Origin of the sequence: Micromonospora sp. DT233 (genome assembly GCF_049841815.1) — a bacterium.
In the GTDB taxonomy this organism is placed as follows: domain Bacteria; phylum Actinomycetota; class Actinomycetes; order Mycobacteriales; family Micromonosporaceae; genus Micromonospora.
The window spans coordinates 1-91,454 of record NZ_JBNCLB010000019.1; the positions used below are offsets into that span (position 1 = coordinate 1).

The window sequence follows — 91,454 nt, forward strand, 5'->3', positions numbered from 1 at the left end:
CTGACCCACCACACCACCGCACCACACGAAGGGCCGGCCCCCACCCGGGGACCGGCCCTTCACCACACCCACACCCACCCGAAGAGTCAGCCGCCCGAGTCGGCCAGCTCCGCGCCCTCCGGGACGGTGTCGTCGTCGCGGCTGGCCAGCCAGCCCTCGGGGAGGAAGACCTTGCCCGGGGAGTTCGTCCGGCCGCGCGGCTGACCCAGGGTCGCCACCGGGAACGGCTCGGCCGGGTCGAGCTTGCCGAGCAGGTCGTCGAGCTGGGCCAGGCTCTCGATCATGGCGAGGGAGCGGCGCAGCTCGCCGCCGACGGGGAAGCCCTTGAGGTACCAGGCGACGTGCTTGCGGAAGTCGGTGCAGCCGTCGCGCTCGCCCCGGGCCGGGTTGCGGGCCCCCGCCACGAACTGGTCGACCAGCAGCTCAGCGTGGCGGCGCATGGTCGCCGCGACCTCGCCGAGGGCGGGCAGCCGCCGCTGCGGCCGGCCGTCGAACGCGGCCTCCAGGTCGGCGAAGAGCCACGGCCGGCCCAGGCAGCCGCGCCCGACGACCACCCCGTCGACGCCGGTGTGCGCGACCATCCGCAGCGCGTCGTCGGCCTCCCAGATGTCGCCGTTGCCGAGCACCGGCACGTCGAGGGCCTGCTTGAGGGTGGCGATGGCGTCCCAGTCGGCGGTGCCCGAGTAGCGCTGCGCGGCCGTACGCCCGTGCAGGGCCACCGCCGCGACGCCGGCGTCCTGCGCGGCGAGCCCCGCCTCGACGTACGTCAGGTGGTCGTCGTCGATGCCCTTGCGCATCTTGACGGTGACCGGCACCCCGGCGGGCGACGCGGCGTCCACGGCGGCCCGCACCAGCCGGGCGAAGAGCCGCCGCCGCCACGGCAGGGCCGAGCCGCCGCCCTTGCGGGTGACCTTCGGGACCGGGCAGCCGAAGTTGAGGTCGATGTGGTCGGCGAGGCCCTGCTCCACGACGATCCGCACGGCGGCGGCGGTGACGTCGGGATCGGTGCCGTAGAGCTGGAGGCTGCGCGGCTGCTCGTCGTCGCCGAAGGCGATCATGCGCAGGGTCTTCGGGTTCCGCTCGACCAGCGCGACCGTGGTGATCATTTCGCAGACGTAGATGCCGCCGCCCTGCTCCCGGCAGAGCCGGCGGAACCCGACGTTGGTGATGCCGGCCATCGGCGCGAGCACCACCGGCGGCCACACCTGGTGCGGCCCGATGGTCAGCGGGCGCGGCGCGGGCGCGGGCGAGGCGGTCATCCGACCAGTGTAAGGAGCGCCGTCGGGTGCCGACGGCTCAGGCCGGGACCCGCGGGGAGGGGGCCGGCTCCGTCGGCGTCGGTTCCCGCGCCGGCATGACCAACAGCAGGGCGAGCACGCCCGCACCGGCCAGGACGGCGCCGACGAACTGCACGACGCCGTAGCCGACCCCGACGCCGAGGAGGGTGAAGTAGCCGGCCACGGAGATCGCCCCGCTGACGTGGGTGGTCGACTCGAACAGCGCCGAGGCCATCCCCCGGTCGGCGGGGGCCGCGTCGCCCACGCAGACCCGGGTGAGCCCCACGTAGATCGGGCCGGCGCTGAGCCCCCAGGCGACCAGGAGGGCCACCACGAGCCCCAACGGGCCCCCCGAGGCGAACGCCACCAGGGCTAGCGTGACCGCGCAGAGGGTCATCGCCACGGCGACCACCGACCGCGCCCCGAACCTGCGGATCAGCGCGCCGGCCGGCACCGCGCTGACCAGCGCGCCGAGCAGCACCGGGGCCAGCGCCAGCCCGGCGCCCGCCGGGGAGAGGCCGTGGGCGTGCTGGAGGTAGAGGCTGCCCACCACCACGACCACGGCGTACGCGGCCGAGTGCGCGGCGAACGCCAGGCAGCTGGCGATCAGCCGGGGCGAGCGGATCACGGCCGGCTTGATCAGCGGGCTGGCCACCCGCCGCTCGACGCGTACCAGCAGGGCCAGCAGCAGCACCGAGGCGGCGACCGCGCCGAGCCCGAACGGTTCCGGCCCGGCCTCGGCGATCCGGTTCGCGCCGAAGATCAGCGCCAGCAACGCGCCGGTGGCCAGGACCGCGCCGGTGAGGTCCAGCCGTTCCCGGCCGGCCGGGTCGGGCCGGTCGGCGGGGAGCAGCAGCCGGGCCGCGACCAGCGCCACCACGCCCATCGGCACGGTGGCCAGGAAGATCCAGCGCCAGCCGAAGTGCGACGTGATCAGCCCGCCGACGACCGCCCCGGCCAGGCCGGCCGTGTTCGCGGCGGCGGCGACCACCGCGAAGACCCGGCTGCGCCACGGCTCGTCGGGGAAGAACGTGGCCGCCGACGCCAGCGTGGCCGGGATGGCGAGGGCCGCGCCCACGCCCTGCAACACCCGGCCCATCAGCAGCGGCGGCAGCGTCGTCGCCACGCCGGCCAGGACCGAGCCGACGGTGGCCAGGGCGAGGCTGGCGACGATGAGCCGGCGGCGACCCCACAGGTCGCAGAGCCGGCCGCCGAGCAGCAGCAGGCCGCCGATGCTCAGGGAGTACAGCGTCACGACCCACTGCAGGCGGGCGGCGCCGAGGCCGAACTCCGCGTCGATCCGCGGCAGCGCGGTCGCCACCGCCAGGCTGTCGAAGAGCACCAGGAACATGGCGCTGGCCAGCACCAGGGCCGTGGGCCAGCGGCGGGTCACCGCCAGGGGCACCGGGGTACGGGCCGGCGCGGTCGTCCCCTGCCGCATGTCGCCTCCTTCGCCGCCGTCGACCGGTGCCCGAGGGCGGCGACCGGCCGACGTCCGAGGAGGAACTGCTACCCCGCGTCGCGCCCGACTAACGAGCGCCACATTTCATGATCTGAATGCGTACGGGCCCCCTCGGGCGACGAGGGGGCCCGCCCGCGCGCCGTCAGCAGCCGGGGAGGCGCTCGATCAGGTAGCGCTCCACCTGATCCAGGGAGATCCGCTCCTGGGCCATGGTGTCGCGGTTGCGCACCGTGACCGCGTTGTCGTCGAGGGTGTCGAAGTCCACCGTCACGCAGAACGGGGTGCCGATCTCGTCCTGGCGGCGGTACCGGCGGCCGATGGCCTGCGAGTCGTCGAACTCCACCACCCAGCGCTTGCGCAGGTCGGCGGCGAGGCCCTTGGCCTTCGGGGAGAGCGCCTCGTTGCGCGACAGCGGCAGCACGGCCACCTTCACCGGGGCCAGCCGCGGGTCGAAGCGCATGACCGTGCGGGTGTCCACGCCACCCTTGGTGTTCGGGGCCTGGTCCTCGTCGTACGCCTCGAGCATGAACGCCAGCACCGCGCGGGTGAGGCCGGCGGCCGGCTCGATGACGTACGGCATCCAGCGTTCCTTCTTCGCCGGGTCGAAGTACGACAGGTCGACGCCGGAGTGCTTGCTGTGGGTGGAGAGGTCGAAGTCGGTGCGGTTGGCGATGCCCTCCAGCTCGGCGAACTCGCTGCCGCCGAAGCGGAACCGGTACTCGATGTCGACGGTGCGCTTGGAGTAGTGGGAGAGCTTCTCCTTGGGGTGCTCGAAGAAGCGCAGGTTCTCCTCCGCCAGGCCGAGGTCGCGGTACCAGTTCCAGCGCTCGGAGAGCCAGTATTCGTGCCACTGCTCGTCCGAGCCCGGCTCGACGAAGAACTCCATCTCCATCTGCTCGAACTCGCGGGTGCGGAAGATGAAGTTGCCCGGGGTGATCTCGTTGCGGAACGACTTGCCGGTCTGCGCGATGCCGAACGGCGGCTTCTTGCGGGCGGCGGTCGCCACGTTGTTGTAGTTCACGAAGATGCCCTGGGCGGTCTCCGGCCGCAGGTAGTGCATGCCCTCGTCGCTCTCCACCGGGCCGAGGTAGGTCTTCATCAGGCCGTTGAACATCTTCGGCTCGGTGAAGGTGCCCTTGTTGCCGCAGTTGGGGCAGTTCAGCTCCGACAGCGAGGTCAGCGGCTTGCCGTGCTTCTCGGCGTACGCCTCCTCGAGGTGGTCGGCGCGGAACCGCTTGTGGCAGGACTGGCACTCGGTCAGCGGGTCGACGAACTCGGCGATGTGGCCGCTGGCCTCCCAGACCTTGCGGGCCAGGACGACCGCGGAGTCCAGGCCCACGACGTCGTCGCGCTGCTGGACCATGGTCTTCCACCACTGCCGGCGGACGTTCTCCTTCAACTCCACGCCGAGCGGGCCGTAGTCCCACGCCGACCGGGTACCGCCGTAGATCTCGCTGGAGGGGAAGACGAAGCCTCGGCGCTTGGCGAGGCTGACGACGGCGTCGATACGGTCGGCTGGCATGTTTCCTCCTACGCCGGCTGGCGGTCGGCGGGGGCGCGAAGTGGATGGAACGGGCGTTCGGGACAACGGTACGACCGTAGGGGCCCCGAGCCCAGCAGAATACCGGGCACGGGGCCGACGACCCCGGCCCGCCTCCACCAAGGGGCGCGTGCCGGGCGTCAGCTCACCCCGCAGACCTCCATGGCCCCGGTCGCCTCGTCGGCGCCGAGGGTGACCTCCTGGTCGGCGCGGTTGCCGCCGGCGAAGGTGACGGCGACCGGCACGGTGAGGGTGGTGAGGTTCACGTCACCCACCCGGTACGCGTCGATCTTCGGCTCGGCGGCGACCCGGCGCTCGAACTCCGCCCGCGACTCGCGGCGCTGCGCGTCGTCGCAGAGCGCGTCGTACGCCTTCGCGTACTTCCGCTCGGCCAGGCCCTGGTAGTAGTCCTCGGTCACCGCGCGGCCCTGTTCCTGCACGGCCTCGACGTTGCTGACCGCCAGGCCGACCATGGCCGCCCCGCCCCCGCCGCAGCAGAGGAGCACGGCCAACGCGCCGACGCCGAGGCCGAGCCAGAGCCGGACGCTGCGCCCCTCGGTGGGTGGCGCGGCGAACGGCGGCGCGACCCCGGGGCCCGCCGGGGGCGGCGCGATCCCCGGCTCCGGGTGCGTCGGCGGCGGGCCGTCCGACCCGGGCGCCACGGGGTACGGGGGTGGACCGGCCGGTCCGGGTGCGGTCATAGGTGCAGGGTAGTGCCCAACGTCTCAGCGGTACGGGGCAGCGGCCCGATCGCTGGGGTTCACCTCGACCGCGCCGCCCGGCGCGGCGGTGGCCAGCGCCTCGTACGCGGAGGGCTCGTCGACCGACTCGGCCAGCAGCGGGGTGGCGTGCACCTTGACGTCGAAGCCGCCCAGCGCCCGCCGGTAGGCGCCGACGGACTCCCACTCGGTGACCAGGCACCAGTGGCGGGGGTCGTCCAGCGCCCGGAGCAGTTCCCCGCGCAGGTAGCCGGGGCGGGCGGCGAGCGCGGCGAGGGCGCCGTGCGCGCGTTCGGTGAAGGTGGTTGCGACGTCCTCGTCGACCACGAACCGGTTGGTGACCAGCACCGGGTCCTCCTCGTAGAGTCTGTGGGATGCAGCGTACGCAGCACCCCCTGCTGGGCCGGTTGGCCCGGGCGAACCCGACGACGGTCTTCCTCGCCACCCTGGTCCTGGTGCTGGTGGGGCTCTTCGCGCCGGGCGTGGTCGGCGCGGCGCTGCTGTTGGCGCTCGCCGCCGCCGGGGTCGCGCTGCTGTTGACCACGTGGCCGGTGCAGGCCCCCGCCGGCCGGGCGATCCGGCTGGTGATGCTCACCCTGCTGCTCACGGCGGCGCTGGCGAAGCTGCTCTGACCGCCCGCAGCGGGCCGGCGGTTCGCGCCGGAACGGGGTGCCGCGTACCTCACCTGCACCCATGCGGTTTTGGCAATCAATTTCGTTATCACGGAGAGTGGGGGCATGACGTTCCGTCGCCCCGCTCGTGCCCTGGCCGCCGCGACCGCCCTGGTCGCCCTCGGCGCCCTCGCCGGCTGCGCCGAGGACGGCACCGGCGTCGATCCGCAGCGGGTCGACGTGGCCGCCGCCTTCTACCCGCTGCAGTTCGTCACCGAGCGGGTCGGCGGCGACGCGGTCCGGGTGACCAACCTGACCAAGCCGGGCGCGGAGCCGCACGACCTGGAGCTCACCCCCCGTCAGGTCGGCGAGGTGAGCCAGGCCGAGCTGGTCGTCTACCTGAAGGGCTTCCAGCCTGCCGTGGACGAGGCGATCGACCAGAACGGCGGCGACCGGGCCCTCGACGTGGCCCAGGTGCGACCGCTGCTGGCCGCGAACGCGGGCGGGCACGACCACGCCGACGACGGGGCCGGCCACGCCGACGAGGAGGGCGGCCGGGACCCGCACCTCTGGCTCGACCCGACCCGGCTGGCCGAGGTCGGCGACCGGCTGGCCCAGCGGCTCGGCGCGGTCGACCCGGACCGGGCCGCCGACTACACCGCCCGCGCGGGGGCGCTGCGCGGCGAACTGGAGCGGCTGGACGCCGAGTTCGCCGCCGGGCTGCGGACCTGCCAGCGCCGGGAGATCGTGGTGAGCCACACCGCGTTCGGCTACCTGACCGAGCGTTACCGGCTCGACCAGATCGGCATCAGCGGGCTGGCCCCGGAGAGCGAGCCCTCCCCCCGGCGGCTGGCCGAGGCCGCCCGCGAGGCCCGCGAGCACGGCGCCACCACGATCTTCTTCGAGACCCTGGTCAGCCCGAAGGTCGCCGAGACCATCGCCCGCGAGGCGGGGGCGCGGACCGCGGTGCTCGACCCGCTGGAAGGGCTCGCCGCCGACGCCACCGGCGCCGACTACCTTTCGGTGATGCGGACCAACCTGGCGACCCTGCGCACGGCATTGGGCTGCTCGTGAGCGCCCCCGTCGTCACCGTCACGCACGGGGCCGTCGGTTACGACGGCCGCCGGGTGCTGCGCGACGTCTCGCTGCGCGTCGACGCGGGCGAGGTGATCGCCGTCCTCGGCGCCAACGGCTCCGGCAAGTCCACCCTGATCCGCGCGGTGCTCGGGCTGGTGCCCCTGCTGGGCGGGTCGATCGCGCTCTTCGACACCCCGCTGCGGCGGTTCCGCCAGTGGCACCGGATCGGGTACGTGCCGCAGCGCCTCGGCGCCGGCGGCGGCGTGCCCGCCACGGTCGGTGAGGTGGTGGCCTCGGGCCGGCTGGCCCGGCGCGGGCTGCTGCGCCCGGCGGGCCGCGCCGACCGGGCCGCCGTCGACGCCGCACTGGCCGCCGTCGGCCTGGCCGACCGGGCCGGCGACCCGGTGGCCACCCTCTCCGGCGGGCAGCAGCAACGCACCCTGATCGCCCGCGCCCTGGCCGGCGAGCCGGAGCTGCTCGTCCTCGACGAGCCCACCGCCGGGGTGGACGCCGCCAGCCAGGAGGCGTTCGCCGGGGCGCTGCGCGGCTTCGTCGCCGGCGGCGGGACGGTGCTGCTGGTGGCCCACGAACTGGGGCCGCTGCGCCCGCTGATCAGCCGGGCCGTGGTGGTGCACCACGGCGGGATCGCCCACGACGGCGCGGTCCCCGAGCCGGCCGGTCACCACGCCGAGCCCGACCACGACCACGTGCACCCGCACGGACCCGACGAGCCCGCAGGGCTGTGGAGCAGTTGAGCATGGAGCTTTTCCAGTACCCGTACATGCAGCGGGCCCTGATCGGCGCGCTGGTCATCGGCCTGGCCGCCCCGGCGCTCGGCATCTACCTGGTGCAGCGCAAGCTGGCGCTGATCGGCGACGGGGTCGGGCACGTGGCGCTGACCGGCGTCGGGGCCGGGCTGCTGCTCAACCGCTCCCCGGTGCTGGTGGCCGTGGTGGTGGCGACGCTCGGCGCGATCGCCATCGAGCTGGTCCGGGCCCGGGGCCGCACCTCGGGCGATCTGGCGTTGGCGCTGCTGTTCTACGGCGGGATCGCCGGCGGCGTGACCCTGGTCGGGCTCTCCGACGCCACCAGCGCCAAGCTCACCGCCTACCTGTTCGGGTCGTTGGTCACGATCTCGCCCGGGGACCTGGCCACCATCGTCGTGCTCGGCGTGGTGCTGCTGGTGACCATGCTGGCGCTGCGGCCGGCGCTCTTCGCGGTCTGCCACGACGAGGAGTACGCCCGGGTCGCCGGCCTGCCGGTGCAGGCGCTGAACATGCTCCTCGCGGTAGCCACCGCGGTCACCGTGACGATCGCCATGCAGGCCGTCGGGGTGCTGCTGATCAGCGCGCTGATGGTGGTCCCGGTGGCCACCGCCCAGCAGGTCACGCGGGGCTTCCGCAGCACGATGGCGGCGGCGATGGCGCTCGGGCTCTTCGCCGCCGGCTCGGGGGTCTGGGTGGCCGCCAACGCCGACACCGCCCCCGGCGCGTCGGTGGTGCTGCTGGCGATCGCCTCGTTCCTCGTCGTCGCGGTCGCCGGCGCCGGCTGGCGGGCGCTGCGCCGACATCGCGCGCACACCGATCACCCGGCCGCCGAACCGCACGAGGTGGTGCTGCGGTGATCCTGCGCCGGGGGCGGCCGGGCGGGTTGGTTACGGTGACCAGATGACCGCCGGATCCGGATACGAGGCGTACGAGGGCGCCGGTGAGCTGCTGCGCGCCCTCGCGGCCCCGATCCGGCTGGCGATCGTGACCGAGCTGGCGCAGGGTGAGCGGTGCGTGCACGAGCTGGTGGAGACGCTCGGGGCGACGCAGCCGCTGGTCTCCCAGCACCTGCGGGTGCTGCGGGGCGCCGGCGTGGTCCGGGGCTCGCGGCGGGGGCGTGAGATCGCGTACGCGCTGGTCGACGAGCACGTCGCGCACATCGTGGCCGACGCGGTCGACCACGCCGGGGAGGCACCATGACCGAGGGCGCCACCCTGCGCAACACCCGGCAGCGTTCGGCGGTGAGCGCCCTGCTGGCCGAGGTGGAGGGCTTCCACAGCGCGCAGGACCTGCACGCCATGCTCCGCCAGCGGGGCGAGCGGGTCGGGCTGACCACCGTCTACCGCACCCTGCAGGGCCTCGCCGACGCGGGCGAGATCGACGTGATGCGTCCGCCCGGCGGCGAGCACCTCTACCGGCGGTGCAGCGAGGGCCACCACCACCACCTGGTCTGCCGGGTCTGCGGGAGCACGGTGGAGGTGGCCGGGCCGACCGTGGAGGTCTGGGCGGAGCGGGTGGCCGCGCAGCACGGGTACGTCGAGGTCAGCCACACCCTGGAGATCTTCGGCACCTGCCCGGCCTGCGCGACCTGACCCCGCCCCGCCCCGGGGCTCCCCGCCCCGCGCCCGTCCGACGATTGCGACCCGTGCCCGGCGGGCCGGGCCGTGGCACGCTGTCCGGCGTGAAGATCTACGCAGATCGCTTCCCCGCCGCCGTCCGTCAGCTCCTCACCGACCTACTCGTCGCCGTCTGGGTGTACGCCGCAGTCCGCTTCGCGCTCTGGGTGCACGACCTGGTGCAGAAGCTCGCCGTACCCGGGCAGAAGCTGGAGGGGGCCGGCGGTGGCCTCGCCGACAACCTGGCCGAGGCCGGCAGCAAGGTGGGCCGGGTGCCGCTGGTCGGCGACGAGCTGACCGCCCCCTTCCGCCGGGCCTCCGACGCCGCTCGGGCGCTGGCCGACGCGGGCCGCGACCAGCAGGAACTGGTCGACCAGCTTGCCCTGGCGCTCGGCGTGGCGGTGCTGATCTTCCCGCTGGGCCTGGTGCTCTTCGGCTGGCTGCCGCTGCGGCTGCGCTGGATGCGCCGGGCCGCGTCGGCGAAGGCGCTCGCCGCCGTGCCGGCGGGCCGGGACCTGCTGGCCCTGCGGGCGCTGGCCGGTCAGCCGCTGGGGAAGCTGACCCGCATCGCCCCGGACGTGGCCGAGGCGTGGCGGCGCGGCGACGACGCCACCGTCGACGCGCTCGCCGCCCTGGAGCTGCGCGGACTCGGGCTGCGGGGCGGCCGCTAGGGTGGTTCGTTGCTCTACTTCCTGATCGTCGTCGCCGTGCTGCTGCTGGCCTACGCCGCCGTGCTGGTCAACTTCGTCCGCCGGGGCCGCAAGGTCCCTCCGGTGGCGTACCTGGTGCTCGCGGCGCTCAACGGGCTGATCCTGGCCGGCGTGCTGGCCTGGGCAGTCGCCCGCTGACCGCCGGGTCGCCCGGTCGGCCCGGGTGATCGCCCCGCCGACTCCCACGACGCACGAAGCCACCCCCGGGTCGGTGCCCGGGGGTGGCTTCAGGTGCGGTGCGCGTGTCGTCCGGCGGCACGGACGCCGGACAGCCGAATCGTCAGTCGCCGATGGTGCCCCGCGGGTCGTCGTCGTCGTCCTCGATGTCCGGGTCGCCCCAGCTGCGCCGGGCGAACGGCAGGAACACCCAGAAGGTGAGGAACCACAGCGCCGTGACGACGGTCAGCACGATGGCGAGCCCCCGGTCCAGCACGAAGTCGGTGATCAGCAGCACCGCGCTGACCATCGAGATCAGCATGAACGCCAACCCGCCGCTGGCCATCCGGTGCGCGAACCTGACCAGCTCCGGCTTGCGGCCCTGCCGGAACAGCGCCCGGTGGAAGGCGACCGGCGAGATGATCATCGCGGTGGCGGCGGCGGCCGACAGCAGCGCGACGATGTAGATGTCCTTCTGGAAGTCGCTGGTCTGGGTGAAGCCGTTGCTGAACGGCAGGGTCAGCAGGAAAGCGAAGAGGATCTGCACGCCCGTCTGGGCGACCCGCAACTCCTGGAGCAGATCGGCGAAGTTGCGTTGCAAGCGCTGCTTCTCGGTTTCCTTCGACACGCGTAACCTCCGGGGGAAATGGCACTGCCGGCGGGTCAGCCCGCCGGCAGCTTCGCCATTGCCCGATCGGTCGACTGGCGAAACCGACTCGCGTTCCCCACTGAGGGCGGTCGCGTCGCCGATCGCGGCGGTCGAGGTCAGGACCCGCGCCGGATCCGCCCCGCGTACCGGGCCTCCAGGGCGTCGTTGTGCTCGTCACCGCCGGCGATGTTGGCCGACAGGTAGACCGGGGGCCGCTCCCCCGCCGCCAGCAGCCGGGACACCACCTCCACGGTGATCTGCTGCGCGAGCAGCGCGGCGGTGATGGAGGAGACCGCGCCGACCGCGCCGCCGCCGGGCAGGGGCAGGGTCGCGTCACCGTACGGGGCGCCGTTGTCCAGCACCACGTCGGCGAAGTCGGCCAGCTTGCGCCCCGACGGGTGGCGGGAGGTCATCCGCGCCGAGTGCTCCGCCGAGGTGATCGCCACCAGGCCGTGACCGCGCTCGGTGACCAGCGCTGCGAACTCCACGATGGCCCCGTTGACCCCGGAGTTGGAGGCGACCACGAAGACGTCCGACGGGTGGACCGGGGCCAGCTCGTAGAGGCGGTGGGCCACTGACGGGTCCCGTTCCAGCAGCGGGCCCAGCACGTCCGCCGGGGCGTCGCCGCGCAGCACCAGGTCGCGCAGGGCGATCCGGTTGGTCGGCACCAGGCCACCGGCCCGTCCGGCGATCTCCATGGCGAGGGCCTCGGAGTGGCCGGTGCCGAAGGCGTGGATCACCCCGTCGGCCCGCAGCGCGTCGGCGATCAGGTCGGCCGCCCGGCCCACCGCCTCCCGCTGGCTGGCCGACACCCGGCCGATCGTCTCCGTCACCACCGCGAGGTAGTCCTCGGCGCTCACCGTCATGTGTCCTCCGTCCGTCGCGCCCAGCGGGCGTCACGATCGTAGAGCCGGCCCACCGCTGCCGCCCGGGGGCGAAAACCGCTGGACCCGCGGCGGGCGGGCCCGGTCACCGCGCGCCGCCCGTGCGGGCCAGGATCGCCTCGGCCAGCGGGCCGGGGGCCGCGTCGGGGATCCAGTGCGACACCCCGGCGAGGGTGACGAAGCGGTACTCCCCGGTGACGTGGTCGCCGCACGCCTGCGCGGCGGTCCGGCCGATGGCCACGTCCTTGTCGCTCCAGACGAAGGTGGTCGGCACCGACACCGGCCCCACCGCCGCCAGGTCGGCCCGCGACATCGCCCGGTACCAATTCAGGGCGGCGGTCAGCGCGCCGGGCTCGCGCATCGGCTCGGCGTACCGGGCGACCCGGTCGGCGTCGCCGACCCCGCCGAGCAGCCGGCGCAGGGCGGCGGAGCGCAGCGCCAGCAGCACCCGCTCGGCCGTGCCCGGCCTGCGGAACAACCCGATGTACGCCGAGCGGGCCTTCTGCTCGCGGTCGGTGGCCAGCGCGTGCGCCATCGCGGCGGGGTGCGGGACCGAGACGGCGGTGAGGGTGCGCACCCGGTCGGGGTGGGCGGCGGCCAGCCCCCAGGCCACGATCGCGCCCCAGTCGTGCCCGACCAGGTGCGCCGCGCCGACGCCCAGCGCGTCGAGCAGGGCCGCCGCGTCGGCGACCAGCTCCGGAATCCGGTACGCCTCGACGGCGCCGGGCCGGGCCAGCGGCGAGTACCCGCGCTGGTCCGGCGCGTACGTGCGCAGCCCGGCGGCGTGCAGCGCGGGCGTCACCTCGTCCCACTCGCCCGCGTGCTGCGGGAAACCGTGCAGCAGCAGCACCGGCACGCCGTCGGCCGGCCCGCCGCTGCGCACCTCGAACGTCAGCCCTCGCGCCTGCACCTGCATGGTCGGCAGCCTACCCACGGCGGTCGGCGCGCACCCGTGCCGATTTCCCCGGCGCACCGTCTCTGCCGGGTGTCTTCGGCGGCCCGGGCGGTGGGGGCGCGAAGGATCACTTTGCCGGGTGATCTGCCGGGTGTTAGCGTCGGCGAGACAACTTCATATCCGACAGGGGAGCGCACAGCGCTGAGAGTGCGGGCACCGCCCGCAGACCCTCGAACCTGATCTGGGTAATGCCAGCGCAGGGAGTTCGGTCGACCTCCAGCCGCGCCGCCGTCCGGTCCCACCTGGGCACCGGGGGCGGCGTGCGTCTTCTCCTGGTTCACTCACGAACTGGGAGCAATCATGAACAACACCGACAATCGGTGGCGCACCATCGACATCGTGGTCGCCTCGGTGATCGCCGTCGCCTTCGGCGTCGTCTTCTGGGCCTGGGGCCTGGTCTGGAGCGCCACCGAGGGGGCGTTCGCCTTCTTCCCACCCGCGCAGACCCTGCTCTACGGGGTCTGGCTGATGCCGGCCGTGGTCGGCGGCCTGGTCATCCGCAAGCCGGGGGCCGCCCTGTACTGCGAGACCGTCGCCGCCGTCCTCTCCGCCCTGCTGGGCAGCCAGTGGGCCGGCACGGTGATCCCGCAGGGCCTGGTCCAGGGCCTCGGGGCCGAGCTGGCCTTCGCCGCGTTCCGCTACCGCTCGTTCCGGCTGCCCAGCGCGCTGCTGGCCGGGGCGCTCACCGGCCTCGGCGCCGCCCTGTTCGACTTCTTCGTCTGGAACGTCGAGACCGCCCTGACCAGCTACCGCATCCCGTACGCCCTGCTCACCATCGTCAGCGCAACGGCCATCGCCGGCGCCGGCGGCTGGGCCCTGACCCGAGCCCTGGCGCGCACCGGCGTCCTGGACCGCTTCCCCGCCGCCCAAGAACGCACCCTCATCTGACCCCGATCGAATCCTGTTGATCAAGAGGTTTGCGTCAGCCGGACGGGTTCAGCTGACGCAAACCTCTTGATCACCGAGGCTGGTCTTGGGAGGGGGCGGCGTGGGGGCGGTGGTTCTACGCGACTTCGGGTGGCGGCATGCCGGGCGGCGGGGGTGGGCCGTGCGGGGGGTGCAGCTGCGGGTCGAGCGGGGGGAGCGGGTGTTGTTGCTGGGGGCTTCCGGGGCCGGCAAGAGCACCTTGTTGGCGGCGCTGGCCGGGTTGCTGCCCGAGGATTCCGGCGAGCAGGAGGGGACCGTCGAGGTCGACGGGGTGGACCCCCGCAAGGACCGGGAGCGGGTCGGCATCGTCTTCCAGGACCCGCAGACCCAGCTCGTGATGGCCCGCAGCGGCGACGACGTGGCGTTCGGGCTGGAGAACCGGGGCGTGCCCGCCGAGCAGATCTGGCCCCGGGTGGACGAGGCGCTGCGCCGGGTCGGCTTCCCGTACCGGCGGGACCGGCCGACCGCCGCCCTCTCCGGCGGGGAGCAGCAGCGCCTCGCCCTGGCCGGGGCGCTCGCCCTGCGGCCGGGGCTGCTGCTGCTCGACGAGCCGACCGCCAACCTCGACCCGGCCGGCGCGGCGTTGATCCGCCGCGCGGTCGCCGACTCCCTCGACGACGACACCACGCTGATCCTGGTGGAGCACCGGATCGCCGAGGCGCTGCCGCTGGTCGACCGGGTGGTGGTCCTCGAACCGGGCGGCGGGGTCCGCGCCGACGGGCCGCCGGAGGCGGTCTTCGCCGCGCACGGCGACGCCCTCGCCGCCGACGGGGTCTGGGTGCCCGGCCGGACCGTGCCGCCCCGGCACGCCACCGCGGCCCCCGGCGAGCTGCTGCTCACCGCCGACCGGCTCGCCCTGCCGCCCCGCCTCGCCCCCACCGACCTGGCGGTACGCGCCGGCGAGGCGCTCGCCGTGCTCGGCCCCAACGGGGCCGGCAAGTCCACCCTGGCCCTGCTGCTCGGCGGCCTGCTCCGCCCCGGGGCCGGCCGGGTGGCGGCGAGCGCCGAGCTGGCCGGCCGGGACGCCCGCACTCCCCCGCACCGCTGGCGGGCCCCCGCCCTGGCCCGCCGGATCGGGTCGGTCTTCCAGAACCCGGAGCACCAGTTCGTCACCGACACGGTCTACGACGAGCTGGCCCTCGGGCCACGCCGCACCGGCCAGCCGGAGGCGGCGGTGACGTCCACGGTGGACGCCCTGCTGGAGCGGCTGCACCTGACGGCGCTGGCCCGCGCCAACCCGTACACCCTCTCGGGTGGACAGGCGCGGCGGTTGAGCGTGGCGACCGCCCTGGCCACCGCGCCCCGCCTGCTGGTCTGCGACGAACCGACCTTCGGCCAGGACCGCCGGACCTGGCTGGAGCTGGTCGACCTCTTCGCCGAGCTGCGCGACGCCGGGCACGGCGTCGTCACCGTCACCCACGACCCGGACTTCGTCGCCGCCCTGGCCGACCGGACCGTAACCGTGACCCGCGAACCGGCGGGGGCGTCGTGACCGGTTGCCGCGTCGTCACCGGCCGCAGCGCCCTGACCGGCGGACGGGCGGGGGCGTCGTGATCAGCATCGAGCCGGTGGCCGCGCCCGACGCGCCGCTGGCCCGGCGCAACCCGGTGGCGAAGGTGGCGGCGGCGCTGGTCTTCTCCTTCACGCTGCTCGCCACGCTGGACCCGGTGGCCCCGGCGATCGCCCTCGGCGTCGAGCTGGCCGTGCTGCCGCTGTTCGGCATCCGGTACCGGGTGCTCGCCCGCCGGGCCTTGCCCCTGCTGTTCAGCGCGGTCGGCATCGTGGTGACCCTGGTCCTCTTCGCCGCCGACCGCTCCGGCCGGGTGCTGCTGGAGGCGGGGCCGGTGCTGGTCACCAGCGGGGTGCTGCTGACCGCGCTCGGGCTGGCGCTGCGGGTGCTGGCGGTGGCCCTGCCCGGGATCATCGTCTTCGCCACCACCGACCCGACCGACCTGGCCGACGCGCTGATCCAGAACGCGCGGGCGCCGGCCCGGTTCGCGATCGGCGCGCTGGCGGCGTTCCGGCTGGTGCCGCTGCTGGGCCAGGAGTGGCAGATGATCAGCATGGCCCGGCGGGCGCGCGGGGTCGACGCCGGGCGCAACCCGGTGGCAAGGCTGCGGCTCTTCGTCTCGACCGCGTTCGCGCTGCTGGTGGGGGCGATCCGCCGGGGCACCCGGTTGGCCGTGGCGATGGACGCCCGCGGCTTCGACTCGGGCACCCCCCGCACCGTCGCGCGGCGGCAGCACTTCCGGGTCGCCGACGGGGTGCTCGTCGCCGGGGCGGCGGCGCTGGCCGGGGTGGCGCTGACGGTCAGCGTCGTGCTCGGCACGTTCCGCCCCCTGATCGGCTGACCGACCGCGCCGCCCCCGCCGCTGCGCGAGGCGTGGTCAGCCGGCCGGAAGGAACCCCTCCGCGCCGAGCCACGCCTCGCACGCCGCCGCCCAGCGGGCCGTGTGCGGAATGTGGACGTCACCGTGCCCGCCGTAGGCGACCCCGTTGGCCAGCCCGAGCCCGTGCCGACCCCGGGGATAGATGTGCAGCTCCACCGGGATGCCGGCCGCGAAGAGCGCGGTCGCGTACGCGAGAGCGTTCGGGAACCCCGGCGGGTCCTCGGCGGTGGCCCAGAGGAACGTCGCGCAGGTGTCGGCGTCGATGTTGCGCGCCGGCGACAGCTCCTCGCGCAGCTCCATCCGCCCGTCGAGGATCCACTGCACCGGCGGGTCCGGCAGCAAGTGCAGGTCCGCCGGCGAGTAGGCGAGGATCGCGAAGTCCGGTCGCGGTGGCGGCGCGGCGAGCCGTTCGGCGGAGAGCACCCTCCCGGTCGCCAGCAGGCCGGCGAGGTGCCCGCCCGCGCTGGACCCGATGACGCCGACGCGCCGGTGGTCCACGTCCAGGGCAAGCGCAGCGCACCCAGGGTGACGCGACACGTGAGCCGCCGTGGGTGGAGGCGAAAGGAAATCCCGGAAGGGCCCGACTGTTGAGCGGCGCGCAGGGCGCGTCCTGACTCAGCGGCGGCTGAAGTCGCTGCCTCCATCGTGTCGGCCCATCCGGGGCACGCCAAAACCCTATCGGGGTTCATCGCCGGACGCTACGGCCGGCCGAGCCTCGACCGGGCCACGCCGACCGCACCGCGGCCGGCACCGACGGAGAGTCGTGGTTGATCGACTTCGTGTGCGGCACATTGGGGTTTCCGAATCGAAAGAAACCGCGATGTGCCGCACACGAAGTCGGTCTTGGTGGATCAGCTGCGGCGGAAGGCGTACCGACGGCCCTGGCCGGCGGCCTGGCTGCGGGCGCCACCGGCGAACCGGGCACCGCCGGCCGGCGGGCCGTTCTTCGGCGCGGGCGGGGGCGGTGCCGCCACCGGCCCGACCGGCTCGACGGCAACCCCGTCGAGGTCGGGCACCGCACCGTCGAGGTCGGGCGGTGTCACCGCCGGCAGGACCGGGACGACCGGCGCGACGGCGTCGGCGTCGAGGCTCGGCGGGGTGACCTTCGCCGGGGCCGGGGATCGGCGCGTGGACGACGGGCGGGGTTTGCGGGAACTGCGCTTGGCGGGCATACGTGGCCTCCTGGTCAGTGGGCGTCGGCGCGGCGACCGCAACGGGTTCGGCGACGACGCGGCGAGCGGGAAACGGGGTGCCCCGGCGGGCCCGACCACGAGGGAAGCCGCGCGGAAACGACGACGGCTACGACGGAATGCGGACGCCCGGAGCTGCGGACCCGCGGCGACAGCGGCGGGTCGGCTCTGCCGAATGAGGGGCGTCAGTTGCGCATGGACCCGACAGTAGTCCCGCCACCCGACCGACGCACCCGAATTACCGACACCGCCGAATCGCGAAGCCACCACGGGCAAGGCCACCATGTGACATCCGTCCAGGCCCGCCCCGGGCCGCCGGGCGGGCGCGATACGGTCGCAGCACGGACGACGCGACGGATGGTGGTACGAATGACGCAGCAGGCGACGGCGCAGATCGGCGTGACCGGGTTGGCGGTGATGGGCCGGAACCTGGCCCGGAACCTGGCCCGCAACGGGTTCACGGTGGCGCTGCACAACCGGTCGCCGGAGCGGACCCGCAGCCTGGTCGCCGAGCACGGTGACGAGGGGACGTTCGTGCCGTCCGAGTCCCTGGCGGACTTCGTGGCGTCGCTGGAGCGTCCCCGCGCGGTGATCGTGATGGTGAAGGCGGGCGCCCCGACCGACGCGGTGATCGACGAGCTGATCCCGCTGCTGGCGGAGGGGGACATCGTCGTCGACTGCGGCAACGCGCACTTCGCCGACACCCGCCGCCGGGAGGAGGCGCTGCGCGGGCACGGGCTGCACTTCTCCGGCACCGGGGTCTCCGGCGGCGAGGAGGGGGCGCTGCTCGGGCCGAGCATCATGCCGGGCGGCTCCGCCGAGTCGTACGCGAAGCTCGGGCCGATCTTCGAGAAGATCGCCGCGCAGGTGGAGGGCACCCCGTGCTGCCGGCACGTCGGCCCGGACGGCGCCGGTCACTTCGTCAAGATGGTGCACAACGGCATCGAGTACGCCGACATGCAGCTCATCGCCGAGGCGTACGACCTGTTGCGGGCCGGGTTGTCGGCGAGCCCGGCGGAGATCGCGGAGATCTTCCGCGAGTGGAACACCGGGGAGCTGGAGTCGTTCCTCATCGAGATCACCGCCGACGTGTTGGCGCACACCGACGCGGCGACCGGCCGCCCGTTCGTCGACGTGGTGCTCGACCAGGCCGAGCAGAAGGGCACCGGCCGCTGGACGGTGCAGAGCGCCCTGGACCTCGGCATCCCGATCACCGGCATCGCCGAGGCCACCTTCGCCCGCTCGCTGTCGGGCCACGCCGACCAGCGCGAGGCCGCCCGCCGGGCGTTCGGCGACGCCGGGGAGAAGTGGCAGGTCGAGGACCGGGAGAGCTTCGTCGAGGACGTCCGCCGCGCGCTGCTGGCCAGCAAGATCATCGCGTACGCGCAGGGCTTCGACCAGATCCGCGCCGGCAGCCGGGAGTACGACTGGAACATCGACCTGGGCGGCACCGCCACGATCTGGCGGGGTGGCTGCATCATCCGGGCCCGCTTCCTGGACCGGATCCGTCAGGCGTACGACGCCGAGCCGGAGCTGGCGACGCTGCTGGTGGCCCCGTGGTTCGCCGAGAAGGTCGGCGAGGGGGTGCCGGGCTGGCGGCGGGTGGTGGCCGACGCGGCGCGGGCCGGGGTGCCGACGCCGGCGTTCTCGTCGTCGCTGGCGTACTTCGACGCGCTGCGCGCGTCTCGGCTGCCCGCCGCGCTGATCCAGGGGCTGCGGGACAACTTCGGCGCGCACACCTATCACCGGGTGGACCGGGAGGGCACCTTCCACACGCTCTGGGCCGGCGGCCGCGCCGAGGTCGAAGCCTGAGGTGCATCCACGCGGGTCGTTCGGCGCGAAGCATGGGTCGTGACGGGACGTCACGGATCTGTTCGCTTCGACGGTTCGACGAAAGGCCCGCTGATGAGGATCGCACGACTCGCCCGCCGGGTAGCGGTGGGCGTCATGGCCACCGCGCTGGCCAGCACCGCCGTTGCCGTGCCGGCGGCCCAGGCCAGCACCAAGGCCAAGCCGCTCGGCACGACCTCGCTCGCCCAGGTGCTCACGAAGGACCGGGGCGGCTTCGACCGCAACGGGCGTGACTTCGACGTGCTCACCGCCGCGGTGCTGGCGGTGCTGGAGGCCAAGCCGAACTCACCGGTCAAGGTGCTCACCGACGGCACCGTCGCGCTGACCGCGTTCATCCCCAACGACGCCGCCTTCCAGCAGCTCGTCAAGGAGATCACGAAGGCCCGCAAGCTCCCCGGCGAGAGCGCCGCCTTCACGGCCGTCGCCGGGCTGGGGATCGACACGGTGGAGACGGTGCTGCTCTACCACGTGGTGCCGGGGGCCACCATCGACCGTCGCACGGCGGTCAGGGCCGACGGCACGAAGCTGACCACCGCGCTCGGCTCCACGGTCGAGGTGGACGTGCGCACCTACTGGTTCGTCTTCCGGCAGGTGCGGCTGATCGACGCCGACACCGACGACCGCAACCCCAGCGTCGTGGCGTTCGACGTCAACAAGGGCAACCGGCAGATCGCGCACGCCGTGGACCGGGTGTTGCGCCCGATCGACCTGCCCTGACCGCGTGGCGGGTGGCGTCCGGCGTCCGCGTCGGGCGCCACCCGCGTCGCACGACTCCCCCCGACCGGCACCCGCCCAAGGCCGGGCCGGCCGGGTGGGGTGGGGTCAGAAGAAGCGGCGGCGCTTGGCGTGCTGCGGGCGGATCAGGTCGGCACCCTGGGCGAGCAGGCGGCTCACCCCGGTCGGGCCGCGGCGGGCCTCCAGCTTGTGGCTGAGCCGGCGCGCGCCGGCCGCCGCCAACGGCACGGCGACGGCCATCACCGCCCACTGGGCAATACGCTTCTGGATCATGTGGGTTCACCTCCGTCGGTGGCTGCTGACCCGGGTGATACCCGCGACGAGGGCACGGCAAGCCTCGGCGGACGGGGCGGCGACCGGGGCCTCCCGTGGGCCGCTGCCGTCCTCAGGCCGGCGGCGGGGCGACCGGGTTGGGCAGCGCGCCGCCGAAGCGGCGGTCCCGCTGGGCGTAGAGCTCGCAGGCGTACCAGAGGTGGCGGCGGTCGAAGTCCGGCCAGAGGGTGTCCAGGAAGACCAGCTCCGCGTACGCGGCCTGCCAGAGCAGGAAGTTGGAGATCCGCTCCTCGCCGGAGGGCCGCAGGAAGAGGTCCACCTCCGGGACCTCCGGGTGGTAGAGGTACTTCGCCACCGTCTTCTCGGTGACCTTCTCCGGGTCGAGCCGGCCGGCCGCCGCGTCGCGGGCGATGGCGGCGGCCGCGTCGGCGATCTCGGCCTGCCCGCCGTAGTTGACGCAGAACTGCAGGGTCAGCGTCGAGTTGCCCCGGGACATCTCCTCGGCGGTCTGCAGCTCGGAGATGACGCTCTTCCACAGCCGCCCGGCCCGGCCGGACCAGACCACCCGCACCCCCAGGTCGACGAGCTGGTCACGGCGGCGGCGGATGACGTCCCGGTTGAAGCCCATCAGGAACCGGACCTCGTCGGGCGAGCGCCGCCAGTTCTCGGTCGAGAACGCGTACGCCGAGAGGTAGGGAATGCCCAGCTCGATGGCGCCCTCGATGGTGTCGAAGAGGCTGAACTCCCCCGCCTCGTGGCCCTTGGTGCGGGGCAGCCCGCGCTCCTTGGCCCAGCGGCCGTTGCCGTCCATCACCACGGCTACGTGCCGGGGCACCGCCTCGCGGGGCAGCGCCGGGGGCCGCGCGCCCGACGGGTGCGCCTTCGGCGGCACCGGCTCACGGCGGGCGGACCTCATCGATCGGATCACTCGGCTCTCTCCCTGCTCACGGCCTGCGCCCCGGCACCGGCGACCGGGCCACCCCGGTCGACCAGCGGCAGCGAGCGTAACGCGCGCTCCAGGTGCCACTGCAGGTGCGCCGCGACCAGGCCGCTGCACTCCCGGCGTACGCCGGTGCCGGTGGCGTCGGCGAGCACCCAGTCGCCGGTGGTGAGGGCGGACATCAGGTCCACCGTGGCCGGTGCGGGATGGGCCGCGCCCGGGGGCCGGCAGTCGGGGCAGACCGCGCCGCCGGCCGGCACGGAGAACGCCCGGTGCCGCCCCGGCGTGCCGCAGACCGCGCAGGCCAACAGCGCGGGCGCCCACCCCGCGAGGGTCATCCCGCGCAGCAGGTACGCGTCGAGCACCAGCGTGGTGGCGTGGTCGCCCCGCGACAGCGACTTCAGCGCGCCGAGGGTGAGCTGGAACAGCCGCAGCGAGGGCTCCCGCTCGACGGGGGTGAGCCGCTCGGCCGTCTCGGCGATCGCGCTGGCCGCCGTGTAGCGCGGGTAGTCGCCGAGGAACCGCTTGCCGTACAGGTCGATCCCCTCGACCTGGCTGACGCTGTGCAGGGAGCTGCCGGTGTTGCCCTTCGGGTCGCCGGCGAGCTGGACGTCGACGTGGCCGAACGGCTCCAGCCGGGCACCGAACTTGCTGGTGGTGCGGCGCACCCCCCGGGCCACCGCGCGGAGCCGACCGTGCCGACGGGTCAGCAGGGTGATGATCCGGTCGGACTCGCCGAGCTTCTGCACGCGCAGCACCACCGCGTCGTCGCGGTAGAGCTGTCGGCGGTACCCGGTCATCCGATCATTCTCCTCAGGGTGCGAAATCAGGGTCGGCTCGGGGTAGGTCGGCCGGCGATCCCGGATGCGCGCGGGGCCGGTCCGGCCGTACCGTCCCCGCCATGGCTTCGTACCCCATTGTCGTGCCCGCCCGGGACGCCGGCCGCGCCCGGCTCGTCGGCGCCGGTGGCCTCGCCGCCCTCATTCTCGTCTCCGGGTGCGACACCCTGTCGGTGCGCGGGCTCGACTTCGACACCACCGAGACCGTGAAGGTCGCCCGGGTCGTCGTGCGTCCGGGTCCGGGCGACGTGACGGTACGCGGCACCGGCCCCACCGGGCAGATCCGGGTCAAGCGGGTGGTGCGCTACCAGGGCGGCGAACCCGACACCCGGTACGAGATCAACGGCGACGAGTTGGTGCTCGACGCCGACTGCGGCGCCCGCTGCTCGGTCTCCTTCGACGTGACGGTCCCGCCGGGGACGGCGGTGCGCGGCGAGAACGCCTCGGGCACGATCGAGGTGAGTCAGGTCGGCGGGGTGGAGCTGCGGGGCGGCTCGGGCACCGTGCAGGTGGACGGGGCCACCGGCCCGGTGCGGGCCGAGACCGGCTCCGGCGACGTGCGGGTGAGCGACGTACGCGGCCCGGCCACCCTCCGGGCCGGCTCCGGCACCATCACCGCCCGAGGCCTCGGTGGTCAGGTCGACGCCGAGGCCCGCTCCGGCGACGTCGTCGTGGAGCTCGCCGTCGCCGCCTCGGCCCGCGCCCACGCCGACAGCGGAGACGTGCAGCTCGTGGTGCCCGCCGGCCGGTACCGGGTGCGTTCCGGCGTCGACTCGGGCCACGCCGAGCTGGGCGTCACCGACGACCCCGGCGCGGCGCTGCTGCTGGACGTGGGCGCGGGCAGCGGGGACGTGTCGGTCACCGCACGCTGAGCCGGTGTCCTTGGCCGGCCGCCGGGCACCAGCTCCGGTCGGCGGCGGGCGGCCACGTCCTCCACCCAGCCGACCAACGCGGTGACCACCCCGACCAGCGCGAAGACCAGCGCCACCCGGATCGCCAGGCCCACCGGGTCCTGGTGGGACCAGCCGACCACGTCGACCAGCGGGGTGAGCGCCACCACGAACGGCATGTGCCACAGGTAGACGGTGAGGGCCCGCCGGTTCAGCACGGTCACCGCCCGCCCGAGCGGGGCGACGCGGTCCACCCAGGCGGTGGTCGCCGGGGCCCGGCCGAGCAGCACGAGGACGAACGCCGCCGACCAGAGCGCGTTGCCGAGCGGCAGGTCGTTCAGGTCGTACCCGCGTGGGCCGGGATGGGTGACGATCCAGCTCGCCCCGGCCCCGCCGACGACCAGGACGGCCGTCACCAGCGCGCGGTTGGACATGCGGCGCAGCAGGCCGTCGTGGTGGGCGAAGCCGAGCAGCCAGGCCCCGAAGTAGATCCCGAACTCCCGCAGGACCATCGACGCGTTCGGCAGCAGGCCGACCTCGATGGCGACCAGCAGGGCGTACGGGGCGAGCAGCGTGGGCCACGGAGCGCGCCGGAACAGCCACAGCGCGGCCGGCGAGGCGAACACGAACCAGAGGTAGTCGCGCAGGTACCAGATCGGGCTTAGCGCCAGCGCCCCCCAGTAGTTGGCCGGCGGGTTGGCCACCGGGAACGCCCAGAGCAGCACCTCCGGCGTCAGCGCCAGCCCCGTGAGCAGCATGGCCGGCACCATGATCGCGGCCAGCACCCAGAGCGACGGCAGCAGCCGGCGCAGCCGGCGCCGCAGCGCCGCCACCCCGGACCGGTCCAGCGACGCGGCCATCAGCGACCCGGCGAGGGCGAACATCACCGACATCGCCGGGAAGACGAGCGTCAGGGTCGCCCACCCGGTCACGTGGTAGACGACGACCCGAACGGTGGCCAAGGCGCGGAGCAGGTCCAGGTATCGGCTTCGCATCAGCCTGCTTCTATGTCGAGGAGGTAAGGGGATGAACGTTCCCTACCCTCCGACCGATCGCCGGCAAACGGCCACCTTCGCGGGGCGCGGGTGAAAATTTCCACACGGAGGGGCCGCCAACCTGCGCCCGACCCGTCGATCTCGGCCGGCAACGGCCCTTGCCGCCGTGGGGTTTTTCCGACGGGATGTCCATTAGGTGAGGCTGGGTCCGGTGACCGTCCAAGGTTTGCCGGGCAGCGACGAAAGGCGAGCTCCCGGGGCGTTTCCCGGTCGGCGGGGCAGTCGTTGGCGGGCGCTATGGAGCTGATGTCGTAAACGACTCAACCGGGAAGGGCTGGGCGATGTCGTAGACGGATCAGCTCCATAGCGCCCGGAACAGGAGGCATCTGCCGCCCTTCGCGCGGGACGCCCCGGCTCGCGGTCGAACACCAGCACCGGCCGGCTCATCCGCAGCTCTAGCGTCTTCGCCTGTTCGTCGGGCGAGGCCAGCCCGGTCGCCGGGATCGCCCGGGCGTACTCCTCGGTCTGCAACAACCCCGGGATCACCAGCGGTTGGTACGAGCGCAGCGCTGCCCGGATTCGCCCCGCGCTCCGCGAGAGCGCGGGGCACGGGGCACGGGGCGACCGAGGGTCAGAAGCCGAGCTTGCGGAGCTGCTTCGGGTCGCGCTGCCAGTCCTTCGCCACCCGGATGTGCAGGTCCAGGTAGACGCGGGTGCCGAGCAGCTCCTCGATCTGCCGGCGGGCGGTGGTGCCGACCTCCTTGAGCCGGCTGCCCCGGTGGCCGATCACGATGGCCTTCTGGCTGGAACGCTCCACGTACAGGTCGGCGTAGATCTTCGTGAGCTTGCCCTCGGGGATCATCTCCTCCACCACCACGGCGATGGAGTGCGGCAGCTCGTCACGGACCCCCTCCAAGGCCGCCTCCCGGATCAGCTCGGCGACCAGCACCTGCTCCGGCTCCTCGGTGAGCATGTCGTCGGGGTAGAGCTGCGGCGACTCGGGGAGGTAACCGGTCATCACGTCGACCAGGACGTCGAGCTGGTGCCCGGAGAGCGCGCTGACCGGCACCACGTCGGCGAACTCGCCGAGCTTGCTGACCGCCAGCAGCTGCTCGGCCAGCCGCCGCTTGTCCACCAGGTCGGTCTTGGTCACCACGGCGATCACGGTGGCCTTCAGCTCGGCCAGCTCGCCGGTGATGAACCGGTCGCCCCGCCCGACCGGCTCGTCGGCCGGGATGCAGAGGCCGATCACGTCGACCTCGCTCCAGGTGGAGCGGACGAGATCGTTGAGGCGCTCGCCGAGCAGCGTGCGGGGGCGGTGCAGCCCGGGGGTGTCGACCAGGACGAGCTGGGACGCCGGCCGGTGCAGCACGGCCCGGATGATGTGCCGGGTGGTCTGCGGCTTGTTCGAGGTGATCGCGATCTTGGTGCCGACGATGGCGTTGGTCAGCGTCGACTTGCCGGCGTTCGGCCGGCCCACGAAGCAGGCGAACCCGGCCCGGTAGGGCTGGCCGTTCCCGGCGTCGCCCGCTCCGCCGCGGACGTCGCCCGCCTTGCCCCCGATGTTGCTCACTCGACCACCGTGCCGAGGACGGTGCCGTCCGGGGCGGCCACGTGGATCGGCGCGTCGGCGGCGAGGTCCCGCACGGCGGCGTGTCCCGCCCCGTCCAGGGTCGACGCCTCGGTCACCACCACGGCGGCCTCCAGTCGGCTGGCCCCGGCCGCCACGGCGGAGGCGACCGCGAGCTGCAGGGCGGTGAGGGTCAGCGAGGGCAGCGAGACGCTCGCCGCCGCGTACGTGCGGCCGTCCTGGTCGCGTACCGCCGCTCCTTCCACGGCACCCACCCGGCCCCGGGCTCCCCGGGCCAGGATGACCAGCTTGCCGTCCTCGGCGCTCAGCTCGACCGGCGCGGACGGGGTGGGCAGGGCGGCGGGCGCGGCGGGTGACTCAGGCATCGGCGGGTTGCCTCTCCTCGGATCGGTTCTGGTTGCCCCGGGCCTCGGCGGGCTCGCCGCGCCCCGGGGTGGGGTCGGTGTGGTCGGTCGGCTCGACCCGGCGCACCAGCACGGTGTCTATCCGGTTGCGCCGGCCGGTGGTGCCCTCGGCGTGCAGCCACAACCCGGCCACCTCCGCCTCGGCGCCGGGGATCGGCACCCGGCCGAGGGCCTGGGCCAGCAGGCCGCCGACCGTCTCGACCTCGTCGGCGGGCAGCTCCACGTCGAAGAGCTCGCCGAGGGTCTCGACGGGCAGTCGGGCGGTGACCCGCACCGAGCCGTCGGGCAGCCGCTCGACCGGCGGGCGCTCGACGTCGTACTCGTCGGTGATCTCGCCGACGATCTCCTCGAGGATGTCCTCGATGGTGACCAGGCCGCCGGTGCCGCCGTACTCGTCGACGACGATGACCAGGTGGTTGCGGGCCGCCTGCATCTCCGACAGCAGGTCGTCGACCGGCTTGGACTCCGGGACGAAGGTCGCCGGGCGCATCAGCTCGGCCACCGGCAGCCGGGCCGCCGCCGGGTCGCCCCCACGGGTACGCCGGATCAGGTCCTTGAGGTAGAGCACGCCGAGCACGTCGTCGACGCTCTCCCCGATGACCGGGATGCGGGAGAAGCCGGAGCGCAGGAAGAGCGTCAGCGCCTGGGAGAGGGTCTTTCGTTCCTCTATCCACACCATCTCGGTGCGCGGCACCATCACCTCACGGGCGATGGTGTCGCCGAGCGCGAAGACCGAGTGGATCATCTGCCGCTCGCCGTGCTCGACCACGCCGCGCTGCTCGGCCAGGTCGACCAGCTCGCGCAGCTCCACCTGGGTGGCGAAGGGCCCCTCCCGGAAGCCGCGCCCCGGGGTGACCGCGTTGCCGATCAGGATCAGCAGCGAGGCGAGCGGGTTGAGCGCCCGCCCCAGCCATCGCACCAGCGGGGCGACGGCCCGGCCGACCGCGTACGCGTGCTGCCGGCCGATGGTGCGCGGGCCGACCCCGACCACCACGAAGCTGATCACCGTCATCGCCCCGGCGGTGACCAGCGCCGCGCGCCAGCCCGCACCGAAGGTGTCGACCGCGACCAGCGCGACGAGCGTGGTGGCGGTCAGCTCGGCCATCAGCCGCAGCAACAGCAGCAGGTTGAGGTGGCGCACCACGTCGCCGGCGACCACCTGGAGGGTACGCGCGCCCCGGGCGCCGTCGCGGGCCAGCTCGGCCGCCCGCGCCGGGGAGACCGCGGTCAGCGCCGCCTCGGTCATCGCGATCAGGCCGGCGAGCACCACCAGCCCGAGAGCGAAGACGAGCAGTTGCAGATCGGGCAGGCCGGCGGTGGCGTCGGCCGCCAGTATCGGGGTGGGCATCACCGGGACCGGGTCGACCGCCAGCCGGCCAGGAGCCGGGCCTGCAGTTCGAACATCTCCCGCTCCTCCTCCGGTTCGGCGTGGTCGTACCCGAGCAGGTGCAGCACCCCGTGCACGGTGAGCAGGTGCAGCTCGTCGGCGGGCGCGTGGCCGGCGGTGGCCGCCTGCTTCGCCGCCACCTCCGGACAGAGCACGATGTCGCCGAGCAGGGCCGGCTCGCCGCCGGACGCGCTGGCCTCGCCCGGCCCGTGGTCGACGCTGCCCTCGTCCATGGGGAAGGCGAGCACGTCGGTCGGGCCGTCGCCACCCATCCAGCGGTGGTTCAGCTCGGTCATGTAGTCGATGTCGACCAGCAGCACGGAGAGCTCGGCGAGGGGGTTGACCCCCATCTCGTCGAGGGCGTAGCGGGCGACGGCGAGCACGGCGTCGGTGTCGACCTCGACACCGGACTCGTTGGCGATCTCGATGGACAAGTGGCTTCCCTAGGTCTGACGGCGTCGGCCGGCCCGGCCGCCCTGGGCGCTGCGCCCCGGCGCGGTGGGCGCGTCCTGCGCCTGCTGGTTCTCCCGCTCGGCGTCCCAGCGGGCGTACGCGTCGACGATCTCCCCGACCAGCCGGTGCCGCACCACGTCGGCGCTGGAGAGCTGCGCGAAGTGCACGTCCTCGACGTTACCCAGGATGTCCCGGACGACGCGCAGACCGCTGCTCGTACTGCCCGGAAGGTCGACCTGGGTGATGTCGCCGGTGACCACGATCTTGGAACCGAAGCCGAGCCGGGTGAGGAACATCTTCATCTGCTCGGGCGTGGTGTTCTGCGCCTCGTCGAGGATGATGAACGCGTTGTTCAACGTCCGGCCCCGCATGTACGCCAGCGGCGCGACCTCGATCGTCCCGGCCGCCATCAGCTTCGGGATGGTCTCCGGGTCGAGCATGTCGTGCAGCGCGTCGTAGAGCGGGCGCAGGTAGGGATCGATCTTCTCGTTCAGCGTGCCGGGCAGGAAGCCGAGCCGCTCCCCCGCCTCGACCGCCGGCCGGGTCAGGATGATCCGGTCGACCTGCTTGGCCTGGAGCGCCTGGACGGCCTTCGCCATCGCCAGGTAGGTCTTGCCGGTGCCGGCGGGGCCGATGCCGAAGACGATGGTGTGCCCGTCGATGGAGTCGACGTACTGCTTCTGCCCGAGGGTCTTGGGGCGGATGTTGCGGCCGCGTCGGGCGAGGATGTTGAGCGTCAGGACCTCGGCGGGCCGCTCGGCGCCGCCCTGCTCGAGCATGCCGACGGTACGCCGGACGGCGTCAGTGGTCAGGGTCTCGCCTTTCTCGATCAGTTCGATGAGCTCGCTGAAGAGCCGCTCGGCGAGGGCATTGTCCGCGACGGTCCCGGTGATGGTGATCTCGTTGCCGCGGACGTGCACGTCGCTGGTGACCGAACGCTCGACGAGTCGCAGGATCTCGTCGCCAGCGCCCAGCAGGTTGACCATGATCTTGGGATCGGGGACGGTGATCCTGGTCTGCGCCTGGGGCGGGCGGGGAGGTGGGGTGCCGGTCATAGGTCGGGCCGAAGGGCCCTGCGCCACCTGCTCTCGCTCTCGGCGCCGGGCCTGCTGGCCGGGCGTTCGGACGTTGCCCCCATCCTATCTTCTCCCGCGCGGTGCCACCTCGCCCATTCACCGCCCGTCGGCCTGCGCCCGCCGCACCGTCCGCTCCAGGCGCCCGTCGATCTCAGTCACGCCCGCAGCACAAGGCTCCATCCGCCGCCGGGGATGGCCCCTCAGCGGCAGAGCATCGGGCCGAGCGGGGCGCCGCCGAGCACGTGGGCGTGGACGTGGAAGACCTCCTGGCCGCCGTACGCCCCGGTGTTGAACATCAGCCGGTAGCCGTCGCCGAGCAGCCCCTCGTCCTCGGCCACGGCGGCGGCCGTGGCCAGCAGCTCACCGGCCAGCGTCGGGTCGCCCTGGCCCAGGGCCGCCACGTCGGCGTAGTGCTCCTTGGGGATGACCAGCACGTGCACCGGGGCCTTCGGGTCGATGTCCCGGAACGCCAGGGTGGTGTCGGTCTCGCGGACGACCGTCGCCGGGATCTCCCCGGCGACGATGCGGCAGAACAGGCAGTCGGATCCCATCGGGGCATGATAAGGCCGCCCCGCCGACTCGGGCATGATGGCGGCGTGACTTCACGGGCGGTACTGGTGACAGGGGCCTCGCGCGGCATCGGGCGGGCGGTGGCGGGGCGGTTCGCGGCGGGCGGCGACCGGGTGGCGATCCACCACCGGGACTCGGCGGAGCTGGCCGAACAGCTGCGCGCGCAGCTGCCGGGCAGCGGGCATGTCGTGGTCCGCGCGGACCTGACCGACCCCGACGCCGTACGGGCCATGGTCGACGACGCGGCGGCCCGCCTCGGCGGGCTCGACGTGCTGGTCAACAACGCCGGGGTGTACGGCCCGGCCGACCCCCCGCACCCGGTCTTCGAGGCCACCTACGAGCAGTGGCGGCAGCGCTGGCGGGAGGTGCTCGACACGAACCTCTTCGGTGCCGCGAACGCCTCCTGGTGCGCCGCCCAGCACATGCGCGACCGGGGCGGGCGGATCGTCAACGTCTCCTCGCGGGGCGCGTTCCGGGGCGAGCCCGCCAACCCCGCGTACGGCGCCAGCAAGGCGGGGATGAACGCGATGGCCCAGTCCCTCGCGGTGGCCCTCGCCCCGTACGGCATCGCGGTGGCCACCGTCGCCCCCGGCTTCGTCGAGACCGACATGACCAACGAGCACCTGAAGTCACCCCGGGGCGACGCGATCCGCGCGCAGAGCCCCTTCGACCGGGTGGCCCACCCCGACGAGATCGCCGCCGCCGTGCACTGGCTGGCCGGCCCGGAGGCACAGTGGGCCTCCGGCACCATCGTGGACCTCAACGGCGCGTCCTACCTGCGCACCTGACCCACCATCAATGCAGGCGCAGCGTCCGGAGCACCGTGACGACGAGCAGGACGACGGCGCCGCCGACCAGCAGGAGGGCCTGAAGCAACTGGAACAACCAGAATCGACTCGTTGGATGGACGTCGAAGGCCGTCTTGTATCCCTTGGCGAGCAGGCAGTCGTGTTCGGCGAGTTCGGACCGGCTCGACGACAGGTCGACGCCGGCGGCGGGTGGGCACACGCCGGACGGCGAGCCGTCGACCACCCGGCCGTCCGGGGCCACCCACATCTCGGCGACGATGACGTCCCCGTTGGCGATGAGGGTGTCCCTGCTCACGCCGACCTGTCGGTCCGGCTTGGCGTAGAAGTCTTGACTGACGATCACCGCGGGGATGGCCATGGCGATCACCGCGACGGTGACCGCCATGGCTGGCACGGTGCGGCGCAGGATGGCGCTGGCGGCGGTGCCGACCGCGAACGCGAAGAGCCACCACGCGGCAGGCGCAAGGCCGACGATGTTGAACTTGCCGGGGTTGGTGAGGGAGGAGTCGGGGAAGGCACCCTCGAACACCGTGTTCCACCGGCCTACCATCACCGCCAGGGCTGTCCCGGCGACCATGACGGCCACGGAGAGCAGGCCGAGCTTGACGAGGATCCAGCGTAGCGTCGTCACGGACTGGGTCCACGCCAGGCGGAACGTGCCGCGCTCCAGCTCCCGGGCCACGAGGGGCGCACCCCAGAAGGCGCCTATCAGTGCCGGCCCTACCAACGGCAGGTAGCCGAAGACCTGGTAGACGGCGTGGTAACGGTCGAACATCCCACGGTTGAAGTCGTGACACACCGACGAGGACCCCGGACAACCGTCCGGAGCGTGCCCCGCCGCCCACGAGCTGGCTTCGAGGGCAGAGCCGAGGAGTGTCCCTCCGAGCAGGAGCAGTGTCCCGAAGGTGACCACCAGTTGGGCGCGGTGCTGCCGGTAGGTCAGCCAGACCATCTTGCTCTCCGTTCTCAGTTCGCCGGGACGATGGCGGGGCGGGGCAGCGCCGCGGCGTCGGGGTCACGCAGGTACGTCAGGACGAGGTCCTCAAGGGACAGTGAGCGTTCAGTCCACCTGCGGTCCGGGACGGCACCCGCGCCACGGACCAGCAACGTGGCCTGCCGGCCGATGCTGCTGCGGGTGACGACGGGCAGGCGGGCGGCCACCGCCTCGGCGCCGTCCGCCGGACCGGTCAGGAGTCGGTGCTCGGAGAGCAGGTCGTCGATGTCCCCGCTGACCTGCACCCGGCCGCCGTTGAGAACGACCAGCCAGTCACAGGTGTCCTTCAGGTCGGGCACCACGTGCGAGGAGAGCAGGACGGTCATGCCGGTCTCCGCCACGGCGGCCATCAGGCCGCTCGTCACGTCGTGACGCGCCAGGGGATCCAGGTCGGCGAGCGGTTCGTCCAGCACCAGCAGGTCGGGCCGCTTGGCGATGGCGAGGGTGAGCGCCACCTGGGTCTGCTGGCCGCCGGAGAGCTTCGCCACCCGCCGGTCGAGCGGGATCCTCAACTCGTCGAGCCTGCGGCGGGCCAGGGCGTCGTCCCAGTTCGGATTCATCACCCGACCGAACCGCATCATCTCCGCGACGGTGAAACCCTCGTAGAGGGGCTTCTCCTGGGCCAGGAACGCGACGCGGGAGAGCGCGGCGCCGTCGCGCCCCACCGTCGTGCCGAAGACGCGGACCGCCCCCCGGGTGGGTGGGAGCAGTCCGACGATCATGTGCAGGAAGGTCGTCTTGCCCGCCCCGTTGGGGCCGACCAGCGCTGCGACCCGGCCGGCGGGTACGGCCACCGAGACGTCGCGCAGCACCCAGGTCCGGCCGTACTGCCTGCCGAGCCCGGTCGCCTCCAGCGCGTTTCCGCCCGGTCGTTCACGGGCTGGTCGCTCCTCCGCAGACCCGCCCAGGCCCGGCAGGTTCACAACGACCCCATCCTCGCTCGCCCTCACGCCGTCCTCCGAAACGAGTCCAGCAACACCGATGCGAACAGCGCCTCCACGCCGTCCTGGTCCAACCCGGCCTGGCGGGCCCGGTCGACCCAGGCGGACAACTGGGTGGCGAGCCGGGCCTGTTCGGCCGCGTCGACGGTCCGCAGGGACCGGCGCACGAAGGTGCCCTGCCCGGGGCGACCGATGGCGAGCCCTTCCCGCTCGAGTTCCCGGTACGCCTTGAGCACCGTGTTGGGGTTGATCGCCAACTGCGCCACCACCTCCTTGGCGGTGGGAAGCTTGTCGCCGGGCTGGAGAACCCCCAGCCGAAGAGCATGTTTCACCTGGTGGACGAGTTGCAGATAGGTGGAGACCCCGGATCCGCGATCCAGATGGAACTCGATCAACTCCGCCCCCCTTAACTATTCGAATAGTGAAATAGTGCAGGGATCAGCGAGCCCCGTCAAGTGACTCCGGCAGACCGACGGCCACTCACGATCGGGCAGGGCGATACACCCCGGCCGCACCCCGCCCCGCCCCCGCCCCCGCCCCCGCCGTCGCCCCCGCCGTCGCCGTCGATCATGGAGTAATGGTGGGCGGAATGCCCGGGATGCAGCTTTTGCGAGGCACCACAAGTCCATGATCGGCGGGGCGGGGTGGGTGGGGTGGGGAGAGAGGCGGGGGTGGGGTGGGGAGGGGGGAGGGGGGTGGGGGGTGGGGGGTGGGGGGTGGGGTTACCAGCGGGCTAGGCGGGTGGCAAGGACTGCCAGGGCGGCCACCCCTGCCGTCGACGTGCGCAGGACCGAGGGGCCCAGCCGTACCGGGCGGGCGCCGGCCTCGGCGAAGGCGGTCAGCTCCGCCTCGGCGATGCCGCCCTCCGGGCCGATGACCAGCACGATCTCGCCCGCGTCGGGCAGCTCGGCGGTGGTCAGCCGCTCCCGCGCCTCCTCGTGCAGGACGAACGCGGCGGCGGCACCGGCGATCCGGCGGGCCACCGTCGCGGTGGACTCGTCGGGCGAGCCGGCCACCACGGGCAGCCACGGCCGGCGGGCCTGCTTCGCCGCCTCCCGGGCCGTCGCCACCCACTTCTCCCGCGCCCGCGCGCCCCGGTCGCCGCGCCACTGCGCCACCGAGCGGGACGCCGACCAGGGGACGATCTCGTCCACCCCGACCTCGGTCATCGCCTGCACGGCCAGCTCGCCCCGGTCGCCCTTGGCGATGCCCTGCACCACCACGAGGCGGGGCACGGGCGCGTCGGCGTACCCCCGGGAGGTGACGTCGAGGGTGAGGTTGCCCCGGCCGACGGCCGTGACCACGGCGGACGCGGTGCCGCCCCGGCCGTCGGCGAGCAGCAGCTCCTCGCCGACGCGCAGCCGCTGCACGGTGGCGGCGTGGTGCCCCTCGGGGCCGTCCAGGGTGAGCTGGTCGGCGGTGGGCAGCGACTCGACCAGGAACAGCGGCGCGGACACGACGTCAGGTTAGCCGCCCCGGCCGGAGACCGGGGCGGCCAGGTCGATCAGGGGTGGCCGAGTGCCGCCGGGCCGGGCCGTGGCGGCCACGGGCGGCCCGGCGTCGATCAGGGGTGGCCGTTGAAGGCGTCGCGCATCCGGGAGAAGAAGCCGCCCTGCTTGGTCAGCTCGGCGACCTCCTCGCCGCGCGTCTTGGCGAAGTCGCGCAGCATCCGCTCCTGGTCGGCGTCGAGCTTGGTCGGCGTCCGCACGTCGAGGTGGACGTAGAGGTCGCCCCGGCCGGTGCCGCGCAGGTGCGGCACGCCCCGGGCGCGCAGCCGCAGGGTGCTGCCCGGCTGGGTGCCGGCCTTGACGTCGACCGTCTCCTCGCTGTCCAGGGTCTTGATGGTCAGCCGGGTGCCGAGCGCGGCGGCGGTCATCGGGACGGTGACCCGGCAGTGCAGGTCGTCGCCCTTGCGCGAGTAGACGTCGTGCGGGCGCTCGTGGATCTCCACGTAGAGGTCGCCGGCCGTCCCGCCACCCGGACCGACCTCGCCCTGCTGGGCCAGCCGGATCCGCATGCCGTCCTCGACGCCAGCGGGGATCTTGACGGTCAGCGAGCGGCGGGTACGGACCCGCCCGTCACCGGCGCAGGTCGGGCAGGGGTGCGGGATCGTCGTGCCGTACCCCTGGCAGACCGTGCACGGCCGGGCGGAGACCACCTGGCCGAGGAAGGTGCGCTGCACCGACTGCACCTCGCCCCGGCCCCCGCACGCCTCGCAGGTGGCCAGGTGGGTGCCGGCGGCCGTGCCCGCGCCGGAGCAGGTGGTGCAGAGCACGGCGGTGTCGACGGTGATCGGCGCCTCGACGCCGAACGCGGTCTCGTGCAGGTCCAGTTCCAGCCGCAGGATCGCGTCGGCCCCCGGCCGGGTACGCGGGCGCGGGCCCCGCGCGCCGCCGCCCGCGCCGCCGAAGAAGGCGTCCATGATGTCCTGGAAGCCGACGAACGGCCCGGCGCCGCCGGGGCCACCCGGGCCGCCCATGCCCCCGCCGCCCGGGGCGAGCGGGTCGCCGCCCAGGTCGACGATCTGCCGCTTCCGATCGTCCGAGAGGACCTCGTACGCGGCGTTGATGTCCTTGAACTTCTCCTGTGCCTCCGGGTCCGGATTCACGTCCGGGTGGAACTGCCGCGCCAGCTTGCGGTAGGCGCGCTTGATCTCGTCATCGGAGGCTTCCCGGCTCACACCGAGGATGCCGTAGTAGTCCCTGGCCACTGCGTTCCGTGTCCTCATGTTCGTCTCGCGTTGCGCCGGTCGTCGGCCGGAGCCGGCCGTCGGCCCTGACTGGTCAGTTCTGGGCCAGCAGCTCGCCCACGTAGCGTGCCACGGCCCGCACCGTGGCGATGGTGCCGGGGTAGTCCATCCGGGTGGGGCCGAGCACCCCGAGGCCGCCGACGACGGTCGTTCCCGGACCGTATCCGGTGCTGACCACCGAGGCGGCCCGCAGGTTGTCGATCTCGTTCTCGTCGCCGATGAGGACCCGGGTCGTGCTCGACTCGGCCTCGCCGATGAGCTTGAGGATGACCACCTCCTCCTCCAGCGCCTCCAGGATCGGCCGCAGCGAGCCCTGGAAGTCCAGCAGGCCCCCTCGGGTGAGGTTGGCGGTGCCGGCGAGCGCCAGCCGCTCCTCGTGCCGCTCGACCAGCGTCTCCAGCAGCACGGTGGCGAGCGTGGTCATGGCCGGTCGCAGGTGTGGCGCCGACTCCTCGACCAGCGCCTGCACCAGCGGCGGGGTCTCCGAGAGCCGGCTGCCCACCAGCTTCTCGTTGACCAGCCGCCGCAGGTCGGTGACGTCGTCGGCGGGCACCGGCGCGGGCAGCTCCACCAGCCGCTGCTCGACCCGGCCGGTGTCGGCGATCATCACCAGCATCAGCCGGGTGGTGGAGATCGGCACCAGCTCCAGGTGGCGCACGGAGGAACGGGCCAGCGACGGATATTGCACCACGGCGACCTGCCGGGTGAGCTGCGCCAACAGCCGGACCGTGCGGTGCACCACGTCGTCGAGGTCGACCGCGCCGACCAGGAAACGCTCGATCGCCCGGCGCTCGGCCGGGCTGAGCGGCTTGACCCGGCTGAGCCGGTCGACGAAGAGGCGGTAACCCCGGTCGGTGGGCACCCGGCCGGCGCTGGTGTGCGGCTGCCGGATGTAGCCCTCCTCCTCCAGCACCGCCATGTCGTTGCGCACCGTCGCCGGCGAGACGCCGAGCTGGTGCCGCTCCACCAGGGCCCTGCTGCCGACCGGCTCCTGCGTGGCGACGTAGTCCTCGACGATCGCGCGGAGCACGGCGAGCTTGCGGTCGTCCAGACCCACTCCACCACCTCCTGTCGCACGTCGTGCCCGGCATCGCGGCGGGCAACCGGGCCGGCCTGCCCGCCGATGGCCGAAGCCTGGCACTCGTTCGTAGCGAGTGCCAGTCTACGTCCCCGTCCCGCCCTCGGTAAGATCGAGGACGCACCGACGGTCCGTCCGCCGACCGGCAGGGTGGCGTCGTTCGGCCGAGACGGGGCCGTCGTCCGGCCGACGCGGGGTCGTGCTCGGGTCGAAGCACGGGGCCCGACCAGTGTCGCCCTGGTACCCGGTTGCCGGTAGCCCCTACCGTGACGGGCATGACTGACGCACCTCGTCCTCCCGGCTCGGGCGACCCCGGCGGTTACCCGCCGGAGCCGAACCCGTCGCCTGCACCGTACGGCTCCTCGGCGGACGAGCCCCCCACCGCGCCGCTGCACGGTGGCTCCGGGGCGGGCGGCTACCCCCCGCCCGGCGAGTTCCCCCCGCCCGCTGGCTTCCCCCCGCCCGGCGGTTTTCCCCCGCCCGCTGGTTTTCCCCCGCCCGGCGACCAGCCCTCCGCCGGCGGCTATCCCCCGCCCGGCGGCGACGTCCCGCCCGGCGGCCAGCCTCCGACCGCCGGCGGCTACCCGCCGCCCGGTGGCTACCCCCCGGCCGGCGGATACCCGGCTGGCGGATACCCGGCCGGCGGTGGCTACGGCGGCGCGGCCGGCAACGAGGAGAAGACCTGGGCGATGGTCGCGCACTTCGGCGGCGCGGCCGGGATGTTCCTCGGCGGCGGGGTGCTGGGCTGGGTGGCGCCGCTGATCGTGCTGCTGGCCCGGGGCAACCAGTCGCCGACCGTCCGCGCCCACGCGGTCGCCGCCCTGAACTTCCAGCTGCTCTGGTCGGTCATCGCAGTGGTCGGCTGGATCCTGAGCTGCATCTTCATCGGCGCCTTCATCGGTTTCGCCGCGATGGTGGTCGGCATCATCTTCGGCATCGTCGCCGGGATCAAGGCCAACGACGGGCAGCCCTACCGCTATCCGATGACCGCCAGCTTCGTCAAGTGAACCCCGGTCGGCCGCTCCCGGCGGCCGGCCGGTGTCACCCACCCGCGCCCCGACCGGCCGCGCCCGGTGACCGGCGCGGGGGTGGGTGCGCTCAGGGCAGCAGGTCGCGGACGACCGCGTCGGCCAGCAGCCGGCCGCGCAGGGTGAGCACCGCCCGGCCGGCCGCGTGCCCGGCCGGGTCGAGCAGCCCGTCGGCCAGCGCCCGCGCCGCGCCCGCCCGGCCCGCGTCGTCCAGCACGTCCAGCGGCAGCCCGGAGGCGAGCCGCAGCCGCAGCATCACGTCCTCCATCTGCGCCTCGCCGCGCGTGAGCACCTCCCGGGCCAGGCCGGGCGAGACGCCCGCCGCGAGGCGCTTCGCGTACGCGCTGGGGTGTTTGACGTTCCACCAGCGCACCCCGCCGACGTGGCTGTGCGCCCCCGGGCCGAGGCCCCACCAGTCCGCGCCGGCCCAGTAGAGCAGGTTGTGCCGGCACTGCCCGGCCGGCGTCCGCGCCCAGTTGGACACCTCGTACCAGGAGAAACCGGCCGCGCCCAGGGCGGCCTCCGCCGCCAGGTAGCGGTCCGCCGCCACGTCGTCGGAGGGGTACGGCAGCTCGCCGCGCCGCATCCGCGCGGCCAGCCGGGTGCCGTCCTCCACGATCAGGGCGTACGCGCTGACGTGGTCCACCCCGGCGGCGACGACCTGGTCGAGGGAGGCGGCGAAGTCCTCGGCGCTCTCCCCCGGCGTGCCGTAGATCAGGTCGAGGTTGACGTGGTCGAACCCGGCGTCGCGGGCCTCGGCGGCGGCGGCGGTGGCCCGGCCGGCGCTGTGCCGGCGGTCGAGGATCGCCAGCACCCCCGGCGCGGCGGACTGCATGCCCAGCGAGATGCGGGTGTACCCGGCGGCGCGCAGGGTCCTCAGCGACTGCGGCGTGACCGACTCCGGGTTGGCCTCGGTGCTCACCTCGGCGTCGGCGGCCAGCCCCCAGGTGCGGTCGATGCCGTCGAGGATGCGGGCCAGGTCGTCGGCGGCCAGCAGGGTGGGGGTGCCGCCGCCGACGAATACGGTGTCGACCCGCGGCGGCGGGGTGTCGCCCAGCACCCGGCCGGCCAGGGCCAGCTCGGCGAGGACCGTGTCGGCGTACGACTCGCGGTTGACTCCGCCGCCCAGCTCGTCGGCGGTGTACGTGTTGAAGTCGCAGTAGCCGCAGCGGCTGGCGCAGAACGGCACATGCACGTACACCCCGAAACCGCGCGCCCCGACGGCGCGGGTGGCGGTGGTGGGCAGCGAGCCGTCGACGGGGACGGGCTCGCCTTCTGGAAGGACGCCGGGCATGGCAACTAGTGTGCCCGCATGACCTCCTCCGACGCGCTCGTGCGGGTCGCCACGGCCCGTGGGGTGACCACCCTCACCCTGAACAGTCCGCACAACCGCAACGCCCTCTCCACGCCGCTGATGACGCAGCTGCTGGCCGGGCTGGCCGACGCGGTCGCCGACGACGCGGTCCGGGTGGTCGTGCTCGACCACACCGGCCCGGTCTTCTGCTCGGGGGCGGACCTGAAGGAGACCGCCGCCGCGTACGCCAGCGGGACGGTGCCGGCCGGGATGCTCGGCGACGTGCTGGCTGCGGTCTGGGAGTGCCCCAAGCCGGTGGTGGCCCGGGTGGCCGGGCCGGCGCGGGCCGGCGGGCTGGGCGTGATCGCGGCGGCCGACCTGGCGCTCTGCGCGCAGGAGGCGACGTTCGCCTTCACCGAGGTCCGGATCGGGGTGATCCCGGCGGTGATCTCGGCGACCGTGCTGCCCCGGCTGGCCCCGCGCGCCGCCGCCGAGCTGTACCTGACCGGCGACACCTTCGACGGCCGGCGGGCCGCCGAGATCGGCCTGGTCACCGCGGCCGTGCCGGCGGACGGGCTGGACGCGGCGGTGCGGCGGGTCTGCGCGTCGCTGGTGCGCGGCGCGCCGAACGCCCTGGCCGGGGCGAAGGGTCTGCTGCGCCGGCCGCAGGCTTCCGACCTGCGCGCCGAGATCGCGGAGCTTGCCGAGCTGTCGACCGGGTACTTCCTCTCCGCCGAGGGGCGTGAGGGGGTGCTGGCGTTCCGGGAGAAGCGCGACGCGAGCTGGGTTCCGCCAACCTCCTGACCGTCCGTCGGGGGACCCCCGCTCGGGTTGCCGGGGTGCCCCGGGCGATGGACGCCGGAGATGGTCGACGCGCCCTACGCCCAGGTCAACCGGTCGGACGACCCGACGGCGGTTGGCCCGACGTACTCTTGGCGAAGCCGTCGAGCAGGGGGTGTGGGTGCGTATCCGGACAGTCATCGCGGCTGGTCTCGTCATTGCCGTCGTCGCCGTCGTCGGGATCTGGCTGATGGCTCGACAGGTCGGTGACGGCTTACGACTCCCCCTCGCCGGCCGCAGCTGCGTCGTGCGGGCCGACGGTCAGGTGCGGCTCGACGCCGACCAGATGGCCAACGCCGCCACGATCGCGGCGATCGGCACCCAGCGGAAGATGCCGGAGCGGGCCGTCGTGGTGGCGCTCGCCACCGCCTACCAGGAGTCGGGGCTGCGCAACGTCGCCGACGGCGACCGGGACTCGGTGGGGCTGTTCCAGCAGCGCCCGAGCCAGGGCTGGGGCACGGTGCAGCAGATCGGCGACCCGCGCTACGCGACCAGGAAGTTCTACGCCGCGTTGAACCGGGTGCGCGGCTGGGAGCAGCTGCGGGTCACCGAGGCCGCCCAGAGGGTGCAGCGCTCCGCCTATCCGGAGGCGTACGAGAAGTGGGCCGACGAGTCGCAGGTGCTGACCCGCGCGCTGCTCGGCGCGGCCACCGGCGCGGTGGCCTGCACGGTGGGGTCGCCGCCGGTGATGCGCGGCGAGGCTGCGGCTGCGGCCCTGAACCGGGGCCTGAACCTCGACTGGGGGCTGCCGGAGGCGGTGGCGCAGGCCGACCTGCCGGGGCTCACCGTCCCGGCCGCCGACCAGCGCAACGGTTGGCGGTACGCGTACTGGCTGGTCTCGCACGCCTCCAACCACGGGGTGAAGCGGGTCCGGTTCGACGGGCTGGAATGGACGGCGCAGGGCGGCACCTGGAACCGGGTGGCCGACGCCCAGTCGACCGATCGACGGGTGCTGGCCGAGGTCTTCTCCGACGCCTGACCCGGGCCCGGCCGAGGTGTCACGGTGGGCGCGGTCGGCCGTCAGGGGCCCGGCGGTAACCGGTTCCCCGCACGGGGTCGGCGCGACTGACGGTGACCGCGCAATTCCGCATACCTCGCAACTACGGCCAAAGTAGAGCGTAATCGTGACTCTGCGCGCCCGTTCCGCTGCCGTTGGTCGCCCCGAGCCCCGGGCCCCCGGGCGCGCTCCCCACCGCACGATCCGGGAGCAGTACCATCGGCGGGCTGTACGAGAGATGGTTTCACCCTAATGGGGAGGGGTACTACGCGGTGTTCGATTACGACGGCCGGACCGGCTACGAACCGATCAGCGACACGGATCGCAAGGAGTTCCACGAGCAGGGCTTCCTCCTGCTGCGAAACGTGCTGACGGAGGACCACCGGGCCGCCCTGGAGGAGGCCGTCGACCGCGTGTACGCGGAGGAGAAGGCCAAGGGCAGCACCACCAAGGACGGCACCCTGCACCTGCTGGGCTTCCTGGAGCGTGACGAGCTCTTCGGCCAGCTCCTCACCCACCCGATCGCCTTCCCGTACATGTGGGGCCTGGCGGGGTGGAACATCTACACCCACCACAACCACCTGGACGTCACCCCGCCGGCGGCGGAGCCGGAGAAGCCGTACTGGGGCTGGCACCAGGACGGGTACCGGCAGAACTCCGACCCGGAGACGATGGACCCGAACCTGCCCCGGCCGATGTTCTCGCTGAAGGTGGCGTACGTCCTCTCCGACCTGTCGGAGACCGGGCGCGGCGCGACCAAGGTCATCCCGGGCAGTCACCTGTGGAACTCGCTGCCCCGGCCGGACGACCTGACGGTGCACAACCCCGACCCGGAGGGCACGGTGGAGATCACCGCCAACCCGGGCGACGCGTTCATCTTCGACCGCCGCCAGTGGCACTCCCGGTCGACGAACCTCTCCACGATCACCCGCAAGATGCTCTTCGTCGGCTACACCTACCGGTGGATCCGCCCGCTGGACGAGCTGCACATCGACCCCGAGGGCGAGTGGTGGGCCAACCGCACGCCGGTGCAGCGCCAGCTCTGCGGTGAGGGCACCCACACCGCGAACTACTGGGGCATCAACTGGGACGGGTACATCGACGACGAGATCCCGCTGCGCAAGGAGCTCAAGGAGCGCGGCCTGCTGGACCGCAACATCCCCTGGCTGCGCTGACCGCGTGGCGAAGGGCGCCCTGTCGACGCCTCCGGCGCGGCAGGACGCCCTTCGCCAGGTCCGGGTGCCGTTCGCAGCGCCCCGGTGCGGTCCGCTGTGTTGCGATGTGGTCCGCTGTGTTGCGATGTGGTCCGCGAAGCCCGCGCCCGCCACCCGGGGCGGCGGCCGGCCCGGGGCGGGTCAGCCGAGGCGGCGCTCGGCCTTGCGGCGCAGCGACTCGGGCAGCTCGGGGACGTCGAGCAGCCGGGGCAGCAGCTCCGGCTGCGTGGTGATCGCCCGGAACACCTCCCCCACGGTCACCCCGTGGGCCGGCCGCTCCACCACCCGCACCGCATCGCCCGCGCGGACCTCACCGTCGCGCAGCACCCGCAGGTACGCCCCGGGCGTCCCCCGCGCGGTGAACCGCTTGATCATGTCCGGTACGCCCCAGAACCCGGCGAACGTCTTGCACGGCGTGCGCGGCTTGGTCACCTGCAGCAGGGCCGACCCGAGCTGCCACCGCTCGCCGACGAGCGCCCCGGTGACGTCCACTCCGGACGTGGTGAGGTTCTCGCCGAACGCCCCCGGGACGACGTCGCGGCCCATCTCGGCAGCCCACCAGGCCGCGTCCTCCGTGGCGTACGCGTAGACCGCCTGGTCCGGGCCGCCGTGGTGGACCGTGTTGCCGACGAAGTCGCCGGCCACCCCGTCGGCCCGCAGCAGCACCGGCCCGTCGGCCGGTCGCTTGTCGATCCCGCTGCGGCCGCCCGCGCCGTCCGCCCACGGCGCCTCGGTCACCACGGCGAGGTTCACCGTCATCAGCCTGCCCGTCATGGCGTCAGCCTAGGACCCACCCGGACGCCCCCGCGACCGGCTTGTTTCCCGTCTCAGCCCTTGACGGCGCCGGAGACCAGGCCGGAGGCCATTCGGCGCTGCACCAGCAGGAAGAAAATGATCACCGGGAGGGTGAAGAGCGTCGAGGCGGCCATCACCGGTCCCCAGGCGGTGTCGTCCCGGCCGAAGAAGAACGTCATCGCCACCGGGAGGGTGTAGCGGTCCTGGTCGTTGATGAAGGTCAGCGCGAAGATCAGCTCGTTCCAGGCGGTGATGAAGGAGAAGATGCTGGTGGCGACCAGGCCGGGCGCGACCAACGGGAAGAGGACCTTGCGGAAGGTCTGGAACCGGGTCGCCCCGTCGATCGCGGCGGCCTCCTCCAGCTCCTTCGGCACCGCGGCCACGAAGCCGCGCAGCATCCAGACCGCGAACGGCAACGAGAAGCCGAGGTAGGTCAGGATCAGGCTGGGCAGGGTGTTGTAGAGGCCCAGCCGCTGGATCATCAGGAACAGCGGGATGACCAGCGCCTCCAGCGGGATCATCTGCACCACCAGCAGCAGGATCAGGAAGCTGGTGCGCAGCTTGAACCGGAACCGGGCCACCGCCGTCGCGGCCAGCAGGGCGACCAGGCCGCCGAGCAGGACGGTCGCCCCCGCCACGAGGACGCTGTTGAGGAAGAAGTCGCCGAACGTGACGCCGGGGATCAGGTTGCCCGTCAGGATCTGCCGGTAGTGATCCAGCGTCGGCTCGGTCGGCACCGGCCGGGGCGTGGCCGAGAAGATCTCCCGGTTCGGCTTGAGCGACGTGGCGATCATCCAGTAGACCGGGAACGCCGCGAAGAGCGCCACCAGTAGGCCCGCGCCGTTGAGGGCGACCCGCTTCACCACCGTGCCGCGCTTCACAGCTCCTCCTCCTGCTTGAGCACCATCCGCACGTAGAGGCCGGTCACCACGAGCAGGATCAGCGTGAGGATGACGGCGATCGCCGCGCCCAGCCCGTACTTGGGGGGTGGGGAGAACGCCTCGGCGTACGAGTAGATGGAGAGCATGAACGTCGAGCGGTCCTGGGTGCCGCCGGCCAGCACGAACTGCTGGGTGAAGACCTTGAAGTCCCAGATGGTGGAGAGCACCACCAGGATCCCGAAGACCGGGCGCAACAGCGGGAAGGTGACCTTCCAGAACACCTTCCACGGGCTGGCCCCGTCGACCCGGGCGGCCTCGTGCAGCTCGCCGGGCACGCTCTTGAGCCCGGCCAGCACGCTGACCGCGATGAACGGGAACGAGTGCCAGACCACCACGAGGGTGAGGATCGAGAAGAACAGCAGCGGCGAGTTGAACCAGCCGTAGCCGGTCCAGTCGGCGCGGCCGAAGAGCGCGTTCGACAGCCCGTCGGGCAGGGCGTTGAACAGCCAGGTCACCAGGCCGGAGGTGTCGTCGAAGAGCCACTTCCAGACGATGGTGCCGGTCAGCGCCGGGGTGGCCCAGGCCAGCATCACGCAGCTGGACACGAAGGTGGCCATCCGCTTGCCCAGCCGGTTGAGCAGCAGCCCGACCAGGGTGCCCAGGACCATCGTCAGCGCCACGTTGGCCACGGCGAAGAGGACGGTGTTGCGCAGCACCGTGAGGAAGAACGGGTCACTGAGGATCTCGGCGTAGTTGCCGAAGCCGACCCACGGCCATTCCCGGTCGCCGCGCAACTGCCGGACGTTGTTGAGCTTGAAGAAGGACATCGCCACGACCTGGCCGAGCGGCCACAACAGCAGCACGCCGATGATCACCAGGCAGGGCAGCAGCAGCAGGTAGGGCAGGCGGTCCACCCGGCGGCGCCGCCGCACGGGGGTCTCCCGCGCGGCGGACGCCTCCGGCGCCTGGATCAGCGTGCTCACTTCGCGTTGAGGACGCTTTCCATCTCGGTGGCAGCCTCGGCGGTGGCCTGCTCGACCGTCTTCTGGCCCTTGATGACCGAGCTGTTCATGGCCTGGGTCACCGTCTTGGTGCGACTGACCTCGACCCACTTCGGAGTGAGCGGGGTCAGCTTCGTGTTCTGCATGGTGGTGGCGAACGCCGCCATGACCTTGTCGTTGGCGTACTCGCCGCCGGTGACCAGGTCGGAGTAGACCGGGAAGAAGCCGAGGCTGCTGGCGAACTCCTTGTCCTTCTGCTTGCTCAGCAGCACGGTCAGGTAGTCCCAGGCGAGGTCCTGCTTCTTGCTGTCCTTCCACAGGGCGATGTCCGAGCCGCCGGCGAAGGCCGGTGCGGGCTTGCCGTCCGGGCCGGGGATGGGGAAGGTGCCCCAGACCTTCTCGATCTCGGGATTGTCCTTCTTGATCGCCGCGCCCTGCCAGCTGCCGGCGAAGGCCATCGCCGCCTTGCCGGTGGCGAACTGCGTCCGGGCGTCGATCTCGTTCCAGGCGGCGGCGGCCGGCGGGGCGACCTTGTGCACGGTGACCAGCTCGGTCCAGTACTTGACCGCCTTCTGGACCTCCGGGGTGTTGTAGCCGGACTTCCAGGTGTCGCCCTGCTGGGTGGCGATCTCGCCGCCCGCGCCCCAGAGGAACGAGTAGAACGGCAGCTCCGAGTTGCCCGGCAGCGCGATGCCGTAGGTGCCCGGCTTCTTGGCCTGGACGGCCTTCGCCACGGTCACCAGCTCGTCCCAGCTCGTCGGCGGCTTGACGCCGGCCTCGGCGAACCAGTCGGTGCGGTAGTAGAGCGCGCGGACGCCGGCGTACCACGGCACGCCGTACTGCTTGCCGTCGAGCTGGGCGTTCTTGACCAGGCCGGGGAGGATGTCCTTGCCCTCGGCCCAGCCGCCGAACTTGGCCGTCACGTCGGCCAGCGCCTCCTGGTCGGCCCAGCCCTGAGTCTCGGTGTTGCCGAGCTCGGTCACGTCCGGGCCCTCACCCCCGGCGAGCGCCGCCTGGAACTTCTTCGGCGCTTCGAGCCAGGGAACGTACTGCACGACCACGTCGGTTTCGGGGTGCTTCTTCTTGAACTCGGCCTCGACGCCGTCGAGGAAGGCGGTCTGCGCCGCGCCGCCCTCGCCCATCATCCAGACCGTCAGCTTGCTGTTGTCGGCCGCCTCGTCGTCCCCCGAGCCGCCACAACCGGCGAGCACCATCGCGGCCGACGCCACCACGGCGGTGACCGGGGCCAGCCGTTTCCACCTGTTCACGCCACATCTCCCTCGCGCCGTTTTGGCACTAACCTTCTCCGCCGCACCATAGTAGGAAAAATTCCTTTACGACAGTGGGTGACGCGGAGCGAGGCGACCGTACCGCAGCGATGCGACGTTCGGGCGGTTCGACGACGGCCGAAACCCGCCGTGCAGAGGCGAGCGGGGCCCTCCGTGCACATGGGAGCGCGCCTCGGCGGTACACATGCGAACGGGCGCCCGACCGGGGAAGGTCGGGCGCCCGTCAGAAAGATGAGCGATGGGGCGATTACCGGTGGGTGACGCTCCGGCGACGGCCGACCCCGGCGACCAGCGCCACCGCGATGGCGGCCAGCACAACCTGGACCAGCAGCTCGGCCCAGTCGATCCCGGCCGTCTCGGTGGCGATCCCCATGGCGCGGGCCAGCACGGTGCCGAGCAGCGCGGCGCCCACACCGATCAGCAGGTGCAGCCAGATCGGCATGTTCTGCCGGCCCGGAACCACCAGGCGGCCCAGCGCGCCGACGATGAGACCAACGACGATGGCGGTGACGATGCCCCAAACGGTGAGCTCCACGGTCGCTCTCCTCCTCAAGATGGTGTTACAAGAGTGTGTTGTTGCTGTGGTGACCGCTAAGTTCCCGATGACCCGAAAACCCAAACCACGACGTCCACGAGCACCCTCGTCCCATACCACCGCCAGCGGCCGCCCCGGCCCTCCGCGCGGGGAGAAATCCCAGGTGGGAGGGCTCCCATCGACCTGCGGCACCGCCGCGGAAGAGGGCGAAAAATTTCTCCCGTACGCGCCGGGACAGCCGCGGCACGGCGCTACCGCGCGCCGCTGCGCAGGCTCACTTCTTGCCGGTGGCCTTGCCGTCGGAGTCGGAGGAGAGCGCGGCGATGAAGGCCTCCTGGGGAACCTCGACCCGGCCCACCATCTTCATCCGCTTCTTGCCCTCCTTCTGCTTCTCCAGCAGCTTGCGCTTGCGGCTGATGTCACCGCCGTAGCACTTGGCGAGCACGTCCTTGCGGATGGCGCGGATGGTCTCCCGGGCGATCACCCGGCTGCCGATGGCCGCCTGGATGGGCACCTCGAACTGCTGCCGGGGGATCAGGTTGCGCAGCTTCGCGGCGATCGTGACGCCGTAGTTGTACGCCTTGTCCTTGTGCACGATCGCGCTGAACGCGTCCACCGGCTCGCCGTGCAGCAGGATGTCGACCTTGACCAGGTCCGACGCCTGCTCCCCCGAGGGCTCGTAGTCCAGCGAGGCGTAGCCCTTGGTGCGGCTCTTCAACTGGTCGAAGAAGTCGAAGATGATCTCCGCGAGGGGCAGGCTGTAGCGCAGTTCCACCCGGTCGGCCGAGAGGTAGTCCATCCCGAGCAGGTTGCCCCGCCGACCCTGACACAGCTCCATCACCGCGCCCACGTAGTCGTTCGGGGTGAGCACGGTGGCCCGCACGACCGGCTCGTACACCTCGGCGATCTTGCCGGTGGGGTACTCGCTCGGGTTGGTCACCACGATCTCCTGGCCGTCGTCGGTGATGGCCCGGTAGACCACGTTCGGCGCGGTGGAGATGAGGTCCAGGTTGTACTCCCGCTCCAGCCGCTCCCGGATGATCTCCAGGTGCAGCAGGCCCAGGAAGCCGCAGCGGAAGCCGAAGCCGAGCGCGCCCGAGGTCTCCGGCTCGTAGTCGAGCGCGGCGTCGTTGAGCTTGAGCTTGTCCAGCGCCTCGCGCAGGTTCGGGTAGTCGGACCCGTCGATCGGGTAGAGGCCCGAGTAGACCATCGGCTTCGGGTCCTTGTAGCCGCCCAGCGCGCTGGTCGCCGGCCGGGAGTTGATGGTGACGGTGTCACCGACCCGCGACTGGCGGACGTCCTTCACGCCGGTGATCAGGTAACCCACCTCGCCGACGCCGAGCGCCTCGGCCTTCACCATCTCCGGCGAGATGACGCCGATCTCCAGCAGCTCGTGCACCGCGCCGGTGGACATCATCTTGATCCGGTCGCGGGCGCTGATCCGCCCGTCGATCACCCGGACGTAGGTGACCACGCCCCGGTAGACGTCGTACACCGAGTCGAAGATCATCGCGCGGGCGGGGGCCTCGGCGTCACCGCCGACGGGCGGGGCGAGCTGGCGGACGATCTCGTCCAGCAGGTACGGCACGCCGTCGCCGGTCTTGCCGGAGACCCGGATGCAGTCGGCCGGGTCCCCGCCGATCAGGTGGGCCAGCTCCTCGGCGAACTTGTCGGGCTGGGCGGCCGGCAGGTCGATCTTGTTGAGCACCGGGATGATCCGCATGTCGTTCTCGAGCGCCAGGTAGAGGTTCGCCAGGGTCTGCGCCTCGATGCCCTGCGCGGCGTCGACCAGCAGGAGCGCGCCCTCGCAGGCGGCCAGCGACCGGGACACCTCGTACGTGAAGTCGACGTGCCCCGGAGTGTCGATCATGTTGAGCACGGCCTGCTCGCCGGCCCGCTCGCCCTCGCGGATCGTCCACGGCATCCGGACGGCCTGGCTCTTGATCGTGATGCCGCGCTCGCGCTCGATGTCCATCCGGTCGAGGTACTGCGCACGCATCTGCCGGGGGTCGACCACGCCGGTGAGCTGCAACATCCGGTCGGCCAGGGTCGACTTGCCGTGGTCGATGTGGGCGATGATGCAGAAGTTCCTGATGCGCCCCGGGTCGGTGGCACCAGGAGCGTTCGCGCCGGAATCGAGCGTCGGTGGCACAGCGGTCCGTTCTGATCGGCTGACGTGAGCGAGCCGACGCGACGCCGGCCCCCTCTATGCTCCCACGTCGCCCCGGCCGCCCCGGGCGCGGCCGGATCACTCCCGCGACGACTCGCCGGATCGCCCCCGTGGCGGCTCGCGCGCTACTTCCTGCGGCGGCCTCGCGCGCTACTCCTGCGGCGGCTCGACGAAGAGGGCGGCGAGCTTCGGCAGGTGGCGGCGGGCCTGCTCCTCGTCGTCGAAGTCCCAGAACTCCTCCAGCGCCGGGTACGGGGCCCGCTCCACCGGTGGCAGCTCGCTGGCGGTCGCCTTCCGGTACGCCTGTTCGGCCACCGTCAGCATCGGCTCCGCCTCGAACTCCTCGCCGGTCAGCGCCGCCTGCCGGACCTGCGGCAGCTCGGCCAGCGAGTCCGGGTCGGCCACCGCGCGGGCGAAGACCTGCCGGCCCTGCGTGATCAGCCAGCCCCGGAAGTACTCGAACCCGTCGTCGGACGCGCCGCCGTTGATCAGGTACGCCGCGCCCCACAGGTCGGCCCGGTAGGACGCCGCGAGCACCCGGTGCTGGTGCCGGGCGTACCCGACGATGTCGGCGGCCTCGCGCTCGGCCAGCAGGGCGACCGCGCGGGCGGCGACCGCGCCCGCCACCCCGCCCCCGTCGGCGCGGGCCCGCTCGATCAACTGCCAGAAGTCGTCGGTCCTCATGGTTGGGCAGTCTGGCAGAGCGGCCTCCCACCCGACGTCACGGCGCTCCGCAGCCACGGTGCGGCACGATGCTGTGGTGGCCGCGACCTCACTCCCCCCGGTGCCGTACGACGCGACCGCGCTGCGGCCCGACTGGGCCGAGCTGCCCGCCGGGCTGCGGGCGGCGGTGACCGCCCGGCTGGGCGGGCCCGTGGCGGCGGCCCGGGTGGCCGGCGCGGGGTTCACCCGGGGCTTCGCCGCCGTGCTGGAGACCGCCGACGGGCGGCGGACCTTCGTCAAGGCGGCGTCCCTGGCCGAGCAGCGCCACCTCGTCGACTGGTACGCCCGGGAGGCCGCGGTCCTGGACCGGCTCCCCGCCGGGCTGCCGGTCCCCCGCCCGAGGTGGACCGTCACGGCGGCCGGCTGGTTCGCGTTCGGCCTGGACGCCATAGACGGCCGCACCCCCGCCCTGCCCTGGAGCCCGGCCGACCTCGACGCCACCCTGACCGGGTACGCCGAGGTCGCCGCCGCCCTGGCCGACCCACCCGCAGAGCTGGTCGCGCTCGGCCTGCCCCACCTCGCCGACCTGGCCCGGGAGGACATCCTCTGGTGGGCCGAGGTGGCCGCCGGCCGGGAGCCGACGCCACAACTCCCGGCTGCGGCGCGGGACCGACTGCCCGAGCTGGTCGCGCTGGAATCCCGCCTCCCCGGGTACGCCGAGCGCGGCGGCCTGGCCCACGGCGACCTGCGGCTGGACAACGTGCTCGTGGACCGGGCCGGCCGAGCCTGGTTCTGCGACTGGAACTGGATCTGCCAGGGGCCGGCCTGGTTCGACCTGGTCAGCCTGCTGATCACCGCCCACGCCAGCGGCCTGGACGCCGACGGCCTCTTCGCCGGGCACCCGGCGGCGGCCGACGCGCCCCCGGACGCCCTCGACGTGACCCTCGCGGCGCTCGCCGGGTACCTGCTCACCTCGGCCGCGGCCGGCCCGACGAGCGCCTCCCCGCACGTACGGACACACCAGCGGTGGAGCGGCGAGCGGGCGCTGGAGTGGCTCGCCGCTCGACAGCGCTGGACCGCCGCCCAGCAGGGTTGACCGCTGCCGTTCGAGCGCTGGTCCACGGGGCCAGCGGCACCCCGATGAGTCCCCACCAGGGCGAACCCGGTCGGCTCCGAGAGCGGCGGGCGTGAGCCGTTTTGGCTCGTTCCGAGGGACCTGGTAGCCTGGCTATTCGCGCAGCGATGACGCATGCTCGTCGGGCGCATAAGCTGACCAACCCGAGCTATCAAGACGAGGCTGTCGCGTGGCGAACATCAAGTCCCAGATCAAGCGCAACCGGCAGAACGAGAAGCGCCGGCTGCGCAACAAGTCGGTCAAGTCGTCGCTGAAGACCGCCATCCGGAAGTTCCACGAGGCTGCGGAGGCCGGTGACGCCGAGAAGGCCACCGTGCTGATGCAGGATGCCGCGCGGAAGCTGGACAAGGCCGTCAGCAAGGGCGTGATCCACTCCAACCAGGCGGCCAACCGCAAGTCGGCCATCGCCAAGCGGGTGGCGTCGTTCTCCGCCTGAGGCGGCGAGCACGGACCTAATCGGAAAGCCCCGGGAGTACTCTCCCGGGGCTTCCGGCTTTCCCCGTCTTCCCGCAACTGCCGCAGCTTCCGGCGGCTTCCGGCCGCTCGCGCAGGGCGGGGGGCCGACGGACCGCCACATGTCAGTGACATTGCGTGAACAGGCCTGACCAATCCCGCAAGGTCATTGACATGAAGGCCGGTTTTGCGGAGCGAGAGCGAAACGGGGCGCGGAGACCGGAAAGCGGCACGCCGAGCGCGGATCGGAACCCGACGCAACACCTTTCGTCGGGGCTCCAACCCTTCCTGCCCGAGGTCCAGCCCTCTCCTGCCCGAGGTCCAGCCCCTCTAGCCCGGGAATCCAGCCTCTCCTGCTCGATCCGGCCTCTCCTGCCGGGGATCCGTTGCGGAGCCTATGGAGCTGATGTCGTGAACGACTCGGCCAGAGCGATGTCGCGAACGGCTCAGCTCCATAGCGTCCTGAACAGGGGTGCCGCCTCTATCGTGGCGATCGGACGGCGCTTCGCCATAGGCGCTCGCCCGGTGCCGACACGAGGCGCAAGCCCAGGCGCGGAGCGCCAACCCGAGCGCGGAGCGCCAACCCGAGCGCGGAGCGCCAACCCGGGCACCGGGCACGAGAGAGGTCAGGGGCAGGAGCGGATCAGGAGCGCGTGCTCCGGCCGGCGGGAGGAATCGCCCCACCCTCGTCCGGCCCGACGTGACGGGAGCCCGGTCTCATTCGCGACGAGTCCCACTGTCCGGCTGAGGCGTGTGGACCCGCCACCTCCCCCGACGATTCTCCGCCGCCGGTGGCGCGCACGCCCGATACGCCCATCGCAGCCCGGCCGAGGCCGGCACCGGCGTGGCCTTCGCCACCCGGCCGACCCCCCGCACCCGGCCAGCCGCTCGACGGGGCCGCGCCCGCCCGGCCGCCCGCGCCCAGCCTCGCCGGGCCGGCCGGGCAGGTGCCCACGCTCCGTACCGTCGCACGACCGACCACGGGCTGCATCTGCCGGCGGAACCGGTCGCGTTCCTGCTCCGGCACCAGGGCCGCCGTACGGACCACCGCCTCGGCCACCACGTCGTTGAGCTTGACCATCACCGCCACGGCGGCTGGCAGGACGAGCACCGACCACCACGTCACCAGCTCGGCCAGGGCGAGCAGGACGGCCAGCGCGACGGCACCCTCGAAGAAGAGGAAGCAGAGCACCCCGCCGGGGTTGACGAACCGCAGGCCGAGCGCCCGGGCGTAGAGGGGGCGGTACCGGTCCTCGTCGGAGGGGACCGTCGCCCACGACGTGCGGGCCAGCCGGCTCACCGGCTGCCACCCTGCCTCGCTGCCGCGACCTGGAAGACGGCGCGCTCCAGCGCGTACGCACGGTCCTCCGACCCGCCCTTGACCGCCGCGTTGCATTCTGCGGCGGCCCGCATGGCCAGCACCAGGCCCTCCGGCGTCCAGCCCCGGGCACGCTGCTGCGCGCCCTTGATCTTCCAGCCCGGCATGCCGAGGGTGCCCGCCAACTGGTAGGGGTCGCCCCTGCCCGCAGCGGCCACCCGGGCGACGGTGCGGACGCCGTCGGCGAGGGCGTCGGCGATCGGGACCGGATCGACGCCGACGTGCAGCGCCCAGCGCAACGCCTCCAGCGCCGCCGGCACGTCGCCGACCAGGGTGGCGTCCGCGACGGTGAAGCCGGTCACCTCGACCCGGCCCGTGTAGTAGCGGGCCACGGTGTCGACCCCGATCCGCCCGTCGGTGTCGGCAACCAGTTGCGAACAGGCGGCCGCCAGCTCGCGCATGTCGTTGCCGACGGCCGCGATGAGCGCCTCGGCCGCGTCGTCGGTGCACTTGCCGCCGGCCCGGCGGACCTCGTCGCGCACGAAGGCCACCCGTTCCCGGTGCCCCTTGAGCTTCGCGGCCGGCACCACCGTGGCGCCGGCGGCCCGCAGCCCGTCCGCGAACGCCTTGCCCTTGGCACCACCGAGGTGCAGGACGACGAGTTGGACGTCCGGGTCGGGATTCTTCGCGTACGCCAGCAGGGCCGCGACCAGGTCCTTGCGCGCGTCCTGGCCGGAGTGCAGCACCAGCACCCGCCGGCCGCCGAAGAGTGACGGGCTGAGCATCTCGTCGATCTCGCCGACGGCCAGCGTCCCCGCCTGGTACTCCCGGACGTCCACGTCGGGGTCGACAGCACGGGCCCGGGCCACGGCCTCGGTCACCGCGCGCGTGGCGAGCAGTTCCTCGTCGCCGAGGACGAGCAGAATGGGAGCGAGGTCGGCCACGGTCACGCCGCCCATGTTCGCACGCCGGCCCGCCGATCGTGCCTGCTCGTCGAGCCATTCGGCGGCAGAGCCCGCAGTCAGCGCAAATCCAGACATTTACCCACTTCCCTCACCAAAGCCGCCAACCCTGATCGACCCTCATGATTGGCGCCCCGGTGGGAGGCCCCGCGCCACCACCGCCAGCCCCGCCCGCCGGAGCACCACCGCCACGTCGCCGTCGGTGTCCGTGCGCAGCACCCGCGCGCCACCCCGGGCGATCCGGGCGAGCACGGCGGGGTTCGGGTGCCCGTACGAGTTGCCCACCCCGACCGGCACCAGCGCGACCCTGGGACGTACCGCGTCCAGGAACGCCGGCTCCTGGTACGCCGAACCGTGGTGGGCGACCTTCAGCACATCGGCGCGTACCCCGCCCGGCGGGGGACGGTCGAGCAGCGCCCGCTGCTCCTCGGTCTCGGCGTCGCCGACCAGCAGCATCCGCACCCCGGCCACCGTGGCGCGCAGCACCAACGAGTTGTTGTTCGGGTCGGAGCGGGTCCCCCGCAACGGGTACGGCGGCCCGAGCGCGACGAGTTCCAGGGCGCCATTCCGGTACGCCCACCCGGCCGGGGCCGCCGCCAGCCCCGCACCGCCCGCCGTCGCGGCGGAGCGCACCAGGCCCAGCCCGGCCTCGGGCTCGGACCACTGCGGCGTGCGCACCGCCCCCACCCGACGCCCCCGGAACACCCCGGCGACCCCGCCGACGTGGTCGACGTGGAAGTGGCTGAACAGCAGCAGGGGAACCTCCCGTACGCCGAGGCGCCGCAGGCAGCCGTCCACGGCCGCCGGTTCCGGCCCGGCGTCGACCACCACCGCCCGCCCGGTGCCCACGGGGAGCACCAGGGTGTCGCCCTGGCCCACCGCGCACGCCACCACCACCCAGCCGGTCGGCGGCCACCCGCCGGCCACCAACCGGACCGGCAGGGTGCCGACGATCACGGCCACCGCGACCACCGCCACGAGCCGGCGGACCAGCGGCCGCCGGGTGGCGATCAGCAACGCCACGGTCAGCCCGGCCAGCAGCAGCGCCCCCGCCACCCCGCCCGGCCAGGGCAGCGCGCCCGCCGGCAGCCGCGCCCCGTACCGGGCCACCGTCACCAGCCACCACGCCGGCCAGCTCGCCAGCCAGGCCGCGAACTGCGCGCCCGCCGGCCAGAGCGGGGAGAGTACCGCCGCCGCCACCCCGAGCACCGTGGCGGGCGCGATCGCCGGCACCGCCAGCAGGTTCGCCGGCACCGCCACCAGGCTCACCGTCCCGGAGATCCCGGCCACCACCGGCCCGCAGGCCACCTGGGCGGCGGCCGGCACCGCCAGCGCCTCGGCGAACCCGGGCGGCACGCCCCGCCGCCGCAGCCCGTCGCGCCAGCCGGGGGCGAGCAGCAGCAGGCCGGCGGTGGCCAGCACCGACAGCGCGAACCCGGGGTCGCCGGCCAGGTCCGGGTCGTACAGCACCAGCCCGACCACCCCCGCCGCGAGCGCCGGCAGGGCCGCCCGGGGCCGGCCGGCGGCCAGCGCCGCGAGACCGATCGCGCCCATGGTGGCGGCCCGCACCACGCTCGGCGAGGGGCGGACCAGGATGACGAAGCCCACCAGGGCCAGCCCGCAGAGCCCGACGGCAACCTGCGGGCCGGCCCGGGACCAGCGGGCCAGCAGCAGCACCGCCCCGACGACGATCGCGACGTTGGAGCCGGAGACGGCGTTCAGGTGGGTCATCCCGGTGGCGCGGAAGTCCTCCTCGACCGCCGCCGGCAGCCGGCTGGTGTCCCCGACCACCAGGCCGGGCAGCAGCCCGCCCTGCTCGTCCGGCAGCGGCTCGCAGACCCGTTGCAGGCCGGCGCGGAGAACCCCGGCGGCGCGCTGCGACCACGGCGGCGGGCCGTGCCGCGTCGGCGGACCGCGCACGGTGAGCACGGCGGCGGTCAGGTCGCCGCCGCGCGACGAGCCCAACCGCCCCGGCGCGGTGAGCCGCTGCCCGGGAAGCAGGCCCCGCCACCCCGGATCGGTGGCGAGCACCAGGACCCGAACGGGGGCCACGACCCGCGCGCCGTCCTGGCCGGTCAGGGTCACCAGATCGGCCCGGACCAGCAGGGTGGCGGGCCGGCCGACGACGCCCCGCACCGGGCGTGGATCGTCTGTGACGACCAGTTCGGCGTCGACCGTGGCCCGGTCGTCGACGAGCGACCGCACGGCGGGAGCGTCCCGCACCACGAGCCGGGCGGCGGTCGCCGCCGCGCCGCAGACCACACCGATCAGCACGGCCACCGCGATCCACCCGTACCGGCGCACGGGAGCCACCGGGCGACCCAGCACGCCGAGCAGGTGCCCGACGGTGCACGCGGCCAGCGCGGCGGCACCGACGGCCAGCAGCACCGCCGGCCGGGGACCGAGACGCAGACCGGCCAGCGCGGCCAGCCAGGCGGCCACCGCCAGCCCCGCCAACCGTAGATCGGGCACGTCCGCAGCGCCGCCGGTGGCGTCCTGCCGCCCCGCCTCCCCGCCCTTGCCGCTCACACCGTCACCAGGTCCTTGAGCTGCTCGTACCGGGCGTCGCCGATGCCGTCCACCTGGCGCAGGTCCCCCACCGAGCGGAACCCGCCGTTGCGGTCGCGGTGGTCGAGGATGCGCTGGGCGAGCACCGGCCCCACCCCCGGCAACGCGTCGAGCTGGGCGAGGGTGGCGGTGTTCAGGTTGACCGGGGCACCGGCGGCCGGGGCACCCCCGCCGGCCGGCTGCCCGGGTGTCCCCGCGACGGCACCGGGCTGCCCGGCCGGGGCGGCCACGCCGACCAGGATCAGTTCCCCGTCGGTGACCTTGCGGGCCGGATTCAGCAGCGCCACGTCCACGCCGGGCAGCGCCCCGCCGGCCGCCTGCACCGCGTCGGCGACCCGGGCGCCCGCCGGCAGCCGGACCAGTCCCGGGCGGCGCACCTTGCCGGCGACCGCCACCACCAGCTCGCCGGCCGGCGTCGGCCCGGCGGCCGACGGCCGGGCCTCCGACGGCCCACCGGGGACCGCGTCGACGGACGGGGCCGCCGCGACCGGTTCGGCCTGCGGCCGGGACTGCCACGCCCAGAGGGCCGCGCCGAGCACCACCGCCACGGCGACCGCCGCCAGCGCCCGCACCCCGCGCCGCCCGGGGTCGAACGCGCCCGGCCCCGGCAACCGGGACGGCCGCGCCCCGGGCGGCTGCTCCTCGCCGAGCCCGGAACCGTCGTCAAGCCCGGAGCTGCCGCCGGCCCCGGAGCCGTCATCGCCGAGCCCGGGGCCGTCATCGCCGGCCCTTGAGCGGCCGCCGAGCCCGGAGCCATCGAAGGAACCCGGCCCCTCGGACGACGACGCGGGTTCCGGTGCAGGCTCGGTGAACGGGCCGTTGGGCGGCCACGGTTCGGGCCAGGGGCCACCGACGGCCAGCGGGTGCTCGGGGGATCGCCGGAACCCCTGATCACGGGGACCGCGCGGTCGGGAACCCGTCCGGCCCGGCCACGGCACCGGACGCCCGGCCGGCGGGCCGCCGGCCGGGCCCGACCGCTCCTCCCCCGGCCGAGGCGTCGGCTGCTCGGCCGGCCGTTCCTCGGCTGCCCGCACCGCCTGCCAACCGGCCGGCCGTTCCTCGGGTGCCCGCACCGCCTGCCAACCGGCCGGCCGTTCCTCGGGTGCCCGCACCGTCGGCTGCTCGGCCGGCGGGTCGCCCGCCGGGGCATGCCGACGCCCGGGTCGGGCCACGGGGGCGGGCGCACCGCCGGCCGGCCCGGTCGGGAAACCGTCCCGGGGTGGGGGCAGGCCGTCGGCGGGCGGCGGGCCGGCGGACAGCCAGCGCAGTCGCCGCCGTACGACCGTCTCCTCGTCGTCTGACACGGGGCGAGGCTAGGCCGGCGGACGGACCTCGCGGGGGGTCGTCGCACTCACCTGTGGACAACGAGGCCCGCTGTGGACAACTGCCTGATCATGCCCTTCCCGTGGTAAGGGCACAGGACCTCGGGCCACGGCCGGCCCTGGCGGCCGACGTGCGGGTCCCCACCGGCGGCGTCTGCACCCCGCCGGTGGGGACGACCGGTCAGCTGTTCAGCTTGGCCAGCACCGCGGTGGCCATGCCCTGCTGGCCCTTGGCGTTGGGGTGGAACGGGGCGGCGGCGTTCTGCGGAATCAGCCCCTCGACCCACCGGGTGCTGCTGCCCTTGCACGTGTCGCGGCCGATCGACGGGGTGTAGACGTCGGCGTAGGTGGCGTTGTTGGCGGCTGCGGTCCTGGCGAGCATGGTGTTCAGGGACTTCTCGATACCGCGCAGGTACGGCACGTCCTGGTAGGCGATCGGGACCACCGGCCAGCAGCCGTAGCCGCTGTCGGGCAGGATCGCCGGGTACCCGAGCACCACGATCCGCGCATTCGGGGCGGCCCGGCGGACCGCCTGCAGCACGGCCGTCACCTTCGGTGCCGTGGCGGCGATCCTGGCCTGCAACTGGTCGACGCCGCCGGCGGTGTAGCTGTCCTTGCAGGGCGAGCCGAGCGGGCTGCTCAGGCTCGCCTCGGCGCAGTCGGTGATGATGTCGGCGAAGCCGATGTCGTTGCCGCCGATCTGCACGCTGACCAGTGCCGTGTTCGCGGTGACCGCGCTGAGCTGCGCCGGAACCGGGATGCCCAGCACGCCGTCACCGGCGTTGAGGATGTCGTTGGTGGTGGCACCGGAGCAGCTCACGTCGGTGTAGGACGACGACTTGGCGGACGCGGCGACCAACGACGAGAAGTTGCGGTTCGACCGCAGGCAGTTCAGGTCGACCTGGGTGGGGATCAACGAGCCGGCGGCGTACGAGTCGCCGAGCGCGACGTAGCGCCCGGTGGGCACGGCGGCGCTGGCCGGCACGGCGGCGGCCAGCAGCACGCCGGCGCTGGCCACGGCGAGCGCGGCCAGCCGGCCGGCCGCCCGGAGGAGCGGCAGGGTGGGACGGGTCATGGCATCTCCCGGAGGGGGGCTGGTGGGGTGCCGTGATTCTGTCCGCGCCGTGGCCATACGTCAATATTCAAGGTCATTACTGCCGAACGGGCTGCGGTCAGCGCGCGGCGGGGCGGCGGTGCACGACGACGCTGGCCAGCCCGGGGCCGGCGTGCGCGGCGACCACCGCGCCGGCCTCCGTGACGTACGCCGCGCGCAGCCGATCGCCCAGCCGCTCGGTGAGTGCGGCGAGGAGCTGTTCGGCGCGCTGCGGGGCGGCGAGGTGGTGCACGGCGATGTCCACGTCGGCGTCCTCGGCCGCGGCGACCGCCAGGTCGACCAGGCGGGCCACCCCTCGGCTGGCGGTGCGCACCTTGTCCAGCAGCACGATCGCCCCGTCGGGCATGTGCATGATCGGCTTAACCGACAGGGCGGTGCCGAAGAGCGCCTCGGCGGCACCCATCCGGCCGCCCCGGCGCAGGAACTCCAGCGTGTCGACGTAGAAGAAGATGCTGGTGCGGTCGATCGCGTCCAGCGCCGCCCGGCGTACCCCCGGCAGGTCGGCGCCCCGCGCGGCGGCCTCGGCGGCGGCGAGCGCCGGGAAGCCCAGGCCCATGCCGGTGGCGCGGCTGTCGACGACGGCGACCGCCGCGCCGACCTCGGCGGCGGCCAGGCGGGCGGCCTCCACCGTGCCGGAGAGCTCGGCCGACAGGTGCACCGACACCACGCCGTCGGCGCCGGCGTCGAGCAGCCGCCGGTACGTCCCGGCGAACTGCTCCGGCGACGGCCGGGAGGTGCTGACGGAGACGCGGCGACCGCCCAGCGCCCGGGTGGCGTCCGCCGGGAAGGTCTCGATGCCCTCGAGCCCTTCCGCGCCGTTGAGCACCACGGTCAGCGGGACGACGGTGAGCCGGTGCGCCCGCACCAGCTCGGGCGGAAGGTAGGCGGTGGAGTCGGTGACGACCGCGACGGGCATGCCGGCACCGTAACCGATGTCGCCACCGGCCGCCCGCGCTCGCCGGCTCAGATCGCTTCGGGCGCGGTCGAGCCGGTGATCAGGCCCACGTTGTGCGCCCGCAGGTGCCAGCCCCGCAGGTCGGTGTGGCGCAGCTCGGTCCAGTGGCAGTTGAGCAGCGGGCCGATCGACCGCAGCACGGTGTGGTCCCAGCCGAGCAGGTAGCCGCAGCCCTGGCGGGCACCGCCACCGTGGGTGGCGACCACGATGGTGCCGCCGGGCGTCTCGGCTGCCGCGTCCTGCAGGGCACCGCCGACCCGCTTGCCGAGGTCGTCGAGGCTCTCGATGCCCGCGCCCGGGTCGGGGTCGCCGGCCCGCCAGCGGGCGTACTCGTCGGGGTACCGCTCGGCCGCCTCGGTGCGCGCGAGCCCCTGCCAGCTGCCGAAGTGCCGCTCACGCAGCCGGGCGTCGGTGCGCACCGGCAGCCCGGTGAGCGCGGCCAGGGCGGCGGCGGTGTCGGCGGCGCGGCTGAGGTCGCTGGCCACGATCGCGTCGGGGCGCAACGCCGCGAGCAGCGGCGCGGACGCCCGCGCCTGCTCCCGGCCGAGGTCGTTGAGCGGCACGTCGGTCTGGCCCTGCACCCGGTCGCCGGCGTTCCAGTCGGTGTTGCCGTGCCGCCAGACGATCAGTCGGGTCATTCGGCGGCGGTGGTGCCGGCGGCCTCGGCCTCGACCAGGTCCCGGTCGACGTACCGGACCTGCGGGCAGTCCTTCCAGAGCCGGTCGAGGGCGTAGAACTCCCGCTCCTCGCTGTGCTGGACGTGCACCACGAGGTCGATGTAGTCGAGCAGCACCCAGCGCCCGCCCCGCTCGCCCTCGCGCCGGACCGGCTTGGCCTTCTCCGGCAGCTCCAGCAGCCGCTCCTCGATCGCGTCGACGATGGCGGCCACCTGACGCTCGTTGGGAGCGGAGGCGACGAGGAAGATGTCGGTGATGGCGAGCTGCTCACCGACGTCGATGAGGACGATGTCCTCGGCCTTCTTGTCGGCCGCGGCCTGGGCGGCGGCCATCGCCAGCTCGTGAGCGCGTTCGGAAACTGACACCGTTCTCCTTCGATCATCCGTGCGACCCACCAAGCGTCTCACATCCACCGGGGTGACGACCCGCCAGTTTCGGCCGGTTTTGCGGATGAACGGGCAGGTTTCGGGCGCGGTCACCGCTGATAGAGCCGCCGTTTTGCGATGTACTGCACCACACCGTCGGGCACCAAGTACCACACCGGTTCCCCCCGGGCCACCCGCGCCCGGCAGTCGGTCGACGAGATCGCCATGGCGGGCACCTGCACCAGGCTGACCGTGTCGGCGGGCAGGTGCTCGTCGCTCAGCTCGAACCCGGGGCGGGTGACCCCGATGAAGTGGGCCAGGGCGAAGATCTCGTCCAGGTTCTTCCAGGACAGGATGCGCTCCAGCGCGTCCGCCCCGGTGATGAAGTAGAGCTGCACCTTCGGCCCGTACTCCGCGTGCAGGTCGCGCAGCGTGTCGACCGTGTACGTCGGGCCGCCCCGGTCGATGTCGACCCGGCTGACCTGGAACCGCGGGTTGGAGGCGGTGGCGATGACCGTCATCAGGTAACGGTCCTCCGCCGGGGTGACCAGCTGGTCGGTCTTCTGCCACGGTTGCCCGGTCGGCACGAAGACGACCTCGTCCAGCCCGAACCGGTCGGCCACCTCGCTGGCGGCGACCAGGTGGCCGTGGTGGATCGGGTCGAACGTGCCGCCCATGATGCCGACCCGCCGGATGTCGTCCTCCACCCCGTGATCGTAGGTGGCTCGCCGGGCGGCGACCGGCGGGCCCCGGCCATCGGACCGGCTTCCGGCTTCCGGCTTACGCCCACCGAACATATACTCGTTGGCGAGTAATCGGAGGCGAGCATAGGCGGGAGGTCCGGCATGGGCGGGCGGCGCAGGGTCGACAACCTCACGGCGTTGGCCGTGCTCGCCACCCTGGTCGAGGGCCAGATGCACCCGTACGAGATGGCCACCACCCTCCGCGACCGGGGCAAGGACCAGGACATGGGGATCAAGTGGGGGTCCTTCTACACGGTGGTGCGCAACATGGCGCGGCACGGCCTGATCGAGGCCGTGGGGAGCGTCCGTGAGGGCCGGCGCCCGGAGCGCACCGTCTACCGGATCACCGACGACGGGCGGGCCGAGCTGGTCGACTGGGCGCGGGAGCTGGTCGCCACCCCGGTCCCGGAGCAGCCCCGCTTCCGGGCTGGCCTGTCGGTGCTCGCCGCGCTCCACCCCGACGAGGCCACGACGCTGCTGCGGGCCCGACTGGCGGTGCTGGAGGACGGGATCCGCAGCGACCGCGCGGCGCTCGCCGGGCACGCCCGCGTGGTGCCCCGGCTGTTCCTGGTCGAGAACGAGTACGACCTGACGATCCGGGAGGCGGAGGCCGCCTGGATCCGCTCGCTGCTGACCGAGCTCACCTCGGGCAGCTACCCCGGGCTGGACGAGTGGCGGACCCGCCACGAGGCTCCGACGCCCCGCACCGGCCCGGCGGACGGGGGCGACACCATTCCCTGACGGACAGCCCCGGCCCGGTGCGCCAACACCGGGCCGGGGCCCTTACCCCGAACCGACACCTGTTGGCGCCCGGCCCGAAGCGGCAACCACGAGGATACCGGCGCTCCCTCCAGGTGGGTTCGGCACGCACGACCACCGACGACCCCCTGGGAGGGACCGTGTCCAGAGTAAGAACATCGATCGTCATCGGCGGCGGCATCGCCGGCCCGGTGACCGCGTTGGCCCTGCACCGTGCCGGCATCGCCGCCACCGTGCACGAGGCGTACCCGAGCACCACCGACGGCGTCGGCGGGACCCTCGCCCTCGCCCCCAACGGCGTCGCGGCGCTGCGCCTGGTCGGCGCGGACGAGGCGGTCGTCGCCGTCGCCACCCCGATTGACCGGCAGGTGCTGGCGGCCGGTCACCGGCACGTCGCCCTGCCCGGCCTGGCCGGGGTGCCGCCGCTGCGGGTGGTCCGCCGCAACGCGCTGCACCAGGTGCTGCACGACCGGGCCGTCGCCGAGGGCGTGCCCATAGTGCACGGCAGCCGACTGATCGGCGTACGGGAGACGGCCGGCGAGGTGACCGCAGTCTTCGCCGATGGCAGCACGGCGAGCGCGGACGTGCTGATCGGCGCCGACGGGATCCACTCGACGGTGCGCGGCCTGATCGACCCGCATGCCCCCGGGCCGAGATACACGGGACTGCTCGGCTTCGAGGCGGTGGCCCGGCACGAGGTCGCCGCGGAACCCGGGACCATGACCTTCACCTTCGGCCGGCGTGGCTACTACCTCTACTGGCCGGAGCCCGGGGGCGGCACCCGGTGGGGTGTGAACCTGCCGCAGGAGCGACCGGTGAGCCTCACCGAGGCCCGGGCCGTGCCGCCGCAGGCGTGGCTGCGCGCCCTGCAAGCCGCCTACGCCGACGACGAACCGGGCGGCGAGCTGATCCGGACCAGCACCGCGGCGGGCTTGCACCCGGTGGGCTCGTTGCACATCATGCCGCCGGTCCCGCACTGGCACCGGGGTCGGATGGTGCTGGTCGGCGACGCGGCGCACGCCCCCTCCAACAGCTCCGGGCAGGGTGCCTCGCTGGCCGTCGAGAGCGCCGTGCAGCTGGCCCGCTGCCTGCGCGACCTGCCCGATGCGCCGTCCGCGTTCACCGCGTACGAGCGGCTGCGCCGCAGGCGGGTGGAGAAGGTGGCGGCCCGGGCCGCCCGGATCAACCGGACCAAGGCCCCGGGCCCGGTGGCCCGCGCGATCATGCCGGCGCTCATGCCGATCCTCGTCCGGACCGCGATGGACCCGGAGAAGACGGTCGGGCACGAGCAGCGGTACGTCATCGACTGGGACGCCCCGGTGACCGCCGGCTGAGCCCTTCGCCGGGGTGGCGCACCCGCTCGGGTGCGCCACCCTGGGCCCGGGTCAGGCCGACACGGCGGCGACGGCCGTGCGGGCGATCAGGGCCCGGCGCAGGTCGTCGTCCAGGTCGACGACGACCCGCCGCAGGCCGGGGGTGAGGTCGTCGCGGGCCAGCAGCGCCGCGGCCAGCTCCCGGGTGGGCTGCGCCACGGCGTACCGGGGGAAGGCGGCCCTCGCGACGTGCTCGGCCACCCAGGGGGTACGCAGCCGCGCCGCCGCCGGCATCTCCGCGAAGTACCGGGGCACGTACGACGCGGTCAGCTCGGCCTGCTCGGGCTGCCAGAACCCCTGGGCGGTCTCCTCGACGAGCCGGCCGGAGAGCTCGGTGTCACACACCACGATCTCCCACGCCGCCGCCTTGGCGGCCGGGTCGGGCAGCGCGGCCCGGCACCGGGCGGCCCGCTCGACGCCGGCGCCGCCCGGGTCGGCCGCCGCCTGGGCGGCGATCTCGGCCTCGCCGGCCGCGCCGAGCACCACCAGCCGGGCCAGCAGCGACCAGCGCAGCTCGGTGTCGACGGCCAGCCCGTCGGGGACGCCCCGCCCGGCCAGCCACCCGGCCAGCAGTTCGGCGTCGGTGCTCGCCCCGATCAGGGCGCGGGCGGCGGCGAGCTGCCGGGACCCGCCCGGCGGGGCGGCGGCGAGCAGCCGCCGGGCGGCCCCGGCGAGGCGGAGCAGCGCCGCGTCGCGGGCCGGTGCGTCGAGATACCGGTCGACCAGCGGCCGGACCGCCCGCAGCACGTCCGCCACGATGAGCACCTCGGTCTCGGCGGGCAGCGCCGCCTCGACCAGCCCCACCAACTCGGCGACCGGCCGCTCCCCGTCGGTGGCGGCGTCCAGCGCCTCGCTCCAGAGCAGGGCCCGGGCCAGCGGGTCGGCCAGCCCCGGCAGCACCAGCGCGACGGCGTCCGCCGAGGCGGGATCCAAGCGGATCTTGGCGAAGGTCAGGTCGCCGGCGTTGGGCAGCAGCAGCTGGGCCGCCGGCTGCCCGACCAGCCCGGCCAGCGGGGTGCGGCCCCCGTCGGCGTCCGGGTCGAGGTCGACCTCGTCGTGGACGACCGTGCCGTCGGCGGCGTACCGGGCGACCCCGATGCGGTGCGGGCGCAGCACCGGGTGCGCCGCCGGGGCGGTCTGCACGATCGCCGCCTCGGCGTACCGGCCGTCGACGTCGACGCGAACCTCGGCGCGCAGCGTGTTGACCTGGGGCTGGCGCAGCCAACGCCGCGCCCAGTCGGTCAGGTCCCGGCCGCTGGCCGTGGCCAGGGCGCCCAGCAGGTCGGCGAGGGTCGCGTTGCCGAAGCGGTGCGCCGCGAAGTGGGCGTTCAGCCCGGCCAGGAACGCCTCGTCGCCCACCCAGGCGACGAGCTGGCGCAGCACGCTGGCGCCCTTGGCGTACGAGATGCCGTCGAAGTTGAGCAGCGCGAGGGCCGAGTCGGCGACCTCGTGCGGGGCCACCGGGTGGGTCGAGGGGCGCTGGTCGGCGGCGTACCCCCAGCCCTTGCGGCGCAACGCGAAGGTGGTCCACGCCTGGTCGAACCGGGTCGCCTCGGCGGTGACCCGCGTGCCGAGGTATTCGGCGAAGGACTCGTTGAGCCACAGGTCGTCCCACCAGCGCATGGTGACCAGGTCGCCGAACCACATGTGGGCCATCTCGTGCGCGATGACGGTCGCCCGCTGCTCGCGCTCGGGGTCGGTGACCGCCGAGCGGAAGACGAAGTCGTCGCGGAAGGTGACCAGGCCCGGGTTCTCCATCGCACCGCCGTTGAACTCCGGCACGAACGCCTGGTCGTACTTGCCGAACGGGTAACGCTCGTCGAAGAGCTCGTGGAACCGGTCCAGGCACTGCCCGGTGACGGTGAAGATCTCCTCGGCGTCGGCGTCCAGGTGCGCCGCCAACGACCGGCGGCACCACAGGCCCAGCGGGATGCCGTCGTGCTCGGCCCGGCGCACGTGCCACGGCCCGGCCACCAGCGTGACGAAGTACGTGGCCAGCGGCGCGGTCGGGGCGAACTCCCAGCGCCCGGGGCGGGGATTGGCGGCCAGCGCGCCGTTGGCCGCGACGGTCCACTCCGCCGGGGCGGTGACGGCGAGGGTGACCGGCGCCTTCAGGTCGGGCTGGTCGAAGGCGGCGAAGATGCGCTGCGCGTTGTCCAGGAACGTCACGGCGTAGAGGTAGGTCTCGCCGTCGGCGGGGTCGACGAAGCGGTGCAGCCCCTCGGCGGTGTTGGAATATGCCATCTCGGCCTCGACGACCAGCGTGTTGGCCTCGGCCAGGTCGGTCAGCGGCAGCCGGTTGCCGGCCAGGGAATCGGGATCGAGGTCGCGTCCGTTGAGTCGGGCCGCCAAGGCCCCGGCGGGGGCGACCTCGACGAACGTCTCCGCCCCGGGGATCGCCCGGAAGCGGATGGTGGTGTGCGAGCGGAAGCGCTCGGCTCCCCCGGTCAGGTCGAGGTCCACCTGGTAGGACTCGACCGTAATCAACGCGCCACGCGCGGTCGCCTCTACACGGCTCAGGCTCGTCATCCGCTTATCCTGCCCGATGGGGAACCATACTCGTTTCCCGTCACTGTCTGCGTTGGAGGAAATAACAATGGGTCAGCACCCCAAGGGCGACTTCGACCTGTCCCGGGCGGTCTGGCAGCGGGCCGAGGGTGACACCTCGGAGAGCGCGGTCGAGGTGGCCTTCGTCGACGACCTGATCGGCATGCGCAACTCCGCCGAGCCGGACGGCCCGGTGCTCGTCTTCACCCAGGCCGAGTGGGACGCCTTCGTCGCCGGCGCCCAGGACGGCGAGTTCGACCTGGACTGAGCCGACCGCCGCCCGCCGGGGCGGCTTCCGTCGGGCCCCGCCCGCCGTCGTCGACCGGGGCGCTGCGCGCGCAGCGCCCCGCTGGGCGGCGGACGATCGTGGCTCGGCGGGCCGCGTCGCTCAGTCGCCGCCGCCCCAGCCCAGGCCCCCGGGCCCCGGGGCGTGGTGGAAGCCGGGGTGGCCGGCCACGTCGGCGCAGCGCTCGCCGTCCGGGCCGACCGCGCCGCAGAAGAGCCGCTCGGCCCGCTGCCAGGCGTCGGCCGGGGAGAGCGCCGCCGCGCCGAGGGCCAGCTCCGGGCGGAGCAGGCTCAGCCCCTCGGCGTACGCGACGGCCAGCTCGCGGGCCCGGTCGGCGTCGGCGGCGAGGAAGCCGAGGTGCACGGTGAAGCGGCGCGGGGGCCGGGGCGCCCGTGGGGGCGGGGCCAGCAGCGGGCGGTCCGGCCCGGCGACCCCACCGCCGCCCGCCCGGCCCCCGAGCAGCGCGCCGATCGCCCGCCGCTGCCGCCAGTATCGTGACTCGTTCTGCTCGCGCATGCGCCCCTCCCCCGTTGCCGCCGACGACCCCGCGCCGCCCGGCGGCTCGCCGACGACATCTCCCGACCGGTCCAGCCAAGCAGGTTTCCGCCGTCCTGGGAGGGGCCAGCCGCGACCGGACCGCCGGCCGGTCAGGCCGCCGCCGGGTGCAGCACCGTACGCAGGCAGCCCTGCTCCTTCTTCTCGAAGATCTCGTAACCGCGCGCGCCCTGCTCCAGCGACATGGGGTGGGTGGCGAGGTAGCCGGGGTCGATCTCACCGGCCGCGATCCGGTCCAGCAGCATGGGGATGTACCGCTGGGCGTGCATCTGCCCCATCCGCAGCACCAGCGCCTTGTTCATGGCCGCGCCGAGGGGGAACTTGTCGATCAGTCCGGCGTAGACGCCGACGATGCTGACCGTCCCGCCCTTGCGGCAGGCCATGATCGCCTGCCGGACCGAGGTGGGCCGGTCGGTGCTGAGCCGGACGGTCTGCTTGGCCTTGTCGTACGCGTACGCGGGGCCGACGTCGTGCGACTCCATGCCGACGGCCTCGATGCAGGCGTCCGGGCCCCGGCCGGCGGTCAGCTCGCGCAGCGCCTCCAGCACGTCGGTCTCGGCGTAGTTGATCGTCTCGACGCCGAGCCGGTCGGCGGCGGTCGTCAGCCGCTCCGGCAGCCGGTCGATGACGATCACCCGTTCCGCGCCGAGCAGCTGCGCCGAGCGGGCGGCCATCTGGCCGACCCCGCCGGCGCCCCAGACCGCCACCACCTCCCCACCCTTCAGCGCGCAGAAGTCGGCGGCCATCCAGCCGGTGGGCATCGCGTCGGAGGCGAAGACCACCGAGTCGTCCGGCACCCCCTCGGGCACGGCGAACGCCCCCACGTCCCCGAACGGCACCCGGATGTACTCGGCGTGGCTGCCGGCGTAGCCGCCGACGGCGTGCGAGTAGCCGAGGATCCCGGCCGGGGAGTGCCCCCACAGCTTCTCGGTGAAAACCGGCTGGGGGTTGGAGTTGTCGCAGAGCGAGTACTGCTCGGTGCGGCAGAACCAACAGCCGCCGCAGGCCACCACCGAGCCGACCACCACCCGGTCGCCGACCCGGTGCCGCCGCACCCCCGACCCGACGGCCACCACCTCGCCCATGAACTCGTGGCCGAGGATGTCGCCCTCGCGCATCGCCGGCAGGAAGCCGTTGATCAGATGCAGGTCGGAGCCGCAGACGCTGCTGGCCCGCACCTTGACGACGATGTCCCCCTCGGCCCGGATGGTCGGCTCCGGCACGTCGCGCACGGCGAGCTTGCCGACGCCCTCCCAGCACAGCGCCCTCACGCCCGTCCTCCCGTCGTCAGCTTCTCGCGGATCTTGTCGGTCGCCCTCTCCTGCGCCGGGGTGCGCCCCGACGGGTCGCGCCGGGTGTCGATCACCTGGCCGCACTCGATCAGCGCCTTGATCCGGCGCAACGCGTCGCGCAGCCCCAGGTCCGGGTCGGTGCCGCCGGCCAGGCCGAGGCTGCGGCGCAGCGGCCCGGAGCGCCAGCGCAGCTCGGCGCGGATCTCGGTGCCCCGGTCCTGCGGCGCCGGGGTCAGCTCGACCCGCCCGTGCTGCGGGACCGGGCCGTCGGTCACCCGCCAGCTCAGCCGGCCCGGACCGTCGACGGTGAGCTCCGCCTGCCACCCGCCGTCGTCGGGGCCGCCGGACCGGCAGCGCCACCGGTTGGCGTCGAGCTGCTCCAGGGTGGCCCAGCCGGCCAGCGCCCGGTCGAGTCGCTCCCGGTCGGTCCAGAACCCGATCACGGCGTCCACCGGCCGGTCGACGGTGATCCCCCGGCGCACGACGTACCAGCCGTCCTGCCGCTCGGGCTGGTGGCGGCGTCGCCGCCGGGCCACCACCCGGCCGACGCCGACCGCGGCGACCGTGGTGGTGGCGCCGAGCAGCGCCCACCTCGTTCCGTTGCTAGTCATCACGTCTCCTCCACCCGCGCGACCCTCCGGAGGTCGCGCGCCCTTCTCCGAGCGCTACCCGGCGGGCGGGCGTCGAAACGACAAACGCGTTTGATCAGCGGGAATGGGGGCATCTGCTGCCACGACGTGGACCCGGGCGGCGAACCCGGCGAAACAAGACGTACGCCGGGGCGGCGAACCCGGCGAAACCAGAGGCGGACAGGAGGCAACGGTGCCCTTCGACCCCAGCGAGTACGGCCGCCAGGTCGCCGACGTCTACGACGAGACGTACGCCCACCTGGACCCGGCGGCGGCGGTGCGGTGCCTGGCGGCGCTCGCCGACGGCGGGCCGGTCTGCGAGTTCGGCATCGGCACCGGCCGGCTGGCCCTGCCCCTGGCCCGGCGCGGGCTGACCGTCGCCGGGATCGACGGGTCGGCGGAGATGGCCGCCGGGCTGCGCGCCAAGCCCGACGGCGACCGGATCGAGGTGGCCGTCGGCGACTTCACCCACACCCGCGTCCCCGGCGAGTACGCCCTGGTGCTGCTCGCGTTCAACACGATCTTCGCGCTGCCCGACCAGGCCGCCCAGGTGGCCTGCTTCCGCAACGCCGCCGCGCACCTGCGCCCCGGGGGGCGGTTCGTGGTCGAGGCGTGGGTGCCGGACCCGGGGGCGTTCCGGTCCGGGGCGGCGCTGCGCCCGGTCCGGGTCGCCGAGGACCAGGTGCTGCTGGAGGCGGCCCTGCTGCACCCCGCCGAGCAGCGGATGACCACCACCAAGATCCGGCTCACCGACGCCGGGGTGCGTCTGCTGCCGGCCAACCACCGCTACGCCTGGCCGGCGGAGCTGGACCTGATGGCCCAGCTCGCCGGGATGACCCGGGAGAGCCGCTGGTCGGACTGGGCCGGCAGCCCGTTCACCGACACCAGCGGCGAGCACGTGAGCGTCTACCGGCTGGCGGAGGCGGCGTGAGCGCCCCGGCCCGCACCCCGACCGGCCCCGGCAACGAGGGCCTGGTCCGTCCGTCGCGGGCCGCCGCCGGTCGGCTCCCCGTCGAGTACGTCCTGCCGCTGCGCTGGTCGGCCGACGCGGGGCTGGCCGAGCTGACCGGTTACCTGCGCGAGCTGACCCGCCTGGTCGACGTCACCGTCGTCGACGGCTCCGCCCCCGAGGCCTTCGCCCGGCACGCCGCCGCCTGGCGGGGCGTGGTGCGCCACCTCGCCCCCGACCCGGCGGTACGCGGGGTCAACGGCAAGGTCGTCGGGGTGCTGACCGGGGTGGCGGCGGCCCGGCACGAACACGTGGTGATCGCCGACGACGACGTGCGCTACGACGAGGCGGGGCTGCGCGCCGCGCACCGGCTGCTCGACGACGTCGACCTGGTCCGCCCGCAGAACTACTTCGACCCGGTGCCCTGGCACGCCTGGTGGGACACCGGCCGGTCGCTGCTCAACCGGGCCCTCGGCGCGGACTGGCCGGGCACCCTGGCCGTGCGGCGCAGCACCTTCGTGGCCATGGGCGGGTACGACCCCGACGTGCTCTTCGAGAACCTGGAGCTGGTCCGCACGGTGCGGGCGTACGGGGGCGTCGACGCCGCCCCGGCCGGGCTCTACGTGCGGCGGCTGCCGCCGGAGACCGGGCACTTCCTCGGCCAGCGGGTCCGTCAGGCGTACGACGACCTGGCCCAGCCGGCGCGGCTGGTGACCTCGCTGGCGGTGCTGCCCGCCGTGGTGGCCGCGCTGGCGGCCCGCCGCCCCGGCCTGCTGCTCGGCGCGGCGGCGACCGTGGTGGCCCTCGCCGAGGTGGGCCGCCGCCGGGCGGGCGGGGCCCGGGTCTTCCCGCGCACGGCGGCGCTGGCCGCCCCGCTGTGGCTGCTGGAACGGGGAGTCTGCGGCTGGCTGGCCCTCGGGCATCGGGTGCTGCGCGGCGGGGTGCCCTACGCCGGCACCCGCGTGGCCCGTGCGGCCAACTCCCCCCGGGCCCTGCGGACGCGGCGCACCGCCTCGTCCACCCCGGCGCACTAGCGCACCCCAACCCCGGCGCAGATAGCGCGACCCCGACCCGGCCGGGTGCCGACACACGGCAGCTCGCGGCCACGTCCCGCGCGGTGTCGGGGGTGGCCGCGAGCTGCGGCAGAGGGTCTCCGAATCAGTACCGCACCTGTTCGCGGGACTGCTGGGCCTGGCCCTTGACGTCCTGGGCGGCCGACCTGGTGTCGTCCCGGACGGTCTGCGCGGCGTCCTGGGCGGTGGAGCGCACCGACTCGGTGGCCTGCCGCGCCGGATCGCGCAGCTCCTCCTTCAGTTCGTTGGCGACCTCGCCGAGCTTCTCCTTCACCACGCCGGCGTGCTCGCCGGCACGGTCCTTGACCTGGGTCGCGACCTGTTGCTCGCGGCGGCTGGCCGGGATCAGGGAGGAGACCAGCATGCCGACGCCGAAGGCGATCAGGCCGGCGGCCAGCGGGTTGCCCTCGGACTTCTCCCGCAGCACCTGCGGGGCCCGCTGGGCGGCGTCGCCGACGGTGGAGGCCGCCGAGTGCGCCCGGTCGTTGACCGTCGAGGCCGCCGAGGCGGCCCGGTCGGCCACGGAGTGCGCGGCGTGGCTGGTGCTGTGGCCGTAGTCGGAAGCGGTGCCCATGACCTTGTCCCTCACATTCTGCAGCGCGGTGCGCGCCCGCTGCTTGCGGTCGTCGACGATGCGGCCCGGGCTGACCTTGTACGCCAGGGCGTCCACGTCGGTGCTGAGGCTGTTGCGGGTGGCTTCGATCTCCCGGCGGATCTGGTCGGGGTCGGTGCTCATCGGGTGACTCCCTCCGGGTGGGGCTTGAGCGCGTCGGGGATGCGCTGCACGCTGTCGTTGGTCTGCCTGAGGCCGCGCACGTGCTGGGCGTTCTTCTTGGCCATGGAGTAGAGGACGGCGGCGATCGCAGCCCAGATCACGGCGACGATGAGGCCGGCCCAGCCGGCGTCCATGACGTTGGACAGCCCCGCCCAGAGGGCGAGGGAGAGGAACAGCGCCACCATGTAGCCGCCGAATCCGGCCCCACCGAAGAGCCCGGCGGCCTTGCCCGCCTTCTTGCCCTCCTGGCGGATCTCGGCCTTGGCGAGCTCGACCTCCTGACGCATCAGCGTGGAGAGGTCGGTGGTCACCTGCCGCATCAGGTCACCGAGGGAGCTGCCTCTGACCTCGTCCGCGGTGTGCGGCGCAGCCGCGGGGTGAAACCCGGAACCGAGTCCGGGATCCTGCGTCGGCACGGTCATGCCGTCGCCTCCCTTCGAATGGATCGCCGGGTCACGGACGGATGGTGGCGCTGGACGGTACGCCCGGCAGCGGGTCGGTCTGGGTCACCGGGGGCAGCGGCTGGCCGGTGCCCTCCACGGGGTCGGCGTAGCTGGTGGTGGTGCCCGGGTCGGGGTGGGCCAGGCCCGGTCCGCCCTGCGGGTGGGCGCCCGGGGTCGGGTCGAGGTAGCCGCCCGGCGGGACCTGCTCCGGCATCGCGCGCGGGGCCGGCTGCGGGGTCGGGATCACCGCGGTCCGCTCCGGGTCGTCGTGGCCACCGGGGTACGCCGCGCCGGTGCCGCCGGTGCCGCCGGAGGCCGCGGAGAGGCTCTTGGTCAGCCGGCCGGCGAGCACGCCCAGCACGGCGGCGCCGACCAGGAAGGTGCCCGGGTTGCGCCGGGCGTAGTCCTTCACCTCGGCGACGATGTCGCCCGGCTGCCGCTCGTCCAGCCAACCGGCCACGCCGTCGACCCGCTGGGCGGCCTGGTGGGCCAGCTCGGTCACCGGGCCTGCCTGGCCACCGTGCTGCGCCATCGCGCGCATCTCCTCGGCCAGCGAGCGCAGCCCGCCGGCGGCCCGGCGCTGCTGCTCACCGGTCTGGCTGGCCAGCTGGCTGCGCGCCTCGCCGTAGAGGTCGCGGGCCTGGCGGGTCGCCTCGCCGACGACCTCCCGGCCCTGCTCCTTGGCGGTCTGCGCGACGGCGCCGCCGGCGTTGACGGCTTCCGAGCCCACCTGGCGGGCCTGGTCCCGCATGCCGTTGCTCGATTCCTGCCCATGGCTGGTGGTCGTGGGTGACAGATCGTAGGTCATGATGTCCCTTCCGCTCAGAAAGAGTGGCAGCGGTAGCACTTCGGGGGATTCGTCGGCGTTCATCCGGCCGACGTCTTTTGACCTACCCCCCGACACGCGTTCGACACCCCTGTTTCCGGTTTCTCTGCGGAAGCCGTCGCCCGGGACACAAAATGGAGGATCGTCGGGCCTGCTGAGCCACGGAGGGTGACATTGATGGCGCGTGACCGGCACAGGGCCGCGAAGTCGCGGGTGCAGCGGGCCGCCGTCGCGGTGGCCGCGCTCTTCCTCCTGCTCGGGGTGCTCGGCTTCGTCCCCGGCATCACCACCGGCTACGGCGACCTGGCCTTCGCGGGGCACGGCTCGGGGGCCAAGCTGCTCGGCCTGTTCCAGGTGTCGGTGCTGCACAACGCCCTGCACCTGGGCTTCGGGCTGGCCGGGCTGCTGCTGGCCCGCAGCGTCGCCGGGGCGCGGCTCTTCCTGGCCGGCGGGGGCGCGCTCTACCTCGGGCTCTGGCTCTACGGCCTGGCCGTCGGGTTCCTGGCCGAACACGGCCCGGCGAACTTCATCCCGCTCAACAACGCCGACAACTGGCTGCACCTGGTGCTCGGCTTCGGCATGCTCGCGCTCGGCATGCTGCTGTCCAACCAGGTCGGCACGGGCGGTCGACTGGACACCCCGATCGACCGCCCCTGACCCGCGCCGGTGACCGGCCGGCGCTCAGCCGTCCAGGCCCGCTCAGCCGTCCAGGCCGCTCAGTCGTCCAGGCCGCTCAGTCGTCCAGGTCGTCGTCGAGGTCGTCGTGCTCGTCGTCGGTCGAGTCGGCGCCCACCTCGTCGGCGGAACGCACCCGGCGGGCCTTGCGGGCGGCGAGCCGCTCGGCGGCCGAGGCCCGGCTGGACTTCTCCTCCAGCCGGACGTCGGTGCCCCGGTTGCCGGGGACGAAGTCGACCCCCGCGAAGAGGGTGGGCTGCCAGTCGAACTCGCGCTCGCCGATGCGTACCAGGTCGCCGGGGTTCGCCCCCGCCTTGGCCAGCTTGTCCTCGACGCCGAGGCGGGCCAGCCGGTCGGCCAGGTATCCCACGGCCTCGTCGTTGTCGAAGTTGGTCTGCCGCACCCAGCGCTCCGCCTGCGCGCCCCGGACGGTGAACGACCCGTCCGCCTCCGTCTCGACGGTGAAGCCGGCGTCGTCGACCGCCCGCGGCCGGATGACGACCCGGGTCGCCTCGATCGGCGGGGCCGCGGCGCGGGCCTGCTCGACCAGCTCCGCCATGGCGAACATCAGTTCCTTGAGGCCCTCGCGGGTGGCCGCCGAGACCTCGAAGACCTGCAGGCCGCGCGCCTCCAGGTCGGGGCGGACGATGTCGGCGAGGTCCCGGCCGTCGGGCACGTCGACCTTGTTCAGGGCGACCAGCCGGGGCCGGTCGGCCAGCCCGCCGTACTGGGCCAGCTCCGCCTCGAGGGCGTCGATGTCGGCCACCGGGTCGCGGCCGGGCTCCAGGGTGGCGGTGTCGATCACGTGCACCAGCACCGCGCAGCGCTCGATGTGCCGCAGGAACTGCAGCCCGAGGCCCTTGCCGGTGGCCGCCCCGGGGATCAGGCCGGGCACGTCGGCGACGGTGAAGGTGTGGTTGTCGACCCGGACCACGCCGAGGTTCGGCACCAGCGTGGTGAACGGGTAGTCGGCGATCTTCGGCTTGGCCGCCGAGATCACCGCGATCAGCGAGGACTTGCCGGCCGACGGGAAGCCGACCAGGCCCACGTCGGCGACGCTCTTGAGCTCCAGCACCACGTCGAGCTGGTCGCCGGGCTCCCCCAGCTCGGCGAAGCCGGGGGCCTTGCGCCGGGCGTTGGCCAGCGAGGCGTTGCCCCGGCCGCCCCGGCCGCCCCGGGCCACCTCGAAGCTCGTGCCGGCGCCGACCATGTCGGCCAGCACCTCGCCGTCGGGGGTCTGCACGACGGTGCCGTTGGGCACCTTGAGCACCAGGTCGCGCCCGTTCGCGCCGTCCCGCTTCGAGCCCGCCCCGCCCTTGCCGTTGTCGGCCTTGACGTGCGGGTGGTAGCGGAAGTCGAGCAGGGTGTGCACCTGCGGGTCGACGACCAGCGTCACGCTGCCGCCGTGCCCACCGTTGCCGCCGTCCGGGCCGCCGAAGGGCTTGAACTTCTCCCGGTGGATCGAGACACAACCGTGCCCGCCGTCACCGGCCTGCAGATGCAGGACGACCCGGTCCACGAACGTCGTCACGTCGTCAATCCTTCCAGCGAGGCGCGCCCCGCACGAGAAAAAAGCGAAGCGGGCCCGGACCCGAGGTCCGAGGCCCGCTACGCCGTCGAGCTACTGTGCCGGAACGATGCTGACGGTCTTGCGACCGCGCTTGGTGCCGAACAGGACCGCACCGGCCGACAGCGCGAAGAGCGTGTCGTCGCCGCCACGGCCGACCAGGTCACCGGGGTGGAACTTGGTGCCACGCTGCCGGATGATGATCTCACCGGCGCTGACGACCTGACCACCGAAGCGCTTCACGCCGAGTCGCTGGGCCGCGGAATCACGGCCGTTACGCGAGCTGGACGCACCCTTTTTGTGAGCCATTGGAGGACGACCTACTTCCCGCTGGAGATGCCGGTCACCTTGACCTGGGTCAACGGCTGGCGGTGACCCTGGCGCTTGTGGTAGCCGGTCTTGTTCTTGAACTTGTGGATCCGGATCTTCGGGCCCTTGGTGTGCGCGGCGATCTCGCCGGACACCGCGACCGAGGCAAGCTTTGCCGCGTCGGTCACCAGGTCGTCACCGTCGACGAGGAGCACCGCGGTGAGCTTCACCGCGTCGCCGGGGGCACCGACGAGCTTCTCGACCTCGATCACGTCGCCCTCGGCGACCTTGTACTGCTTGCCGCCGGTCTTGACGATCGCGTACATCGGAGGCGGACTCCCTGTCGTTGAGGCTGCTGGCGGGTCGTTCCCACGGCGGCTCACCGGGTAGCAGAGGCACGGCGGCGTGGGCGCGCAGGAACACGGCACACCAAAGTGCGCCGCAAGATAGCCTACGTCATCGGTGGGCCCAAGCCCAAACCGGGCCCACCTGCGACGGCGCTCGCCCTCAGCGGACGCAGAGCTGGTCGAGGCGGCGCTGGAGCTCGTCCAGGTCCTCCTCGTCGATGGCGTCGACGTCGGTGCCCAGGTTGCCCACCTCGCTGGCCAGGTCGGCCAGGAGCGTGCGCAGCTGCGGGTCGGTGGCCCGCGACGACTGCTCCCGCAGCGCGGCCCGCCACCCGGCCAACGCCGTCTCGGCCCGTTTGCGGGCCGCATCCGCCGTGGAGGTGTCGTTCGCCCCGACCGCCGCGATCATCCTGCCCAGCTCCGCCACGTAGGTGCGTACCGCCGCGCCGCTGGCCTGCTGGGCGGCGGCGCAGACCGCCGGGCCGTTGCCGCCGGCCGGCCCGCTCGGCGCGGGCGACCCACCGCCGTTCGGGCCGGTTCCCCCGGCTGTCGGCCCGGAACCGGCGCTCGTGACGGGCGGCCCGGCGGCGGGCTCGGAGTCGGAGCGTTCGGTGGAGCAGGCCGCGCCGGCGGCCAGGACCGTCACGGCGACGGTGAGGGCGAGCAGACGACGCATTCTTCTTCTCCTGACCGGGGGTGGCCGATCCTAACCGGGCGCGGTACGCCGCAGGACCCCTCCCACCCGGGAGGGGTCCTGCGGGACGTTCTGGAGGGTCAGCCGGTCACGGACGGGTACGCCGCCGGGTGCCGCCCCGACGGGCCCGGCGTCGGCCGGCACCGCCCTCACCGTCGCCGTCGCCGTCGGCCTCGTCGCCGAGGGCGTCCGGGTCGTCGGCACCGGCAAGCCGGGCGGACTCACCCTGCTGGCTCTCCGCCTCGGCCGGCGCGGCCGCCGTCTCCGCCTCGTACCGGGACAGGTCGTAGCCCATCGTGTCGTGGTACTCCGGCTCGGCGCCCCCGTTCGGCGTCTCCACCACCTCGACCGCCGCACGCTCCGACGCGGCGCCCTTGCGGGCCCGCCGCCGGGGCGACACCCCGTTGCCCGGCGCCCCGTTGCCCGGCGCCCCGTTGCCCGAGTCGGCCGGCGCGGGTGCGGTGACGGCCGACGCGACCGTCTTGACCTTCTCCGCCGCCGCACCGGTTGAGCGCGGCTTCTCCGGCACCGGCTCGGTGTGGATCACCACGCCCCGACCCTTGCAGCAGTCGCAGGTCTCGCTGAACGCCTCCAGCAGCCCCGCGCCGATCCGCTTGCGGGTCATCTGCACCAGGCCCAGCGAGGTGATCTCGGTGACCTGGTGCTTGGTGCGGTCCCGGCCCAGGCACTCGGTGAGCCGACGCAGCACCAGCTCGCGGTTCGACTCCAGCACCATGTCGATGAAGTCGATCACCACGATGCCGCCGATGTCGCGCAGCCGGAGCTGGCGGACGGTCTCCTCCGCCGCCTCCAGGTTGTTGCGGGTGACGGTCTCCTCCAGGTTGCCGCCCGCACCGGTGTACTTGCCGGTGTTGACGTCGACCACGGTCATCGCCTCCGTCCGGTCGATCACCAGGTGACCGCCGGAGGGCAGGAAGACCTTGCGGTCGAGGCCCTTGAGGATCTGCTCGTCGATGCGGTACTCGGCGAAGACGTCACTGGTGCCGACGTACCGGCGCACCCGGTCGACCAGGTCCGGCGAGACGTGCGAGAGGTACGAGTTGACCATCCCGTACGACTCGTCGCCCTCGATGACCAGCTCGCGGAAGTCCTCGTTGAACAGGTCCCGCACCACCCGGATGACCAGGTCGGGCTCCTCGTAGAGCAGCACCGGGGCCCCGCCGGAGGTCGCCTTGGCCTGGATGTCCTCCCACTGCGCCTGCAGCCGCTTGACGTCGCGGGCCAGCTCGTCCTCGGTGGCCCCCTCGGCCGCGGTGCGGACGATCACGCCCGCGCCGTCCGGGACCAGCTTCTTCAGCGCGTCGCGCAGCCGCTTGCGCTCGGTGTCGGGCAGCTTGCGACTGATGCCGGAGGCGTTGCCGTTGGGCACGTACACCAGGTGCCGGCCGGAGAGCGCGATGTGGCTGGTCAGCCGCGCGCCCTTGTGCCCGATCGGGTCCTTGGTGACCTGCACGAGCACCGAGTCGCCGGAGCGCAGGGCCTGCTCGATCGAGCGGGCCCGACCCTCCAGGCCGGTGGTGTCCCAGTTCACCTCGCCGGCGTAGAGCACGGCGTTGCGGCCGCGACCCACGTCGACGAAGGCCGCCTCCATGCTCGGCAGGACGTTCTGCACCTTGCCGAGGTAGACGTTGCCGGCCATGGTGCCGGAGGAGTTGCGGGTGACGTAGTGCTCGACCAGCACCCCGTCCTCCAGGACGGCGATCTGGGTGCGGTCGCCGCGCTGGCGTACCGCCATCACCCGGTCGACCGCCTCCCGGCGGGCCAGGAACTCCGACTCGCTCAGGATCGGCGGGCGGGTCCGCCGCTGCTCCCGGCCGTCGCGGCGGCGCTGGCGCTTGGCCTCCAGCCGGGTCGACCCGGAGACCCCCTGCACCTCGTCGACGGCCTTGCGCGGCTCGCGGATCTTCACCACGGTCGGCACGCCGTCGTCGGCGGCCCCGTCGCTCTCCCCGGTGCCCCGGCGACGCCGACGACGGCGGCGACGGGTCACCCCGTCCCCGACCTCCTCGTCCTCGTCGCCCTCGGCCTCGTCGGACTCCGCCTCGGTCTCGGCGGTCTCCTCCTCGGCCTGGGCGGCCTCGTCGGACTCGTCGTCCTCGGCGTCGTCCGCCCCGCCCTTGCCCCGGCCCCGGCCCCGGCGGCCGCGCCGCCGACGGCGACGGCCGGCGGCCGAGTCGTCGTCATCGTCGTCGTCGCCCTCGGCGGCCTCGTCGGCCTCCTCGACGGCGGGTTCCTCGGTGACCTCCGTCACCTCGACGGGCTCGGCCTCACGCCGGCCGCGCCGCCGCCGGCGGGTGGTCTCCGGCTGCTCCTCGGCCGGCTCCGGCTCGACCACGACGGGGACCGTGACCCGCACGACCGGCACCGCGTCCGGCTCCGGAGGGATGAAGAGCACGGTGGGCGGGGTCACGACCCGACGCCGCCGGGTCTTCGGCTCGGCCGGCTCGGCGGCCTCCGCCGGCGCACCGGCGGACGGCGTCGCACCGGGGCTGTCCTGGGCGTCACCGGGGCTGGCACTGGCGGGCGGCGGCGTCTCCCCGGGCCGCGCCTGCTCCTCGGCCGTGGCGTCGATCTCCTCGTCGATTTCCGCGTCGGTCGCCTCGGCCGAGACCTGCGCCGGAGCGGCCGGCGGCTCGACGGCGGGCGGGACTGCGGCGGGAACCTCGGCGGGCGGGCCGGCGCTCGGCGTCGTGGTGGGCGCGGCCTCCGCGCCGGCTTCGGCCGCCGGCGCGGTGGCCTTGCGGCGGCGGGTCCGGGTCACCTTCACCGGGGGTACGACCTCGGCGGACGCCTCCTGCGCCTCGGCCACCGCGACCGGCTCCTCGGTCGCCTTCGCGGTCGTCGCCTTGCGGCGTCGGCGGGGCGTCTTCGGGGCCTCGTCCAGCTCACCGGCGATCGGGGCGAAGACCTCGATCTGGGGCGACTCGCCGCTGGCCGAGGCGGCGGGGGTGGAGGTGGACGCCTCCACCGGCGCACCGGTCTGCTCGGGCTGACTCAGCGGGGCGGCCCGCCGTCGGGTGGTCCGCTTGCGCGGCGGCGCGACCGGGGCCTCGGCCGGAGGCTCCCCGCCGGCCGGCCGACCGGCCGCGGGGTCGTCCGCCGAACCCGCGCCGGCGGCGGTCAGGTCGGCGGCGCCGGTGACGGTGCCACCGGCGTCGGTGCTGGTGCCACCGATGCCGGTGGTGGTGCGGTCAGCGGTCTCGTCGGCCGGCTGTGAACCGGTCCGTTCGCCGCCCTCGGGCTCGTTCGCGAGCATGGAGGTTCTCCAGTTCTGGCTGCCCCGGGCGCGGGTGAGCGCTGCCACGCAGGGTCGCCGCCAAAGTGTTTCCGCCGGGCGCGCAACGTACGCGACCGCCGAAGTCTGCCTGCTTGAGCCTCGACCGACGGTCGACGCTCATACGATGGCTGCCCCTTCGCGATCCGCGTCCAACGGATCCACGATCGCGCCCTGCGCGGTCAACGTGCCCTGCGCCAGCCGGATCACCCTGGGGGAGACCGGCGGCACCAGGTCGGCCACCGCGCTAAGGCCGGAAAGGACGTCATCGGGTCGTACGGACGGGGTGACCTGCCGAACGACCAGTTCGAGTATCGCACACGGTACGGCCGTCGCCCCGGAAGGCGTCTCCGAAGCGGGCATCACATCGATGTGCATGACGGCCGAGCGGGCGTCGAAGGCGCGTCGTCCCTGCTTGGTCATTCGTTCGACCCGCACCTCGTCGGCGGCGGTGAAGGCGGCCACCGCCCGCTCGGCCACCGCCGGGTCGACCTCGGGCAACTCGATGCGCCAGTGCGACGCCTCGATGCGGTCGGCGAGGCTGCCGCCGGAGGCCACGACGGCGTCCAGCACGTCGAGTCCGGGCGAGAGCGCGGCGTCCAGCGCGGCGCGCAACCGCTCGGGGTCGACCGGCTCGCGCAGCCCGATCTCCAGGTATTCCGCCTCGCTGGCCACGCCGGTCGGCGCGGCACTGGCGTAGGAGATCTTCGGGTGCGGGGTGAAGCCCTGCGAGAAGGCGATCGGCACACCCGCCCGGCGCAGCGCCCGCTCGAACGCCCGGGCGAAGTCCCGGTGCGAGGTGAACCGCAGCGGCCCCCGCTTGGCGTACCGGATCCGGACGCGCTGGACGACCGGCGCCTGCCCACCCTCTGGCTGTGGTTTCTTACTGATCGTCTCGCTCCTCGGAACTCAGGCGACCGGGTGGGGTCGGCTCAGGCGGTGGGGGTCTTCAGGCCGTTGACCGGGGTCAACGGGAGGAGCTTCTGGCCGGTGGGACCGATCTGGATCTCGGTGTCCATCGAGGGGCAGACGCCGCAGTCGAAGCACGGCGTCCAGCGGCAGTCGTCCTGCTCGAACTCGCTGAGCGAGTCCTGCCAGTCCTGCCAGAGCCAGTCCTTGTCCAGGCCCGAGTCCAGGTGGTCCCAGGGCAGGACCTCCAGCTCGTCGCGGTGCCGGGTGGTGTACCAGTCCAGGTCGACCCCGAACGCGGGCAGCGTCTCCGCCGCCGCGTCCACCCAGCGCTGGTACGAGAAGTGCTCGCTCCAGCCGTCGAACCGGCCGCCGTTCTCCCAGACCCGGCGGATCACCGAGCCGACCCGGCGGTCACCCCGGCTGAGCAGGCCCTCGATCAGCGACGGCTCGCCGTCGTGGTAGCGGTAGCCGATCGCCCGGCCGAGTGAACGGTCCGAGTTGATCGCCTGCTTGAGGATCTTGAGCCGGTGGTCGATGACCTCCGGGCGCTCCATCGGGGCCCACTGGAACGGGGTGTGCGGCTTCGGCACGAAGCCGCCGATGGAGACCGTGCAGCGGATGTCCTTCGAGCCCGTGGCGGCCCGGCCGGCCTTGATGACCTCGTGCGCCATGTCCGCGATCTCCAGGACGTCGGCGTCGGTCTCGGTGGGCAGGCCGCACATGAAGTAGAGCTTCACCTGCCGCCAGCCGTTGGTGTACGCGGTGACGACGGTGCGGATCAGGTCTTCCTTCGACACCATCTTGTTGATGACCTTGCGGATCCGCTCCGACCCGCCCTCCGGGGCGAAGGTCAGACCCGTGCGCCGGCCGTTGCGGGACAGCTCCTGCGCCAGGTCGATGTTGAACGCGTCCACCCGGGTCGACGGCAGCGACAGCGACACGTTGGTGCCCGCGTACTGCTCGGCCAGGCCGGAGCACATGTCACCGATCTCGGAGTGGTCCGCCGACGACAGCGACAGCAGCCCCACCTCGTGGAACCCGGAGAACTCCAGCCCGTCGCGGACCATCTGGCCCACCGTGGTGATCGAGCGCTCCCGCACCGGCCGGGTGATCATGCCGGCCTGGCAGAACCGGCACCCCCGGGTGCAGCCCCGGAAGATCTCCACCGCGTACCGCTCGTGCACCGTTTCGGCCAGCGGGACCAAGGGCTTCTTCGGGTACGGCCAGGCGTCCAGGTCCATCGTCGTGCGCTTGTGCACCCGGAACGGCACGTCCGCCCGGTTCGGCACGACCCGCTGGATCCGGCCGTCGGGCAGGTAGTCCACGTCGTAGAAGCGCGGCACGTAGACGCTCTCCGTGCGGGCCAGCCGCAGCAGCAGCTCGTCCCGGCCGCCCGGCGAGCCCTCCGCCTTCCACTCCCGGACGATCACGGTGATCTCCAGGACCGCCTCCTCGCCGTCGCCGAGCACGGCGGCGTCGATGAAGTCGGCGATCGGCTCCGGGTTGAACGCGGCGTGCCCGCCGGCCACGATCACCGGGTCGGCGTCGGTGCGGTCGGCGGCCAGCAGCGGAATGCCGGCCAGGTCGATGGCGGTGAGCAGGTTCGTGTAGCCCAGCTCCGTGGAGAAGGAGATGCCGAAGACGTCGAAGTCGCGCACCGAGCGGTGGGCGTCGACGGTGAACTGCGGCACCCCGTGGGTGCGCATCAGCTTCTCCAGGTCGGGCCAGACCGCGTACGTCCGCTCGGCGAGCACGTCGGGCAGCTCGTTGAGCACCTCGTAGAGGATCTGCACGCCCTGGTTGGGCAGCCCGACCTCGTACGCGTCGGGGTACATCAGGGCCCAGCGGACGGCCGCCGCGTCCCACTCCTTGACCACCGCGCCGAGTTCGCCACCGACGTACTGGATGGGCTTGGTCACCTGGGGCAGCAGTGGCTCCAGCCGGGGCCAGACGGAATTGGCCGCGGCGGCGCGCGGCGCGGTGGACGGGACGCTCATGAAGCCCAAGGGTACGCGGCCCGCCGGGGGCCGCCGCGCGCACGCCGGGGACCGCGCCGCCCGGCACGTGGCGACCGCCCCGCCGCCGGGCCCACCCGCCGCCGTCGCTGGCGGCCCGAATCGCCCCGTTGGCGCATCGGTACTAACCTCGGACCGGCGCGAGAGGAGATTGCCGCGATGTCGCAGCCGCAGCCGGGCCCGGACCGGCCGGCCGACGGGAGCCCCCCGGAGCAGGACCAGGGTCGAGACCAGGGTCGGAATCCGGCGGTCACCGAGGTGCCCCCGTCCTCCCCCGCACCGCCCGCCGCTCGAGGCGGCGGCACGGGCCCGGAGGGCACCCGTGAGCTGCCCACCGACGACGCCGAGCCGACCGACGACGCCGAGCCGACCGCGACGACCGACGCGGCCGAGGAGGCCGACGCCGGCGACGCCACCCGTCAGGACCAGCCCGACGCCACGCGGCAGGAGCCGCGCGATGTGGGCGTTGGGCAGGGCGGTGAGGTGGACGGCGGCAGCAGCGCCTCGACCGGGCGGCCGGCCGACACCGGCCCGGAGGGCACCCGGATGCTCTCCGACGAGCGTCCGCCGACCACGGGCCCCGAGGGCACCCGGGCCATGCCCGAGGACCGCCCGCCGACCGGCCCCGAGGGCACCCGGATGCTCCCGGCCGACGAGCAGCCGGCACCCCGGTGGAGCGGTTCGGCGGCGGTTCCCCCGCCCAGGCCGAAGGCGCGCCGACGGGTCTGGGGCGCGTCGGCGCCCATCCCCCCGGTGCCCACACCACCGCCACCGCCACCGCCACCGGCACCGCAGCCCGCGCACCAGCCGAATCCCGCGCACCTTCAGGATCCCGAGCACCTGACCCCGGTCGACCCGTGGGAGGGCGTGGACACCAGCGGCTGGGACCTGACCCCCGCCGAGTCGCCACCGCCACCGCCACCGCCACCGGCACCGGCACCGGCACCCCCGCCACCGGCGCCGACACCTGCTCCGCCGACGCCCACGCGGTCCTACCCGGTGGCGCCGTCGACCCGGCCCTACTCCGCGCCGCCGACGCCGTCGGCCCACGCCCCTGCCCCGCCGCCGCCCCACTCCTCCGCCCCGCCGCAGGCCGCCGCGTACCCGGTCTCCCCACCGGCAATCTCCCGGGCGCCCGTCCCGACCCGGCCGACCTCGCCCCCGCCGCTGCCGCCGAAGCAGCGCCGGGCGAAGTCGCCGAGACAGCGCGAGTCGACGGCCCCGCCACCCGGCCGTCAGGCCCCCGAGCCGTACGCTCCCCCGAGGCCCGCCCGCAGGCGTCGCCGCTGGCCGTGGTTGCTGCTGCTCACGCTGGCCTGCTGCTGCGGCTGCCCGGCGTACTACGGGATGCCGGCGAAGTCGCAGTACCCGGCCCACGCCAGCCTGCCGGCCGAGCTGGCCGACCTGCGGCTGCGCGACGACGAGGCCAGCCGGTCGGCCACCGAGCAGTTGCGCACGGACGTACGCAAGGCGCACTGGCTTTCCGAGGAGACCTTCGCCGGTGTCTACAGCACCGCCGCCGGCAAGCGGGTCACCGTCTTCGGCGGCACGGGTTTCCGGTTCACCCCGGAGTCCGACGCGGAGGAGGAGATCACCCGGCTCACCGGGCCGTACTCCCTCGGCGAGGCCCAGAACATCGACACCGGCATACGCGGCCGCTACCAGCGCTGCGCGGTGGGCAGCGCCGACAACCAGGACGTGGTGGTCTGCACCTCGGTCGACCACGGCAGCATCGCCACCGGGGTCTTCACCCGGCTCTCCCTGAGCGACAGCGCCACCCAGCTCGTCACCATCCGCGAACAGGTGATCACGAGCGGCTAGGTGCCGCCTCCGGGTGGTCGGCGGCGCGGCACGAGCGGAATCTTGGACACCTCACGTCAGCGGGGAACGAGAGGTGTCCAAGGTCTGCCGGCTGGGCCCGAACTGGGAGATCAGGCGGGGGTGTCGCCCGGGGCGGTCGGGGCGGCGCCGGGGGCGGTGCGCGTCGGGGCGTACCGAGGCACGTACTCCTGCCCGGTGATCTTCTGGATCTCGGCCATGACCTCGTCGGTCATCTCGCGCAGCGAGGCGCGGTCGTCGGGCCGGCCGGTGAAGTCGATCGGCTTGCCGAACCGAATGTGGATCTTGGCGCGGCCGGGGCGGGGCACCCGGGCCCCGATGGGCTGGGCCTTGTCGGTGCCGGTCATCCCGACCGGGATGATCGGCACGCCGGCCGCCAGCGCCAGCCGGGCCATGCCGGTGCGACCCCGGTAGAGCCGGCCGTCCGGCGACCGGGTTCCCTCCGGGTAGACCGCGACCAGGTCGCCGCCCTTGAGCACCGGGATGGCGGCGTCGAACGCCGACAGCGCCGCGCGACCCCCGGCCCGCTCGACCGGGATGGCACCCAGGCCGGTGAGCACGAACTTGGTGAGGGCACCCTTGGGCCCGACGCCCTTGAAGTACTCCGACTTGGCCCAGAACGCCAGGTGTCGCGGGACCACGGTGCCGAGGAAGAGTTCGTCGGCGACCGAGAGGTGGTTGCCGGCGAAGATCGCGCCGCCGGTCTCCGGAATGTGCTCCAGCCCCTCCACGGTCGGACGGAAGGCCAGCCGGAGCGTGGGCGCCACGGTGAGCTTGCCGATGGTGTAGAGCGGGAGCACTGGTCCTCCGGCGGAGTGTGTGCGAACAGGCGGTGTCACGGTAACCGACGGTGGCACGCGCCGCCGCTCGGGTGGCGGCCCGCCCGCCTGGTGACCGGGCTGCCGAATCAGGCCAGCGCGGGGAAGAATCAGACCAGCTCGGGGAACCAGAGCGCCATCTCGCGCTTGGCGCTGTCGACCGAGTCGGAGGCGTGCACCAGGTTCTCCCGGTTCGACAGGGAGAGGTCGCCGCGGATGGTGCCGGCGGCGGCCCGACGCCCGTCGGTGCTGCCGATCATGCCGCGGACCACCTCGACGACCTGGTCGCCGGAGAGCACCAGGGCGACCAGCGGGCCGCTGGTCATGAAGCCCTTCAGCGGCGGGTAGAACGGCTTGTCGACGTGCTCGGCGTAGTGCTGGTCGGCGAAGTCGCCGTCCATCGTCCGGGACACCATGGCGTCGATCCGCAGGCCCTTGCGCTCGAACCGGGAGAGGATCTCACCGACCAGGCCGCGGCGGACCGCGTCGGGCTTGATCAGGACGAGGGTGCGCTCATCCGGGCTGCTGCTGGACACGCTGGGTTCCTCCTGTGCGCGGAAGACGCTTCGGCTGGGTACGGTCAGCGTAGCGACCCGGTCCCGGCGCCGGTGCGGCGGCTGCGCTATTCCCTGGGTGGCCGAACCGGCTTAGCCTGGCCTTGACCCCTGGGAGGTCCACAGTGGCGAACGGCAACCGGCCCATCGCGCCGGTACGCAAACTCATCGCCGCGGTGCTGGGCACCGTGGCGGCCTTCGTGGTCCTGTTCGGGCTGGGCATGACGAGCTGGGCCATCGTGGCGCTCGGGGTGGCGCTGCTGGTGCTGACCATCGCCCTGGCCACCGTGCGCGGCGGCGGGCGCACCTGGGTGATCGGCGTCGGTCACGTGCACCACGCCTCCGACCCGCCGAGCGCGTACGCGTTCGGCCGCTGCGAGCTGCAGCTGGTCATCGACGCGCCCGGCCTGCCACCGCGCTCCAAGAAGATCATCGAGCCTCGGGTGCCGGTGTCGAAGTGGCCCTCGGTCGGGCAGTCCCTGCCGCTGCGGGTGGCCCTGGACGACCAGCGGCACGTCCGCGTGCTCTGGGACGAGGTGCCCACCCACGCGGAGAACGCCGCCGCCATGGCGACCGACCTGCCACCCGAGTACGCGGGCACCGAGCCGCTCGACGACCTGCTCATCCACCAGGAGGCCCCGCCGTGGGCCGACCGCGCCCCGGACGACGACTTCCACGACGAGCTGCGGGAGCCGCCCGGCCCGGCCCCGCGCCTCGACCCCGACCCCGACCCGCTGTCGGAGAGCCGGGAACCGGTCGTGATGCACCAGCGTCCGGGGGGCCCGGTCGTGCTGGAGGGGACCCTCGTGGAGCCCTTCGCCGGCCCGCTGCCCCGGCGGGCCACTCCCGCCCCCCGGCCCCCGGCCGACGAACGCTTCGACCCGACCGTCCCCGTCGAGACGATCGACGCGGGCCCCCCGGCCGCCCCGTTCGAGCCCCTCAGCCCGGTCGACCCGGTCGACGTGCCCCTGGACGGCCCGACGGCCCCGGACCCCGAGCCCACCCTCGACCAGCACGACCTGGACGAGGCGATCTTCGGGTACGACCCGGAGGTCGAGCCCGCCGACGCCGCCGGCCCGATCAACGGCGTCGGCATCACCCTGCTGGTCACCGACCTGGGGCGGTCGCTGGAGTTCTACCGCGACACCCTCGGTTTCGAGGAGGTCGACCGGGGCTTCGGCAACGCCGTGCTCGCCTCCGGGGCAACCCGGCTGGTGCTGCGCGAGGTCAGCGGCGCGGCCCCGATGAGTCGCCGCCTGGTGCACGTCAACCTGGAGGTCGACGACATCCAGGGCGCGTACGACCGGCTGCGCGAGTCCGGCTTGCGCTTCACGTACGCCCCCCGGGTGGTCAACCGGGGCACCAAGCTGGACGTCTGGGCGGCGGCGTTCCGCGACCCGGACGGCCACGGCATCGCCCTCACCGAGTGGCGCACCCGCGCCGACGCCTGACCCGCACGCCGGCCCCCTGTGCACGCCGCGCGCGGGCAGGGGGCCTCGCGTCGACGGCTGCCCCGCCGGACCGGCGCGACAGGCTGCCCCCGCCGGAGGGGCGGTTGGGCGCCGCCTCGGCGAGGTCGGTGTCCCGCCGTCCGACCCCGAGGCCGCTTCCCCCCGGCCGCACCGTCGGCGGCAACCAGGCTCAACGGCCGAGGATCACCTGGCGCACGTGCAGGGCGTAGCCCCAGACCAGGGCGAAGATGATTCCCAGCGCGAGCAGCGACCAGTGCAGCAGGCCGGCGAGCATCAGCGCCCCCTGCAACACCGTGCCGGCCGTCCAGGCCCAGCGGCGGCGCATCATCCCGGCGAGCACCACCGCCGCCACCGCCAGCGCCACGATCGCCGCGACGGCCGCGCCGCTGAGCTCGCCGCCGACCACCCGGATCGGCTGGATCGCCAGCAGCAGCACCAGCGCCTCCAGGCCCAGCGTCCCGGCGCCCAGGCCGCGTACGGCCCCCTCGGGGTTGCGCAGCCCGGAGCGCCGCGGACCCGGCTCCCCGGCGTCCCCGCCCGCCTGCTCGTCGCCGGGGCTCGGCTCGGGGTTCTCCCCGCCCAGCGGCTCGGGGTTCTCCCTGGTCATCGCTTCGGCGTTCTCCCTGGTCATCGCTTCAGCAACCGTCGGGCGTCGGCCACCGTCACCACCGAACCCGTGATCAGCACGCCCACCCCGGCCAGCTCCCCCGGGACGTCGGACTCGGCCTGGGCCACCGCAATCTCGATCGCGTCGGGCATGTCGTCGGCGACCTCCACCCGCTCCGGGCCGAAGATCTCCCCGGCCAGCTCGGCCAGCTCCTCGATCGGCATCGCCCGGGGGGAAGTGTTGCGGGTCACCACCAGGCGGTCGAGGACCGGTTCCAGCAGCTCCAGCAGCCCCGCCGCGTCCTTGTCGCCGAGCACGGCCAGCACCCCGACCAGCTTGCTGAACGCGAACTCCTCCTGCAGGGCGGCGACGGTGGCCGCCATCCCGTGCGGGTTGTGCGCCCCGTCGAGCAGGATGGTCGGCGAGGTGCGGACCTTCTCCAGCCGGCCCGGCGAACTGGCCTCGGCGAAGCCCTCCCGAACGGTCTCCACGTCGAGCTGCCGCTTCGTGCCGGCCCCGAGGAACGCCTCCACGGCGGCGAGCGCCACCGCGGCGTTCTGCGCCTGGTGCGCCCCGTGCAGCGGGACGAAGATCTCCTCGTACACCCCGCCCAGGCCCTGGATGTTCAGCACCTGGCCGCCGACCGCGACCGACCGGCGCAGCACGCCGAACTCCGTACCCTCGCGGGCGACGGTCGCGCCGACCTCGGCGCAGCGTTCCAGGATGGGCCGGGCGGCCTCCTCCTCCTGCGCGGCGCAGACGACCGTGGCCCCCTGGTGGATGATGCCGGCCTTGTGCAGGGCGATGTCCTCGATGGTGTCGCCCAGCCACTCGGTGTGGTCCAGCCCGATCGGGGTGAGCACCGCCACCCCGGCCTGGAGCACGTTGGTGGCGTCCTCCGCCCCGCCCAGGCCGACCTCGACCACCGCGACGTCGACCGGGGCATCCGCGAAGGCGGCGAACGCCAGCGCGGTGGTCATGTCGAAGTAGGTCAGCGGCTCCGCGGAGCGCTGGTCGACCAGCGCGGCCAACGGCGCCACCTCGCGGTACGTGGCGACGAAGCGTTCCTCGCTGACCGGCTCCCCGTCCAGGGCGATCCGCTCCCGGACGGTCTCCAGGTGCGGGCTGGTGTAGCGGCCGGTGTGCAACCCGAACGCCCGCAGCAGCGAGTCGATCATCCGGGCGGTGGAGGTCTTCCCGTTGGTCCCGGTGAGATGGATCGACGGGTACGCCCGCTGCGGGCTGCCGAGCAGGTCGAGCAGGCCCTCGATGCGGTCCAGCTCGAAGTGCACCCGGGTGAAGCCGCGCGCGGCCAGCTCGGCATCGACGGCGGCGAACTGCGGATCGCGGCCGTCGCCACGACCGGCCCGGTCGGTACGAGCGGCGCGGCCGATCAGTTCGGCCCGCGCGGCACGTTCGATGCGATCGGCGAGCTCGCCCGGATCGGTGCGCTCGCCGCCGTCGGTGGGTTCGACCGGGTCGGTGCGTCCGGTGCGTTCGGTGGGGTCGGTCACGAGGGCAGCGCCTCCAGAGCGGCGTCGATGCGGACGAGGTCGGCCTCGGCGGTGGCCAGTCGGGCGCGGATCTTGGCGACCACCGGCTCCGGGGCCTTGCCCACGAACGCAGGATTGTCCAGCTTCGCCCGAGCCTGGGCGACCTCCTTCTCGGCGGCCGCCCGGTCCTTCGCCAACCGGGCCCGCTCGGCGACCAGGTCGATCGTCCCCCGGGTGTCCAACGCCACGCTCACCTCGCCCGGCATGGCCAGGGTCGCGCCGGCCTGGAAGTCCTCCCCCGCCGGGTCGAGCCGGGCCAGCGAGCGGATCAGCGGCTCGTGGGCGGAGATGCCCGCGCCGGTCAGGCCGTCGAGGCGGGCCACCACCCGCTGGGTCGGGCGCAGCCCCTGGTCGGACCGGAACCGCCGAATCTCGGTCACCACCCGCGCGACGGTGCCGACCTCGCGCTCCGCGGCGTCGTCGACGTGGGTACGGTCGGCGACCGGCCACGCGGCCGTCATGACCGTCTCCCCGCCGGTGAGGGCGATCCACAGCTCCTCGGTGACGAACGGGATCACCGGGTGCAGCAACCGCAGCAGCTGGTCCAGCACGTGCCCGAGCACCCGCCGGGTGACGTCGGCCGCCGCGCCGCCCTCGCCGAGCACCGGCTTGGCCAGCTCCACGTACCAGTCGCAGACGTCGTCCCACGCGAAGTGGTACAGCAGGTCGCAGACCTTCGCGAACTCGTACGCCTCGAACTGCTCGTCCGCCTCGGCGGTGACGTGCGCCAGCCGGGACAGGATCCACCGGTCGACGGTGGAGAGCTGCTCGGCCGCCGGCAGCGGGCCGGCGGTGTGCGCCCCGTTCATCAGCGCGAAGCGGGTGGCGTTCCAGAGCTTGTTGCAGAAGTTGCGGGAGCCCTGGCACCACTCCTCGCTGACCGGCACGTCCTGACCGGGGTTGGCGCCCCGGGCCAGGGTGAACCGGGTGGCGTCCGCGCCGAAGCGGTCGATCCAGTCCAGCGGGTCCACCACGTTGCCGAACGACTTCGACATCTTCTTGCCGCGCTCGTCGCGGACCATGCCGTGCAGGGCGACGACGTCGAACGGCTGCCGGCCGTCCATCGCGTACAGGCCGAACATCATCATCCGGGCGACCCAGAAGAAGAGGATGTCGTACCCGGTGACCAGGACGCTGGTCGGGTAGAACTTCGCCAGGTCCGGGGTCTGCTCCGGCCAGCCGAGGGTGGAGAACGGCCACAGGCCGCTGGAGAACCAGGTGTCCAGCACGTCGTCGTCCTGGTGCCAGCCCTCCCCGGCCGGCGGCGCCTCGTCGGGACCGACGCAGACGACCTCGCCCGCCGGCCCGTACCAGACGGGGATGCGGTGGCCCCACCAGAGCTGCCGGGAGATGCACCAGTCGTGCATGTTGTCGACCCAGGCGAAGTAGCGCTTGGCCAGCTCCGCCGGCTCGATCTTCACCCGGCCGTCGCGCACCGCGTCACCGGCCGCCTTCGCCAGCGGGCCGGTGTTGACGAACCACTGCAACGACAGCCGCGGCTCGACCGTGGTCTTGCAGCGGGAGCAGTGCCCCACCGCGTGGACGTACGGCCGCTTCTCGGCGACGATCAGGCCCTGCTCGCGCAGCGCCGCGACGATCGCCGGGCGGGCCTCGTACCGGTCCAGGCCCTCGAACGGGCCCGGGGCGGTGATGACGCCCCGCTCGTCCATGATCGTCAGGGCGGGCAGGTCGTGCCGCTGGCCGATCTCGAAGTCGTTGGGGTCGTGCGCCGGGGTCACCTTCACCATGCCGGTGCCGAAGCTCGGGTCCACGTGCTCGTCGGCCACGATCGGGATGCGCCGGCCGGTCAGCGGCAGGGCCACCTCCGTGCCGATCAGGTGCCGGTACCGCTCGTCGTCCGGGTGCACCGCCACGGCCGTGTCGCCGAGCATCGTCTCGGCCCGGGTGGTCGCCACGACCACCTCGTCGCTGTACCGGATCGAGATCAGCTCACCGTCGTCGTCGGTGTGCTCCACCTCGATGTCCGACAGCGCGGTCAGGCAGCGCGGGCACCAGTTGATGATCCGGTTCGCCCGGTAGATCAGCCCGTCGTCGAAGAGCTTCTTGAACATGGTCTGCACGGCGCGGGAGAGGCCGGCGTCCATGGTGAAGCGCTCCCGGTCCCAGTCGACCGCGTCGCCGAGGCGGCGCATCTGGCCCAGGATCTTGCCGCCGGACTCGGCCTTCCACTGCCAGACCCGCTCGACGAACTCCTCCCGGCCCAGGTCGTGGCGGGACAGGCCCTCCCCGGCGAGCTGCCGCTCGACGAGGTTCTGGGTGGCGATGCCGGCGTGGTCCATGCCTGGCAGCCAGAGCGCCTCGAAGCCCTGCATCCGCTTGCGGCGGATCAGCGTGTCCATCAGCGTGTGCTCGAACGCGTGGCCCATGTGCAGCGACCCGGTGACGTTCGGCGGCGGAATGACGATCGTGAACGGCGGCTTCTCGCTCTGGGCGGAGGCCCGGAAGTGGCCGCCGGCTACCCACTGCTCGTACCGCCGCTGCTCGACCTCGCCCGGCTGGTACTGGGCGGGCAGATTCGGGGCGTCGGGGCGTCGGGCATCCAGTCTCTCGGTCACCCCGACAAGTCTACGGAGCGCTTCCGCGGACCCGACGTGCACCACCTGCCGTTCGCGTACGGTGTCGGCTATGTCCGACGCACATCTCACCGAGCGCTCGTACTCCGACGAGCCGGAGCCGATCAACCTCACCGAGGAACCGATCCAGCTCAGCCACCGGGACCCGGAGGAGGCCCCCCGGTCCGCCCCCTGGTCGCGGCGTCGGCGCATCGTCCTGTCGGTGCTGCTGGCCGCCGGCCTCGCCGGGGCGGGGGCGCTGGGTGCCGCCGGCTGGCGGGTCGCGCAGCAGAAGGACACCCGGCTGGCCACCCCGGAAGTCGCCGCTGAGCTGCGCCGCGACGACAGCGAGCGCGCCCGCAGCACCGCCGACTACCTGCGCGACGGCCTCTCCGCCGACATCGAGCTGGACCGCAGCTTCGGCACCGTCTACCGCGACCCGGCCGACGACAAGCGGTCGGTGCTCCTCTTCGGCGGCACCACCCTGCTCTGGCAGCCCGAACGCGAGCTGGACACCCTCTTCGGCCTGTTGGCCGACGAGACCGGCAAGGTCACCGGGCTGCGCGAGGTGTCGGCGGGCCGGTTCGGCGGGGTGATGAAGTGCGGCACCACCAGCGGTGAGGGGGGCGACTTCGCCGTCTGCGGCTGGGCCGACCACGGCAGCGTCGTGATGGCGATGTTTCCGGGCCGCCCGCTGGACGCCGCCGGCGACCTGATGCGGCGCATCCGCGAGGACGTCCAGACCCGAGGCTGAGTGTCCGGCCCCGTTTCGCGCCCGGCCCCGTTTCCGGTTCTTCCCGCCCGCCGAGTTTCTTCTCCGGAAACGCGTCAGGGCCACCCCCTGAAGGGGTGGCCCTGACCGAAAGAATGTCCGGCGGTGTCCTACTCTCCCA

General features: G+C 73.7%; 89 protein-coding genes, 4 pseudogenes and 1 riboswitch. Of the genes and pseudogenes, 30 read left to right on the top strand and 63 right to left on the bottom strand.

Features of this window, described 5'->3' with window-relative positions; translation table 11 throughout:
• Positions 1-86 precede the first annotated feature (86 nt).
• From dusB to ACLQ2V_RS26250, 5 genes are all read right to left on the bottom strand, one after another.
• Positions 87-1,259 carry a tRNA dihydrouridine synthase DusB gene (dusB, locus tag ACLQ2V_RS26230; RefSeq protein ID WP_425721251.1) on the bottom strand — a complete coding sequence of 391 codons (1,173 nt, stop codon included), beginning with the start codon at positions 1,257-1,259 and terminating at the stop codon, positions 87-89.
• Positions 1,260-1,296: 37 nt separating this feature from the next.
• On the bottom strand, positions 1,297-2,718 hold the full coding sequence (locus ACLQ2V_RS26235) for an MFS transporter (protein ID WP_425721252.1): 1,422 nt from the start codon (positions 2,716-2,718) through the stop codon (positions 1,297-1,299).
• A 163-nt stretch (positions 2,719-2,881) separates the two neighbouring features.
• Positions 2,882-4,261 (bottom strand): glycine--tRNA ligase, encoded by a 1,380-nt coding sequence (locus tag ACLQ2V_RS26240; protein ID WP_425721253.1) that lies wholly within the window; start codon positions 4,259-4,261, stop codon positions 2,882-2,884.
• Between the two features lie 158 nt (positions 4,262-4,419).
• The gene (locus ACLQ2V_RS26245; RefSeq protein WP_425721331.1) at positions 4,420-4,893 is read right to left on the bottom strand and encodes a hypothetical protein; all 474 of its coding nucleotides are present in this window, start codon (positions 4,891-4,893) and stop codon (positions 4,420-4,422) included.
• A gap of 111 nt (positions 4,894-5,004) precedes the next feature.
• A complete protein-coding gene (locus ACLQ2V_RS26250; RefSeq protein WP_425721254.1) occupies positions 5,005-5,346 on the bottom strand; it encodes an antibiotic biosynthesis monooxygenase family protein in 342 nt (113 codons plus the stop codon).
• A gap of 26 nt (positions 5,347-5,372) precedes the next feature.
• On the opposite strand from ACLQ2V_RS26250, the gene ACLQ2V_RS26255 reads away from it, so the two are divergent.
• The 8 genes from ACLQ2V_RS26255 (at position 5,373) to ACLQ2V_RS26290 (ending at position 9,917) form a co-directional block, all read left to right on the top strand.
• The gene (locus tag ACLQ2V_RS26255) at positions 5,373-5,630 is read left to right on the top strand and encodes a DUF6703 family protein (protein WP_425721255.1); all 258 of its coding nucleotides are present in this window, start codon (positions 5,373-5,375) and stop codon (positions 5,628-5,630) included.
• A 105-nt stretch (positions 5,631-5,735) separates the two neighbouring features.
• Positions 5,736-6,683 (top strand): metal ABC transporter substrate-binding protein, encoded by a 948-nt coding sequence (locus ACLQ2V_RS26260; RefSeq protein ID WP_425721256.1) that lies wholly within the window; start codon positions 5,736-5,738, stop codon positions 6,681-6,683.
• Positions 6,680-7,441 carry a metal ABC transporter ATP-binding protein gene (locus ACLQ2V_RS26265; RefSeq protein WP_425721257.1) on the top strand — a complete coding sequence of 254 codons (762 nt, stop codon included), beginning with the start codon at positions 6,680-6,682 and terminating at the stop codon, positions 7,439-7,441. Before ACLQ2V_RS26260 ends, ACLQ2V_RS26265 begins: the two co-directional genes overlap by 4 nt.
• Before the next feature lie 2 nt (positions 7,442-7,443).
• Positions 7,444-8,310: a metal ABC transporter permease gene (locus ACLQ2V_RS26270; protein ID WP_425721258.1), complete on the top strand. Its 867-nt coding sequence runs from the start codon at positions 7,444-7,446 to the stop codon at positions 8,308-8,310.
• Between the two features lie 43 nt (positions 8,311-8,353).
• On the top strand, positions 8,354-8,653 hold the full coding sequence (locus ACLQ2V_RS26275; protein WP_425721259.1) for an ArsR/SmtB family transcription factor: 300 nt from the start codon (positions 8,354-8,356) through the stop codon (positions 8,651-8,653).
• Positions 8,650-9,045: a Fur family transcriptional regulator gene (locus tag ACLQ2V_RS26280; protein WP_425721260.1), complete on the top strand. Its 396-nt coding sequence runs from the start codon at positions 8,650-8,652 to the stop codon at positions 9,043-9,045. Before ACLQ2V_RS26275 ends, ACLQ2V_RS26280 begins: the two co-directional genes overlap by 4 nt.
• 89 nt (positions 9,046-9,134) lie before the next feature.
• Positions 9,135-9,740 (top strand): hypothetical protein, encoded by a 606-nt coding sequence (locus tag ACLQ2V_RS26285; RefSeq protein WP_425721261.1) that lies wholly within the window; start codon positions 9,135-9,137, stop codon positions 9,738-9,740.
• Positions 9,741-9,749: 9 nt separating this feature from the next.
• Entirely contained in the window at positions 9,750-9,917 is a 168-nt protein-coding gene (locus ACLQ2V_RS26290; protein WP_425721262.1) for a hypothetical protein, read from the top strand.
• Positions 9,918-10,059: 142 nt separating this feature from the next.
• Here ACLQ2V_RS26290 and ACLQ2V_RS26295 read toward each other — a convergent pair whose 3' ends face one another.
• The 3 genes from ACLQ2V_RS26295 to ACLQ2V_RS26305 form a co-directional block, all read right to left on the bottom strand.
• Positions 10,060-10,563 carry a DUF6328 family protein gene (locus ACLQ2V_RS26295; protein ID WP_425721263.1) on the bottom strand — a complete coding sequence of 168 codons (504 nt, stop codon included), beginning with the start codon at positions 10,561-10,563 and terminating at the stop codon, positions 10,060-10,062.
• A gap of 137 nt (positions 10,564-10,700) precedes the next feature.
• Positions 10,701-11,450, bottom strand: coding sequence for a sugar isomerase domain-containing protein (locus ACLQ2V_RS26300; RefSeq protein ID WP_425721264.1), 750 nt, complete (start codon positions 11,448-11,450; stop codon positions 10,701-10,703).
• A 103-nt stretch (positions 11,451-11,553) separates the two neighbouring features.
• Positions 11,554-12,384 (bottom strand): alpha/beta fold hydrolase, encoded by an 831-nt coding sequence (locus tag ACLQ2V_RS26305; RefSeq protein WP_425721265.1) that lies wholly within the window; start codon positions 12,382-12,384, stop codon positions 11,554-11,556.
• A 154-nt stretch (positions 12,385-12,538) separates the two neighbouring features.
• Positions 12,539-12,644, top strand: a riboswitch (TPP riboswitch).
• Positions 12,645-12,723: 79 nt separating this feature from the next.
• Between ACLQ2V_RS26305 and ACLQ2V_RS26310 the strand changes: the two genes are divergently transcribed.
• From ACLQ2V_RS26310 to ACLQ2V_RS26320, 3 genes are all read left to right on the top strand, one after another.
• Positions 12,724-13,311 (top strand): ECF transporter S component, encoded by a 588-nt coding sequence (locus ACLQ2V_RS26310; protein WP_425721266.1) that lies wholly within the window; start codon positions 12,724-12,726, stop codon positions 13,309-13,311.
• Positions 13,312-13,411: 100 nt separating this feature from the next.
• Positions 13,412-14,842, top strand: coding sequence for an ABC transporter ATP-binding protein (locus ACLQ2V_RS26315; RefSeq protein WP_425721267.1), 1,431 nt, complete (start codon positions 13,412-13,414; stop codon positions 14,840-14,842).
• Positions 14,843-14,900: 58 nt separating this feature from the next.
• Positions 14,901-15,701 (top strand): energy-coupling factor transporter transmembrane component T family protein, encoded by an 801-nt coding sequence (locus tag ACLQ2V_RS26320; protein ID WP_425721268.1) that lies wholly within the window; start codon positions 14,901-14,903, stop codon positions 15,699-15,701.
• A gap of 36 nt (positions 15,702-15,737) precedes the next feature.
• Here the strand turns inward: ACLQ2V_RS26320 and ACLQ2V_RS26325 are convergent, their stop codons facing one another.
• Positions 15,738-16,238: an alpha/beta hydrolase gene (locus ACLQ2V_RS26325; protein ID WP_425721269.1), complete on the bottom strand. Its 501-nt coding sequence runs from the start codon at positions 16,236-16,238 to the stop codon at positions 15,738-15,740.
• Positions 16,239-16,591: 353 nt separating this feature from the next.
• Positions 16,592-16,912, bottom strand: coding sequence for a hypothetical protein (locus tag ACLQ2V_RS26330; RefSeq protein ID WP_425721270.1), 321 nt, complete (start codon positions 16,910-16,912; stop codon positions 16,592-16,594).
• Positions 16,913-17,299: 387 nt separating this feature from the next.
• Here ACLQ2V_RS26330 and gndA point away from each other — a divergent pair, with 387 nt between their 5' ends.
• Both gndA and ACLQ2V_RS26340 read left to right on the top strand, forming a co-directional pair.
• Complete coding sequence (gndA, locus tag ACLQ2V_RS26335; protein WP_425721271.1) at positions 17,300-18,742, top strand: NADP-dependent phosphogluconate dehydrogenase; 1,443 nt, start codon at positions 17,300-17,302, stop codon at positions 18,740-18,742.
• 93 nt (positions 18,743-18,835) lie between these two features.
• Complete coding sequence (locus ACLQ2V_RS26340) at positions 18,836-19,498, top strand: fasciclin domain-containing protein (protein ID WP_425721272.1); 663 nt, start codon at positions 18,836-18,838, stop codon at positions 19,496-19,498.
• Between the two features lie 105 nt (positions 19,499-19,603).
• On the opposite strand, the gene ACLQ2V_RS26345 is transcribed toward ACLQ2V_RS26340, so the two are convergent.
• The 3 genes from ACLQ2V_RS26345 to recO form a co-directional block, all read right to left on the bottom strand.
• Positions 19,604-19,789 (bottom strand): hypothetical protein, encoded by a 186-nt coding sequence (locus ACLQ2V_RS26345; RefSeq protein WP_425721273.1) that lies wholly within the window; start codon positions 19,787-19,789, stop codon positions 19,604-19,606.
• Positions 19,790-19,901: 112 nt separating this feature from the next.
• Complete coding sequence (locus ACLQ2V_RS26350) at positions 19,902-20,705, bottom strand: isoprenyl transferase (protein WP_425721274.1); 804 nt, start codon at positions 20,703-20,705, stop codon at positions 19,902-19,904.
• 8 nt (positions 20,706-20,713) lie between these two features.
• Positions 20,714-21,529: a DNA repair protein RecO gene (gene recO / locus ACLQ2V_RS26355; RefSeq protein WP_425721275.1), complete on the bottom strand. Its 816-nt coding sequence runs from the start codon at positions 21,527-21,529 to the stop codon at positions 20,714-20,716.
• Between the two features lie 101 nt (positions 21,530-21,630).
• On the opposite strand from recO, the pseudogene ACLQ2V_RS26360 reads away from it, so the two are divergent.
• Positions 21,631-22,299, top strand: a pseudogene (locus ACLQ2V_RS26360) (DUF4097 family beta strand repeat-containing protein); the annotation flags it as partial.
• On the opposite strand, the gene ACLQ2V_RS26365 reads toward ACLQ2V_RS26360, so the two are convergent.
• The 8 genes and pseudogenes from ACLQ2V_RS26365 to ACLQ2V_RS26400 all read right to left on the bottom strand — a co-directional run bounded on the left by ACLQ2V_RS26365 (position 22,203) and on the right by ACLQ2V_RS26400 (position 28,915).
• A complete protein-coding gene (locus tag ACLQ2V_RS26365; protein ID WP_425721276.1) occupies positions 22,203-23,453 on the bottom strand; it encodes an acyltransferase family protein in 1,251 nt (416 codons plus the stop codon). The pseudogene ACLQ2V_RS26360 and the gene ACLQ2V_RS26365 overlap by 97 nt on opposite strands.
• Before the next feature lie 192 nt (positions 23,454-23,645).
• Positions 23,646-24,035: pseudogene (locus tag ACLQ2V_RS26370) on the bottom strand (Scr1 family TA system antitoxin-like transcriptional regulator); the annotation flags it as partial.
• A gap of 49 nt (positions 24,036-24,084) precedes the next feature.
• A complete protein-coding gene (gene era, locus ACLQ2V_RS26375; RefSeq protein WP_425721332.1) occupies positions 24,085-25,017 on the bottom strand; it encodes a GTPase Era in 933 nt (310 codons plus the stop codon).
• Positions 25,018-25,022: 5 nt separating this feature from the next.
• The gene (locus tag ACLQ2V_RS26380; protein ID WP_425721277.1) at positions 25,023-25,409 is read right to left on the bottom strand and encodes a cytidine deaminase; all 387 of its coding nucleotides are present in this window, start codon (positions 25,407-25,409) and stop codon (positions 25,023-25,025) included.
• On the bottom strand, positions 25,402-26,820 hold the full coding sequence (locus ACLQ2V_RS26385; protein ID WP_425721333.1) for a hemolysin family protein: 1,419 nt from the start codon (positions 26,818-26,820) through the stop codon (positions 25,402-25,404). The genes ACLQ2V_RS26380 and ACLQ2V_RS26385 overlap by 8 nt, the downstream gene beginning before the upstream one ends.
• Positions 26,796-27,269, bottom strand: a complete 474-nt coding sequence (gene ybeY / locus ACLQ2V_RS26390; RefSeq protein WP_425721278.1) for an rRNA maturation RNase YbeY — start codon at positions 27,267-27,269, stop codon at positions 26,796-26,798. The genes ACLQ2V_RS26385 and ybeY overlap by 25 nt, the downstream gene beginning before the upstream one ends.
• Before the next feature lie 9 nt (positions 27,270-27,278).
• Complete coding sequence (locus ACLQ2V_RS26395; protein WP_425721279.1) at positions 27,279-28,343, bottom strand: PhoH family protein; 1,065 nt, start codon at positions 28,341-28,343, stop codon at positions 27,279-27,281.
• A 221-nt stretch (positions 28,344-28,564) separates the two neighbouring features.
• Positions 28,565-28,915 carry a histidine triad nucleotide-binding protein gene (locus ACLQ2V_RS26400; RefSeq protein WP_425721280.1) on the bottom strand — a complete coding sequence of 117 codons (351 nt, stop codon included), beginning with the start codon at positions 28,913-28,915 and terminating at the stop codon, positions 28,565-28,567.
• 45 nt (positions 28,916-28,960) lie between these two features.
• Here ACLQ2V_RS26400 and ACLQ2V_RS26405 point away from each other — a divergent pair, with 45 nt between their 5' ends.
• The gene (locus ACLQ2V_RS26405; RefSeq protein ID WP_425721281.1) at positions 28,961-29,722 is read left to right on the top strand and encodes an SDR family NAD(P)-dependent oxidoreductase; all 762 of its coding nucleotides are present in this window, start codon (positions 28,961-28,963) and stop codon (positions 29,720-29,722) included.
• A 7-nt stretch (positions 29,723-29,729) separates the two neighbouring features.
• Here ACLQ2V_RS26405 and ACLQ2V_RS26410 read toward each other — a convergent pair whose 3' ends face one another.
• From ACLQ2V_RS26410 to hrcA, 6 genes are all read right to left on the bottom strand, one after another.
• On the bottom strand, positions 29,730-30,695 hold the full coding sequence (locus tag ACLQ2V_RS26410) for an ABC transporter permease (RefSeq protein WP_425721282.1): 966 nt from the start codon (positions 30,693-30,695) through the stop codon (positions 29,730-29,732).
• A gap of 14 nt (positions 30,696-30,709) precedes the next feature.
• Positions 30,710-31,660, bottom strand: coding sequence for an ABC transporter ATP-binding protein (locus tag ACLQ2V_RS26415; RefSeq protein ID WP_425721283.1), 951 nt, complete (start codon positions 31,658-31,660; stop codon positions 30,710-30,712).
• A gap of 23 nt (positions 31,661-31,683) precedes the next feature.
• Positions 31,684-32,073, bottom strand: a complete 390-nt coding sequence (locus ACLQ2V_RS26420) for a GntR family transcriptional regulator (RefSeq protein ID WP_425721284.1) — start codon at positions 32,071-32,073, stop codon at positions 31,684-31,686.
• Between the two features lie 327 nt (positions 32,074-32,400).
• Entirely contained in the window at positions 32,401-33,135 is a 735-nt protein-coding gene (locus ACLQ2V_RS26425; RefSeq protein WP_425721285.1) for a 16S rRNA (uracil(1498)-N(3))-methyltransferase, read from the bottom strand.
• Positions 33,136-33,242: 107 nt separating this feature from the next.
• A complete protein-coding gene (gene dnaJ, locus ACLQ2V_RS26430; RefSeq protein ID WP_425721334.1) occupies positions 33,243-34,388 on the bottom strand; it encodes a molecular chaperone DnaJ in 1,146 nt (381 codons plus the stop codon).
• Between the two features lie 73 nt (positions 34,389-34,461).
• The gene (gene hrcA, locus ACLQ2V_RS26435) at positions 34,462-35,484 is read right to left on the bottom strand and encodes a heat-inducible transcriptional repressor HrcA (RefSeq protein WP_425721286.1); all 1,023 of its coding nucleotides are present in this window, start codon (positions 35,482-35,484) and stop codon (positions 34,462-34,464) included.
• 296 nt (positions 35,485-35,780) lie between these two features.
• On the opposite strand from hrcA, the gene ACLQ2V_RS26440 reads away from it, so the two are divergent.
• A complete protein-coding gene (locus tag ACLQ2V_RS26440; protein WP_425721287.1) occupies positions 35,781-36,512 on the top strand; it encodes a DUF4870 domain-containing protein in 732 nt (243 codons plus the stop codon).
• A gap of 91 nt (positions 36,513-36,603) precedes the next feature.
• Here ACLQ2V_RS26440 and hemW read toward each other — a convergent pair whose 3' ends face one another.
• Complete coding sequence (gene hemW / locus ACLQ2V_RS26445) at positions 36,604-37,827, bottom strand: radical SAM family heme chaperone HemW (RefSeq protein WP_425721288.1); 1,224 nt, start codon at positions 37,825-37,827, stop codon at positions 36,604-36,606.
• 18 nt (positions 37,828-37,845) lie between these two features.
• Between hemW and ACLQ2V_RS26450 the strand changes: the two genes are divergently transcribed.
• The 3 genes from ACLQ2V_RS26450 to ACLQ2V_RS26460 all read left to right on the top strand — a co-directional run bounded on the left by ACLQ2V_RS26450 (position 37,846) and on the right by ACLQ2V_RS26460 (position 40,839).
• Positions 37,846-38,631, top strand: coding sequence for an enoyl-CoA hydratase-related protein (locus ACLQ2V_RS26450; RefSeq protein WP_425721289.1), 786 nt, complete (start codon positions 37,846-37,848; stop codon positions 38,629-38,631).
• Between the two features lie 151 nt (positions 38,632-38,782).
• The gene (locus ACLQ2V_RS26455; RefSeq protein ID WP_425721290.1) at positions 38,783-39,646 is read left to right on the top strand and encodes a hypothetical protein; all 864 of its coding nucleotides are present in this window, start codon (positions 38,783-38,785) and stop codon (positions 39,644-39,646) included.
• Positions 39,647-39,936: 290 nt separating this feature from the next.
• On the top strand, positions 39,937-40,839 hold the full coding sequence (locus ACLQ2V_RS26460; protein WP_425721291.1) for a phytanoyl-CoA dioxygenase family protein: 903 nt from the start codon (positions 39,937-39,939) through the stop codon (positions 40,837-40,839).
• A 180-nt stretch (positions 40,840-41,019) separates the two neighbouring features.
• Here the strand turns inward: ACLQ2V_RS26460 and ACLQ2V_RS26465 are convergent, their stop codons facing one another.
• The 7 genes from ACLQ2V_RS26465 to ACLQ2V_RS26495 all read right to left on the bottom strand — a co-directional run bounded on the left by ACLQ2V_RS26465 (position 41,020) and on the right by ACLQ2V_RS26495 (position 48,233).
• A complete protein-coding gene (locus ACLQ2V_RS26465) occupies positions 41,020-41,652 on the bottom strand; it encodes an MOSC domain-containing protein (protein ID WP_425721292.1) in 633 nt (210 codons plus the stop codon).
• Positions 41,653-41,705: 53 nt separating this feature from the next.
• Entirely contained in the window at positions 41,706-42,539 is an 834-nt protein-coding gene (locus ACLQ2V_RS26470) for a carbohydrate ABC transporter permease (RefSeq protein ID WP_425721335.1), read from the bottom strand.
• A gap of 11 nt (positions 42,540-42,550) precedes the next feature.
• Positions 42,551-43,537 carry a carbohydrate ABC transporter permease gene (locus tag ACLQ2V_RS26475; protein ID WP_425721293.1) on the bottom strand — a complete coding sequence of 329 codons (987 nt, stop codon included), beginning with the start codon at positions 43,535-43,537 and terminating at the stop codon, positions 42,551-42,553.
• Positions 43,534-44,823: a sugar ABC transporter substrate-binding protein gene (locus ACLQ2V_RS26480; protein WP_425721294.1), complete on the bottom strand. Its 1,290-nt coding sequence runs from the start codon at positions 44,821-44,823 to the stop codon at positions 43,534-43,536. The genes ACLQ2V_RS26475 and ACLQ2V_RS26480 overlap by 4 nt, the downstream gene beginning before the upstream one ends.
• Before the next feature lie 268 nt (positions 44,824-45,091).
• A complete protein-coding gene (locus tag ACLQ2V_RS26485; RefSeq protein ID WP_425721295.1) occupies positions 45,092-45,379 on the bottom strand; it encodes a GlsB/YeaQ/YmgE family stress response membrane protein in 288 nt (95 codons plus the stop codon).
• A 274-nt stretch (positions 45,380-45,653) separates the two neighbouring features.
• Positions 45,654-47,531, bottom strand: a complete 1,878-nt coding sequence (gene lepA / locus ACLQ2V_RS26490; protein ID WP_425721296.1) for a translation elongation factor 4 — start codon at positions 47,529-47,531, stop codon at positions 45,654-45,656.
• Between the two features lie 168 nt (positions 47,532-47,699).
• The gene (locus ACLQ2V_RS26495; RefSeq protein WP_425721297.1) at positions 47,700-48,233 is read right to left on the bottom strand and encodes a DUF4240 domain-containing protein; all 534 of its coding nucleotides are present in this window, start codon (positions 48,231-48,233) and stop codon (positions 47,700-47,702) included.
• Between ACLQ2V_RS26495 and ACLQ2V_RS26500 the strand changes: the two genes are divergently transcribed.
• Entirely contained in the window at positions 48,232-49,308 is a 1,077-nt protein-coding gene (locus tag ACLQ2V_RS26500; RefSeq protein WP_425721298.1) for a phosphotransferase family protein, read from the top strand. The two genes, ACLQ2V_RS26495 and ACLQ2V_RS26500, sit on opposite strands and share 2 nt — an antisense overlap.
• A gap of 208 nt (positions 49,309-49,516) precedes the next feature.
• The gene (rpsT, locus tag ACLQ2V_RS26505) at positions 49,517-49,783 is read left to right on the top strand and encodes a 30S ribosomal protein S20 (protein WP_425721299.1); all 267 of its coding nucleotides are present in this window, start codon (positions 49,517-49,519) and stop codon (positions 49,781-49,783) included.
• A gap of 977 nt (positions 49,784-50,760) precedes the next feature.
• Here rpsT and ACLQ2V_RS26510 read toward each other — a convergent pair.
• The 9 genes and pseudogenes from ACLQ2V_RS26510 to nadD form a co-directional block, all read right to left on the bottom strand.
• A pseudogene (locus ACLQ2V_RS26510) lies at positions 50,761-51,091 on the bottom strand (hypothetical protein); the annotation flags it as partial.
• A gap of 5 nt (positions 51,092-51,096) precedes the next feature.
• A complete protein-coding gene (gene holA, locus ACLQ2V_RS26515) occupies positions 51,097-52,077 on the bottom strand; it encodes a DNA polymerase III subunit delta (RefSeq protein WP_425721300.1) in 981 nt (326 codons plus the stop codon).
• A 123-nt stretch (positions 52,078-52,200) separates the two neighbouring features.
• The gene (locus tag ACLQ2V_RS26520; RefSeq protein WP_425721301.1) at positions 52,201-54,609 is read right to left on the bottom strand and encodes a ComEC/Rec2 family competence protein; all 2,409 of its coding nucleotides are present in this window, start codon (positions 54,607-54,609) and stop codon (positions 52,201-52,203) included.
• Positions 54,606-55,405, bottom strand: a pseudogene (locus ACLQ2V_RS26525) (helix-hairpin-helix domain-containing protein). The gene ACLQ2V_RS26520 and the pseudogene ACLQ2V_RS26525 overlap by 4 nt, the downstream one beginning before the upstream one ends.
• Before the next feature lie 746 nt (positions 55,406-56,151).
• Positions 56,152-57,045, bottom strand: a complete 894-nt coding sequence (locus tag ACLQ2V_RS26530) for an SGNH/GDSL hydrolase family protein (protein WP_425721302.1) — start codon at positions 57,043-57,045, stop codon at positions 56,152-56,154.
• A gap of 97 nt (positions 57,046-57,142) precedes the next feature.
• Entirely contained in the window at positions 57,143-58,000 is an 858-nt protein-coding gene (locus ACLQ2V_RS26535; RefSeq protein ID WP_425721303.1) for a DegV family protein, read from the bottom strand.
• A 47-nt stretch (positions 58,001-58,047) separates the two neighbouring features.
• Positions 58,048-58,677, bottom strand: a complete 630-nt coding sequence (locus ACLQ2V_RS26540) for a histidine phosphatase family protein (protein WP_425721304.1) — start codon at positions 58,675-58,677, stop codon at positions 58,048-58,050.
• Positions 58,674-59,081 carry a ribosome silencing factor gene (gene rsfS, locus ACLQ2V_RS26545; protein ID WP_425721305.1) on the bottom strand — a complete coding sequence of 136 codons (408 nt, stop codon included), beginning with the start codon at positions 59,079-59,081 and terminating at the stop codon, positions 58,674-58,676. The genes ACLQ2V_RS26540 and rsfS overlap by 4 nt, the downstream gene beginning before the upstream one ends.
• A 110-nt stretch (positions 59,082-59,191) precedes the next feature.
• The gene (gene nadD, locus ACLQ2V_RS26550; protein ID WP_425721306.1) at positions 59,192-59,788 is read right to left on the bottom strand and encodes a nicotinate-nucleotide adenylyltransferase; all 597 of its coding nucleotides are present in this window, start codon (positions 59,786-59,788) and stop codon (positions 59,192-59,194) included.
• 138 nt (positions 59,789-59,926) lie between these two features.
• Between nadD and ACLQ2V_RS26555 the strand changes: the two genes are divergently transcribed.
• Both ACLQ2V_RS26555 and ACLQ2V_RS26560 read left to right on the top strand, forming a co-directional pair.
• Entirely contained in the window at positions 59,927-60,565 is a 639-nt protein-coding gene (locus ACLQ2V_RS26555; protein WP_425721307.1) for a PadR family transcriptional regulator, read from the top strand.
• Positions 60,566-60,723: 158 nt separating this feature from the next.
• On the top strand, positions 60,724-61,917 hold the full coding sequence (locus ACLQ2V_RS26560; RefSeq protein ID WP_425721308.1) for an FAD-dependent monooxygenase: 1,194 nt from the start codon (positions 60,724-60,726) through the stop codon (positions 61,915-61,917).
• Between the two features lie 51 nt (positions 61,918-61,968).
• Here ACLQ2V_RS26560 and pepN read toward each other — a convergent pair whose 3' ends face one another.
• On the bottom strand, positions 61,969-64,485 hold the full coding sequence (gene pepN / locus ACLQ2V_RS26565; protein ID WP_425721309.1) for an aminopeptidase N: 2,517 nt from the start codon (positions 64,483-64,485) through the stop codon (positions 61,969-61,971).
• Positions 64,486-64,552: 67 nt separating this feature from the next.
• On the opposite strand from pepN, the gene ACLQ2V_RS26570 reads away from it, so the two are divergent.
• Positions 64,553-64,771, top strand: coding sequence for a DUF397 domain-containing protein (locus tag ACLQ2V_RS26570; protein ID WP_091442482.1), 219 nt, complete (start codon positions 64,553-64,555; stop codon positions 64,769-64,771).
• A 120-nt stretch (positions 64,772-64,891) separates the two neighbouring features.
• Here ACLQ2V_RS26570 and ACLQ2V_RS26575 read toward each other — a convergent pair whose 3' ends face one another.
• The 3 genes from ACLQ2V_RS26575 to ACLQ2V_RS26585 all read right to left on the bottom strand — a co-directional run bounded on the left by ACLQ2V_RS26575 (position 64,892) and on the right by ACLQ2V_RS26585 (position 67,247).
• Positions 64,892-65,305 (bottom strand): hypothetical protein, encoded by a 414-nt coding sequence (locus ACLQ2V_RS26575; RefSeq protein ID WP_425721310.1) that lies wholly within the window; start codon positions 65,303-65,305, stop codon positions 64,892-64,894.
• Positions 65,306-65,436: 131 nt separating this feature from the next.
• A complete protein-coding gene (locus tag ACLQ2V_RS26580) occupies positions 65,437-66,615 on the bottom strand; it encodes a zinc-dependent alcohol dehydrogenase (RefSeq protein ID WP_425721311.1) in 1,179 nt (392 codons plus the stop codon).
• Positions 66,612-67,247 (bottom strand): cyclase, encoded by a 636-nt coding sequence (locus ACLQ2V_RS26585; protein ID WP_425721312.1) that lies wholly within the window; start codon positions 67,245-67,247, stop codon positions 66,612-66,614. Before ACLQ2V_RS26585 ends, ACLQ2V_RS26580 begins: the two co-directional genes overlap by 4 nt.
• Positions 67,248-67,458: 211 nt before the next feature.
• Between ACLQ2V_RS26585 and ACLQ2V_RS26590 the strand changes: the two genes are divergently transcribed.
• Entirely contained in the window at positions 67,459-68,196 is a 738-nt protein-coding gene (locus ACLQ2V_RS26590) for a class I SAM-dependent DNA methyltransferase (RefSeq protein WP_425721313.1), read from the top strand.
• Entirely contained in the window at positions 68,193-69,248 is a 1,056-nt protein-coding gene (locus ACLQ2V_RS26595) for a glycosyltransferase (RefSeq protein WP_425721314.1), read from the top strand. Before ACLQ2V_RS26590 ends, ACLQ2V_RS26595 begins: the two co-directional genes overlap by 4 nt.
• Before the next feature lie 124 nt (positions 69,249-69,372).
• Here ACLQ2V_RS26595 and ACLQ2V_RS26600 read toward each other — a convergent pair whose 3' ends face one another.
• From ACLQ2V_RS26600 to ACLQ2V_RS26610, 3 genes are read right to left on the bottom strand one after another with little or no spacing between them, the layout of a single operon-like run.
• Complete coding sequence (locus ACLQ2V_RS26600; protein ID WP_425721315.1) at positions 69,373-70,023, bottom strand: DUF3618 domain-containing protein; 651 nt, start codon at positions 70,021-70,023, stop codon at positions 69,373-69,375.
• Positions 70,020-70,484 carry a phage holin family protein gene (locus ACLQ2V_RS26605; RefSeq protein ID WP_425721316.1) on the bottom strand — a complete coding sequence of 155 codons (465 nt, stop codon included), beginning with the start codon at positions 70,482-70,484 and terminating at the stop codon, positions 70,020-70,022. The genes ACLQ2V_RS26600 and ACLQ2V_RS26605 overlap by 4 nt, the downstream gene beginning before the upstream one ends.
• Before the next feature lie 31 nt (positions 70,485-70,515).
• On the bottom strand, positions 70,516-71,313 hold the full coding sequence (locus ACLQ2V_RS26610; protein ID WP_425721317.1) for a hypothetical protein: 798 nt from the start codon (positions 71,311-71,313) through the stop codon (positions 70,516-70,518).
• Between the two features lie 195 nt (positions 71,314-71,508).
• Between ACLQ2V_RS26610 and ACLQ2V_RS26615 the strand changes: the two genes are divergently transcribed.
• The gene (locus tag ACLQ2V_RS26615; RefSeq protein WP_425721318.1) at positions 71,509-71,988 is read left to right on the top strand and encodes a DUF4383 domain-containing protein; all 480 of its coding nucleotides are present in this window, start codon (positions 71,509-71,511) and stop codon (positions 71,986-71,988) included.
• Between the two features lie 76 nt (positions 71,989-72,064).
• On the opposite strand, the gene obgE is transcribed toward ACLQ2V_RS26615, so the two are convergent.
• The 7 genes from obgE to ACLQ2V_RS26650 all read right to left on the bottom strand — a co-directional run bounded on the left by obgE (position 72,065) and on the right by ACLQ2V_RS26650 (position 81,127).
• On the bottom strand, positions 72,065-73,537 hold the full coding sequence (gene obgE, locus ACLQ2V_RS26620) for a GTPase ObgE (RefSeq protein ID WP_425721319.1): 1,473 nt from the start codon (positions 73,535-73,537) through the stop codon (positions 72,065-72,067).
• 90 nt (positions 73,538-73,627) lie between these two features.
• Entirely contained in the window at positions 73,628-73,882 is a 255-nt protein-coding gene (rpmA, locus tag ACLQ2V_RS26625) for a 50S ribosomal protein L27 (protein ID WP_425721320.1), read from the bottom strand.
• Positions 73,883-73,893: 11 nt separating this feature from the next.
• Positions 73,894-74,208 (bottom strand): 50S ribosomal protein L21, encoded by a 315-nt coding sequence (gene rplU, locus ACLQ2V_RS26630; protein ID WP_425721321.1) that lies wholly within the window; start codon positions 74,206-74,208, stop codon positions 73,894-73,896.
• Between the two features lie 181 nt (positions 74,209-74,389).
• Positions 74,390-74,905 (bottom strand): hypothetical protein, encoded by a 516-nt coding sequence (locus ACLQ2V_RS26635; protein WP_425721322.1) that lies wholly within the window; start codon positions 74,903-74,905, stop codon positions 74,390-74,392.
• Between the two features lie 106 nt (positions 74,906-75,011).
• The gene (locus ACLQ2V_RS26640) at positions 75,012-78,200 is read right to left on the bottom strand and encodes an Rne/Rng family ribonuclease (protein ID WP_425721323.1); all 3,189 of its coding nucleotides are present in this window, start codon (positions 78,198-78,200) and stop codon (positions 75,012-75,014) included.
• A gap of 138 nt (positions 78,201-78,338) precedes the next feature.
• Complete coding sequence (locus ACLQ2V_RS26645; protein WP_425721336.1) at positions 78,339-79,052, bottom strand: TIGR03936 family radical SAM-associated protein; 714 nt, start codon at positions 79,050-79,052, stop codon at positions 78,339-78,341.
• Positions 79,053-79,150: 98 nt separating this feature from the next.
• Complete coding sequence (locus tag ACLQ2V_RS26650; RefSeq protein WP_425721324.1) at positions 79,151-81,127, bottom strand: TIGR03960 family B12-binding radical SAM protein; 1,977 nt, start codon at positions 81,125-81,127, stop codon at positions 79,151-79,153.
• Positions 81,128-81,304: 177 nt separating this feature from the next.
• Here ACLQ2V_RS26650 and ACLQ2V_RS26655 point away from each other — a divergent pair, with 177 nt between their 5' ends.
• Positions 81,305-82,966 (top strand): hypothetical protein, encoded by a 1,662-nt coding sequence (locus tag ACLQ2V_RS26655; protein WP_425721325.1) that lies wholly within the window; start codon positions 81,305-81,307, stop codon positions 82,964-82,966.
• Positions 82,967-83,076: 110 nt separating this feature from the next.
• Here the strand turns inward: ACLQ2V_RS26655 and ACLQ2V_RS26660 are convergent, their stop codons facing one another.
• Both ACLQ2V_RS26660 and ndk read right to left on the bottom strand, forming a co-directional pair.
• Positions 83,077-83,784, bottom strand: coding sequence for a lysophospholipid acyltransferase family protein (locus ACLQ2V_RS26660; RefSeq protein WP_425721326.1), 708 nt, complete (start codon positions 83,782-83,784; stop codon positions 83,077-83,079).
• A gap of 128 nt (positions 83,785-83,912) precedes the next feature.
• A complete protein-coding gene (gene ndk, locus ACLQ2V_RS26665; RefSeq protein WP_425721327.1) occupies positions 83,913-84,338 on the bottom strand; it encodes a nucleoside-diphosphate kinase in 426 nt (141 codons plus the stop codon).
• 143 nt (positions 84,339-84,481) lie between these two features.
• On the opposite strand from ndk, the gene ACLQ2V_RS26670 reads away from it, so the two are divergent.
• Positions 84,482-85,807, top strand: coding sequence for a VOC family protein (locus tag ACLQ2V_RS26670; protein WP_425721328.1), 1,326 nt, complete (start codon positions 84,482-84,484; stop codon positions 85,805-85,807).
• A gap of 190 nt (positions 85,808-85,997) precedes the next feature.
• On the opposite strand, the gene ACLQ2V_RS26675 is transcribed toward ACLQ2V_RS26670, so the two are convergent.
• The 3 genes from ACLQ2V_RS26675 to ACLQ2V_RS26685 all read right to left on the bottom strand — a co-directional run bounded on the left by ACLQ2V_RS26675 (position 85,998) and on the right by ACLQ2V_RS26685 (position 90,564).
• On the bottom strand, positions 85,998-86,435 hold the full coding sequence (locus tag ACLQ2V_RS26675; RefSeq protein ID WP_425721337.1) for a DUF4233 domain-containing protein: 438 nt from the start codon (positions 86,433-86,435) through the stop codon (positions 85,998-86,000).
• Positions 86,436-86,455: 20 nt separating this feature from the next.
• Complete coding sequence (locus ACLQ2V_RS26680) at positions 86,456-87,829, bottom strand: bifunctional folylpolyglutamate synthase/dihydrofolate synthase (RefSeq protein WP_425721338.1); 1,374 nt, start codon at positions 87,827-87,829, stop codon at positions 86,456-86,458.
• A 116-nt stretch (positions 87,830-87,945) separates the two neighbouring features.
• On the bottom strand, positions 87,946-90,564 hold the full coding sequence (locus tag ACLQ2V_RS26685) for a valine--tRNA ligase (RefSeq protein ID WP_425721329.1): 2,619 nt from the start codon (positions 90,562-90,564) through the stop codon (positions 87,946-87,948).
• 70 nt (positions 90,565-90,634) lie between these two features.
• Between ACLQ2V_RS26685 and ACLQ2V_RS26690 the strand changes: the two genes are divergently transcribed.
• Complete coding sequence (locus ACLQ2V_RS26690; RefSeq protein WP_425721330.1) at positions 90,635-91,315, top strand: hypothetical protein; 681 nt, start codon at positions 90,635-90,637, stop codon at positions 91,313-91,315.
• Positions 91,316-91,454: the final 139 nt, after the last annotated feature.

What these genes read in the sequence shown, in the direction of transcription:
- ACLQ2V_RS26570 (WP_091442482.1), top strand. Translation starts at nt 64,553, where the DNA reads ATGGGTCAGCACCCCAAGGGCGACTTCGACCTGTCCCGGGCGGTCTGG.
- ACLQ2V_RS26340 (WP_425721272.1), top strand. Translation starts at nt 18,836, where the DNA reads ATGAGGATCGCACGACTCGCCCGCCGGGTAGCGGTGGGCGTCATGGCC.
- ACLQ2V_RS26235 (WP_425721252.1), bottom strand. Translation starts at nt 2,718, where the DNA reads ATGCGGCAGGGGACGACCGCGCCGGCCCGTACCCCGGTGCCCCTGGCG.
- ACLQ2V_RS26500 (WP_425721298.1), top strand. Translation starts at nt 48,232, where the DNA reads ATGGTTGGGCAGTCTGGCAGAGCGGCCTCCCACCCGACGTCACGGCGC.
- ACLQ2V_RS26675 (WP_425721337.1), bottom strand. Translation starts at nt 86,435, where the DNA reads ATGACCAGGGAGAACCCCGAGCCGCTGGGCGGGGAGAACCCCGAGCCG.
- ACLQ2V_RS26650 (WP_425721324.1), bottom strand. Translation starts at nt 81,127, where the DNA reads ATGAGCGTCCCGTCCACCGCGCCGCGCGCCGCCGCGGCCAATTCCGTC.
- hemW (WP_425721288.1), bottom strand. Translation starts at nt 37,827, where the DNA reads ATGCCCGGCGTCCTTCCAGAAGGCGAGCCCGTCCCCGTCGACGGCTCG.
- ACLQ2V_RS26535 (WP_425721303.1), bottom strand. Translation starts at nt 58,000, where the DNA reads ATGCCCGTCGCGGTCGTCACCGACTCCACCGCCTACCTTCCGCCCGAG.
- gndA (WP_425721271.1), top strand. Translation starts at nt 17,300, where the DNA reads ATGACGCAGCAGGCGACGGCGCAGATCGGCGTGACCGGGTTGGCGGTG.
- ACLQ2V_RS26530 (WP_425721302.1), bottom strand. Translation starts at nt 57,045, where the DNA reads ATGACCCGTCCCACCCTGCCGCTCCTCCGGGCGGCCGGCCGGCTGGCC.
- ACLQ2V_RS26280 (WP_425721260.1), top strand. Translation starts at nt 8,650, where the DNA reads ATGACCGAGGGCGCCACCCTGCGCAACACCCGGCAGCGTTCGGCGGTG.
- ACLQ2V_RS26640 (WP_425721323.1), bottom strand. Translation starts at nt 78,200, where the DNA reads ATGCTCGCGAACGAGCCCGAGGGCGGCGAACGGACCGGTTCACAGCCG.
- ACLQ2V_RS26345 (WP_425721273.1), bottom strand. Translation starts at nt 19,789, where the DNA reads ATGATCCAGAAGCGTATTGCCCAGTGGGCGGTGATGGCCGTCGCCGTG.
- ACLQ2V_RS26395 (WP_425721279.1), bottom strand. Translation starts at nt 28,343, where the DNA reads ATGACCGGCACCCCACCTCCCCGCCCGCCCCAGGCGCAGACCAGGATC.
- ACLQ2V_RS26610 (WP_425721317.1), bottom strand. Translation starts at nt 71,313, where the DNA reads ATGACCTACGATCTGTCACCCACGACCACCAGCCATGGGCAGGAATCG.
- ACLQ2V_RS26380 (WP_425721277.1), bottom strand. Translation starts at nt 25,409, where the DNA reads ATGCCTGAGTCACCCGCCGCGCCCGCCGCCCTGCCCACCCCGTCCGCG.
- ACLQ2V_RS26275 (WP_425721259.1), top strand. Translation starts at nt 8,354, where the DNA reads ATGACCGCCGGATCCGGATACGAGGCGTACGAGGGCGCCGGTGAGCTG.
- ACLQ2V_RS26310 (WP_425721266.1), top strand. Translation starts at nt 12,724, where the DNA reads ATGAACAACACCGACAATCGGTGGCGCACCATCGACATCGTGGTCGCC.
- ACLQ2V_RS26615 (WP_425721318.1), top strand. Translation starts at nt 71,509, where the DNA reads ATGGCGCGTGACCGGCACAGGGCCGCGAAGTCGCGGGTGCAGCGGGCC.
- holA (WP_425721300.1), bottom strand. Translation starts at nt 52,077, where the DNA reads ATGGGCGGCGTGACCGTGGCCGACCTCGCTCCCATTCTGCTCGTCCTC.
- recO (WP_425721275.1), bottom strand. Translation starts at nt 21,529, where the DNA reads ATGACCGGGTACCGCCGACAGCTCTACCGCGACGACGCGGTGGTGCTG.
- ACLQ2V_RS26440 (WP_425721287.1), top strand. Translation starts at nt 35,781, where the DNA reads ATGACTGACGCACCTCGTCCTCCCGGCTCGGGCGACCCCGGCGGTTAC.
- ACLQ2V_RS26540 (WP_425721304.1), bottom strand. Translation starts at nt 58,677, where the DNA reads ATGACCCGACTGATCGTCTGGCGGCACGGCAACACCGACTGGAACGCC.
- ACLQ2V_RS26255 (WP_425721255.1), top strand. Translation starts at nt 5,373, where the DNA reads ATGCAGCGTACGCAGCACCCCCTGCTGGGCCGGTTGGCCCGGGCGAAC.
- ACLQ2V_RS26270 (WP_425721258.1), top strand. Translation starts at nt 7,444, where the DNA reads ATGGAGCTTTTCCAGTACCCGTACATGCAGCGGGCCCTGATCGGCGCG.
- ACLQ2V_RS26410 (WP_425721282.1), bottom strand. Translation starts at nt 30,695, where the DNA reads ATGGTCTGGCTGACCTACCGGCAGCACCGCGCCCAACTGGTGGTCACC.
- ACLQ2V_RS26635 (WP_425721322.1), bottom strand. Translation starts at nt 74,905, where the DNA reads ATGCGTCGTCTGCTCGCCCTCACCGTCGCCGTGACGGTCCTGGCCGCC.
- ACLQ2V_RS26365 (WP_425721276.1), bottom strand. Translation starts at nt 23,453, where the DNA reads ATGCGAAGCCGATACCTGGACCTGCTCCGCGCCTTGGCCACCGTTCGG.
- ACLQ2V_RS26690 (WP_425721330.1), top strand. Translation starts at nt 90,635, where the DNA reads ATGTCCGACGCACATCTCACCGAGCGCTCGTACTCCGACGAGCCGGAG.
- rplU (WP_425721321.1), bottom strand. Translation starts at nt 74,208, where the DNA reads ATGTACGCGATCGTCAAGACCGGCGGCAAGCAGTACAAGGTCGCCGAG.
- rpmA (WP_425721320.1), bottom strand. Translation starts at nt 73,882, where the DNA reads ATGGCTCACAAAAAGGGTGCGTCCAGCTCGCGTAACGGCCGTGATTCC.
- ACLQ2V_RS26655 (WP_425721325.1), top strand. Translation starts at nt 81,305, where the DNA reads ATGTCGCAGCCGCAGCCGGGCCCGGACCGGCCGGCCGACGGGAGCCCC.
- pepN (WP_425721309.1), bottom strand. Translation starts at nt 64,485, where the DNA reads ATGACGAGCCTGAGCCGTGTAGAGGCGACCGCGCGTGGCGCGTTGATT.
- ACLQ2V_RS26600 (WP_425721315.1), bottom strand. Translation starts at nt 70,023, where the DNA reads ATGAGCACCGACCCCGACCAGATCCGCCGGGAGATCGAAGCCACCCGC.
- ACLQ2V_RS26330 (WP_425721270.1), bottom strand. Translation starts at nt 16,912, where the DNA reads ATGCCCGCCAAGCGCAGTTCCCGCAAACCCCGCCCGTCGTCCACGCGC.
- ACLQ2V_RS26260 (WP_425721256.1), top strand. Translation starts at nt 5,736, where the DNA reads ATGACGTTCCGTCGCCCCGCTCGTGCCCTGGCCGCCGCGACCGCCCTG.
- dusB (WP_425721251.1), bottom strand. Translation starts at nt 1,259, where the DNA reads ATGACCGCCTCGCCCGCGCCCGCGCCGCGCCCGCTGACCATCGGGCCG.
- ACLQ2V_RS26240 (WP_425721253.1), bottom strand. Translation starts at nt 4,261, where the DNA reads ATGCCAGCCGACCGTATCGACGCCGTCGTCAGCCTCGCCAAGCGCCGA.
- ACLQ2V_RS26585 (WP_425721312.1), bottom strand. Translation starts at nt 67,247, where the DNA reads ATGACTAGCAACGGAACGAGGTGGGCGCTGCTCGGCGCCACCACCACG.
- ACLQ2V_RS26465 (WP_425721292.1), bottom strand. Translation starts at nt 41,652, where the DNA reads ATGACGGGCAGGCTGATGACGGTGAACCTCGCCGTGGTGACCGAGGCG.
- ACLQ2V_RS26400 (WP_425721280.1), bottom strand. Translation starts at nt 28,915, where the DNA reads ATGGGATCCGACTGCCTGTTCTGCCGCATCGTCGCCGGGGAGATCCCG.
- ACLQ2V_RS26495 (WP_425721297.1), bottom strand. Translation starts at nt 48,233, where the DNA reads ATGAGGACCGACGACTTCTGGCAGTTGATCGAGCGGGCCCGCGCCGAC.
- ACLQ2V_RS26350 (WP_425721274.1), bottom strand. Translation starts at nt 20,705, where the DNA reads ATGAGGTCCGCCCGCCGTGAGCCGGTGCCGCCGAAGGCGCACCCGTCG.
- ACLQ2V_RS26450 (WP_425721289.1), top strand. Translation starts at nt 37,846, where the DNA reads ATGACCTCCTCCGACGCGCTCGTGCGGGTCGCCACGGCCCGTGGGGTG.
- ACLQ2V_RS26605 (WP_425721316.1), bottom strand. Translation starts at nt 70,484, where the DNA reads ATGACCGTGCCGACGCAGGATCCCGGACTCGGTTCCGGGTTTCACCCC.
- ACLQ2V_RS26300 (WP_425721264.1), bottom strand. Translation starts at nt 11,450, where the DNA reads ATGACGGTGAGCGCCGAGGACTACCTCGCGGTGGTGACGGAGACGATC.
- ACLQ2V_RS26555 (WP_425721307.1), top strand. Translation starts at nt 59,927, where the DNA reads ATGGGCGGGCGGCGCAGGGTCGACAACCTCACGGCGTTGGCCGTGCTC.
- ACLQ2V_RS26575 (WP_425721310.1), bottom strand. Translation starts at nt 65,305, where the DNA reads ATGCGCGAGCAGAACGAGTCACGATACTGGCGGCAGCGGCGGGCGATC.
- ACLQ2V_RS26305 (WP_425721265.1), bottom strand. Translation starts at nt 12,384, where the DNA reads ATGCAGGTGCAGGCGCGAGGGCTGACGTTCGAGGTGCGCAGCGGCGGG.